The sequence below is a fragment of the Gordonia sp. DT101 genome, assembly GCF_049844895.1.
Classification (GTDB): domain Bacteria; phylum Actinomycetota; class Actinomycetes; order Mycobacteriales; family Mycobacteriaceae; genus Gordonia.
Genome location: NZ_JBNCLX010000009.1, coordinates 1 through 92,936, shown reverse-complemented (window position 1 = coordinate 92,936; position 92,936 = coordinate 1). Strand labels below are relative to the sequence as shown.

Sequence of the window (92,936 nt, the reverse complement as noted above, 5' to 3'; positions counted from 1 at the left end):
ACCCGGTCGATGACCCGGGTGGCAGCCAAACACGCCCGCAGACAACAAGAACGAGAACGCAACCGACGCCGACGCGAGCGCGAGGAGGCCGACTGAACGCTGAAGGCACGTATGATTCAACAAACTGAGAAACCCCTGCTGAACAGGGGTTTCTTGGTGCCCTCGGTGAGACTCGAACTCACACTGGACGGGTTTTGAAATCGTCTGACCTGGGGTTTTGTGTTCTTGGCCGGAACTGGCTTCGTTTGCTTTTTATGGTGTTGACCTGCGGGTATACGCATCTTCGCGTTGGCTGTCGATGGCGGCTTTCGATACGTTTTCGTACCCACTGCGTACCCGATTCGAGGTCTGAGCCCCGCGATCGTTTGAGCCCGACGACGCCGTAATCTCACATCGAGACAATCCCGACAAGACGAGGACGGAAATGACCGAGAGCCGAGGCCGTGGACCGGCAAAGCTCGCGTACAGCACCACCGAGGCCGGCAAGCTCGTCGGCGTCAGTAAGCAGACCATCGAGCGCGCCATCAAAGCCGGCGACCTGATGGCCAAGCGCATCGGGACCCGAGTTGTGGTGCCAGCCAATGAGCTTCAGGAGTGGTTTGAGGCCCTCCCGTACGCACTCGAAGATTAGCGCGAGACACTCGCCGAGCACTCGCGAGTCCATCGCGAGAATCGACCGAACAGTCGCGAGATCGCAACGTTCAGTCGTCGACCTCCACGAAGCACCAACCGATCTGACCGAGATCGTAGTTGCCGTCGGAGTCGGGCCGGAGCTTGTCACCAGAGATCACCGCGGTCGTCTCGATGAAATGCAACGTCTCGCCTTCGGCGGCTGCGATCACCGATTCCAGTACATCGCGAGTGACGACGGGGGTTGCCCAGCCGTTCCAAGGTCGCCCATAGCGCACTGCACTCCAGACGTGTTCCGGCTCGAAGCCGTCGATGGTGAATCTGGAAGTCATGGTTGGAGGTTACGGTGTGGAGTCCTGCGAGCTGGCATCGGATTCGAGTTGCAGGATACGAGCGTGGCGACGCCATTCGCTCTCGGACGGATCGCCGATGTGCACCCACGCGTCCATGAGTCCCTCCCGCTCGAAAGTTGCGGAGAACGATCCGATGAAATCGAAGTCGACAGACCGCCGTCGTGTGCTGCCGGATGCGAAGTAGTCATCGTCGTCCTCCTCGATGTCGGCTATGAAGCTGCCCTCCAGTTCTCCCGTGAGCGTCACTGCGCCGTCCTCGTGGCGCAGTTCGTACACATAGAGCGCGACGGGGTTGCTGCTCGGACGCTCGGTGAGCGTGACTGAAGTGAAGATGCGCCGCGAGCCACGCAGCCATTCATCGACGTCGCGATCGAGGTCATCGGCGAAGTACTCACGGATGTGATCGAGTACCCAGCGCAGTGAGAGTTCGAGGACATCTTCGAGGATGATCCGCGCACGATGCGATTGGGCGTCGAAGTCAACTGTCGTCACCTCGTCGGGGAGCTTGATCATGCGCCCTCGGTACTCCACTGGACGACGTCGAACAGAGAAGTCCTCCGAATAGGGCGCATTGAGAATGTGCGGGAACTTGTCTCTGAAGACTGGGAGGATCAGTGAACCGAACGCCTCGACAGACTCCGCGACGTCATCACTGCCAAGATCGGCGGCGGTCACCGCCAGGAGTGCCTTGACCACCGTCCCGTCCTTGCGGAAGGTGGCAAGATTCCTCGCGACGTTGGGTGCGCGACCAGCGGCGGCTTCGCGGATCGCGTCGACACGTGGAGCGTCGTCGAACTCACTGTTGCCCTTCTCTTGGTTGCACGGGCCGCAGATCGGCGCGAGGTTGGCGACGTCATCCACATCGAAATCCTGGCTTGACCCACCACGGGGGTTGCGCGGAACGATGTGGTCGATCTGCAGCTCGCGGAACGTCTTCGGCTTCCTACACCAGTAGCACTTGTTGCCCCACGCCTCGGTGAGTGCAAGCAGTAAGAGCCGGTTGTGATCGCGATTGGTGTGGGAATACCGAGCCTCTGCCGTGGTCATGAATCAGTGAGAATAGTCGCGACCGACGACAACCTGCGCGGCAGCCTTCACCCCTGGCACATCAAGCTCTACTGTCGGAGCGTGACCCTCAAGGACGACGTTGACGACATCGTGTCGAAGCTGGCCGCTCTAACCGAGCGCGTCAAGGCCCTTCAGGGGCGGCGGCTTGGCGTCGATCAGCGCGACAGCCTTCGGGAAGCTGACGAGGAACTACGAACCCAGCTCGGCTCGGCGATTGAGTCGAAGAACCAGGCCATGCCGCTCTACAAGCAGGTCGAGGACGTCGTCGCCAGCCTCGAAGCACTTGGTGATGCGGTCGATGCCCTGAAAGGGCGAGGAATAAGCCTCGATGACCGGGCGAACCTTCGCGAGGCATCCGAGGATCTGACGTCACATCTTCGCTCGGCGATCAACCCGCGAGCGATGCCACCGGCAGTGTTCGACCCATCCGACACCCGGGTGTTCGGCCGCGTCGCGGCGATGGCTTTGCTGGCACAGGACCCCATCCCGCTCGGCGCGGTACCCAATGTCTACGGGTCGGGTGTGTATGCGCTGTACTATCTGGGCGATTCGCCTCTGTACCAAGCGATTAGCAACACGGCGACCCCGATCTACGTCGGCAAGTCGACCCCGCCCGATGGTGCGATCACCGTGATCGAACAAGACAACGCGCTCACCACACGGCTCGGGGATCACAGAAGTTCGATCAACCATGCCGACTTGGAACTGGATCATTTCCAGTGCCGATTCCTGGTTTGCGCTTCCGGATGGGAATCGCCGGCCGAACTTGAGCTGATCCGGTACTTTCGACCGGTTTGGAACAAAGGCAACGGCATTGAGCCCGTGCACGGATTCGGCAACCATGACCCCGGGTCTGGGCGTGGGGATGGCAGGAAGTCAGAGTGGGACACTCTCCACACTGGGCGAAGTAGTAAGTCGCTCAAGAAGAATGAGAAGACCAAGGTAGAACTGGAAGATCAGGTCGCACGGCATTTCGCAGAGGTTCCCGCCGTCGCGGACACTCAGGCGGTCATTGACGACTTCCTTCAGTTCCTTGCTTCGCCCCCGATGAACATCTAGCCGAGTCGGTCGATGATGTACTGCGTGACGTCCTGAGTGATCTGTTCGGCGGTGTCGTCGCGCCCGGGATACTTCTTCGCCCACGGCCGACCTGGGTGGAGAGTGTCCCACATGGAGCGCTTGCCATTGACTCGACCGCTGCCTGGATCATGGTTGCCAAAGCCGTCGAGAACGGCGTTCCAAACGGGGCGGTAGCGGCGGATCATGGCCGATTCGCCGAGCGCGATCCAGATGTCCTCGACCACGAGCCAGCGGGCGCTGAAGTCTGCGATGTCGAGATTCTCAGCGGCCCGAACGCTCTTGGCGTGCTCGCGGATTCGTGATGAGAGTGCCTTCGTGCTCGTATGTGAGACAGCCTCAAGTCCACGCCGGCCGCCCTTGGGTACGGCCTTGCCGACGTAGATCGGTTGGATCAGGGACTCGGTGTTGGCCGCCGACAACTCGGCGTAAGCGAGGAAGTCGCCAACGTAATAGAGCGCGTACACGCCAGCGCCGACGAACGTCGACACATCATCGAGTGGGACGGGATCCTTTTCCTCGATCTGATTGACGACCGACTTCGCGAGGTTCTCCATGTCCAGGGGATTGAATGGCTTGCTCACGCCGTCGCCGATTTGCGAGCCTTGCGCCGGTCGGTCGCTGCCTTTTTTGCGGCGTTGAACGTCGCTACGTCGAGGTGCTCACGCACAGATAGGGCCACTATCTCGGCGAGCATCACCGGTACAGCGTTTCCGAGTTGTCGCATCGCCTCGGTCCACGGCCCGTGGAGGCGGTAGCGGTCAGGGAACGTCTGCAGGCGCGCTGCTTCGCGAACGGTGAAGTAACGCACCGAGCCGTTGACGTTGCGCAGCATGTTCTCCCCACCCGGGACGCCGTGCACGCCGGCCTTCAGTGCCTTGGCAGGTGCATCAATGTAGGAGCCGGTGTGGCCGGGGTACGACCTGGCACCGGGTTGAAGGACATGGTTGAGGTACTTGGTGCTGCCATTGAGGGTGGGTTCGGGAAGCCCGCGCAGCGCATCTCGCACCGTCCGCCAAGGCTTGTGGGGACCGTCGACGAGCGCTGCGGTACGAACCGTCGGCGTGCGGTACTTCTTGGGCACCTTGTGGCGTTCCCAGTAGGAACCATCGTCCTGAGCAGCACGCAGAGCGGCCGCAGAGTGTGTCGCCTCTGGGAAGCTCCACTCGGCGTCGACGTCGGAGCGGAATCCGATGAAGAACACCCGCCAGCGCTGTTGGGGCACGCCATAGTCAGCGGCGTTGACGAGGGTCGGCAGCACCTTGTACTGAAGATCAGAGCGCACCGAAGTGTGCTCTGCCTGCAAGCGGGAGTAATGGGCACCCCATGATTCGCCCTCGTTAGCCACTAGTTCGGGGTGACCCAGCCGCAATTGGATGTAGCTGTAGTAGTCGCTGAACGCCGACCGAGTCAACCCACGCACGTTCTCGATGATGAAGGCACGGGGCCGCAACTCTCGGATGACTTCGGCGGTCGCGGGGAACATGTCGCGCTTGTCATCGGCGGCGTTGCCCTTGCCGCCGGCAGAGAAGGGCTGGCAGGGCGGGCCACCGCTGACTAGATCGACGCCGCTCGGGACTGTGGACCAGTCCACTTTCCGGACGTCACCTTCCTGGACGTCAATGCCGCGGACGAGTGGGTATCCGCCGTCGCGGTTCTCTCGAAGGGTGTCACAGGACCACCGATCCCATTCAGCCACGACCTCGGTGGTGAACCCGGCCAGGTGGGTTCCGAGTGTCAGACCACCCCCGCCAGCGAACAGCTCGACACTACGCATGAGTAGAGACTAGCGACATGGTGGCGGGATTCTACGCCCCAGGTACGGCATGTCCTGGATATGTCGCGCACACTGGGCGTGTGAGCGAGAGCTGGGCATCCAGCCCCGCAGTCCGGGCGACGATGCGGGGTAATCGCCGCCGTGACACCGAGCCCGAGCTGGCGGTGCGAAGACGCCTGCACAGAATGGGCCTGCGATACCGGGTGGACTACCCGCCTCTGTCTGGGCACCGCCGCAATCGTGCCGACGTCGTGTTCACCAAAGCCAAGGTCGCGGTGTTCATCGACGGATGCTTCTGGCACGGATGCCCTGAGCATCACCGGCCGGCAAACACGAACGCAACGTTCTGGTCATCAAAGGTGGAACAGAACCGCGCCAGAGATCAGCTCGTCACCGCTCGCCTTCAGGAGGCCGGCTGGGTGGCGATGAGGTTCTGGGAGCACGACGACCCACAAGTCGTGGCGAAGGAGATCGCGACCGTAGTCCGCGAGCGCCTCGCGGCGGGGGCGGGGGCTCCTGAGGGGAGTCGTGTGTGCTGGCGAGGATCTTCCTCGCATTGACGAGGAGCTTCCTCGTATCGACACAGACGTCGTGACCGTCCCATCGCGCAGATCAATCCAGGTGCTCAAGTTTGTGCGCTGGGAACAGGACTCGGTCCCCGTCTGGTCTGACTACTGACACAAGCGGCGGAAGGTGGCCGACGACGTGCCCATACATGTCTGTGCCGATGACGCGGATCCGATCTCCGACGTCGAACTCCATAGGCGAAGTGTAAGTCGACACAACGGTTGCTGCGCTGTGTGAGCGGGAACAGTAGTGGTGTAGATCACTCTCGGTCGAGAGTCGAGAGCCGTGGATACTGACCATGATCTGCCGGAGAATCATAGGTGTGGCTCGGAAGGGCTGCACTACAACTGAATGACCAGGGCCTCTGGGTCTTCCCCACAGCCGGCCGCAAGGATGAGAATGCTTGCGAGCACCGCGATTCGATCTCTGTGGACGTTAGCCCAGCGCCGGATGCCACTAGGTTTTTTCAAACTCCAGGGTGGCTCCGTAAGGAGAGGTGTATCTTCAACCAGTTTCAAATACTTTGTAGATCAACGGAATAAAGGCCCAAGGTCCACTCGGGGAGGACCAGTACGGAAAATGGCCCTCAAGGACTGCTCGGGGAAGACCCTGAACGGATGCGATCTTCTCGAACTCTCAAAAATCGTCCTCACATACCGTCGCCCGCGAAGCGGGTGACAGGCGCGAAGCGCCGGACGTCTTTTCCAGACTGGACACCATGGTGTTGTCCCCTGGCGGTGGGCGCAGACTCTTCAGCGGTGACTCGCCGCCGAAGCCAGCCACGTGGGCCAGGGGGCTCGGGGGACCAGGAATTGTTCGTCTCGCGACTACCGCATGAGCGAGCCATGAATCCTCACTGAGTGTGACGTGAATGAGGTGTGAATGGGCCTCGTTCACATTGCCACGGCAGGAAGAAACTGCAGGTCAGAACGGATTATGCTCCGAGTGTCCGCGTGGACGTTGCGGTGCAACGCTTCTGGACCGATGTGGATTCGTTGCACCGTCACACGCCGTCGCCTGCCCCTGAGATGCCAAGGGTCATCGCGTTCTTGGCATTGGTGATGAGTTGGTCGTACGTGATGACGCGCACTCGTGAGAGATGGCTGTTGTAGATGCGCAGCGCCAGGGATGCGTCTTCCTCAGTGAGACCCTCGGCGCTGCAATGCTCGATATGGCCGACCACGATGGTCGCGAAGGCGCGCTGGACTTCCAGCTTGAGGGTCATCTTGATGTTCGCGGCGTGGGTGTCGAGTTGGTGAAGGTAGTTCTCTGCCTGCGATACGGCCTCATGCACATCGTTGCCCACGATCCAGTGATTCCTGTGCATCTTGAAAAGCCTTGGAATACACGCTGTTTTGAGTTCCACAATGTGGATCGAGCCGTCGGTGTTGATCAGAGGCACGTCCAACTGGTCGAGGACTGTGAGGCTGCGGCGCTGCGTGACCCCGACGTACCGCCCGCCAAAGACCCACGGATTGTCTTGGATGAGCTTCTGGAACTCGCCCTCGCTTGTTCGTGGGGCACGTGCAAGCCGTTCCAGTTCTTCGAGTGCGCTCCGTCGGCGTTCCTGGTCGATCAAACCAGCCAGGTGGCCAGCCTGGCTCGACTTCGCCACGGCACGGACTAAATCCTCGTCCCCTCCAATAGATTCCAGAAGCTCAGCGAGCGCCGCCTCACCATCTGCGCCTGGCTGAAGACGTTCCGCCAGGACCTTCGCCAAGTCTTTACTGTCGGTCCGGACGTAATAACCTTCGTCCGCGAACATGCCGTTCATGAACTTCCGGAGGACATCAATCTCATCGTCGGCGAGCGAGAACTTCTTCGTTGGATTGTCGAAGTCGTATCCGAAATCCATCTCCTTCGCCGGGACCTCCTGGAACTCGATCTTCCGACCCGACGGATTCTCGGGATCCTTCCCGAAGTAGTGCATGGTGACGGACTTGAACGACTTACCGCGGGTCTTGAGTTCCATTCCGTCGTGTCGAAGGATCCCTGGCCTTGCTGAATTGCGCACCCAGCGGCCCAAGCCAGCTTTGTACTCCTCGATACTCACGCCACGTCTCCGCTACTCATGGCCAGAGCGATCCGGCATTGGCAGTCGGCGGGGGCGAGGCGACCCCTCGCGAGCGTGCATTCTTCTCGTCCTCAAGCTGCTGCAGGTAGACCTCGTAGGCGTCGATGTCCGCCGCAATCACTCCGCCGCCGGATTGCTGCCTCAGGAACGCGACGATCGCCCGTGGGTAGGGGATGCCCCCGTCGACTGCTGAGTTCGCCCAGTTGATCTGGGTGTTGTCCTTGCATGCCTGCAGCAGTCGAGCGCACTGGTTCGAATCGAGTGACCGCAGCTCTCGGAGGTAGTTCCAGATCGAATCGGTGACCGCGAATCTCGGTGACGCGGCCATGGCGTCGACGAGTGAAGCTCCGAAGCCACGCTGGAGTTCGGTCTTGCCCGCTATCCGTCCCAGGGTGGAGTTGGCGATGGCCTCCGGAGACAGATTCCCGGCGGTCTGGGCCTGATGCTTGCCAAGTGGACCGTACGGGTCAGCGTCAAACCGGAGCGCCATCACTGGCACGTGGCGGCCGAGTAGCCAGCCGACTTCCTGATCGCACCACGAGCTTTCCTTGAATCCCTGATGAAGGAAAACGAGGCCCGCATCCGCCCGGTCGAGCGCGCTCTCGATCTCGCTATGCCACTCGGCGTCCACAGTGATCGAATCGTGTGCCACGAAGAGCGTGATTCCAAAGGCGGCGAGAGCCTCAGCTACCCCGTGGACGAGCACGCGATGCTTCGCCAGGTGCGAAGCGAAAACGAACAGAGGTTGCGTACTGGTCGCGGTGGCGGTGACTACCGCTGCCGGCGCATCGCTGGGAAGTTCCAGTCCGAAATGTTGGGCGAGTTCAAGGAGCTGCTCATCAGACGCGGTGTCAATTGTTTCAGCGGTCGTCGGTCCCCATGAATCGTCATCGAGTTCTGCGACGCCGTACGTCCTCAGAATGATGTTCGCGTGATCCCACGGCAATTCATCGCGATCGTCGATCTTGCGTGCGATTGCGAGTACAAGTTTGACCCGGCTCTGTTTGTCCATCGCGTGGCTCCCAGCGTCGATCCGCCTTGGATCTTTCGCGTCGATTATTCCACGCAACACCGACATACTCGGCTGTCGCCACGCCCCGGGCCACGTTCTAGCGCAAGCGCTTGAGAAGTTCCTTTGACCACTCCGCGCCACGCTCGGCCGCTTCGACCACCGCTCGGCGGTATGACTCGTCATGCTGGGACTGAGGGGTCCGCCCGTTGGCGTCCTCGTCCCGTGCACCGGTGGGCTGGTTGTCTGCCATGGCTCAATCGTAATGGTCCGGGCCGGAAATCTGGCCACCATTTTCCACTGTCGATGCGAACCTGCGAGGTGGGCGATCCCCGTCACGCTCACAGCTTTGGTCAGCGATGGAACCGGGCGTCCCTCCGCTGCGTCGTACTAGTCATGGCACTCGACGCGCTGGCCCTCGTCGCAAGCCTTGCGGGCGCAGCGTTGTTGCTGCGCGAGATTGACCGGGATGTTCGTGAGACGGATGCCGGAAGCGTGAGCCGCGGGTCTGCGCAGGCTGAAGACTGGCTGCCCCCACGTCATGAACTGTCAGATAGGAATGATCAGATGTGGTGGGACAATAGCTAACTGTGATGTCAATCACTCGGCATTAGTTGCATTAATTATCGCTCGGCCCTTGACCTGCTGAATCAAGAAGTTGGCGATATTTCAAGTCCTTTCGGCCAAACCGAAAGAACTACCCGAAGCGCCGCATTCGCGGGATTCTTAAATCAGGAAGAAACGGCGGCTCAAGTACCGCCAGTCAACCGGACGGCAGCTCTGCCGAATACACCGGAATCCACCTCGCAAATCTCGGAGATCCTCCATGCGTACTTTCTGCAACTCTGCTCAAAATCCGGACATCACGCCGGCCGACATCGCCGCCCTCAATCGCCGCGGCTACACACTCAGTCCGACCGGGTGCTGGGAATGGTCCGGTTCACGCGACCGTGATGGATACGGCACCGTCACCCGGAACCGCAAACCATATCGGGCGCAACGTCTTTCGTATGAAGCTCACGTTGGCTCTATCCCCGAAGGCCATGTCATCTGCCACAGATGCGATAACCCGTGCTGCGTACGCCCAGAGCACCTCTTCGCTGGCACCCAGAAAGAGAACCGGGCCGATGCCTGGGGAAAGGACCGGCTCCCGCGAGATGAGGCGCACAAAGCCTGCAAACTCACCTCCGCGCAGGTCGTCCAGATCCGAGAACTGTACGCCACAGGCAAGTACACGCAGTACCAACTGGCTGATCGCTTCCGCGTCAGCCAGGGGCAGATCTCCAACATCATCCTCTGGAAACAGCGTCGCCGCGCCGAAGTTCCGCTCGCCCCGCACCACGTGCTGTCGACGATGCCATCCCTGGCTGAAGCCGCCTGAAGTAACTCAACAACAAGGGAATCCAAGCCATGACCAACCGCCTGTATGAACTCGCGATCGACATCCGTGACAGCTATCAGCACCTCCGGCCGACCAAGCGCGGCCCGGAAGTGTCCACAAGCAAGCCCGCACCCGGGCCCCGCGATCCGATCCCCGCGTACGTTCTCGATGTCGAGATCGCAACCGAACGCACCGTCCGGGCCATCGTCTCCGAACAAATGGCCGCGCACCCTGGCCTCCCCAGGCCGGCCAGTCGCGACGTCCACCACCTCACCACATGGCTCCTCAATCACTCCGGTGTCATCGTGCAGGGCATGGACCCCGGCGACATCCGCGACCTCGAAATCGTCGCGGCGCGATGCGACCGACTGGCCCGCAGCAACACTGGTGAGACCGACCGCGACGTGCGGCTCGCCCAGATGCGACAGCGCGCTGGTCTGGGTGCGGATCACTGGACCACATCCCGCCGGATCGTGAGCCTCGCCAAGGCTGCTGGGGTCGACATCAGCCGTACCACCGTCCGCAACTGGGGGACCGCCGGCCGGATCCGCACGCAGAAGGTCGGAGAAGAGACCCATTACTCGCTCGGGGACGTCCTCCGTGAGACCCGGCAGGAGGAACTCACGGCCAACGATCTCGCGCCGGACAGCGGTCACAGCGCGGCCGCGTGAGCGCCAAACGCCGAGCACTCCTGGCGGGGGCCACGATCCATACGGTGACCCCCGCCGGCCTCCGTGCCCGCTGGGACTACTACGAAGGCCGATGCTGGGTATGCGGCGACCTCGCTGAGCACATGGACCACGTGCGCCCACTGAGTCGCGGAGGTTCGCACTGCCTGGCCAACCTTCGGCCAGCCTGTGCCGCATGCAATCTCACCAAAGGTAGTACCTGGCCACTCGCCGCAGTCGCGGCGAAACATCACCGCTTCGCCCACCTCGCACCCACCGCCTGACCCGCAGGAGTCCAGTGAAAGTTCTAAGCATCCTCCTCCGTCGATACAAGCCGCTCGACTACGAAGTCGCCGTCGCGGCCCTGACTCGAATCATGGAGCTTGAAACGGCGATCTATCTGATCGACCCCAACCACCCCGTCCTGGCCAACAACGGCCAGTCCGCAAGTCCTGCTGCAAGAGGAGAAGCGTGAGCGCGTACACCGAGATCAACGGCAAGACCGTCTATTCCCCGTCTGGGGCGAAAGCTCTCGTGGAGGAGTTGCTTGATCAGCTTCGTTTGCCGATAGAAGGACTGCTATCGCTGAACGTCACAGCCAAAGCGATTGAGGCGGAATACGTTGACCAAGTCGAAGCGCTATGTCCGTCAACATCATCGGGGAAGAAGCCGATGATCGAGCACACATCCACCATCACGTTCCCGCTCCGGTGATGGCGCAGACGATCCTCAGCGAGCAGGTGGTGTCCACCCCTCGTGGTATGATCTATGTATATGCGAGTGCTGCCTTCCGGCAACGGAATTGAGCGCCTCGCATTTTGCGTAGACGCTCTCTGCGTTTGCGCCCAACCGCCGGTAGACGTCCAGCCTCACACACCGCATCCTTCCGACTTGTGTGAACCTGTCTGCCGGCGGTTGGCTTTCTGGGACTCAATTACCAAGGCGCGCATGCGAAACGCTACACAGCACAACCCGCGCAGAGCGAACGGTCATCGCCGCGACCAAGTCCGCCAGCGAGTGCTCCGTGAAGAACACCTCTGCCACCTTTGTGGGCAGCTCGTCGAGAAGACGCTCCCGACACCACATCCCGGCAGCCCCGAAGTCGACGAGATCATCCCCGTGAGCAAGGGCGGGTCCGCATACGACCGCGCCAACTGCCGACTCAGCCATCGAGCCTGCAACCGAGACCGCAGTGATCAAGACCTTCGGGGGTACCTCGCTCGGCGCACCCGCCCGACTGTGGGCGACGCGGCGGAGAGCATCACCGAACGCCGCTGGTGGTGAACAGGGTGGGGGAGTGACCCCCACCACGCGGCCACGACCCTCTCCCGGGCATAGGGCCGATCTCTCCCTCCGAGCGATTGGTCGACCCACACTCGATGACCTTTCCTCCCCTTTTCTTCCCCCACAAGCCGATGGAGGCCAGCAATGAGCACTTCAGTCACGGACGCTGTGGCCTCCGGCGATCAAGTGGCGACGTTGGTCGCACTACGAGATCGGTTGGCCCAGTTGATCGACGACCCCGACACGAAGGCCAGTGACATCTCGCCTCTGACCCGACGGTTCCAGGAAGTAGTTGAGCAACTCGCTGCTGCCCGGGCCCTAGCCGACGACGCCGCGAACCGCGATGCGGCCGTCAAGGAAGCCGCCGCCAATGACCAAGGATTCGACCCCGCCGCCCTCTGACGCCACCTTCGAGGACTACGGCCTCGCCCACACGCTGGATGCGCGTCCGGACCAACCGACGCTGCGGGAAGCCGCCAAGCATCTGATTCTCCCCGACGGCATCGAGTCAACGCTATGGCCGAAGATCGAGTACCGACTGTCCACGCTCGGTGTGACCCTGGACAACTGGCAAGCGAGCGCTTCCTCCGCCGCGCTGGGCCTCGATGCTGACGGCAAGTTCGCCTGCACCATCGGCGGCGTCACAGCATCCATCCCTCGCCAGGTCGGCAAGAGCTTCTGGGTCTCGCACCTGCTGATCGCACTCTGCATCGAAATACCCGGACTCAAGGCAACCTGGACCTCACACCACGGCCGCACGACGACGAACACCTTCCGTGCGGTCGCTGCTGCGGTCTCCCAACCGCTGATCAAGTCACACTTGCGGCAGGACCGCTCGAACGGTATCCGCTCCACCAACGGTGAGCAGGAAATCCACTTCGCCAACGGCAGCCGGATCATGTTCGGCGCCCGCGAGCAGGGCTTCGGCCGAGGACTCGACGCGATCGACATCGTGGTGATGGACGAGGCGCAGCAGCTCGGCATCAAGCACTCGAAGACATCGTGCCCACCATGAACGCGGCCAAGAACCCGTATGGCTCGCTGATCTTCTTTATAGGCACCCCACCCCGTCCCATCGACGACTCCGGCGCGTTCACGGCAAAGCGGCGTGGCGCTCTCTCGGGGAAGTCGCGCAACGGCCTCTACATCGAGATCGCGGGGCATGAGGACCTCGACCCCCATGGGGAACTGCAGTACCGAACAGCCAACCCGGCGTACCCCACCCGCGTTCCACCGGCGGCCATGAGTCGGATGGCGGAGAACCTCCCAGACGGCGAGGCGTGGCGACGTGAAGCCCTCGGTATCTGGGACAAGGACGAAGTCACCACCGACGCACCACCTGTTCTGACGGACTGGCCGTCCTATGTCGCTCCAGGACCCCCCATGGGGGAGTGTCCGATCGGCTACGGCATCGACCGCTCGGCCCTGCATGGATCGTCGGTGTGGGCCGCGTGGCGTGTGGGTGACGAACGCCTGCATGTCGAGGAAGTATTCACCTCGCATGACAACACCGCCACGGCCGATTTCGTCGCCAAGGTGAGCCGTCCCACGGACATCATCTTCATCGACAATCTCTCTGCCGCAGCACCACTCATTCCGCTCCTGGCCGCACGCAAACGTAATCCGATGCGCTCGTCGGCGACCGAGTACACCGCCGCGTGCGCGCTCCTGGAAGAGGCCCTCGAATCGGGTCGACTCACTCACACCCACTCGCCCGAGATGGAAGACGCGATCAGCCGCACACAGAAGCGCGACGTTCGCGGCGGTGGTTGGGCGTGGGAGATGCGAGACAAAGGCGCACCTATTCACCGGGTATCCGCGGCCTCGCTCGCGGTCCTCGCCGCAGCACGAAAGCCCGCAACGGCCACGAACCGCCGCAGCAGCCGAAAACGTAACGCAGCAGCCTGATTCCAACTGGGAGGCCACTTGTCAACCCCTATCATTCCTGGCCTCGACCCAGATGAGCAGGCGACCTTCGCTCGACTCACTGAACAGATCGAGACTCACGCGGCAAACAACCGTCTACGCACAGCGCTGTACGAGGGCGAGCACCTCGCCCGCAACCTGAGTTCACGAGATGCGGGTCGGTACGCCCGGGCGGCACAAGTCATCGGATGGCCCGCCAAGGCCGTCGATCTCCTGGCTCGCCGGATAACCCTCGCCGGCGTTGAGACGCTCGGCGAATCAGCACCGTCTGCCGAACAGGTGTGGCGCGACAACCGCCTAGCCGCCGAATCGGCGTCGGCCACCATCAGCGCGCTCCTTCATGGCGTCTGCTTTGTCACCGTCACCAAGGGCGGCGCGGGTGAGCCGGGTGCGCTCATCCACGTCGTCGACGCGCTGAGCGGCTCTGGCGACTGGAACCCGCGCACCCGACAGCTCGATACGTTCCTCGCGATCCATGCGCGCAGCACATCCGAAGGCTCAACGCCGACCGCGTTCACCCTCTACCTGCCAGGTCAGATCCTCACCGCGCAACGCGATTCTCACGGCCGGTGGATGATCGCCCGCGTCGCGCAACCGGGGCCGATACCCGTCGAGGCGCTCGTGCCGCGCTATCGCGCAGGCAAGCCCATGGGTAGCTCCCGTATCTCCAAGTCAGTGATCGGCCTGACCGAGGCCGCCATGCGAACAGTCATCCGCATGGAAGGCAACGCCGACATCTACTCGATCCCACAGCTCGTGCTCCTGGGCGCGACCGATGAAGACTTCCAAACCGGAACCGGCACCCCGAGCGCAGCCTGGACCAGTGCTTGGGGTCGCATCTTCGGCCTGCCCGACAACGATGACGGGACCGTGCCTCGCGCCGACCTCAAAGTCATTCAGGGTCAGAGCCCTCAGCCGCACATCGACCAGCTCCGGCAGTACGCCCAGCTCTTCTCCGGAGAGACGTCGATCCCGGTGACTTCCCTCGGAGTCTCCGACATCAGTAACCCAACGTCTGCCGACAGCTACATCGCCTCACGCGAGGATCTGATCTCTGAGGCCGAAGCGGCGGCGGATGCTATGACGCCATCCTGGGAACGAATCATGGGTTGGGCATTGGCATTTCAGGCGGGACTTGATCAGCCTGACCCGAGCTGGGACCTCTCAGCTCGATGGCGTCCCCCAGCCCACGCCTCCCGGGCGGCGCAGGCGGACGCCGGTTTCAAGCAGATCACCGCGCTGCCTTGGCTCGCGGAGACCACCGTCGGCCCCGAACTCATCGGGCTCAACGACGAACAATCCGACCGTGCGGCATCGGAACGCCGACAAGGACAAGGCATGCGACTGCTTCAGCAGATCGCCTCTGCCACCGCACCGGACGTTGAGGCCGGGGATTGACCGCCGACCTCCGCCCAGTCCTGACGCTTATCTCAGGTTCGGCGACCCGCACGATCCGAAACGGATTAGGAGATCGCCCGAGCCTGAGCCTCATCCCGTTCGTCGCCGAAGTGACGGCCGGCCACGCCGAAGCGGCCCGTGCCGCAGCGGTCACCGCCTACACCGCAGACCGCCTCGACGCCAATGCCCCCGGTCGCTACAGCGCCGAGATGCCCGAGCCGAAATGGCTCGACATCGAAGGACTGTGGATTTGGGCTGAGGGCACGGCAACCAGCAAGGCGGCGTTCATGTCGCTGCTACTGGGCGGCGTGGAGAAGAGAATCGCGGGAGCCGCACGCCTAACTATCGCGCACAACGCATCTCGCGATAGTGCGGCCAGAGGATGGCAGCGAGTGGCGCGAGGCAAAGCCTGCTCATTCTGCATCATGCTCGCCTCACGTGGCGCCGTCTACACCCGCGCCACAGCGGACTTCGCCTCCCACGACCACTGCCACTGCGTGGCCGTCGCCGCTTGGAAAAACAGGCCCACGCCGGTCAAACCGTACACGCCGAGCAGCAAGACCATCACCGACGCCGATCATTCCCGGGTCCGCGAGTGGATCTCGGCAAACGAAGCCCGCCTCGGCATCGTCCCTCACCCAGCCGCCATCGAAACGGCCGCGGCATAACCCGAAACGGGAGCCCACCACCAATGGAAAACGATCAGCTCGACCCCGCCACGAACGCCGACGCGGAGTCAAACGCAGCCGCTCTGCCAGACCCCACCGCCAACGCGGACATCGACGCGGAATCAACCGAACCCGCCGCCAAGCCCCTTGAAGAGCAAGTGGCTCACTGGAAGTCGATGGCGTGCAAGAACGGGGACCGCGCCAAGGCGAACGCCGCAGCGGCTACCAGGGTCGCCGAACTCGAATCCGAGGTCGCGTCGCTGACTCAGGCCGCTGCTACGGCCACATCCACAGCGACGGCCCAACTGCGACATGCCCTGATCACGACCCACGGCCTCGATGACGCCACCGCGGGCTTGCTGACCGCCTCCGATGCGGACGGCTTGATCACACAGCTTCGCGCAGTCACCGCGCTGCGCGGCAACGTCGCTCAACCGTCAGCTCCGCTGGCGGGTTCGACCGCGCAAAGCGTCCCGGATCCCAGCAAGCAGTTCGTGTCGACGCTCTTCAACCCGAGCGCCAACTGATTTCCCAGACCTACCCAGAGGAACAAGCAACCATGACCATTCTCTCCACCAGCGGCATCAACCTGCCCAAGGACGTCGCCTCCGGCCTGATCCGCAAGGCGCAGGACGGCTCCGCCGTGGCGAAGCTGTCGGCCCAGGAGCCCTTCCGCTTCGGCGAAACCGACATCGTCACCATGAACGGCCTGCCCAAGGCCGAGTTCGTCGGCGAGGGCTCGGAGAAGGCCGCGACGTCGGCCGGCTTCGGTGTTGTGACCGCCAAGCCGCGCAAGGCACAGACCACCCTTCGGTTCAACCAGGAGGTCATGTGGGCCGACGAGGATCACCAGCTCGGCGTACTCGACGCCCTGGCCGCCACCGCCGGTGAGTCCATCGCCCGAGCACTCGACCTGGGCACGCTGCACGCGATCAACCCGCTGACCGGCGAGGTACTGAGCGGCAATCCGGATCACGCCGCTGGATCGACCAAGACCATCACCGCCGGCGCCGACATCGACCTCGACATCGAGGCGGCCATCGGGCTCATCGTTGCCGACAGCGACATGCCCACCGGAGTCGCCCTCGACCCGACCTCGGCCTACGCCCTGTCGACCAAGCGCGACACCACCGGCCGCCGCCTGTACCCCGACCTGTCGCTCAACCCGCGTGAGATGACCGCCGTCCACGGCCTGACCGCTGCCGTCGGTGACACCGTCTCTGCTGCAAAGGAAGCCGCCACTGCCACCGGTGTGAAGGCCATCGTCGGTGACTTCGAGTCGGGCATCCGTTGGGGCATCGCCAGCACGCTGCCCGTCGAGCTGATCCAGTTCGGCGACCCCGACGGCCAGGGCGACCTCAAGCGCCAGAACCAGATCGCCCTGCGACTGGAGACGGTCTTCGTTTGGTACGTCGACGCAACGAAGTTCGCGGTCGTCAAGTGACGGCGCTGGTGAATCGCCAGGGCGTGCGGGCCGACGTGCCCGCCGCCCTGGCGGAGCGCCTCATCGGGTCGGGCACCTGGACGGCAGCCGAGGCCACCTCGACTCAGGCCAAGGCCCCACGTCGGACGACCCGCAAGACGACCAAGTCCACACAGACCGAGGAGTAGCGCATGGCCGTCACATTGACGACCTCCGACATTGCCCCGTTCGTCGGCGAGATGACCTCCGACGAGCAGGACGCGCTGGAAATCATGGTCGTTGACGTGACTGCCGCAGCGGTAGCCGTCGCGCCCTGTCTCGCTGAACCAGCGCTACCCGAGAACCTCGCCGCAGCCGCGAAAGCCCACATGCGTGGAGCTGTGTTGCGTTGGTACGAGGCCAATTCGGGCGCTGTTCAAACGCAGTCGGCGGGGCCATTCTCCGAAACGATCGACACCAGCGTCCGTCGTGGCGGACTGCTATGGCCGAGCGAGATCAAGCTCCTCCAAGACATCTGCGCCACCCATCGGGGCGTTCGTCCTGGCGCCGCGTTCGCGATCGACACCGTCTCGCCGTCTCCACTTATCCACGCCGATAGCTGCGACGTCTACTTCAGCACTACCCGCGGATGCTCTTGTGGCGCTGCGTTGACCGCGCACGCCGCGCTCTGGGGGACGTAGATGTCGCTCAGAGCACGCCACACAATCCTGTTGGAACGTCACACCGTCGTTGGCCACGACCCCTACGGCGAGCCGATCCCCGGCTACGCACCCCCAGAATCTCATCGGGTGTTTGGCTGGGCGCCTCTCACGATCGAGGAACTTCACACCGCCGGCTATGACCGCCTCACGCGGGCGCTGAACGTCTATGTTCCACCGTCGTTTCCGGAAGTCGACCGATGCGACCGAATCCAACTGAGCGGCAGCTTGTGTGATGTCGACGGAGCGGTCTTCTGGTACACAGCCGGACCGTTCGGTTATCGGCCCGGCGGCGTACTGCGCGTTACCCGAACGGAGTGACCATGGCCAGGATCAAGATCAAGTTCAACCGCGACCACGGCCAGCAGATCATGAAGTCCCGAGCGATGCGCAAGGTCCTCGACGCCGAGACGTCGCGGACGATGACCGCGCTACCCGAGGCTGGGGACGGATACGAGTCGATAGTCGAGAACGGCGGCGACCGACTCCGGGGTGCCGTCTGGACGGTCACCAACAAAGCGAAGGCGCGGACTGCCCGCGACGGTGAGCTACTCACCGCGCTGTTGGGCGGCGGCGAGTGACCACACCCCAGCTCCCCTCCATGATCGCCGCCGAGGTGATCGAGGCTCGCACAGGCGTCTCGACCTACCCCTCGGTTCCCAGAGACCACCCCGCCGAGTATGTCCAGGTTGCCACCCGGGGCGGAACCCGCCGCGCTGGCGGGCAACTTACCCAGCGAGTTCTGCAGCTACACGCGCACGCGACGTCCTCCGGGGCAGCCGCCGCGCTCTGCGAACAAGCGGTCGCAGCCGTCATTGATGCGGGCCTCGACCCCACAGAGAAGCGAATCCGCGCATCCTCGGTCGCCGCCGAACCCTCCGACGGCGTGGACCCCGACACAGGCACCCCTCGGTCCAGCGCAACGTTGCTCATCCTGCTGCGCCTGCACCCCCGCACAAACTCCTAATCAAAGGATCAACCACCATGTCCCAGACGACATTTGCCGCCCAGCCTCGCGTCGGCGGAGCACTCCGCAACGCCCCGGTCGGCACCACCGCACCGACCGACGCCTCGACCGCCTTGGACGCCGCGTTCAAGGACCTCGGCTACATCAGCGAGGACGGCTTCACCGAAGCCATCGAACGCTCCGCTGACAAGAAGCGCGCACTCGGCGGCAGTGTCATCCGCACCGTCCAGACCGAGTATGGCGCGACCGTCAGCTTCGTGTTCATGGAGTCGCTCAAGCTGGATGTCCTCAAGCGTGTCTACGGCGAATCCAACGTGACCGTCGAAGCGGCGACCGGCGAGATCACCGTCCGCAAGAACAAGAAGCCGCTACCGATCGAGTCCTGGGTCATCGACCTGGAGGACGGAGACGTCCTCGACCGCAGCTACATCGCTCGCGGTCAGATCACCGAGATCGGCGAGACCGTCAAGACCCACGGCGACCTCGCCGTGTTCGAGGTGACTCTCGAAGCACTTGAGGACGAGGACGGCGACTGCATCAAGCAGTTCATCTACCCGGGTGACACCTCGGGAAACTGACGTCGCCGGACCCTGAAGGCAACAACCTCACAGGCGACGGCGTCGACCCGCTCGTCCTCGACCTCAACGACGACTCTGAACCCGCCGTCAACGAGTCAGAAGACGACCCATTGGAGTCCTGACGGACTTCATCCAATCCTGCCTCCGCGTGAGAACTCGGTGGGTCCGGTGCCTCCGCGGGGGCAGGCAGACCGGGCCACCAATCACCTAACCCAAGGGCCCACAATGACTTTCGAGAACTACCAGGCCAAGCTGACCGCGCAGCAGACCGGGGCAAAGGCCGCGACCGTCGTACTGCCGCGTTTCCAGCACATCCCGTTCGGCGTTATGCGCAAGATCCGCAAGGCCAACAGCGAGGAGCAGATGTTCGAGCTGTTCGAGCTGCTGCACGAAACGGGCAAGATCAGCGACACCGACATGGCCGTGATCGACAGCCTCGGCATCGAGACCATCGGCGAACTCGTCGAGGGCTGGCAGAAGGACGCGGAGACGAGCCTCCCGGAATCCTGAGCCTCGTCCAGCTCTGCGAAGAGCATGACGGGGCAGTCGAAGCTGACCTGATCGCGGTTGGCCTCCGGCTCCGCGACGCGGGAACCCCGGCATTCACACTGCGTGACCTGCTCGCGTTCGTTCGTTGGCTGTCCGATGACTCGGCGCTGGTGCGAGCAGTCCACGCGGCGTCGGCGGGGTCGCCCCAAGACGCCGCCGAACAGAAGCAATGGGGTCTGCTCGAACTGCTTCTCGCCGACATCGCGGATTCGCAGCGGTGGCTGGTTTGGTCCAAGTCGAAGGACGCGGCACGGCCAGGGGCGAAACCGCCCGCACGAATCCCTCGGCCGGGCGTATCCGATGCCGAAGACAAGACCCGACGCAGAGGTAACTCCTACACCCTCGACGAGGCCAAGCAACGGTTCAAGGTCGCTCGAATCGGGGGCGAGTCGAGCTAACGCCGCGAACAACAAGCACATCACGAAATGCGGGGCCCCGGAACATATCCGGGGCCTTTTGCATGCTCTAGGAAGACAGGTGAGCCGAAGTGGCTGAAAGCGTGAATCTGGCCACGGCCTACGTCGAGGTCGTCCCCAGCCTCAACGGCTTCCACGGACCTATCCGACGCGCACTGGGAGACATGGATCGCGCTTTCGGAGGAGCGGGTTCATCGAGCGGCCAGACCTTCTCGCAACGCTTCACCGGCGTTGCGGGCAAGGCGCTCAAGGGCGGTGCCGTCGCACTCGGCGGCGCGGTCGCAGGCGTTCTGGGAACGGCCCTCACCAAGGGCTTCGCACGACTCAACAGCCTCGACCAGGCCAAGTCGAAGATGGCCGCACTGAAGATGTCGACCCAGGATGTCTCGTCTGCGATGGAGTCGGCCAACAAGGCGGTCAAGGGCACTTCCTTCGGACTCGACGAGGCAGCCGGAGCCGCAGCCACCGCCGCCGCCGCAGGTGTGAAGCTCGGCGTCGACATGGACCGCTACCTCGGTCTCGTCGCCGATGCCGCAGCGGTAGGCGGGGCGAGCCTCGGTGAGATGGGCGCGATCTTCGGGAAGGTCGCGGGCAAGGGCAAGCTCGACGGCGAGGTCATGGCGCAACTTCTCGATCGTCAGATCGGCATCCTGCCAGCACTCGCCAAGCACTACAACGTGACTACCGAAGAGGCCCAGAAGATGGTCTCGGAGGGCAAGGTCTCCTTCGCCGACTTCCAGACCGTGATGGAAGGCATGGTCGGCGGCGGCGCGGAGAAGATGGGCAAGACCTTCAGCGGGTCATTGGCGAACATGAACGCCGCCCTCGGTCGCTTCGGAGCCAAGCTACTCGAACCCGTATTCTCCCGCGCACCAGCAGTATTCGAGTTCCTCACTAACGGCATCGACAGCGTGTCGAAGACCGTTGGCCCGTTCATCTCCAGCGTGCTCGCCCGCCTCAAGACCGCCTTCGCCGGACTGAACTTCAATATCGACCTCAGCTCGATCGGCGACACGCTCGCGGCGGCACGCTCGCGGCTACAGGGGCCGCTGACCTCCCTGAAGAACACCCTCACTGAGGACGTCGTGCCCACATTCGCCCGGGTCGCCGAGATCGCCGCGCACCTCGGCCGGCTGATCGCAGGAGCGTTCTCGTTCGCGCACCCCGCGATCTCGCTCCTCGCTGGACTTCTCGCCGGTGCCCTCGCAACCGCGTTCAACATCGTCGCCGGCGTCGTGGGAGGTGTCGCCTCCGCGATCAGCACGGTGGTCGACTGGATGGCACGCAACAAGGAGATCATCAGCGTCGTCGCCGGCATCATCGTCGCATCGTTCCTACCCGCCCTCATCTCTATGGGCGCAACCATGCTCGCCAACGGCGCGACCATCGTCGCACTCAACGTCGCCTTCCGCGCCTACGCCCTCGGCACCAAGATCGCAGCCGTCGCGACAAAGACATTCGCCGTCGCTCAGAACTTGCTCAAGGCCAGCCTGCTGACCAACCCGATCTTCCTGGTTATCGCGGCGCTCGTCGCCCTTGGCGCCGGATTTGTCCTCGCTTACAAGAAGAGCGAAACCTTCCGCAATATCGTCAACGGCGCCTGGAACGGCATCAAGACCGCGGTGAGCGCAGTCGTCGGCTGGTTCACCGGAACCGCGTGGCCCGCGATCAAGAGCTTCTTCGCCAAGATCGGCGATGCCGCGGGCGCCGTGGTCGGATTCATCCGTAACCACTGGCGATTGATCATCTCGATCATCGGCGGGCCGCTTGGCGTCGTGGTCGCACTCGTCACGAAGCACTGGTCGTCGATCCAAGCCGCCATCGGCGCCGTATGGGGCTGGATCTCAGGAACCCTGTGGCCCGGGTTACAGGCAGTCTTCCGCACCATCGGCAGCGTTGTCATGTGGCTGTGGAACTCGGTGTTCACGCCCGCGTTCAACGGAATCAAGAACGTAATCTCGCTGTTCTGGGCTGGCGTCCAGGTGTACTGGGGATTGCTCAAGGCTGCCTTCCAAGGCGTTGCCACTGTCGCAATGTGGTTGTGGAACAACGTCGTCACGCCTGCGTTCAACGGCATCCAGAGGGTTGTGTCCACCGTCGTCAGCGTTGTTGTCGGCGCCTTCAACCGAGTAGTGGCCGGCGTCCAAGCGATCAGCACGTGGATCAGCAACCTGGTGGCGCAGTTCGTCACGGGTTGCGCGAGCATCCTGGCCACGGTCTCAGGCTGGATCAGTAGCATTCTCGGATTCTTCGGCGGCCTCATCTCCTCGGCCACCGAAGCGGTCACAAGCCTGTGGTCACGTGTTTCCGAAGGGTTCTCCAGCGGGGTCACCAAGGCGGTCGACTTCGTCAAGCAGATCCCCGGCAAGATCGCCGAAGCCCTACAGGGGGCCGGGACTTGGCTCGTCGACACGGGCAAGTCGATCATCCAAGGTCTGATCAACGGCATCAAGTCGATGGCCGGGGCGATCGTCAACGCGCTCGTCAACTTGCTCCCCGGACCCCTGCAAGGCGCCGCACGTTCAGCACTGGGCTTGTTCACCGGTGGGTGGCTACCAGCGTTCGCCGAAGGCGGCTACCTCGGCAATGCCGACGGTCAAGCCGAAGGAACCCGGTCGCGCACCGCCATCAAACCTGGCGGATTCATCGTCAACGCACGGCAGACTCGACGCAACCGGGCGCTACTCGAAGCTCTCGTGCCCGGCGGCCGGGTGCTCACAGGCCCCGGCACCGGGACCTCCGACTCCATCCTCGGCGTCGATCGAGGCCGCGCTGTCGCCAAGGTGTCAGCGGGTGAGTTCTACGCACCACCAGAGCAGGCGTCCGCCGTCGGCGGGATGCTGCAGGCAATCAACGCCGGTCAACCGATCCAAGGTGCAGGATTGCCCGCATTCGCCGAAGGCGGCGCCCTGCCCGCATGGACCGGCGGGGGAGGAGAGGCCAACCTCAAAGCGCCAGCGATCCTCGCACGACGTCTGATCAAGAAGTTCTGGAATCAGATTCGCGAGATCGGCGGCTACCGAGCCTCCGACCCCTATCCCGATCACCCGTCTGGCCGAGCACTCGACATCATGATCCCGGAGTACGGGTCGAAGAACGGCGTCGCGCTGGGAACAGCGATTCGAGACTGGTTGCACGCCAACAAGAACACGCTCGGATTGAACTACCTGATCTGGCGCCAGAACTACGAACCCGGAACCGCCGGCGGCTCTGGCAACAAGATGGAAGACCGTGGCTCTGACACCCAGAACCACTACGACCACATCCACGCGCTGTTCGACGATGCGAATCCGGACGTGAACACCGTCCCGGCCGGACTCAAATACCCTGCGGGTCAAGAGCCGCAGAATGAGCAAGCACCAGACAGCGCCGCCACCCTGCCCACCGGTGACGTCACCACGCCTGCGACCGCACCCACGCCGTCAACGGTCGAGACGACCGAAACAGAGAAGCCAACCTCAATCTCGGAGACCTTCGGCGGAATCGCCAAGAGCGCCACCGAAGAGCACGTCAAGGACCTGCTGGGCTTCTTCTCCATCAGTGACTCGCCCGCACTACTCAGCGCCTATAACGAGTATGACGCGGAGCGCAAGAAGGCTGCCGAGGACGCCGGCCACCCGGGTGAGAGCGAATCGGAGGGGGCGAACAAGGCTCAGCTCCTCCAGATGAAGCAGGAGTACGAGAATCTCCAACTCGCCCGTCGGCGCAAGTACGAGGACGAACTGGCCTCCGCCAAGCGTGACTATGAACAGGCCGGCGGAGCCAAGAACAAGGCCGCCAAGTCCAACTACGAAGCCAAGCGAGCCCAGCTCAAGCGCAAGTACGAGGACGACAAACTCGCCGCCAAGCAGGAGTACGAGAAGCGGCAGTTGACAGCCAAGAACACGGCGACCGCGGACAGCCAGCGGCTCACCAGCCAGCAGGACGCGCCAAACACGCTCCGGCAAACCGGTTCCGGTGGTTCACCGCTGGTGCAATGGAAAGCGGGCGACGGAGCCGAACCCTGGCGACCCTTGCTCGAATGGGCGATCAACCGGGTCGGCCGTGGCCTCACCACCGCCAATTCCCAGCTCAACGCGGGCATTGCCCAGATCGGCACCGAATCCGGTGGTGATCCGAACATCGAGCAGCAGGTCCAGGATGTCAACAGTGGCGTCGACCCGGCGGTTGGCCTGCTGCAGATCATCGGCCGGACTTTTGCCGCCAACCGCGATCCCAACCTTCCGAACGATCGCAAGGACCCGGCCGCGAATGTCGTTGCAGCCCTGCAGTACTACATCGGACGGTATGGCAGCGACCTCACCAAGGTGTGGGGACAAGGGCACGGATACAAGCACGGTGGCCTCGTCCGAGGTCCCGGTACGAGCACCTCGGACTCCATCCGCGCACGCCTGAGTGACCGCGAGTTCGTGGTCAACGCCGCCGCCACCCGCGAGAACCTCCCTCTGCTGGAGGACATCAACGCGGGACGTCCCGTACTGCCCGAACTCGCTGTGAGCCCGGCCGCCGCCAGCAGCGCGGGGGTCTACGCGCCGACAACCAACGCCACCTTCCGTGACGAGAAGTCCTACTACGCCAACGAGAGGCAGCGTCAGCTTCTCATCGCCACCCGAATGAAAGGCTGACCATGAGCATCCACGACCGTTGCAGCGTCACCATCTTCGGTGTCGACAACACCCGATGGGATGTCCACGGGCCGCTGGCTGGGCGACAGGGCGTCTGGATCGGTGAAGGACAACTGTCCGGAATCCTCGACGCCCCACTGGAATCCGCCTGGTCTGAAACCGCAGCAGGCATCGGTGCCCGGCACGTCCGGGACCGATACAAGCCCCGCGACCTCATCGTCGGCTTCCACGTCAACGGCGAAGGCGAGACAGTCCCGGGCCAGCGCGAAGACGCGCTGGCTCGGGCATTGGTCCCACCGCCGTACATCTACTCGCCCACCAAGCGCACCGGTCGCGCCGAAGTGACAACGGAGATGTCCGGCATGCGCTGGATCTACTTCCGTGGCCAAGAGGTCCCCGAGATCGACACAGGGCGAGACTTCCTCGCCGACGCCTACGCGAACCCGATCTACAACCTCCGAGCCGGATTCCCACTCTGGGAGTCCGAGACGATCGTAAGGGCTTTTGAAACGGAAAACACCAGCGCCACAGGCGAGATCATCGTCGAGAATCCCAGCGACACGCCATGCCGATACACGGTGATCCTCACGCCCGGCGACTGGCTTCTTCCTGATCCGTCGTGGAGCGGCGAGATCGGCGAGGTCGCGCCCGGCGGACCACACGCGACCCGAACAATCGCCGTCAGCGTCACCGAGGAACACAGCGGGGCCGTCCTATCGCGCAACCCGCAGAAGCTCCCGGTGGCGACGCCGGCCGGACACAACCTGCTATCCGCGCAGCAAGGCCGCTTCCTCGTCTATGACATCCCGCCGTGGACACCTGCCACCGCGCTGCCGATCGCGGTATCGAACGCGCCCACCGGTGGCGCTCGGGCCGAATACCACCTCACACAGCACTGGACACGCCCCTGGGGCATGTCGCGCACCCCGAGCGGAGGCTAGCCCTTGAGTACCCCTCTCGCCGATAAGTGCGCCTCCATCAATCGGGCGGTGCAAGCGCAGGCGGACCTGCTCGAACTCGAACAACTCATGCCGCCGGCGGTCTATATCTACGACGGCCACCAGCGGCTCCAGCACGTCGTCATGGACCCGATGACCGCGAGTGCGGAAGAGATCGAGAACGACGTCGGATCGGTCACTGTCTCCGTACCTGCCGATCATCCCGCAGGGGAGTGGCTGCTCGACGAGGCCGGCCGCGTCGAACGCGGTGAGGGCGCCAATGTCCACATCGAGTACCGATCCGGTGGCAGTCGCGTCTCTGGCCGAGCCGAACTAATCAGCTCAGCGACACTCGACACGGGCGAAGACGTCGTCCAGGTCAACGCACTAGGCGAGTTCGACAACCTTCGCAACGTCCGGGTGTGGAGTAACCCCTGGCTGCCCGCTCAATTTCAGTTCCCCCGCATCTTCCTCCTCGCCGGCCCATCCATCTGGGTCCTCAAGACCGCCCTCTTCGTCAACCTCCTCCGCCTCTACAGCAGCGCGTGGCAGATACCCGACGACCCGATGAACCCATTGACATGGCTCGACGGGCTCGATCAGTCCAACTGGGACATCGTCATCAAGCCGACGTCCCTCCTCGAAGACATGGCAGCCGGGACCGTGTGGTGCGTCCTGGCCAGCAGATTCGGATCTTGGGCCGAACGCGCCGCCGACATCCTCACCGACGGCGAACTAACCGTCACCGCCACCCGGTGGCGGACCGGCGATCCCGAACCCTGGCCCGGAGCGGTAGTCAAAGACGGCGCACTCGTCGTCGACATCATCGACAACTCCCGCCACCGGGAAGGAACCGCCAACGGCGGGACGGTCTTCGACGGACTAACCCGCACCATGCGCGAATCCGTGGGCGACCTCATCGAAGATGTCGAGATCGCCGCGACCGCAACGCCGGACTCGTCCGTCGCCGAGATTTGGCGCTCCATGTTCGAGACCGCACCTGGATGGCCGACCATTCACATCCCCGCCGACGGCGGTGCGAACCCCACGGTCACCCGCCGAACGGCTGGCGCAACAACACTGACAATGGGCGGGCAGTCGGCGCCCGGAGTCAATGACACCATCTCCGCGACCGTACAGATGGTCGGTGACCTCGCGACCTCGAACATCAACGTCAGCGGCTACGGGGTAGGCGCTCAAGGCGGTGCCATCGACGCGCTGCTCAAGCCGCTCTACACGGACACCGTGCTCGCCTGGTTGAGCGTGAAACTCGTTGCACGCCAATCGCGGGCGGGCAGCTCGCACCTCCTCGAATCGTTCATCGAACTGCCCGGGAAGTCCTACACAATCTCGTCCCTCGCGGCTCTGCGAGAAGCCGAGCGTGAGACCCGTGGAGGCGAATCGGCCACCGTGCAGTTCCCGCCGAGATCGCCATACGTCATCGGCCAGCCAGGACACGGCCATGCCTGGGTCGGCAGTCCGGTGTCGTTCGAGGTGCCCGGCTCCACCGCTCGTGAAGTGCACGTCGAACGCATCAAGAAGGTCAAAGCAGAGTACGGCCCAGACGCGAACGCGGACGGCCGATTTGGCGCCGCCGAGGTGGGCGCACTCGATGAACTCGACCCTTTCGAGAAGATCCTCGCCCGCATTCGCCGGCTAGGCGAGATCGCCAAGGATGCCGGTGTCTGGTGACCCACAAGGAGTTTCACAATGTGTGAAGTATGCAAGCCCTACGGCGAACTCACCACTGAGCAAGTCGAGCAGCAGATCGAGGCGATCTCGGCCACCTTCGTAGGACTGCCGACTGTCATTGGCGCGCCACTGCTCCTAGCACCAGAGGCTTGGGAGGAAGTCGCCCGACACCAAGTCGAAATCGGCGTCCGGTTGTGTGCGGAGATTCCAGCGATCAAGACCTATACGGCCCCAACCTCAGACGACGCGCTCGTGGTCGCCAAGGCCGCCGGGGTCTGGAAGTACACCGCCACAGCGGCCGACGTCGAAACACCGCAGCAGCGCATCCGCCGCAAGGCCCAGGAACAGCGCGAAGCCTTTCTTGCCGAAGTCGACCGCCGACGGAAAGCCGGAGAACTCCCACCCGTCGCTATCTGACTCGACCCCCCGAAGACCACCCACTAAACCCCGTCCGCTGGCGAGGTTTTCGCATCTCAGGAGAACTTCACATTGTCATGGACTGGTGACCCAATCTGGCTGGCCGACGTACTGCGCGCAGAGGGTCTGAAAGTAGTCGAACACGCAGGCTGGAAGCAGCGCGGCCACGGCGACTTCCGCGACATCCGCGGAATCATCTGCCACCACACCGCGGGCGGAGGGGCGAGCGACTGGGTCATCGTCCAGAACGGTCGCTCCGACCTCCCCGGACCCCTGGCACAGCTCGTCCTCGAACGCGACGGCGCCGTCCGTGTCATCGCGGCCGGAGTCTGCTGGCACGCGGGCAGAGGCTCGTGGAGCGGCTGGCCGACCAACAACGCCAACTACCACACCATAGGAATCGAGGCGGTCAACAACGGCGTCGGACAACCCTGGCCCGCTGTGCAACTCGACGCATACAAGCGAGTGTGCAAGGCCATCGCCAAGCGAGTCGGTTTCGGCGCGAACATGATCGCGGGGCACAAGGAGTACAGCTCCGAAGGCAAGATCGACCCATTCGGGATCGACATGCCCTCCTTCCGCGCCGACGTCGCCAAGATGCTCGCTACGCCCGACGCGCCGATCGAGAACAAGATCAACACCGAAGCCACAATCGCCAAGCAGTGGATCGGCAAGCGACTGTTCGTCGACGAACGTGTCTGCAAAGACGGCATTGGCCGATACGTCGACTTCGAGCACGGCTCTATCTACTGGCACCCCCAGGTCCACAAGTCGAACGCCATCGCGGTACCAGCGCACATCTACGACATCTGGAAGACCCACCAGTGGGAGCAGGGCTACCTCGGCTACCCGATCAAGCGCCATACCGTCATCACTGGCGTCGGCGACATCCAAGCCTTCCAAGGTGGGACCGTCTACCGGCGCTACGGCCGACCCGGGTACGCGGTTCGCGGGGTCATCGGAAAGCGCTGGGCCACTGAAGGATTTGAGGCGGGACCCCTCGGGTGGCCCACTTCGGACGAATACGACCACGACGGCGGCAAGCGGCAAGACTTCGACAACGGTCACCTCGAATGGCACCCCTCGGGCGCGGTTCGGGAGGTGACGGCATGAGCGACTTCTTCACTCCGGAGCGGCGGCGGTGGATGTACCGCCTCGCCCTCGCAGTAGTAGCCCTCCTCGTCACCTACGGGATTGTCGGGGCCGAGCAGGTCGATCCATGGATGACACTCGTAACCGCGCTTTTGGGGTTGCCACTCGTCACGGCGGACAAGCACATCGTCGGCGATGAGCAAGAGGCCGAGTGATGGATCTATCGACCATGCCAGCCAACACCCACCCGGTGATCTGGCTACTCGCACTCGCGGTCGTCACCGTGCCGCCCACGATCATCACCTACCTCACTCGGCGGGACACCAAGGCCGTGAAGGCGCAAGTCCAGAACTCCCACAGCACCAATCTGCGCGAAGAACTCGACGACCGACACGACGAGATCATCTCCGAACTCGCAGAAGTACGACGGCATCTCGGGCAGGTCGACGTCGAAACAGGTCGTCTCGATGTCGAGTGCCAGAAGCTCAAGGCCGCGAACAAGACCCTCGGCGTCGAGATCACCACGCTCACCGCGGACCTCTATGCGACGAAACGGCACGCACTCGGCGTCATCGCCAAACACCACCCCGAAGACGTCGCGTAACGCACGTAACCCTTGGAGGATCCCATGACCACACCTGGAGGCTGGAACCCAACCGCAGGTGCGAGCATCTTATTCCCCGCAGGCAGCGCCTCGGGAGGAAACTCCGGCCTCGCCGGTCACGCCGCGATGACCGAACAGGACTGGAAGGACCTTCTTGAGGAGCAGATGCGTCCTCACTGGGAGACCCTCGGTGAACCCATCGCCGCGATGCAGGAGTGGGTACAGGCACTCGTAAGCGTCTTCCAAGGTGACCTCGGGCCACTGGAATCGTTGGTGGGGCAGGCGATCCAGGGCTTTCAAGCTGATCTGGCGGGCCTCGGTGAGGCAATCGAAGGAACCTACTCTGGCGATGACACGGTGCTCATCGGCATCCAAGCGGCGGTCAGTGGAATCCGCTCAATCGCCGGCGGACTCATTGACCCATCCCGCATCCCGCAGATATTCCTGAGTCAGCTCTCGAATCAGCCGAGTCCCAACCTCCTCAGTGGCTTCGGCGAGTTCGACAGCGCCGCAACCATCGACGGTGCGGGACAGTGGGTCTGGGACGACACCACGGGGCACGAATCCCCAGGCTCAGCTCGCGCCGTCGCCGACGGAACGTTGAAGGTACTGACCTCCGAAGCGATTGCGGTGAGCGCTGGCCAGACGCTCGATGTCAGCGGGCGAGTGCGCTGGATTGACGCGACGGCAAGTTCCGACCAGAGCCCAGTCGCCCAGCTCACAATCATGCCCTACACCGGGGCCACCACGGGCACCCCGACAGTCATCTCGTCGATCAACGGGCCGCTCTACACCGACTCCGGTGGCGACTTCGTCGCCCTCGCAGGCATATACGAGGTCCCCGACGAAGTGGACGGCGTGCGGGTACGAATCACCTGCGAAGCCGCGATGACTCCCGGTGCCACCGTCTGGTGGGATGACATCTCACTTCGCAAGACCGCAACATCGCTCCCGCAGCAATGGGTTTCAGGACTGTCTGACACCCTCGGCGACCTCTGGGACGGGATCACCAACCTCGTCGATCAAGTCCTATCTGCTCTCGGCGTCACCCCAGAAGGCGGCATCCTCGACCGCATCCTCGATCTCTCCGACGAACTCGGCGATCTATTGGGCTCAGCCGAAGACACGGCCGCCGAGGTGTCGAACCTCATCACCGGACTGTTGGCGAGCCCGGCCTCGCTACTCGGCAGCCTGCCCCAGTCGAAGATCATCGACCTCGTGCCCACGCTCAACGCGAAAGCGGCACAATCCGCCGTCGACGCGGTGCAGAACTTCATCGAGGAACTCGTCAACGCGATCCTGCAAGCAATCCGCGGGATCCCCGTAGTCGGAGGAACTCTCGCCGACGTCATCTCCGATCTCGGCCAACTGAATAGCACTGCGAATGGGACCAAGGAAGCGATCGTTGCCGGGTGGGAGGGCAACTCCGGCGGCGACACCGCAGTCAACGACACCCTGCAGGCAATTCGCGGCGCTGTTCTGTCCGACTACACCGTCGAGACGATCACGTCCTCACGGACGTGGACGAAGCCGGAAGGCATCACCGAACTGATGGTGATCTGTTGTGGCGCTGGCCGAAACGGTGGCAGCGGGGGCGAGAATACCTACGGCGCTGGCGGTCGCGGCGGTGGGTGGTTGGCGCAGACGTTTGCCCCAAGCGAAGTCCCCAACTCGGTGTACGCCTCAATCGGCACACCTGGAATCTTGACCAAGTTTGGCGACCTTCTGGTCGTCAGCAACCCCGACAACAATGGCATCGGCTCGATCCTGGGGTTCTCCCCGTCCACGTCCAAGCCTGGGGCCGGCGGCGCTGGCGGGCATGGCTCAACGGAAGCAGAACACGGCGAATCCACCCCGCTCGCCAGGATCGGTACCCGTGGCGAGTTTACGAGCCAGAACGGCACAAACGGCGGCGACGGAGGAAGCGCACCCCTTGATGCGCTGACTAAGTGTGGCGGCGCGGGCGGTGGTGGTGGCGGTGGTGGGACGACCAACGTGATCATCCCAGGCGCAGGCGGCAACGGCGGCAACGGCGGTTACCCGGGCGGCGGCGGTGGTGGCGGTGGGATGCCTACAAAGTATGCGGGTGTTCTCGGGACGCCGGGCACAGGCGGTGCGGGTGCGAACGGGTGTGTGTGGGTCATCTACAAGTGAACGGAGCAACCATGCAGTACGTACGCGACCTTGGGCACTGGTGCCCTGTGACCCGGTTGTACGTCGACGAGACCAGCGGCCAGCACTACGCCGTGACCGTCCTCGACTTCTACACCGCGACCGGGACCGAAGTGTTCTTGTCCGACGATCGAGGAATCGCGATCGACGTCGACGGCGACCCCGAGAACGGCCTAACCCCAATCTTGCGATTGCCGGACGGCACGTCATTCGAGCAAGCCCTCAGCGCGCTCGAAGAACACCTACTCGCGAGCGCTTCAACGTGACCTGGTCGACCAAAGGCCCCGACGCGCCATCGGTCCAGCGGCAGGGATGGTCGGTCGACGGTCCACCCACGGCCGCGAATCCTGTTCGCGCCGCCTGGTTCTGGGTTTCCCGCAGCGTCGGGGTGGGCAACGCTGCCTCCTCGGACCACGCAGTCATCAATCTGCACCTCACTGGCAGCTCCTCCACTGCTGCATCTGGCAGCGCTCGGGAAGGCATCTATCGCCGACAGCGAGGATTCCGGAGCGTCCGGCGGTGCCGCTGAGGTGCTCAAGCTCCTGGCTGCCGGACTGTCGGGAGCGAGCGGCCGAGCGCGGATCGGGATGGCGGAGGCGACCGACGCTGCATCATCGGAGCGATGTGTTGCGACCCCGTCTCTGCCGGTGCGCTCCGCGACGGGCACATCGGATCGCTCCACCATGAAGCCCCGGGTGTCGGGCGCGGGCGCGAGTGGGTGCATGGGGGGCGGCTCCGCATCATGGTCAGCCGTGCCGGAGACTACGCAAACCTACACGGCGGCAGGAACATACACCTACACCATTCCCGTCTGGTGCCGCTACATCGACGTCATCCTCATTGGCGGCGGGGCGTCCGGGCAAACCGGGTCCGGCTCGATCGCAACCTCGGGTGCAGGCGGGAGCGCGGGCTCCTGGAACGCCATCCGCCTCGAACGCGGCGTCAATATCCCATGGACCATCACGACCATCACGATCACAATCGGCGCGGGAGGTGCGCGGGCCGCCAACAGCGACAACGCCGCACCCACGGCGGGAAGTGCGAGTACCGCCGCCATCGCCGAAGTCGGCTCGATCTCCGCCAATGGCGGCTCTGGGACGAAGACCGTCCAGGGTACCAACTGGCAGGTGGGTGCCCCGGCAGGCAACTACACGTTCAACGGGGTGACCTATACCGGCGGCGCCGAATCCAACTCATCCGTGAAGACCGGCATGCCACCCGGCGGTGGGGGCTCGGGCGGCGACGGCGGCATCTTCGGCAACAGAACCCGAGGCTGGGAAGGCGCGGCCGGCGGGGGCTGGGTGAGGGCGTACCAGTGATTCTCGTCAGCACAGAACTGCGACTCGAAATCCCCGAGGGCGGCGAGGAAATCGTCTCCGCCGGCAGCGAGGTGCTCACTACAGATGGCACCACGGTCACCGTCTGGATCGAGTACGACTACGAGCCGTTCAGTGACGCAACGGCACCCGAGTTCACCTTCACCGCAGACCTCCTGACCATCACCAATGGCGAGGTCTCGATCACCCCGACGTCACCTGCATCAGTCTGCCTGGCAGATCCCGCCAGTCACGGTCCTATCGCACCGACAACCAAGAGGAGTAGGCCATGGCCTCCACCTACACCGACGCCCACCGCAACGCCTGCGCCGACGCTCTCGCAGCGCTCGGCAATCGCATTGGGCTCTACACTGCCGACGGAGTCCGGGTCGGCACTGTCTACGGCGACACCACCTGGGGCACCGCCTCGAAGGTCACCGAAGATGGATATGACTGGGCCAAGAAGACCGGGAGTACTGTTGCGCTCACCGTGCCCGCGGTGACTGTGCCCAATGGCACAGTCATCGCCAAGTACGGCGTCCACAGCGGTTCGACACTGCTGCGCACCGAGGACCTCCCGGTCTCCCTCGTCGTCAACGACGGAACCCAATCGTTCAGCGTCGACGTCACGCCGATCCTGCGCTTCCGGGGGCTGTGACAACTACTCCTGCGCTTCGAGGTCGACCCCGCTGTGTCGACGACCGAGCTGAACTCGTCAGAGAAGCCCCGAGCGATCACAACCTGTGATCGCTCGGGGCTTCTTCGCGTTCTAGGTCGCGTCGGCCCGCGCTCACACAAGGACCTCGCCACGAATGGTAGCCGTCTCCTGGGCTGCGATCCATCGGTCAATCTCGTCGCACCGGTAGTGAACTCGCCGACCGATCTTGAATGATGCGGGGCCACCGTTGATGTGGCGCCACCATCGCAAGGTGGCCTCGGGGATGCCGTACTTCAGCGCGACCTCAGAGGTTGAGAGTGTTTCCCGCATAGGGTGTTTGGCTCCTGCCGTTTGCTTCGTTGGTGTCGTTGTCGACGCTACTGTGACGGGGCTTCGGGGAAGGGGGTCTGCGTCCGCTGGATCAGTGTCTCGTCGCCGGCCGGATCGCGTGGGATGCGACAGCAGATCAACTGGACGGGTTTGCTACGGGTAGACTGCGTACCCATGGCGGCAAAGCGAAGTCAGAGAGCGGCAGTCCAGGACCTGTGGCTCACTCGGGACAAGGTGAAGACCAAGAGGCATGGGCGCGGACTGAGATACCGCGCAGTGTGGGTTACGCCAGACGGCAAGGAGAACACGAAGGGGTTCCGCACAAAGGCTGACGCGCAGAACTTCCTGGACGAAAACACGGCGGCGGTGAAGACAGGCACGTGGGTCGATCCGGCGAAGTCGGCGAGGGCCTTCGGCGAGGTCGCGGAGGAGTGGCTGGCGGGCAAGAAGGCCAGCACGAAGCCGAAGACGTACGCCGGGTATCGGTCCATCCTTGACACTGTGGTGTTCCCGCGATGGGAGAAGACCGCGGTCGGCGACATCACGTTCGGTGAGTTACAAGCGTGGATCTCAGGTCTTGGGGAGGCTGGAGGCTCGGCGCGGTTCGCGAAGCGGGGTCTATCCGCCTCACGGATTGTCCAAACCCATCAGTGCATGGGGGCGGTGTTCAAGTACGCGGCCAGGCTAGAACTAGTCAGACAGTCGCCGACCGACGGTATCGAGCTGCCACGGAAGCCCAGAGCGGGTGTGGATCAGACGTACCTCACTCACGCGCAGCTACGGGCGCTTGCCGGCGAGATAGGGGAACGATTCGGCGTCTTGGTTCTTGTCCTCGGGTACTGCGGGTTGCGCTTCGGTGAGGCCGCCGCGCTCCGGATCGGCTCCGTCGACGTTGATTCGGGCCGAATCAGCGTGACGACGTCGGTTACGAATGTGACAGGGCAGGGCCTTGTGGAGGGGGCGCCGAAGACGCATGCGCGTCGGTCGGTGCCGATCCCCGGGCTTGTTCTGGAGCCGTTGAGGAGGCACATTGAAAGTCGCGGCAGGGCGGAACTGGTGTGGCCCGGCGACGATCCCACGGCAGATGAACCATGGATCACCAACGGCAAGCTGCGGTGGTCCTGGGACGCGGCTATCGAGCGGCGCCAAGCGGACGACGTTGAGTTTCCGTCCGTCACGCCTCATGATCTCCGGCATACGTGCGCTTCTCTTGCGATCAGCGCAGGCGCCAACGTGAAGGCGCTGCAGACGCTACTGGGGCATGAGACGGCGACGATGACCCTGGATCGATACGGCCACCTCATGCCATCTGATCTCGACGCTGTCGCGGAGGCCATGAACACGGCAGCCTTGGCCTCGTGAGGGAGTGAAGTCGGGCGCAAGTACCCAGTACGACCGTTGGCCGTACTGGGTACTTGCGGGCAACGCTGGCGTACCCACTGCGTACCGAAAGGTGGCACAAATAAAAGCGGGCCAGAGGAGAAACCGCCTCTGACCTGCTCTTATCTGGTGCCCTCGGTGAGACTCGAACTCACACTGGACGGGTTTTGAATCCGTTGCCTCTGCCAATTGGGCTACGAGGGCATCTGCAGTCAGCCGGCGTGGCGCGGCTGCCGCGAGAGTCCACTTTAGATGATCGGCCGAGCGACCGGCCACCCGGTACGCTGCTCGCATCAGCGCTTGTAGGTTCGCGCTGGTCGTGGCTAGTTCGAAGCGGAGGAGGGGATGGTGACGGTGGCAGACAGGGCTGCGGATCGGACCGGCGAACAGGCGACAACCCATCGGGTGCTCGTCGCCGAAGACGACTCGCTGATCCGGATGGATCTCATCGAGATGCTCCGTGAAGAGGGCTACGAGGTCGTCGGAGAGGCCCCGAACGGACAGGTCGCGGTCGAGCTGACGGAGAGCCTGACGCCGGACCTGGTGATCATGGACGTGAAGATGCCGGTTCGAGACGGGATCGATGCGGCGTCCGAGATCGCGCAGAAGAAGCTGGCGGCCGTGGTGATGCTGACGGCGTTCAGCCAGCGCGAGTTCATCGAGAAGGCGCGTGACGCCGGTGCGATGGCCTATCTGGTCAAGCCGTTCACCAAGGCCGATCTGGTTCCGGCGATCGAGGTGGCGGTGAGCCGCTACAACGAGGTGGCTGCGCTCGAGAAAGAGGTCGCCACGATGGGCGACCGTCTGGAGACCCGCAAACTGGTCGAACGCGCCAAGGGCCTCCTGATGGAAAAGCAGTCACTCTCAGAGCCCGAGGCGTTCAAGTGGATTCAGCGCGCCGCGATGGACCGTCGCACGACGATGAAGGCGGTCGCTCTGGTGGTCGTCGAGACTCTGGGCCCCGACAGCTGACGGTCACGGCGCCCGCGCCGTTAAATCTGTGAAAACACGCCCCGGGCCATCATGGACGTTTGGCTCCAATCCATCGCGGGCGCCGTGGTTTCGGACTATGTTTTCTCAAGGTCTCCTCAGCAGATCTCTTGGCGCAGTCGATCGGTCCAGAGCGGGTCGACGTCACGCCGGGTGGGTGGGAAGTGAAGAGGTAAGAGAATGCATCGTCGTGTGGCGACAGGTGCTCTCGCGCTGGCGATGGCGAGCGTGCTCGCCGTATCAGCGTGTAGCAGCAAATCCAGCGACTCCGGGACCGAATCCGGTTCCAGCGGTTCGGCTGCCGCGAGTTCCGGTCTCGAGATCGCGCCCCTGGCTCAGATCGACACCCAGGGCAATGAGGTCCAGGGTGCCACAGAGTCGGCAGCCCTCAGTCCGGCCGGTGACGGCCAGGCCCAATGCCCCCAGACGACAATCGCGATGGCGGGCGCTCTGACCGGCGCGGATGCTGCGCTCGGCATCAACATCAAGAACGGTGCGCAGCTCGCGGTCGACGAGCACAACAAGGCGAACCCGAACTGCCAGATCACGCTGAAGCCCTTCGACACCGAGGGTGACCCCCAGAAGGCCACCCAGGTCGCACCTCAGATCGCCAACGACGACGCCATCGTCGGCCTGATCGGTCCCGCCTTCTCCGGTGAGACCAAGGCGACCGGGGGCATCTTCAACCAGGCCGGACTGGTTTCGGTGACCGCCTCCGCCACCAACCCGACCCTCACCGACAACGGTTGGAAGACCTTCTTCCGCGGTCTCGCCAACGACGACGTGCAAGGCCCGGCGGTCGCGAAATACCTGACCGGCACGATGGGCAAGAAAAAGGTCTGTGTCATCAAGGACGACACCGACTACGGTGTCGGACTGGCGAAGGCGATGACCCAATCGCTCGGATCGGCAGCCGACGCCTCCTGCTCCGGCGACGTCAAGAAGGGTGATCGCGAGTTCTCGGCGATCATCTCGAAGGTCACCGCCGCCAACCCGGACGCGATCTTCTATTCGGGTTATTACGCCGAGGCAGCTCCGCTGGCCCAACAGCTGAAGACCGCGGGCTCACAGGCCACCTTCGTCTCGGGTGACGGCGCCAACGACCCGCAGTTCACCGCCCAGGCCGGAGACAGTGCCAAGGGCGCGATCCTCTCGTGCCCGTGCGGTCCCGCACCGTCGCAGTTCAAGAAGGACTACCAGGCGGCCTTCAACCAGGCACCCGGTGTCTACTCGGTCGAGGCCTACGATCTCGCCGCGATCCTGATGAAGGGGATCAACGAGGGCAAGCGCACCCGCCCCGAGCTGCTGTCGTTCGTCCGTAGCTACAAGGGGCCGGGCCTGGCGCGCGAATACCAGTGGAGCCCCACCGGCGAGCTGACGTCCTCGCTGATCTGGGTATACGACGTCAAGTAAGACACAACCATCACGGTGCGTCCGGGCACATCAGCCCGGACGCGCCGTGGTCTGTGGGGGATTCTCGTGGCTGAAAGGCACGCATGATCGTGTACTCGATGGCCGAGACGGCGTCGGTGGCAGCGACCATCAACTTCGATCTAGGCGCGCTCAAGAACGGCTTCTGGGGCCTGACGATCGAGGGGCTCACCTATGGTGCGATCTACGCACTCGTCGCGGTGGGTTACACCCTCGTCTACGGCGTGCTGCGACTGATCAACTTCGCACACTCCGAAGTCTTCATGCTCGGTATGTTCGGCCAGTACATCGGCCTGTTGCTGCTCGGCTTCACCCCGTCGGGCAACACCTACTCCGAGGGCACGGTCATGACAGTCCTCTACCTGCTCTTGGCGGGGCTGTGCGGGATGGCCGTATCGGGTAGTGCCGCGGTCGGTTTGGAGTTCGTCGCCTACCGGCCGCTGCGGAAACGCAAGGCGAAACCGCTCGCCTTTCTGATCACGGCGATCGGTATGTCGTTCGTGTTGCAGGAGTTCGTGCACTACGTGTTGCCGAAGCTGCCCATCGATCCGCCGCTGGGCGGTTCGAGCGCGCAGCCCACGATCCGACTCGTAGAGCCGGTCAAGGAGTTCAGCATCTTCGGGGCGCCCGTCTACAACCTGACGCTGATCATCATCATCTCGGCGTTGGTGTTGGCACTCGGGACCGACTACATGATCAACCGCACGCGACTGGGCCGCGGAATCCAGTCGGTCGCGCAAGATCCCGACGCCGCGTTGCTGATGGGTGTGTCGCGTGAACGCATCATCATGGTCACCTTCCTGATCGGTGGCCTGCTCGCGGGGGCGGCGGCGTTGCTCTACACGCTGCGCGTCCCGACGAACATCGTCTATTACGGCGGTTTCATCCTCGGTATCAAGGCGTTCTGTGCCGCGGTCCTCGGCGGCATCGGAAACGTGCGGGGTGCGCTGGTCGGCGGACTTCTGCTCGGTGTCATGGAAAACTATGGATCGGTGGTGCTCGGCAACCAGTGGCGGGACGTCGTCGCCTTCGTCCTGCTCATCCTGGTGCTGATGTTCCGCCCGACGGGCATCCTCGGTGAGAAGCTCGGGAAGGCACGGGTATGACGACTCAGCAGCCCGCAGGCGCCTCGGTGCCCGACGACCCGAACGCGCCCCCACCTCGTGGTGTCGGCGATGCGATCCGGACCTGGTGGAACGGCCTACCCCGCGTCATGCAATGGCTCGTGGGCGTGCCCGCGATCATCGTGATCGGTCTGCTCCCCGTCGTCAATCCGCCGCTGATCACCACCACGGCAACCGATTTCGGTGTGGTCATGGCGACCTTCGCGATGACCGCTCTGATCGCCATCGGCCTGAATGTGGTGGTCGGGCAGACCGGCCTGCTCGACCTCGGATACGTCGGCTTCTACGCGGTCGGCGCCTACGTCGTGGCGCTGATGACCAGCCCCGCCAGCCCGCTGTGGAACAGCATCGATCACGGGATCTTCTCCGGGCCGTGGGGATGGCTGGCCTGCGTGCCGTTGGCCATCATCATCACAGGGCTCACCGGCGTCATCCTGGGCACCCCGACGCTGCGTGTCCGCGGTGACTACCTCGCCATCGTCACCCTCGGTTTCGGTGAGATCGTCCGGCTCCTCGCCGACAATCTCGGCGACGTCACCAACGGGGCCTCCGGGCTGCAGGGCGTGCTGTTCCCCGAGGTCGGACAGAACGACGCACACCCCGACGGCGTGTTCTCGAGCGCCAACAACGCCGGCACCCTGAACTACGGCGTGTGGTGGTATTGGCTGGGCATCGCACTCGTGATCCTGGTCCTCATCATCATCGGCAATCTCGAACGCAGTCGGGTCGGCCGCTCATGGGTGGCGATCCGCGAAGACGAGGACGCCGCCGAGATGATGGGCGTGCCGACCTTCAAATACAAGCTCTGGGCCTTCGTCATCGGTGCAGGGATCGGCGGCCTCTCGGGTGCCGTCTACGCCGGCCAGGTGCAGTACGTCGACCCGAAGGCATTCACGGTCATCAACTCGATGCTCTTCCTGTGTGCGGTGGTCCTGGGCGGGCAGGGCAATAAACTCGGCGTGATCGCCGGGGCATTCCTGGTCGTCTACCTGCCCGCACGCGTCCAGGGGGTCGAGATCGGCGGCCAGTCGCTCAGCGAGTTCAAGTACCTGTTCTTCGGGATCGCACTCGTGGTGTTGATGGTCTTCCGCCCGCAGGGACTGTTCCCGGCCAGAGCCCGGTTGATCACCTTCGGCCGGCGGATCTACGGAGCGGTGAAACGTGCGCCGAGCAGTGGGCGGACCCGCGGTGAGGAGGTGGAGGCGTGAGCAGGCACCGTGAGCCCGACGACCCGGGAACGGGCGCAGGCGGTGTCCCGGACCATGACGAGCAGATCGCTGAGGCCGTCGCGGACCCGTCGGCCACCGCCATCGTCGATCCGGCAGCCATCGACCCCGACCTAGCCGATCCCGAAGCGGTCGCCGAGGCTGTTGCGCCCCAACGTGACATCGCCACCGCGACCGGCGAATCGCTGCTCGAAGTCAAGGGCCTGACCGTCGAGTTCGGTGGCCTCGCGGCCCTCGACGACGTCACCTTCGACATCAAGCGCGGCGAGATCCTGGGCCTCATCGGCCCGAACGGGGCCGGTAAGACCACCTGCTTCAACGCGATCACCGGGGTCTATCGGCCGACCCGTGGCACGGTCACCTTCGACGGCGCGCCGCTCGGGAAGATGAAGCAGCACAAGATCACCCGACGTGGCATCGCCCGCACCTTCCAGAATGTCCGGCTGTGGGGGGAGATGACCGCGCTCGAGAACGTCTGCGTCGGTACCGATGCCCGGCACAAGACGTCGGTGGTCGGTGGCATCTTCCGCACTCCCCGCCACTACCGGGAAGAACGCGATGCCGTGGACCGCGGCATGGCGCTGCTCGAGTTCGTCGGCATCGGACCGAGGGCCGCGGAGAAGGCATCCAATCTGCCGTATGGCGACCAGCGGCGCCTCGAGATCGCCCGGGCGATGGCGACGGAGCCCAAATTGCTCTGCCTCGACGAACCGGCCGCCGGATTCAACCCCAGCGAAAAGACCGCCTTGATGGGGCTGATCCAGAAGATCCGCGACGACGGGTACACGGTGCTCCTCATCGAGCACGACATGCGTCTGGTGATGGGGGTGACCGACCGTATCGTCGTCTTGGAGTTCGGTCGCAAGATCGCCGACGGGTCACCGCGGGAAGTCCGCGACAACCCGGCCGTCGTTGCCGCCTACCTGGGAGTCCCCGATGACGAATCCGCCTGAGTCCACCCCGCCTGAATCCACCTCGCCGGGGGACACCCCGGATGCGCCGTCGACGTCGACCCCGGTCCTCGAACTACGCGATGTGGTGATCCATTACGGACGGATCCGGGCACTGCACGGCATCTCGCTGCATGTGGGCGCCGGGGAGTTGGTCACGCTGCTGGGGGCGAACGGTGCCGGCAAGTCGACCACGATGCGGGGCATCTCCGGACTCAATCGACTGACCGAAGGTGACATTCTCTTCGACGGTGAGTCGATCGCCGGCCTCGCAGCGCACCAGCGGGTCAAGCGCGGCATCATCCAGGTGCCCGAGGGACGTCGGATATTCCCCGGGATGACGGTGCTGGAGAACCTCGACATGGGTTGCTATGGCCGGAAGTTCACTTCCAAGGCGGCCTATCAGGAGTCGCTCGAACACGTCTTCGATCTCTTCCCGAGACTCGGCGAGCGCCGGAAACAGTTCGGCGGCACCATGTCCGGCGGTGAGCAACAGATGCTGGCGATCGGTCGCGCGCTGATGGCCCGGCCCAAACTGCTGCTGCTCGACGAGCCGTCGATGGGGTTGGCGCCGATGGTGATCCAGCAGATCTTCCGCATCATCGCGCAGATCAACTCCGAGGGCACCACCATCCTGCTGGTCGAGCAGAATGCCCAGCAGGCACTGAGTAGGTCGACGCGCGGCTACATCCTGGAGACGGGCGTGATCACGAAGGAGGGCGAGGGCAAAGACCTCCTCGTCGACGACGCGGTGCGTGAGGCATATCTGGGTGTCGCCTGACCCTGTCGGCGACGACGGCACATCGTCTAGGCTCGGCCCATGCCGGCCATCGCAGTCACATCGAGTCACGACCGGGACCTGGTGAGTTCGCTGCTCGCGCAGGCCTTCGTGGAGGATCCGGTCATCCGCTGGCTGCGCCCCGACGCGAGGCACGACAAGCAGATCTTCCATACCTTGCTGCGATGGGTCCACGGCGACGCGGCGTCGATCGATCTGGCGACGCGCGACGGGGTCCCGATCGGTGCCGCGGTATGGGACGCGCCCGGCCATCGTCTGACTACCACCCAACAGATCGGTTCGGTCGTGGGGTTCGTCCGAGCGCTGCGCGGGCGGATCCGTTACGGCTCGATCCTGGAGCAGGAGTTCGGCAAGCTACGTCCCAAGGAACCGCACTGGTACCTGGGTCAGGTCGGTGCCGCGGTCAAGGGCGTCGGGGTCGGGAGTGCACTGCTGACCGCAGGACTGGACCGCGTCGACGCACCTGCCTACCTGGAGAGTTCGAACGAGGCCAACATCCCGCTCTATGAGCGATACGGATTCGTGGTCACCACCGAGGTCACGTTGCCCTACGGCGGTCCGACGGTCTGGCCGATGTATCGGCGAGGCTGAACATCCATGCCGAGTGCGTAGTCACCCGCGCACGCAACCAACCGCGCACCCAGCAAACAACCGCGCGTGTCGCGACCTGCGCGGATGCGCAGTGGGTGCGCGCCTTCGTGATCTTGTCGGCGCCGCCGGGGTATCGACGCGGCCGCACACCCCCTCGAGCTGTCGGGCGGTGTCACTAGACTCGCTGGGGTGAGTCCCGCGAAGAGTTCGACCGCCCCCGCGAAAACCTCGTCAGGGAAGGAACGCAAGCCGGTCCTGATGCTGCTCGACGGACACTCGTTGGCTTATCGGGCGTTCTTCGCGCTCCCGGCCGAGAACTTCAAGACGGCGACCGGTCAGACCACCAACGCCGTCTACGGCTTCACGTCGATGCTGATCAACCTGCTGCGCGACGAGGAGCCGACCCACGTCGCCGCGGCCTTCGACGTGTCACGCAAGACGTTCCGCTCCGAGATGTTCCCCGAGTACAAGGCCCAGCGCTCGAAGTCCCCGGACGAGTTCAATGGGCAGGTCGACCTCACGAAGGAGGTTCTCGGCGCACTGGGTATCCCGGTGATGGCCATCGACGGTTACGAGGCTGACGACATCATTGCGACGCTGGCGACACAGGCCGAGGCCGAGGGTTACCAGGTCCTGGTGGTGACCGGAGACCGTGATTCGCTGCAGCTCGTCGACGATTCGGTGACGGTGCTCTACCCGAAGAAGGGCGTCTCGGAACTGACCCGGTTCACCCCGGACGAGGTCGAGAAGAAGTACGGCCTCACCCCCACGCAGTACCCCGACTACGCGGCGCTACGCGGCGATCCCAGTGACAATCTGCCCGGCATCCCCGGCGTGGGGGAGAAGACCGCGTCGAAGTGGATTCGCGAATACGGGTCGCTGGCCTCTCTGGTCGACCACGTCGACGAGGTGAAGGGGAAGGTCGGTGACGCGTTGCGCGCCCACCTGGCCTCGGTGCAGACCAACCGACAACTCACCGAACTCGTGCGCGACATGCAGCTCCCCGCCCGACCCGACGAACTGGCGATGGTCGGCTGGGACCGGGATCGTATCCATCAGCTGTTCGACGACCTCGAATTCCGCGTTCTCCGCGACCGGTTGTTCTCGACGTTGAGTTCGGTTGAGCCCGAGGCGGAATCGGGTTTCGACCTCGACGGGACCATCCTCGGTGCGGGCGAGATCCGCGCATGGTTGGACGAGCACACCACGACCGGGCGCAGCGGCGTGGCCGTGACGTCGCCACACCAGGTGGTGGGCGCCGATGCCACCGGCATCGCCGTCGCCGCTGCCGACGGGACATCGGCCTACCTGGATGTCACCGTGCTCGACGCCGACGACGAGCAGGCGCTGGGGGAGTGGCTCGCAGACACCGATCGGCCCAAGGCGCTGCATGAGGTGAAGTGGGCGATCCACGCCGTACGGGCGCGCGGCTGGACTCTCGCGGGCGTCACCAGTGACACCTCGCTGGCGGCCTATCTCGTCCGCCCCGGGCAGCGCACCTTCAATCTCGACGACCTCACCCTGCGCTATCTGCGTCGCGAACTCCGCGACGACGCGGCGCCCGACGACGGGCAGATGTCACTGCTCGACGAGGACGCGGGCGATGCGAAGCATGCCGAGCATCAGATGCTGGAGGCGCGGGCGGTCGCCGAACTCGCCGACACCCTGGATACCGAGCTCGAGCAGATCGATTCGAAGCCGCTGCTGACCGAGATGGAGCTGCCGCTGCTGTTCGTGCTCGCCCAGCTCGAGGCGGCCGGGATCGCGGTGGACGTCGACCACTTCGGTGAGCTGGAAAGTGACTTCGCCCAACGCATCCGCACCGCGGCCGACGCCGCATACGACGTGATCGGCGAGCAGATCAACCTCGGTTCGCCGAAGCAACTGCAGACGGTGCTGTTCGACAAGCTCGACATGCCGAAGACCAAAAAGACCAAGACCGGCTACACCACCGACGCAGACGCACTGCAGAGCCTGTACGAGAAGACCGAGCATCCCTTCCTCGCGCATCTGCTCGAGCACCGTGACGCGACCCGGTTGAAGGTAACCGTCGACGGTCTCCTCAAATCCGTGGCCGACGACGGACGCGTCCACACGACGTTCAACCAGACCGTCGCCGCGACGGGCCGGCTGTCGTCGACCGAGCCCAACCTGCAGAACATCCCGGTCCGGACCGAGGCGGGGCGGCAGATCCGCAAGGGTTTCATCGTCGGCGCCGATTCCGCGGGTACCGGCTACGACTGTCTGATGACCGCGGACTACAGCCAGATCGAGATGCGCATCATGGCGCATCTCTCGGAGGACGCCGGGCTGATCGAGGCCTTCAACACCGGCGAGGATCTGCACAACTTCGTGGGATCGCGGGCGTTCGGGGTGCCGATCGACGAGGTCACCACCGAGATGCGCCACCGGGTCAAGGCGATGTCGTACGGCCTCGCATACGGGCTCAGTGCGTTCGGTCTCGCCGCACAGTTGAAGATCAGCCGCGACGACGCCAAGGAACAGATGGAGGCGTACTTCGCGCGGTTCGGTGGTGTCCGTGACTACCTGCACGACGTCGTCGCCGAGGCCCGGCGCAACGAGTACACGGCCACGTTGTTCGGCCGGCGTCGGTATCTGCCGGATCTCAACAGCGACAACTGGCAACGGCGTCAGTCCGCGGAGCGGATGGCGCTCAACGCTCCCATCCAGGGCACCGCGGCCGACATCATCAAGGTCGCGATGATCAACGTCTACGGACGTCTCGAGCGTGAGGAACTGCGGTCGCGCGTGCTCCTGCAGGTCCACGACGAACTGGTCGTCGAGGTTGCCGAGGGTGAACGCGACGCGATCGAGGCTGTCGTCCGCGAGGAGATGGGCAGCGCGATCACTCTGTCTGTCCCACTGGAGGTCTCGGTCGGGTTCGGTCGTTCATGGGACGACGCGGCGCACTGATGACGCGCATCGGGGTGTTGACCGGCGACGGCATCGGACCCGAGATCGTGCCGGCTGCCATCGCAGTCGCCGACGCCGCAGCCGGTGCCGAGGGCATCGGTGTCGAGTGGGTCGACCTGCCCTTCGGGCGCACCGCGATCGACAGTCACGACAACCCGGTTCCCGACGAGACATTGTGCGCTCTCGACGAACTCGACGTGTGGGTGATGGGACCGCACGACTCCGCGAGTTATCCGGCACCGCATTCCCAGCGGACTCCCGGCGCGGTGATCCGCACCCGCTACGAGCTGTTCGCCAATCTTCGGCCTGCGCGCGCCTTCCGTGGAGTGCGTGCCACCGCGAGGGACATCGACGTGCTGATCGTCCGGGAGAACACCGAAGGGCTCTATGCCGACCGCAACATGTTCGCCGGCAGCGGTGAGTTCATGCCAACGCCCGACGTGGCGCTCGCGGTCGGGATGATCACGCGAAAAGCATCGGAACGGATCGCCCGGATGGCCTTCGAAGCGGCGTGCGAGCGGTCGTCGCACGTGACGATCGTGCACAAGGCAAATGTCCTGCGGCTCACCACAGGACTCTTTCGCGACGTGTGTCGGGAGGTGGCCGCCGACTTCCCCGATGTGGTCGTCGACGAACAGCACGTCGACGCGATGGCCGCGCACCTCGTCCGTCGCCCATCCGACTTCGACGTGATCGTCACCGAGAATCTCTTCGGCGACATCCTTTCTGATCTTGCGGGCGAGCTGGCCGGCTCGCTGGGCCTGGCTGCGTCGGTGAACTGTTCGGACACCAAGGTGATGGCACAGGCCACGCACGGCGCGGCCCCTGACATCGCCGGCCGCGGGCTGGCGAACCCGGTCGCCATGATCCTGTCGACGGCAATGGCGGTGCGCAGACATGGAGTCGCGTCATCCGATGGTGGGCTCGTCGCGGTGGCGGGCCGGATGGAAGCGGCGGTCGCCGACACACTCGCGCAGTCGACGGCCACGGCAGATCTCGGCGGCACGGCGAGGACCCGTGAGTTCACGGAAGCAGTTGTCGAGCGGGTCTGAGGTCCAGCTCCCCTTCGCGTGATCGCGTGGCCTCACCCGGGCATCCGGTAAATCTCTGGTAACTAGCCGGTGGATCGGCTGGGTAGCCATTAAGTTCGTCATGTGCGTCGACGACGGCCGCCTGTGCTGTCGTGCGCCGAACATGCAGATGCATGGAGAATTGTGAACAGATGGGGTGTCTGATGCGTTTTCTGCGATCGTCCCGACTGGGTGGAGTGTTGGTAGCACTCTTCGCGGTCCTGGCTCTCGCCCTGGCGGGGTGTTCCAACAACGAGGATTCCGAGTCGTCGGGTCCGGCGTCGTCGTCGGCGAAGGTGGAGGCGGCCAAGGTCCAGGGGATCGCCGACATGGTGCCCGACAAGATCAAGCAGTCCGGCCAGCTGATCGTCGGCGTCAACGTGCCCTACCAGCCCAACGAGTTCAAGGACCCCAGCGGCAACATCGTCGGCTACGACGTCGATCTGATGAACGCGATCGGCGGCGTCCTCGGCCTGAGCCCGGTGTTCAAGGAAGCCGACTTCGACAAGATCATCCCGGCCGTGCAGCAGGGTACGTACAACGTGGGCATGTCGTCGTTCACCGACAGCAAGGAGCGCGAGAAGCAGGTCGACTTCGTGACCTACTACAGCGCGGGCATCCAGTGGGCCCAGCAGAAGGGCGGGTCCATCGATCCGAACAACGCGTGCGGAAAGCGTGTCGCCGTGCAGTCGACCACCGTCGAGGACACCGACGAGGTCCCTGCCAAGATCAAGGCGTGCACCGACGCGGGTAAGCCCGCCATCCAGAAGGTCAAGTTCGATTCGCAGGACGAGGCCGTCAACGCGCTGGTGCTGGGCAAGGTCGACGCGATGTCCGCGGATTCGCCGGTGACCGCCTATGCGATCAAGCGATCCGACGGCGCACTCGAGCCCGCCGGCGGAGTCTTCGAATCTGCTCCGTACGGCTACCCGGTGGCCAAGGGATCGCCGCTCGCCGAGGCGCTGCGCCAGGCCGTCCAGCACCTGATCGACAACGGTCAGTACAAGCAGATCGCCGAGAACTGGGGCGTGCAGTCGGGCACCATCCCGAACGCGGTGATCAACGGCGCGGTCAGCTAGGCAGTGAGCTCTCCGTCCACGGGTCCGCAACCGACGGGGGCCGACCCCAGCGATCCGGACCCGATCAAGGCTGTGCCCCTGCGTCATCCCGGTCAGTGGGCCGCCGCGGCGATCGTCCTGGTGGTGGCCGCGCTGTTCGTCTACGGCGCGGCCACCAACGCGGCATACGCGTGGGACACCTATGCCAAGTACCTGTTCGACACACGCATACTGTCCGGAGTCTGGTACACGCTCGCGCTGACCGTGCTCGCGATGCTCATAGCGATCATCTTGGGTGTCCTGCTGGCGATCATGCGACTGTCCCCGAACCCGGTACTCCGGTACACCGCGTGGGTCTACCTATGGGTGTTCCGAGGAACGCCGGTGTACGTGCAGTTGGTGTTCTGGGGACTGTTCCCGTCGATCTACAAGCAGATCGACCTGGGTGTCCCGTTCGTGTACCAGTTCGCGCACTTCGACATCCAGTCGCTCAACGCCGCCTTCACCTTCGCGATGATCGGTCTCGCCCTCAACGAGGCCGCCTACATGGCCGAGATCGTCCGGGCCGGTGTGTCCTCGGTCGGCGAGGGACAGTCCGAGGCATCGGTTGCGCTGGGCATGTCGTGGGCCCAGACGATGCGTCGGACCGTGCTGCCCCAGGCAATGCGTGTGATCATCCCGCCCACCGGCAACGAGGTGATCAGCATGCTCAAGACGACCAGCCTCGTGGCGGCGGTGCCGTTCACCGGTGAGGTCTACGGTCGCGCCCGCGACATCTCGGGCGTCAACTTCCAGCCGATCCCGCTGCTGATGGTGGCGTCGACCTGGTATCTGATCGTGACGAGCGTGTTGATGGTCGGCCAGTACTACCTGGAGCGCTATTACTCGAAGGGGGCGAGCAAACAGATGACCGCCCGGCAGCTGAAGGCCATGGCCGCCGTGCAGAATGCGCCGATCATGGATGGGGAGAGCGATGAGCGTCGTTGAGCGCCCGATGGTGCAGGCGGACCGGGTCTGCAAGAACTTCGGTTCGCTGCAGGTCCTCAAGGGCATCACGTTGGAGGTCGGCCGCGGTGAGGTGCTCTGCCTCATCGGTCCGTCGGGCTCCGGGAAGTCGACGTTCCTGCGATGTGTCAATCATCTCGAGGTCGTCAATGCGGGCCGACTCTACGTCGACGGGGATCTCATCGGCTATCAAGAGCGCGGTGACAAGCTCCACGAGATGAGTCCGAAAGATGCCGCCAAGCAGCGCCGCGACATCGGCATGGTGTTCCAGCATTTCAACCTGTTTCCACATCGGACCGCGTTGGAGAACGTGATCGAGGCGCCGACGCAGGTGAAGAAGCAGAGCAAGAAGGACGCCATCGAGCGGGCGCGATATCTGCTCGACCGGGTCGGTTTGTCGGAGAAGGCAGACACCTACCCGGCGCAGCTGTCGGGCGGACAGCAACAACGCGTCGCGATCGCCCGTGCGTTGGCCATGGAGCCGAAGCTCATGCTGTTCGACGAGCCGACCTCGGCGTTGGATCCGGAGCTCGTCGGGGAGGTGCTGGGCGTGATGCGCGAGTTGGCCGCCACCGGCATGACGATGGTGGTGGTGACCCACGAGATGGGCTTCGCGCGGGAGGTCGCCGACCAGTTGGTGTTCATGGACGCCGGTGTCGTGGTGGAACAGGGTGTTCCCCGGGAAGTGCTGTCGAATCCGCAGCACGAGCGGACGAAGGGATTCCTGTCGAAGTTGTTGTGAGCGTTGCGTGTCGGACGTCAGCCACCTCGAATCAGTGACACCACCCTGGATCCGAACCAAGGTGGTGTCACGGATTTGAGGTGGCTGAGTTCGCGGCGCTTCCGGGGAGCCGGACGGCCCAGCGCTGCGTCCAATCACCATGAGCGAACTCTTCCATATCGAGCAGGCACTGACCCGTCAGGAGTTGGCCGCGCGTGGCCACACCGAATACGACGTCCGGCGTGCAGTCGAGGCAGGCCACCTCGAGTCGCTGGCTCGGGGCGTGTTCATCACGCCGACCTTCCTCGACGGTAGCCGTGAGCAACGACATCGGGAGGTCGCGATCGCCCGCCTGCGGACGGCCCGGCGTTCCGGCCGAGCCTTGGCGGCCGTATCCGGTGCGTCGGTCCTCGGCCTTCCGGTGTGGGGGCTGGACACGCGCCAAGTCGTCATGGTGGACCAGACCCGATCGCCCGGTTCCCGTTCCTCCGGCGCGGTCAGGCTCGTGACGGACGGACGTCCCCCGGCGACAACCGTCGTCGCCGGGGTGCTGGTGACATCACCGGCGCGCACAGTGGTCGACATCGCCCGCACGTCGAATCGGGTCCCGGCGATCGCCGTCGGAGACGCCGCGCTGCACGCCGGACTGTGCAGCGTCGACGAACTGCAGAACGAACTCGACCTCATCTCGAAGATGACCGGGGCGGCCCGAGCGCGGCTGGTGGTGTCGGAGCTCAACGGACTCGCCGAATCCGTATTGGAGTCACGCAGCCGGATCGAGCTCGTCGATCGCGGTCTGCCGATGCCCGAATTACAGGTCAACCTGTACGACAACTGGGGGCGGTGGATCGCTCGCGTCGACTTCTACTGGCGTGAGCATCGGACCGTCGGCGAGGCCGATGGCGAGTCGAAGTATGCCGGACAGAGCGGAGTTGCGGTGTTGCGCAAAGAGAAAGGCCGCTCCGACGCGATCGTCGAGGCAGGTAACCGGGCGATCCACTGGGGGTGGTCGGACGTCGACGAAGCGGACGGGCTCGCTGCCCGGGTCCGGCGGCTGATCGCACCGGCGGCCGCCTGAACATCCACCTGGACTCGGTTACACCACCTTGGTTCGGAACCAGGGTGGTGTCATCGAGGCGAGGTGGCTGCGGCCGAGGCACACGCCTGACCCGCCGTCAGCTACGGCTTACGACAACAGAAGATCGCGGTCCCCGGGAAGTACTGACCACGGAAAGGACTCCACTGGCCCCACTCCTTGTCGAATCCCTCGGGCCATTCCGGTTCCACGATGTCGTCGAGAAGCAGACCGGCGGAACGGATCTCGCGTACCCGGTCGCCGACTGTCCGGTGGTGTTCGACGTAGGTGATCGACCCGGTGTCGTCGGCCTCCGTGTAAGGCGTGCGATCGAAGTACGGGATGTGCACGACGAGCCCGTCGGGGCCCGGGTCATCGAGGAACATCCAGCGCATCGGGTGATTGACAGCGAACACCCATCGCCCACCGGGCCGTAGGACCCGGGCCACCTCGGCCATCACCCCGGCCGAATCCGCGACGAACGGAACAGCGCCGAACGCCGAACACACGACGTCGAAGGATTCGCCGGCGAACGGCAGCGACTCGGCCGTCGCCTGGACGAGTGGGACGTGCATTCCGTCGGCGGCCATCGCGGCCAGCCCGATGCCGAGCATCCGTCGGGACAGGTCGACCCCGACCACCCGAGCGCCCTGCGATCCGAGCCATCGGGAGCAGGGCGCCGAACCGCAGCCCACCTCGAGGATGTCGCGGCCGGCGACGTCGCCGAGCAGTCCGACGTCGGCTTCGCGGAGACCCTCTGGGCACCAGACGAAATCACCACCGGCGGCGAAGGTGCCCAGGAAATCGCCGTGCTCGGCGTGGTAGTTCTCGGCATCGTGGTCCCACCACCACCGGTTCGCGCGGTCACTTGTCGTCGAATCGACGCTGCCCAGCACACGCGGGGGTCGTGCCCCGCTCGGCTGGGCTGAATCCGATCGGCCGGGTTCGTCCTCGATCATCGGCCTCAGTGTGTCACGAGTTCGTAGAACCTGAAGAAGCTGAAGTCCTCGATCGGGAGGACGTCCACCCGAGTGAACCCGGCCTCGCGTGCGTAGGACGTCAGCGTCGACCGTCTCATCACGGTCCCCGTCGCCGCCGAGGGTGGCGAGCTCATCGAATCGGGCAGGCACACGAACAGCGAGAACCCGTACATGATCTTGTCCAGATCCTCTGCGGGACCGGCGAATTCATCCGACACCGCTTCGTCCATGACGACCATCGACCCACCCGGCGCAAGCGAAGCACGAGCTGCCGACAACACCTCCACAGGACGGGGCATGTCATGCAGGCACTCGAAGGCGAAAGCGGCATCGAAGGGGCCCCGGGCGGACGCGTCCGCGCCGTCGGCGAGCAGGAACTCCACCCGATCCGCGACACCCGCATCGGATGCGGTGCGGCGGGCCATCTCCACCGATTCCGCGTCGATGTCGAGTCCGACGAACGTTGCCTCAGGATAGGCATTCGCGAGCGCGACGGTGGAGTGTCCGCCGCCGAACCCGATGTCGGCGATCCGCGCACCCGGCCGCGACAGCCGGCTGTGCAGGTGTTCGACACCGGCCAGCGCGGGTGCGAGTTGCCGGTCGAACCACGGCCGGTTCATCCCGGCCTGGGATTCGCGCGCGTCCACGCCGAGTCGCTCCCAGCTGACCCCGCCGCCGGTGCGATAGGCGTCCAGCAACTCGGGCAGGTGAGTGAACGAGGCCGCGAACATCTGGGGGAGCGTGCCCAGAAACGAGAGGCTGGAGGTGTCGGTGAGGACCTCGGCGACTCCCGGCGAGATCGAGAACCGCACGGGGTCGGCACCCAGGTCGGCGTCGAGGATGCCGAACGCGGCCTGCATCTCCACCCATTCCTGCGCGTAGCGCGGGTGCGTGTCGCTGTGCTCGGCGAGTTCGTCGGGGGTGAGGGGGCCGTGCTCGACGAGGGTGGCGTACCAGCCGAGCCGATCACCCAGGTAGACGCTCATCGTCTCCGCGGTTGCCAGCGCCGAGGCGAACAGACGTCCCGCGAACTCGTCGGCGGTGACGACGTTCCGCGGTGATGTGGTCATGCATCAATGATGCGCCGGTGCCGCCGACGAGGGCCAGCACTGATTTCGCTGGTCATTCGTTTGTCAGCAGGCGCGTCCACCCAACACGAACTCGGTCTTCGCGTCGCCGTCCCAATGCCGCAGTCCGACGAACGAACCGTCGATGGTGGCGCGGGAGTCGAGTGCGGCGAGCGCGCGGCCGAGTTGATCCGGGTCCAGTCGGCGGGCGAGCGTCACGTGGGGCGTCCAGTATCCGGGTGTGCTGTGCGCCATCGTCGTCGGTTCCCCGTCGCCGAGGTGATCGGTGAGCAACCGGATCGCCTGGGCGTGCACTGACAGCAGTTCGGTCGATGGGACGACGATCCGCGCGAGGGTGGTGCGAGAACCCTGGGCGAACAGGATCGGTGCCCCGATCGTGGCGGCGAACGGCAGTCGCAGACTCGCCGGGGCCAGGGCCGCGTCGGCCGCCCCGGCGATGCGCTTCGCGGCCACGAGCGTCACGTGTGGGCGGTTGCTGCCGGACCGTATGGTGCTCTGGTTCGGCAGGCCGGCACTGTCCAGCGTGTGCCATTCGTCACGTATGTACTGGTCAGAGGCCTCGTCGAGGAGCAATTCGAGCGAATGGACCATGCGTCGACCTCCTTGTGGCACGTATTTGCCCAGTACAGCGGCCCTGGAGTACGCTTGCTCACGCGCGTGTGCTCGATAACGCGCGGTTCAGCATGCCAATCCGGTGGACGACTGCTCGTCGGTCGAATCGCACGGAGGCGGTCCATGCCGTTCCACAGACTCGAAAAAACTGTACCTACTACACACCTGTCCGGAGCAACGCAACATATGTCGTCCCCCACGATCACCTCGCCGCAAGTAGCCGTCAATGACATCGGCTCGGCCGAGGACTTTCTCGCCGCCATCGACTCCACGATCAAGTACTTCAACGATGGCGACATCGTCGAGGGCACCATCGTCAAGGTCGATCGTGACGAGGTTCTGCTCGACATCGGTTACAAGACCGAAGGCGTCATCCCTTCCCGTGAACTCTCGATCAAGCACGACGTCGACCCGAATGAGGTCGTCAACGTCGGTGACGAGGTCGAGGCTCTGGTCCTCACCAAGGAGGACAAAGAAGGCCGCCTGATCCTGTCCAAGAAGCGCGCCCAGTACGAGCGGGCCTGGGGCACCATCGAGGAGCTCAAGGAGAAGGACGAGGCCGTCAAGGGCACCGTCATCGAGGTCGTCAAGGGCGGCCTGATCCTGGACATCGGCCTGCGTGGCTTCCTCCCGGCGTCGCTGGTGGAGATGCGTCGCGTGCGCGACCTCCAGCCGTACATCGGCAAGGAGATCGAGGCCAAGATCATCGAGCTCGACAAGAACCGCAACAATGTGGTCCTGTCGCGTCGTGCATGGCTCGAGCAGACCCAGTCCGAGGTGCGCAGCGAGTTCCTGCACCAGCTCCAGAAGGGCCAGGTCCGCAAGGGCGTCGTGTCCTCGATCGTCAACTTCGGCGCGTTCGTCGATCTCGGCGGGGTCGACGGTCTGGTGCACGTCTCCGAGCTGTCCTGGAAGCACATCGACCATCCGTCCGAGGTCGTCGCGGTGGGCGACGAGGTCACCGTCGAGGTCCTCGACGTCGATCTCGATCGCGAGCGGGTGTCGTTGTCGCTCAAGGCGACCCAGGAAGATCCGTGGCGTCAGTTCGCACGTACCCACGCGATCGGCCAGATCGTCCCGGGCAAGGTCACCAAGCTGGTGCCGTTCGGTGCGTTCGTCCGCGTCGACGAGGGCATCGAGGGCCTGGTGCACATCTCCGAGCTGGCCGAGCGCCACGTCGAGGTGCCGGATCAGGTTGTCTCCGTCGGTGACGACGCGATGGTCAAGGTCATCGACATCGACCTGGAGCGTCGCCGGATCTCGCTGAGCCTCAAGCAGGCCAACGAGGACTACACCGAGGAGTTCGACCCGTCGAAGTACGGCATGGCCGACAGCTACGACGAGCAGGGGAACTACATCTTCCCCGAGGGCTTCGACGCCGACACCAACGAGTGGCTCGAGGGCTTCGAGAAGCAGCGTGAGGCATGGGAGGCCCGCTACGCCGAGGCCGAGCGTCGCCACAAGATGCACACCGCGCAGATCGAGAAGTTCGCCGCTGCGGCCGCCGAGGCCGAGAATGCACCGTCGGACTACTCGTCGGCATCTGAGGGCCGCGCGCCCAGCAGTGCCAGCGCTCCCGCATCGACCGGTGGCTCGCTCGCCAGCGACGAGCAGCTCGCCGCACTTCGCGAGAAGCTTTCGGGTAACGCCTGATCAGCGGTTCGTAGTTCCACACAAGCTCCCCGGCTCCTTTTGAGCCGGGGAGCTTTGTCATGTCCGGGCCGGCCGCCGAGCCGGCGCAATCATAAGTTGTTGACAATAATTTTCATCAACACGTTGACTGTCCCGCGTGCAATCACAACGGACAAAACTGACACAGGTCGTCGCGATGGTTGTCGCGTCGTCGTTCGCCCTGACCGCCTGCGGTCCCGGCTCGGAAGAATCGACGGCCGCCAGCGGTGCGCCGGCGAGTTCGGCGCCGGTCGAAGAGCAGAGCGCGACACCGCGTCTGGCGTTGAGCTACGACGGTGGCATCCTCGTCCTCGATGCCGAATCGCTGCAGCAGATCGCCGACATCCCGACCGACGGATTCATCCGTCTCAACAGCGCCGACAACGGCCGCCACGTGTTCGTATCGGAGGCAGGCGGATTCCGTGTTCTGGACATGGGCACCTGGACGCGGCAGCACGGTGACCACGGGCATCATTACACGACACCTCCGACGATGACCGACATGCGTTTCGGCGGCGAGGAGCCGGGCCACGTCGTACCGCACGATGCCCGCATCACGTTGTTCACCGACGGCACCGGCGAGGTCGACATCGTCGAGCCGGCAGAGTTGCTGCGGGGCAACGCGAAATCCTCCGAGTACACCGCGCCGGAGCCGCATCATGGCGTCGCCGTGTCGCGCGGTGACGGTTCACTGGTGGTGACGTCGGGCAACGAGGAGACCCGCAGCGGGATTGTCATCCTGGACAGGGATCGCACGGAGATCGCCCGCAACGATCAGTGTCCCGGTGTCCACGGCGAGACCGCGGCCGCCCACGGAGTGCTGACGTTCGGCTGCGAAGACGGCATCCTCATCGTGCGCGGCAACGAGATCCAGAAGGTGCACAGCCCGGACGCCTACGGCCGGATCGGCAATCAGGTCGGCAGCGCGGACTCCGCTATCGTGCTGGGTGACTACAAGACCGACAAGGACGCAGAACTCGAGTCCCCGAACCGATTCACACTCACGGATACGCGGACCGGCCAGATGCGCGTCGTGACGCTCCCCGCGAGTTACAGCTTCCGGTCCATCGAGCGTGGTCCGAGCGGCTCAGCGGTGATCCTCGGCACCGACGGCGCGCTCCATGTGTACGACCCGGTCACCGGCGCCGAGATCAAGAAGATCGACGTGATCGGCGCGTGGACCGAGCCCGACGAATGGCAGGCGGCGATGCCGAACGTACACGTCCAGGATGGCATCGCCTACGTCGCGGATCCGACTGCCAAAGCAGTGGTCGCAGTCGATCTCGTGACAGGGGAGAGGCAAGGGCAGGCCGACTTGACCAGGTCGACGATCGAACTCACGGGCGTCACCGGCTGACCCGGGGGGCGGCCCGGCGGAACCGGCGTCGTGCGGTTTGCGAGACTGGTCGGGTGATCAGACTCGGGCTGTCCGGCGGCATCGGTGCCGGGAAATCGACGGTGGCGAAGACCTTCATCGAACGCGGCGGGTACCACATCGACGCGGACAAGATCGCTCGTGAAGTGGTCGAGCCCGGGACACCCGGATTGGCTGCGTTGGTGGCGGCGTTCGGCGACGACATCCTCGCCGACGACGGCACCCTCGACCGGCCGGCGCTTGCGGCCAAGGCATTTGTCGACGAGAAGCAGCGCACCAAGCTCAACTCGATCACGCATCCGCTGGTCGGGAAGCGCACCCAGGAACTCCTCGATGCCGCTCCCGACGACGCGATCGTCGTGCAGGACATCCCCCTGCTGGTCGAGGGGAACATGGCCCCGTTCTTCCATCTGGTCGTGATCGTGCACGCGGACGCGGAGGTGCGGATTGCGCGGTTGACCACGGCACGTGGCATGCCGGAAGCCGACGCCCGGGCCCGGATCGGAGCGCAGGCCACCGATGAGCAGCGGCGTGCGGTCGCCGACGTGTGGCTCGACAACTCGGGTACACCGGAGGATCTCGCCGCCGCGGCCGCCGCGCTGTGGGACGACCGTCTGGTGCCCTTCGATCAGAATGTCCGGTCCCGGACCAGGGTGCGGGGTCCGCTGACGCTGGCAGACCCGAACCCGGCGTGGGCTGCCCAGGGGGCTCGCATCGTGAACCGATTGTGGGCGGTGGTCGGGGACAAGGCCACGGCCATCGACCACATCGGCTCCACGGCAATCCCCGGACTCGCCGCGAAACCGACGATCGACGTCCAGGTCACCGTCGCCGACCTCGGCGTGGCCGATGCACTCGTCGACGTGCTCGCCGACGGCGGGTTTCCGCGCGTCCCCGGCATCGAGGGCGACCGTCCCAAGCCCGACCCGGCGACCGGTTCGGTCGACGAAGGGCTGTGGGGGAAGCGTTTTCACGGCTCGGCGGACCCTGGCCGTCCGGTCAACGTGCATGTACGGCCCGCCGGTTCGCCGGGCGGCGCGTTCGCGATCGACTTCCGTGACTGGCTGCGGGCCGATGATGCTGCACGTGACGAGTATGCCCAGATCAAGAAGACGGCCATGGCCGGGGCGGACGGTGATCTCGACCGCTACGTGGGAACGAAGGAACCGTGGTTCGACGACGCCTATCGCCGTGTCGCCGAGTGGAAGCGCGGGAGCTTCGACGGGTAGCTGTCCCGTGATCGGATGAACTCTGGATACGTTCGTGGCCAGATATGCCGCTTCGTCCGGCTGTGGGTGTCGAGCTTTGCTAGCGTGAAGCCCGCACCTGACAGGTGCGACCTACGTCACTGCTCTGAGTCGAGGGAGAACAGCCATGGGTGTATGCACGAGAGGTCGCGCCGTGTCGGCGGCCGTCGCGTTCGTGAGTATCGCCGCAGTGGGTGCCGTGCTGGCCGCACCGGCGAACGCGGCGCTGACCGAGGATCTGCAAATCGACAACTCGGCCCTGCTCGGATCGGTCGGGGAGAATCGGTACGGCGCGGGATGCGGGTATGGCGTCATCGCGACCACCGACGGCTCCGCGGACCCGGTTCAGTTCACGGTCACCGGCACGGTGGCCGGCTCGAAGTCGGTCACCCCGAACGACAACAAGGCGGTCTACAGCTGGATTCCGCTGCTGCCGGGCAAGTACACGATCACCGCCAAGCAAGGTAATTCGACGAAGACCACGGGCGAGCTCACCGTCGTGCAGGCGTTTTACACCGGTAGCTCCTGCGTCATCCTGTAATTCGGTCAGGTACCGCCCGGGTGTGCGGAACCGTCGGCGGGCTGCAGCTCGGGCGAGATGAACTCCGTGGATCCACTTGGGGATCTCGAACTCTGGAAGTTGCCGATCCGCGGCAACTGTGGAATACCTGAGATCGGTCGTGAATATCTGGGATACGGCCGCATCCACAAACCTCAAGGAGATCATCGTATGGCTTTCACCAAGTGACGTCGTATTGTCGGAGCCGCCACCGCGCTCGTCGGCGCCGGAGCGGCAGTTCTCGTCATGGCCGCGCCGGCGAGCGCCGCTGTGACAGATCTGAAGATCACCACGCCCTCGGGTTACGGCTCCGTGGCGGATCGCTACGGCACGGGGTGTGAGTACGACGTCGAGGCCACGATCAACAACACGACGCCTAAGGGCAACGTGCAGTATTTCATCGCGGACCCAGACGGGATCGGCTCTCCCAAGACAACCAAGGCGGTCGGCACGAAGGCCACGTTCACCTTCACGCCCGACAAGCCCGGGACGTGGACGATCAAGGCACGCCAGGCCGACAACGTGAACAGTTCGAAGCAGATCACGTGGGTCACGAAGACGGTCCAGGTCGGCCAAGGATTCGAGATCCCCGACACCGGGTCCGTGAAACTCCCGTTCAGCGGATGTGTCGTGCTGCCCTGATGAACGCCTGATCATCTGACTGATGAATCGGGGCGCCGCGGACGATGGTCCGGGCGCCCCGATTCGTGTTCGCTACGAGTGATCCCGGAAGAACACCGACCCACCGGCGGCCGCGTCCAGCCAGGCCTGGACGTCGTGACCGTGTTCGGCGGCACCCACGAGGGCGCGGGTCGCGATCGCGACCGCCTCTTCGCATTCGCCGGTCCCCAGCAGGCCCGCGGTGTGTGCATCGAACAATTCATCCACGTCGATCAGTGCGAGTGGATGGCCGGGAACGTCGACGAGGTCGAGATACCAGTCCTCGGCAAGCCAGCGGCCGTCGTGGTCGGGCCAACCGAACCGCCCGACATCCAGATAGAGGCGCTGGCCGTCGCGATGGCCGACGGTGAAGTGGAAGATGTTCGCCCGCAGCCCGAGGTCGGGCAGCAGCCATGACTCGAGGTGGAAGAACCGGGGATGATCGGCCGGCCGGGACATGTAGAGGCCGTGATCGGTGATCTCATAACGTTCGACCGGCCGGACGAAACCCTTGTTGTCGGTGTTGGTCATCGCCGGCACGTCGAAGACCTCCCGCTTGGGCGGATGCGGAGCTCCCGTCATGCCCGACACCCTATGTCGCGGCGGCCGACGCCGCCGACGGAACACAACTGTCGTACCGCGCGTTTACCCTGGCACTATGGCTTTTGCAGCAGAACATCCGGTACTCGCGCATTCCGAGTTCCGGCCGATCGGGGAGATCGAGCGCACCGAAGGCCGGTTCGAGGTGATCAGCGAGTACAAACCGGCCGGCGACCAGCCCACCGCCATCGCCGACCTCGAACGCCGGATCGCGGCGGGTGAGAAGGACATCGTCCTGCTCGGTGCCACCGGTACCGGTAAGTCGGCCACCACGGCGTGGCTCATCGAGCGGATTCAGCGTCCGACCCTGGTGATGGCGCCGAACAAGACTCTCGCCGCGCAGCTCGCGAACGAGCTGCGCGAGATGCTGCCCAACAACGCCGTCGAGTACTTCGTGTCGTACTACGACTACTACCAACCCGAGGCGTACATCGCGCAGACCGACACCTACATCGAGAAGGACTCGTCGATCAACGACGACGTCGAACGCCTGCGGCACTCGGCGACCTCCAATCTGTTGTCGCGACGGGACGTGGTCGTGGTGGCGTCGGTGTCCTGCATCTACGGCCTCGGCACGCCGCAGTCCTACATGGACCGGTCGGTCGAGATGTCCGTCGGTGACGAGATCGACCGGGACGCCCTGCTGCGACTTCTCGTCGACGTGCAGTACACCCGCAACGACACGGCCTTCACCCGTGGCAGCTTCCGCGTGCGCGGCGACACCGTCGAGATCATCCCCTCCTATGAAGAGCTCGCGGTGCGCATCGAGTTCTTCGGCGACGAGGTGGAATCGCTCTACTACCTGCACCCGCTGACCGGAGACGTTGTACGTCAGGTCGATTCGCTGCGGATTTTCCCGGCCACGCACTATGTCGCCGGACCGGAGCGCATGGAGAAGGCGATGAAGGGTATCGAGGAGGAGCTCGAGGCCAGGTTGGCGGAGCTCGAATCGAAGGGCAAACTGCTGGAGGCACAACGACTCCGGATGCGCACCTCGTACGACCTGGAGATGATGCGGCAGGTGGGTTTCTGCTCCGGTATCGAGAACTACTCGCGACATATCGACGGTCGCTCCGCGGGCAGCGCGCCGGCAACCCTCATCGATTACTTCCCGGACGACTTTCTCATGGTCATCGACGAGTCCCATGTGACCGTGCCACAGATCGGCGGCATGTACGAAGGTGACATGTCGCGCAAGCGGAATCTCGTCGACTACGGGTTCCGGTTGCCGTCGGCGGTCGACAACCGACCGCTCACGTGGGACGAGTTCGTCGACCGGATCGGACAGACGGTGTACTTGTCCGCGACGCCGGGCCCGTATGAACTCGGCCAGGCCAACGGCGAATTCGTGGAACAGGTGATCCGGCCGACCGGTCTGATCGACCCGGAAGTCGTCGTCAAGCCGACCAAGGGACAGATCGATGACCTCGTCCACGAGATCCGGGAACGCACCGAGCGTGACGAGCGTGTCCTGGTGACCACGCTGACGAAGAAGATGGCCGAAGACCTCACCGACTATCTGCTCGAGCTCGGGATCCGGGTGCGCTACCTGCATTCCGAGGTCGACACCTTGCGTCGCGTCGAACTCCTCCGTCAGTTGCGATCCGGCGAATACGACGTGCTGGTCGGCATCAACTTGCTCCGCGAGGGCCTCGACCTGCCCGAGGTGTCGTTGGTCGCCATCCTCGACGCCGACAAGGAAGGTTTTCTGCGGTCCACGACCTCGCTGATCCAGACCATCGGACGTGCCGCCCGCAACGTGTCCGGTGAGGTCCACATGTACGCGGACAAGATCACCGATTCGATGCGCAACGCGATCGACGAGACCGAACGCCGCCGGGAGAAGCAGGTCGCCTACAACACGGAGATGGGGATCGACCCGAAACCGTTGCGCAAGAAGATCGCCGACATCCTCGACCAGGTCTATCGGGAAGCCGAGGACGAGGCGGTCGCGGTGGGTGGCTCGGGTCGCAACGCGAGCCGGGGGCGCCGGGCCCAGGGCGAGGTCTCCAAGGCCAGGGGCGGCAGCGCCGGGGTCATCGAGAAGCGCGACACGTCGTCGATGCCGCGAGCCGAACTCGCCGACCTGGTGGCTCAGCTCACCGATCAGATGATGAGTGCCGCGCGCGACCTGCAGTTCGAACTCGCGGGCCGGCTGCGCGACGAGATCGCCGACCTGAAGAAGGAACTCCGGGGAATGGACGCGGCCGGTATCAAGTGACCCGCGACCAGCGGTGGGTGGTGGATCGCAGCCCCGCGCGAAATGTGCGGATAACCACGAAGTGCGGACAAACCGGCACGCCGCCAACTACTCTGCCGGATCAGGGGTTCTACAGTGTGGGGATGACACCTGCCTCGTGACTGCGGGGCAGACTGACTCGTGGAGGTTGGGATGAGCGCATACAAGACGGTCGTCGTGGGCACCGATGGCTCTGAGTCGTCGTTGAGGGCTGTCGATCGTGCGGGGGCGTTGGCAGGCGAATCGGCTTCGCTGGTCATCGCGTGCGCGTACTTTCCGAACGATCGCGGAGCGGGCGGCGCGGCCGATGTGCTGAAGGACGAGGCATATCAGATCACCGGATCGTCGCCGACCGAAGAGATCCTGCGCACCGCCAAGGAGCGTGCGACCAAGTCGGGGGCCGGCAACATCGACGCCCGTTCGGTCAAGGGAGCGCCGGTCGACGCTTTGTTGCAACTGGTCGCCGACGTCAACGCGGATCTGCTGGTCGTCGGAAACCGCGGCTTGAACTCGATCGCCGGGCGACTGCTCGGCTCGGTTCCGGCCGACGTCGCACGAAAGTCGGCCTGCGACGTACTGATCGTGCACACGACGTAGCGATAACCGCGCGATCACCGACAAGCGAACGCCCTCGACACCGTCACCAGGTGTCGGGGGCGTTCGTCACGTCGCGCAACTCCTCGGGCAGATCGTCGGAGTGGACCACCGTCAGCCGTTGCGTCGCCCGGGTCAGTGCCACATAGAGATCCGAGTAGCCGCGTGGCGAGTCGGCGATGATCGCCGCGGGTTCGACCACCACGATGTTGTCGAACTCGAGGCCCTTGCAGGCGCCGACGGTGAGTACGCGGGGTGGTGAATCGATGTCGGTCGTCTCGGCCACCACATCGTCGTGGAGCCGTGCGGGCACGATCACCGCTGTCACACCGGTGAGTTCGGGTCGCCCTGCCGCCTCGACGGCGATCTGTGCACGCTTGGCGACGTCGGTGTGGATGGCGACCGGTTCGATCCCGTTGCTTCGCAACGACGTCGGTGGGGACTGCGTCGGACTGATCTGCGCGAGCATGCGTGTCGCATAGGTCATGATCTCTGCCGGTGTCCGGTAGTTGACGGTCAGTTCACGCAGATGCCAGCGGTCTGCGACATACGGTGACAGAACATCACCCCACGATCGCGTGCCGGCCAGGTCGCCGGTCTGCGCGGTGTCGCCGATGATCGTCATCCACCGGTTCGGTATGCGGCGCATCACCATTCGCCAGGCCATCGCCGACAACTCCTGCGCCTCGTCCACGATGACGTGCCCGAAGGCCCAATTCCGGTCGCCGTGTGCGCGTTCGGCGGTGGTCAGCCGCTGAGTCTCGGTCTGGCGGGCCGCCAACTGTTCGGCGTCGATCAGGTCGTAGGCCATCAGGATTTCCGGATCGAGCTCGTCTTCGAGATCTTGCGGCGCGGAGCCGGTGAGGATGTCCAGCGCGTCCTGGGCGTCGGCGAGTTGACGGCGCCAGCGTTCACGTTCCGCGCGCTCGGCGTCATCGGTGCCGTAGCCGATCAGCTCCGCGAGCTCGTCGAGCAGCGGGACGTCGGCGGGGGTGAGATCACCGCCATCCTTTCGGGGCCGGGGTGACGTGCGGTGCAGTGCGTTGCGATCCTCGTCGGACCAGCCGGGGGAGGCCTTCCGAATCGCGGCGGAGTCGGCGAGCAGCTCGCGCAGCATCGCCTGCGGCGTCAACGACGGCCAGTAGCGCAGCAGTGCACGGCGGATCTCGGGATCCTGGTTCATCTCGTCGCGGATGTCCGCGATGTCGGCGCCGCTGAGCAATTGGGAGCCGTCGAGCAGACTCGAGCCGATCGTGCGGGCATGGGCCTGCGCCAATCCGTCCAGCGCGGCGCGGAGGAAGACCGGTTGCGCGAGGTTGTGTGCGCGTCGGGAACTCCGCGCCTTGGCTCGTGCCGTCTTGATCAGTGCGGAGTCGATCATCACCCGATAGGTGTCGAAGTCCACCGGAACGGGCTTGGGTGGCAGCGACTGCCGGGCTCGCACCGCACGCTTCAGCAGTTCCACCATGCGTGGATCGCCCTTCACCGCTGCGGCGTGGCGGGTTTCGGTCGCGGCCGCGTGGACGCCGGGATAGAGGTCGCCGATGGTGGAAAGCAGCACCCCCGACTCGCCGAGTGACGGGAGAACCTGACCGATGTAGGTGAGGAAGTCGTCATTGGGACCGATGATCAGAATACCGCTGCGCGACAGGATGTCCCGGTGGGTGTACAGCAGGTACGCGGCCCGGTGCAGGGCTACGGCCGTCTTTCCGGTTCCGGGTCCACCCTGGATCACGGTGACCCCCCGATGTGAGGATCGGATGATCAGATCCTGCTCGCGCTGAATCGTCTCGACGATGTCGGTCATCTCGCCGGTGCGGGCGGCGTTCAGCGCCGCCACCAGCGCGGTCTCGTTGACCACGTCCCCGTGCCCGACGTCGTCGGGGGAGGCGTCGCCGAGAGTCAGGTACTCGTCGTTGACCGCCCGCACGTGCCTGCTCCGGGTCCGGACATGCCGTCGTCGGTCCACCTCCTCCGGTGCGGCGGGCGTGGCCAGGTAAAACGGGCGTGAGAGAGGTGCCCGCCAATCGAGAAGCAGCGTGGTGTCCGCGTCGTCGTCGTCGAGGACACCGATACGGCCGATCCGCCGGATCTCACCGTCGTCGAGGTCGAGTCGGCCGAAGTAGAGATTGTGTTCGGCGGCATCGAACTTGGCGAGATCGTCGGTGTAGAGCCGCTCATAGGATTCGCGTTCCGACCGTGCCTGCGGGGTGCCACCCTTCTCGCGCAACGTCGACGAGAGGCGGCGCTGCGTATTGGCGCGCATGCGATCCAGCCGCCCATAGACCTGGTCGAGGTGGGCCTGTTCCTCGGTGACCCGCGAGTCCACGTCGGTCTCAGGGTGTTCCGTGTCTGTCGAACTCACTGTCGTGCCATGCCTTCGCGAGAGCGGGTCGGTGCCAATCCGGCGTCGCGGGCCAGGTCGGCCGACCGCAACGAGGTGGTGATCCGTGCACCCACCGCAGGTTCCGCCAGTCGGTGGCACACGGCGTCCGTGGGTCCGTCCAATGCCGGATGGGCCAGGCGTGCGCCGAGCCATTCGACGGCGTCGCGCTGCGAGCCAAGCGGAAGGGGCGTGGCGGTCTGCGGGTCACCGAGGATGCCGTGTCGGGACACATAGAGCGAGAATGTCTGGGGGACAACGGTTGCTGCAACGACCGGGTGGTCGGCGGTGGAAAGCATCATGCGATCGTAATTCGGTTCGGTGTGGTCGAGGACAGCGGTCTCGTCGTCGGTGAGCCATGCGCCGACGGTATGGAGCTGCGCCCCTGGGGAGAAGTACGGCGCCGCGGGGATGTAGCCCCGTGCGGAGACGTGGGCGGAGTGTCCGACGGCGAGATGGGAGACCGTCAGGCGGACCATCGGCGGGTTGGAGTCGCGGATCACCGCTGCGAGTTTCGTACGCAGGACAGCGGGCGACGCATTGGACCCGACGGCGACGACGAGTTCACGGCCGGCAACGGAATCCGGCCGGAGGAGTTCATCGTCGACGTCGTCGGGTGTCGCCCATGGATAAGCGTGGGCGGGGAATGCCGTCCTGTTGTCGGTGCTGGGCCCGCTCGGGCGGGGGTTGGGAAGAGGGTCTATGAGCGGGCCTCTCGCCAGCGCCGCCGTCCTTCTTCGGCGCCCTCGGCTGCCTTGCCTTTTGCGGTGGTTGCGAGCGTGGATGCCTGATCCGCGAGCTCGGGCGCACGGCTTTTGACGACCTCGGCGGCGTCGGAAGACTTCTCGCGAATGGCTTCGGCCAATTCGGGCGCACGGTCGATGATGCGCTCAGCTGCCTTGTCGGCGCGTTTCTGCAGCTTCTTCGCGGTCTTCTCGGAACGTTTTTGAGCCACCTTGGCGGCCTTGTCCGAACGCTTCTGCGCCACCTCCGCGAAGTCCGCGGAGCGCTTCTGGGCGGCGTCTGCCAGCTCCGGTGCGCGGTGCCGGATGACCTCGGCGGCCTCGACGGACCGGTCGCGTGCCGCCTCGGCGATCTCGGGCGCACGGTGCTTGATGACCTCGGCGGCCTCGACGGAACGCTCGCGAGCGGCCTCGGCGATCTCGGGCGCACGATGTTTGATGACCTCGGCGGCCTCGACGGAACGCTCGCCCAGTACGTGGGCGCCCTCCGCTGAGCGTTCGCGGATCGTGCCCCAGGTCGATTCCGATGCGGCAACGCCGATCGGCAGCGCGGCGGTGATCGCCTGGCTCGCCTCGCCGGCCTTCCGGCGACCACGCCACGCGAGTGACGGCTTGCCCTCGGTGTCGACGGCTGCGATGAGCAGCCCGCCGAGCAGGCTCACGTTCTTGTAGAACTGGGTGCGCTGCCGAGCCCGGACGTCGGGGTCGGTCTCGTCCCAGAATGCGTGTCCGGCCAACGTCGTCGGGACCAGCGAACCAGCCAGACCCAGCGCGGCGAACCGCGGGAACTTGCCGGTCGCCAGAAGGATTCCGCCGCCGAGTTGGATCGCGCCGTTGACGCGCACGAGGATCTCCGGCTCGGTCGGGACGTTGTCGGTGACGCTGTTCGGGAGGGCCTGAACCGATTTGTCGACGAGATCGCGCGACATGTCGGCCCTGGCCTGAGGATTGCGTAGGGCGTCGATGCCGGAGGCAACGAACACTGTGGCCAGCATGGGTCGGGCAATTCGGCGGATCAACATTGACGGCCTCCTCGTGACAGAGCTCGGATGTCCACCCCCGTGTCTTGAGTGGTGAACCTCATCGAGGCTACCGGGCTCGGACAGCGAACGCAGGCACGCGGACGCGAAGTGGCACCGGTGCGCGAGTCGGTCACCAGCCGCGCCGACGCCATTCGGGCAGTGACGGGCGCTCGGCGCCGACGGTGGTGTCCTTGCCGTGTCCGGGGTAGACGGCCGTCGAATCCGGGTATCGATCGAACACCTTCGTGGACACGTCGTCGATCAACGTGTCGAAGTGGCCCGGTTCCCAGGTCTTGCCGACGCCCCCGGGAAACAGGCAGTCGCCGGTGAAGAGATGCACTCCGTCGTCGTCGGTGTACGCGAGCGCGATCGAACCGGGGGTGTGGCCCACGAGGTGGATCGCGTCGAAGGTGAGGTCACCGACCACGACGGTGTCACCGTCGTCGATCAGCCGGTCCGGGGCGATGGGCAGTTCGTGGGCGTCGAGGCGGCCGGCCGCCGTCGGGACACCGAGCTCGCCGGCCACCTCGGCAAGGGCCTGCCAGTGGTCGAAATGCTGATGTGTGGTGAAGATCAGCTTCGGGGTACCCGGCAGCGACCGGACCACCTCGAGGATGCGGTCGGCATCGTTGGCGGCATCGATGATCAGCTGGTCTCCGGTCGCATCGGAGGTGATCACGTACACGTTGTTGTCCATCGGGCCGACGGACATCTTCACGATCGTCGCCGACCCGAGGGTTCGCCGCTGAGGCCGGGGTGACTCCGAGAGATCTCCGGTGTAGCTGTCGCTGAGGGAAACATCTTGGGGGCTCATGGCCGCCAGGTTAGACCCGGTGTGCGCGCGATTCACCCGAGCCCGCTGAACCACCGGACGACCTGCGCGGTTCCGGCGACGTTGGAGCCCAGGTGGCGCGACCCCTCGTGCACTGTCTCGCCGACGTCGATCACCGGAGCACGCACCCCTCGCGAGCGCATGTCCGACACACAGTGGTCGGTGTTCGTCGTGGTCGCCTGTTCGTCGGCGCGGACCTTGTAGAGGCGGATCGGGACCTGCGGCGTCCAGGCCCGACAGACCTCGGCGTCCACGCGGAGGCCTTGCGCTAGCGAGCCGGTCGGATTGCGGGCGTACGGCTGTTGAAAGATCTCCGCGGTACTCCGGTAGATATCGCCGCGCCACTCTGCAGGACCCGCGCAAGACCGAGGTGCTCCCCGCCGTGACGAGCGGTCCACGTTCGGCGTGACCGCGCACCCACGCGGACCGATCCAGCGGTGAGGTCGCCGACCGGCCGGTCGGCATCATGGTGACGATGATCACGACCGTGACGGCCACGAGCGGGATGATCACGCCGGCGACCGATCTCGAAGCCGAAGGCCGTGAGTACGTGCGTGTCATGGCATCCAGGGTCTGATCCCGCACGGCAGAACCGCATCGCTCTCCGGGGTGATCGTGGCCCCTACCGCAGGGTGAGACCGGACACCGGCTTCACGAGGAACAGCGACCGGCCGACGAGGGTATCGTTGAACATCGGTCGTATGACCGCCGAGCGCGCGCATGCGTCGAACACTCCGAATACCAGGGAAGCAATCGAGCCCTCGGATCTTGTCGGTGGTCGTCGTTAGGGTGTGCGCGGTGCGGTCCGGCCAGGCCTGGATCGCGTCCAGCCGGCTCACACACCAGCACCCGAGCGAACGTCGGGTCAGCAACGAATGAGGACTCCAAGTGGTTGACCGTCTCATCGTCCGCGGCGCCCGTGAACACAACCTGCGCGGTATCGACGTGGATCTCCCGCGGGACAGCCTCATCGTGTTCACCGGGCTGTCGGGATCGGGGAAGTCGTCGCTCGCGTTCGACACGATCTTCGCCGAGGGGCAGCGACGCTACGTCGAATCGCTGTCGGCATACGCGCGCCAGTTCCTCGGTCAGATGGACAAACCAGACGTGGACTTCATCGAAGGGCTGTCGCCGGCCGTCTCCATCGACCAGAAGTCGACCAACCGGAACCCGCGATCCACGGTCGGCACGATCACCGAGGTCTACGACTACCTCCGATTGCTCTACGCCCGCGCCGGCCGTGCGCATTGCCCCGAGTGCGGCGCGCTGATCGCCAAACAGACTCCGCAGCAGATCGTCGACCAGGTCCTCGAGATGGACCAGGGTGTGCGTTTCCAGGTACTCGCACCCGTCGTCCGCACCCGTAAGGGCGAATTCGTCGACCTCTTCGCCGAACTCCAGACCCAGGGCTTCTCCCGTGCGCGAGTCGACGGAACCGTCCATCAGCTGACCGATCCGCCGAAGCTGAAGAAGCAGGAGAAGCACGACATCGAGGTCGTCGTGGACCGACTCGCGGTCAAGTCGAGCGCCAAGCAGCGTCTGACCGACTCCATCGAGACCGCGCTACGCCTCGCCGACGGCATAGTCGTCCTCGACTTCGTCGATCTCGACGAGTCGGATCCTCATCGGGAACGCCGGTTCTCCGAACGCATGGCGTGCCCGAACGGGCACCCGATCGCCATCGACGATCTCGAACCGCGGTCGTTCTCGTTCAACTCGCCCTACGGCGCCTGCCCGGAGTGCGACGGCCTCGGTATCCGCAAGGAGGTCGACGAGGAATTGGTGGTTCCCGATCCCGATCTGTCGCTGGCCGACGGTGCAATCGCCCCGTGGTCGGGAGGGCACAATGCCGACTACTTCCTGCGGCTGATGGGTGGCCTGGCCGATCAGATGGGCTTCGACGTCGACACCCCGTGGCGGAAACTGCCCGCCAAGGCGCGCAACGCCATCCTCAACGGCAGCGACCACCAGGTCCATGTGAAGTTCCGCAATCGCTACGGGCGGACCCGTTCGTACTACACGGAATTCGAAGGCGTGCTGTCGTTCCTGGCCCGGCGCATGGACCAGACCGAGTCCGAGCAGATGAAGGAGCGATACGAGGGGTACATGCGCGACGTACCCTGCCCGGCCTGCCAGGGCGCGCGCCTGCGGCCCGAGATCCTCTCCGTCACGCTCGACCATCCGACCTTCGGACCGAAATCCATCGCCGAGGTGTGTGCGCTGTCGGTGTCGGAATGCGCCGATTACCTCAACGGCCTGGAACTCGATGCGCGTCAGCAGGCCATCGCCGGACGGGTTCTCAAAGAGGTCCAGGCCCGCATCACGTTCCTCCTCGACGTCGGGCTCGAGTACCTGTCGCTGTCGCGGGCGGCGGGCTCGCTGTCGGGTGGTGAGGCGCAGCGTATTCGGCTGGCAACCCAGATCGGCTCCGGTCTCGCCGGCGTGCTCTACGTCCTCGACGAGCCATCGATCGGGCTCCATCAGCGCGACAATCGGCGTCTCATCGAAACCCTCACGCGCCTGCGGGATCTCGGGAACACCCTGATCGTCGTCGAGCACGACGAGGACACCATCCGCTCGGCGGACTGGATCGTCGACATCGGGCCACGAGCGGGCGAGCACGGTGGCGAGGTGGTGCACAGCGGCAGCTACAAGGATCTGCTGCGCAACCGCCGATCGCTGACGGGCGCCTACTTGTCCGGGCGGGACTCGCTGCCGGTGCCGGCGATCCGACGACCCATCTCCCGGCGCAAGCAACTCACCGTCGTCGGTGCGCGTGAACACAACCTGCGCGGGATCGACGTACCGTTCCCGCTCGGCGTGCTCACCGCGATCACCGGGGTCTCCGGCTCGGGGAAGTCGACGCTCGTCAACGACATCCTCGCGACCGTGCTGGCCAACAAGCTCAACGGTGCGCGACAGGTACCCGGGCGGCACACGCGTGTGAAGGGTCTCGATCACCTCGACAAGCTGGTCCAGGTCGACCAGTCGCCGATCGGCCGCACACCGCGCTCGAATCCGGCGACCTACACCGGCGTCTTCGACAAGATCCGGACGTTGTTCGCCGCGACCACCGAGGCGAAGGTGCGCGGCTATCAGCCCGGCCGGTTCTCCTTCAACGTCAAGGGCGGGCGCTGCGAGGCCTGCACCGGTGAGGGCACGATCAAGATCGAGATGAACTTCCTCCCGGATGTCTACGTGCCGTGCGAGGTGTGCCATGGCGCGCGGTACAACCGCGAGACGCTTGAGGTCCACTACAAGGGCAAGACCATCTCCGAGGTCCTCGACATGCCGATCGAGGAGGCCGCCGAGTTCTTCGAGCCGGTCACGTCGATCCACCGCTATCTGAAGACGCTGGTCGACGTCGGGCTCGGGTACGTGCGACTCGGCCAGCCGGCGCCGACGCTCTCCGGTGGCGAGGCGCAGCGCGTGAAATTGGCCGCCGAACTCCAGAAGCGCTCGACCGGTCGGACGGCCTACATCCTTGACGAGCCGACCACCGGCCTGCACTTCGAGGACATCAAGAAGCTGCTCGGGGTCATCAGCGGGCTGGTCGACAAGGGCAACACCGTCATCGTCATCGAGCACAACCTCGACGTCATCAAGACGGCAGACTGGGTCATCGACATGGGCCCCGAGGGTGGAACGGGCGGCGGCACAGTAGTGGCAGAGGGAACGCCCGAAGACATCGCGGCGGTCCCGGAGAGTCACACCGGGAAGTTCCTGGCCGACATCCTCGAGCTCGATGAGGACGTGGCCTCGGCGGGCTGAATCCGCTTTGTAGCAATAGTCCGCGTGCAGTGCGGACTATTACTACAAAACCGGGTGTCAGCCCTTGCCCATCGACTTCCGGATCTCGTCGAGCTTCTTCTTGGCCGCCTCGTCGCGTTTGCGCATCATCTCGTCGACCTGCTGCCCCTCGGGCGACGCCTCTGCCAGCTCCTCGGAGCCGATCGCCGTGGCGACCCGGTTCTCGATCTTGTCGCGGACGAAGTCGAAGGTCGGTACACCCGACTGGTCGTAGCCCGGGTCGGGGATTGCCGCGCCTGTGACGAAACCCGGCGGCGCCGGCACCGACGTCGGTGATGCTGGTTCCGGCAGAACAACCTCGGCGTCGACGACGTCGGGCTGGGGCTCCTCGCGCTTGTCCGGGTTCACCACTCCAGCCTACGTCGCGCCCACGAGCGCGATGGTCTATCGGCGTGGCGCGCGGACCGGCCCCGTGTACTTCTCGCCAGGGCCCTCGCCCGGCTCGTCCGGATGCGCGCTCGCCTCGCGGAACGCCAGCTGGAGGCCCTTGAGGCCGTCGCGGATCGGGGCCGCGTGGATGCCGAGATATTCGGTGGAGGCCTGCACGAGGCCGGCCAGCGAGGTGATGAGCCGTCGCGCTTCATCGAGGTCGACGGAGTCCTCGTCGGCTCCCTCGGCCAGACCCAGTTTCTCGGCGGCCGCGCTCATCAGCAGCACGATCGCCTTGGTGACCACCTCGATGGCCGGAATATCGGCCAGGTCGCGGACGTTGTCGATACCGGTCTGCTCCGGACCGATGATTCCCTCGCCACCGTCAGCGTTGCCCTCACCGGGTATCTGTGCAGGTGACGAATAGGAGTTCTCGGTCATGGCTGTTAGACTCCCATAGCACGACCGCCCCGGTTTGCGCCGGGGTCGCAAGTGGAGTTCCGCTCCCACCGTCACGACGCGGTTTCACCCGCAGTTGTACGGTCCGGTTCATACCGAGGTCTCGCCGCTTTGAGCAGCGCAGATTCGTCGGTCCGACATGTGCGTCGGAGAACCGGTCGGTAACGGAGCCCTGCGGACGCCATCAGCGTCGCGGGGCTCTTCTGCTGGAGAGCCACCTGCTTGCGCATCCCAGCGATCCTGGGCCGCGGTCACCAGAGAACACTGATCTAGGAGGCCCCATCAGCACTGAGACCCGCATCAACGAGCGCATCCGCGTCCCTGAGGTCCGACTCGTCGGACCGAACTCGGAGCAGGTGGGCATCGTGCGTGTTGAAGATGCGCTTCGCCTGGCCATCGAGGCCGATCTGGACCTGGTCGAGGTCGCCCCCGACGCACGGCCACCCGTGTGCAAGATCATGGACTACGGCAAGTTCAAGTACGAAGCCGCGCAGAAACAGCGCGAATCGCGTCGCAACCAGCAGATGACCGTCGTCAAGGAGCAGAAGCTCCGCCCGAAGATCGACGACCACGACTACGAGACCAAAAAGGGTCACGTCGTACGGTTCCTCGAGGCCGGGTCCAAGGTGAAGGTCACCATCATGTTCCGTGGTCGCGAGCAGTCGCGCCCCGAGCTGGGCTACCGACTTCTGCAGCGCTTGGGCAACGACGTCGCCGACTACGGCTTCATCGAGACCTCCGCCAAGCAGGACGGCCGGAACATGACGATGGTGCTGGCACCGCACAAGGGTGCGAAGACCCGACAGAAGGCCCAGCAGGGCCGCGACCGTGGACCGCGCCCCGACGGCGCCGCGCAAGACGCCGAGACCAACCAATAGCGAAGGGGGATGGGTAACACCATCCGCCACTGAGCACTGACCATCAGCGCGCGAGAACCACCCGGTGACCACGGGTGGGCTTCCGCTCGCTCGAACGAAGGAAGAACATGCCGAAGAGCAAGACCCACAAGGGCACCGCGAAGCGATTCAAGGTGACCGGTAGCGGCAAGATCGTTCGCCAGAAGGCCAACCGTCGCCACCTCCTGGAGCACAAGTCGTCGCGCCGTACTCGCCGTCTCGACGGGATCGCCGTCGTGAGCGAGAACGACACTCCGCGCATCAAGCGGCTCCTCAACCGCTGACGCCGACCGAAGACTGCGCCCCGCCGCCGGAGGCCGGGGACCCGAAGACATCTGACGAACAAAGGATTTGAGACATGGCACGCGTGAAAAGGGCGGTGAACGCCCAGAAGAAGCGTCGTTCGACCCTGGAGGCCTCCAAGGGTTATCGCGGACAGCGTTCGCGTCTGTACCGCAAGGCGAAGGAGCAGCAGCTCCACTCGATGACCTACGCCTACCGGGACCGTCGCGCCCGCAAGGGTGAGTTCCGCAAGCTGTGGATCGCGCGTATCAACGCCGCGGCTCGCGCCAACGACATCACCTACAACCGCTTCATCCAGGGCCTGAAGGCCGCCGGAGTCGAGGTGGACCGCAAGGTGCTCGCCGACATCGCCGTCACCGACCCGGAGGCCTTCACCGGTCTCGTCGAGGTCGCGCGCAAGGCGCTGCCGGCCGATGTGAACGCGCCCGCTGCCTGACGCCGGCGCGTCTGACGACATTCCACGACCCGTGATGGAAGTTCTCACCGAACGTTCATCGCGGGTCGTGTCGTATGCGAAGCTGCACCGTTCGTCGGTGCGCCGCTCCGAGGGACGTTTCCTCGTGGAGGGTGCCAATGCCGTCGAATCGGCACTCGCAACCCGCAGGGCTCAGCGAATCCTGGTGCGCGACGGCGACGTCGATCGATTCGCTGCGCTCGTCGACTCCGCACACACGGGCGGCCTCCCCGTCGAGATCCTGTCCGAGCGAGCGGTGGCCAAGCTGACGGAGGCCACCACCGCTCCCGGGGTGTTCGCCATCTCCGCGCTGCTCGATCGACTCCTCCCGGACGTGCTGGACACATCGGCGAGCCTGCTGGCCGTCGCGGTGGAGCCGCGTGAGCCGGGCAACCTCGGCACCCTCATCCGATGCGCCGATGCGATGGGCGCCGACGCGGTGATCCTGCTCGGCGACTCGGTGGATCCGCACAACGGGAAGTGTGTGCGGTCCTCGGCGGGCAGCGTGTTCCATGTGCCGATCGTGCGCGAGCGCGACATCACCGCAGGCCTAGCCGCGATCCGGGATGCCGGCGTCGCGGTCCTCGCCACCGCTGCCGACGGCGAGATATCCCTCGACGACGCCGACGGTCTGCTCGCCGCGCCGACCGCCTGGCTTTTCGGCAACGAGGCACACGGTCTTTCCGACGAGGTCGCGGCGCGTGCCGACCACCGGGTGTCGATCCCGATCCACGGCCGCGCGGAGAGTCTCAACCTCGCTGCCGCAGCCGCGATCTGCCTGTACGCCAGCGCACGAGTGCAGGCGCGTAGCTGATGGTGAGCGTGCTGCCCAATCGTTGATCGACTTCGGTGGAACTGGGTTAGCGTTACGTCACTGTTGTCTGGGCGTCAGGGGCTGGAACATCGTGGTTGCGCGACATCGGTTGTGGGCGGCAATTGCCGTGTGTGTTGTCGGTGTGGTGGTCGGGTCCGCGGTTGCGGCACCAGCGAGCGCCGCACCGATGTATCCGGTCAACTACAACATCGCGGCGGCACTCGCCACCGGGACGTTCGACGCCGACACACCTGCGCCAGGGGTCGACAAACCGCACTGCCGCAGTACAAACCACCCGGTCCCGGTCGTGTTGGTGCACGGGACGATGACCAACCAAAACGCCAGCTGGCAGGCGATCGGGCCCGAGCTGGCCAACAACGGGTACTGCGTGTACTCGACGACGGTGGGCCGGCTGCCGTACAGCAACGGATTCGGCGGCGTCGACAAACTGGAGAACTCGGCAACGGAACTGGCCGCATTCGTGACGAAGGTGCGGAAGTGGACCGGAGCGCCGAAGGTCGACCTGATCGGGCACTCGCAAGGAGCGGCGATCAACCTGACGTACCTCGACAAGAACCAGGGATACAAGAATGTCGCACGCGTCGTCGGACTTGCGGGCGCAAATAACGCCCCGGAGTTCTGGAGTGGTATCGCCGGAGCGATACCGGGCGCACAAGAGCTTCTCGCACTAGGGATTCCGGCGGCGTCTGACCTTCTCAGTCCGGCGTCGTTCAGATTCACCCCACGCACCTACCCGGGCATCGAGTACGTCAACATCGTCAGCAGGTACGACGAACTCGCCATACCCAAGGATGTTGCGTTCCTGCCCCCGGGGCCCAACGTCCGGAATCTGTTCGTCCAGTCATTCTGTCCGGACAGTCATGTCGGGCACCTCGGCATGATCGCCGATCCGGGCGTGACGCGGATTCTGCTGAACGAGCTCGATCCGGGCAACCGGAAGCCGATGACGTGTGCGGGGTTCGGAATCCCGTTCTGAGAAGCCGATCCATCGCCTACCTGCGGCGCAAGCCGTCACCACGGTCGACTACGCTGGACCGTCGAGAGTTCTCCTGTCTCGTGAGACGGGGTAGACGGACACCAGGACGAGAAACGAGGAGATCGCCGACCGTGGCCAGCCCTGCCGACGACGCCCAAGAGATGCGGTTCCCCGAACCGCACGAACTCGATGCCGCGGCCGCGGCCGCCGTCGCCGCGTTCGAGGCGGCCGCAGACCTCGACGAACTCGCGCACGCCAAGACCGCGCATCTCGGTGATCGGTCGCCGATCGCACTCGCTCGCCGGGCGTTGGGCGCGATCCCCAAGGACCAGCGTTCGGCCGCCGGAAAGACGGTCAACGAGGTCCGCGGGCGGGTCACCGCGGCATTCGACCTCCGGACGGCGACGTTGCAGGCCGAGCGTGACGCAGCCGTGCTGGTCGCCGAGGCCGTCGACGTCACGTTGCCCAGCGGCCGCCGACGCGTCGGTGCCCGTCACCCGATCACCGTGATCGCCGAGCAGGTCGCCGATGTCTTCATCGGGATGGGCTGGGAGGTCGCCGAGGGGCCGGAGGTGGAGACCGAGCACCACAACTTCGATGCGCTCAACTTCCTGCCCGACCATCCGGCTCGTTCGATGCAGGACACCTTCTACATCGCACCCGAGGGCTCACGGCAGGTGCTACGGACGCACACGTCTCCGGTGCAGGTGCGGTCCATGCTGAGCCGCGACCTGCCGATCTACGTCGCATGCCCCGGGCGGACGTTCCGTACCGACGAACTCGACGCCACCCATACGCCGGTCTTCCACCAGATCGAGGGACTGGCCGTCGACAAGGGCCTGACCCTGGCCAACCTGCGCGGCACCCTGGAGGTCTTCGCCCGGGCCCTGTTCGGTCCGGAGACCACCACCCGGATGCGGCCGAGCTACTTCCCGTTCACCGAGCCGTCGGCGGAGGTGGACGTCTGGTTCCCCGGCAAGAAGGGCGGAGCCGGTTGGGTCGAGTGGGGCGGCTGCGGCATGGTAAACCCGAATGTGTTGCGCGCCAGCGGAATCGATCCCGATGTCTATTCGGGATTCGCCTTCGGGATGGGCCTCGAACGAACCCTGCAGTTCCGCAACGACATCTCCGACATGCGTGACATGGTCGAGGGGGACATCCGTTTCACCGTCCCGTTCGGCCCGGCGGTCTGACCGACCGTCATCGAGCCCGACCACCGGCAACTCCATATCCGCGACAAGCCCGATCGATGAAAGTAGTTGGTTGACGTGCGTGCCCCACAGTCCTGGTTCACCGAGGTGCTCCGCCACGGAGACCCCCAGTGGTCGGCGACGGCCGCGGAGATCGACCAGGGATTCGTCCGCGTCGGTTTCGAGATCGAGGACGTCGAGCCGTTCCCGGTCGTCACCGGTCCGCTGGTGATCGGCCGGGTGGCGACCATCGCGGAGCTCACCGAGTTCAAGAAGCCGATCCGGTTCTGCACCGTCGAGGTGGGGGAGGAGCAGCCGCGCGGCATCGTCTGTGGCGCACGCAACTTCGCCGTCGGCGACCTGATCGTGGCAGCGCTGCCGGGGGTGGTGCTGCCCGGGCCCTTCGAGATCGCCTCGCGCAAGACCTACGGACGCGTCTCCGACGGCATGATCTGCTCGGTGTCCGAACTCGGTATCGGTAACGACCACAGCGGAATCCTGGTGCTCGCGCCGGGTACCGCCGAACCCGGCGACGACGCCCGGGAGGTCTTGGGTCTCGACGACACCGCCATCGACATCAATGTCACGCCAGACCGCGGCTACGCGTTCTCGGTGCGCGGCCTCGGCCGTGAACTCGCCGGCAGCTTCGGGGTGCCGTTCGTCGACCAGGGCATCGGCGTGGCCGCCTTGGCCTCCGCCGAGGGCGACGCCTGGCCGGTCGCGATCGACGAGGACTCGTCGGCCACGAGATACACCGCACGGGTCATCTCCGGTGTCGATCCCGCCGCGACCTCTCCGTGGTGGATGCAGAAGCGGCTGCTGGTGGCGGGTATTCGGCCCATCTCCGCGATCGTCGACATCACCAACTACGTGATGATCGAGCTCGGGCAGCCGTTGCACGCCTTCGATGCGGAGAAACTCGCCGGCACCATCACGGTGCGCCTCGCGCAGGCAGGCGAGAAACTGACCACCCTCGACGATGTCGTGCGGGTCCTCGATCCCGAAGACGTCGTGATCGCGGACGACAGCGGGCCCGTCGCACTGGCCGGTGTGATGGGCGGGGCATCCACCGAGGTCGCCGACACGACGACGACCGTCCTGCTCGAGGCGGCGACCTTCGATCCGGTGCGGGTGTTCCGTACCGGCAAACGGCACAAGCTGACGTCGGAGGCGAGCAAGCGATTCGAGCGCACCGTGGATCCGGAGGTCACCGCGGTGGCCTCGGACCGGGCGGCGCGACTGATCGTCGAGATCGCCGGTGGCGCCGTCGCCTCGCCCCTGAGCGAGACCCGTGTCGCGAGGACCGCCGTGCCGCCGATCACCATCGCCCTCGACGAGCCCGACCGCACCGCCGGGATCCCGTATCCGGCCGGTACCACCGCGGCGCGTCTGGCCGAGGTGGGCTGCACGGTCGCGGGTACCGATCCGCTGACTGTCACACCGCCGTCGTGGCGTCCCGATCTGCGGGAGCGCGCCGATCTGGTCGAGGAGGTGTTGCGCCTCGAAGGGCTCGAGGACATTCCGGCCGTGGTGCCGCGCGCGCCTGCCGGTACGGGCCTGAGTGCGGTGCAACGTCGCCGTCGCGGCATCGGTCGGACCCTCGCGCTCGACGGCTACGTCGAGGTGCTTCCGTACCCGTTCATGCCGGCCGGGGTCTTCGACGTCTGGGATCTGCCCGCCGACGACGAGCGTCGTCGGACCGTCAAAGTGCTCAATCCGCTGGAGTCCGATCGTCCGGAACTCAACACCACCCTGCTGCCCGGTCTGCTGGAGATGACCGCCCGCAACATCGCGCGCGGCCAGCGAGACCTGTCGCTCTACACCATCGGTCAGGTCGTGCTGGCGGGTGATCACGTCGCCGCGGTGGATGCGCTCGATGTCACCCGCAGGCCCACCGACGAACAGATCGCGGCGCTCGATGCGTCGTTGCCGCATCAACCGCTGCATGTCGCGGTGGTTCTGACCGGGCTCCGAGATCCTGCCGGCCCGTGGGGCCCGGGACGTACCGCCGACCATGTCGACGCCTTCGAGGCGGCCCGGACCATCGGTCGTGCTGCCGGTGTCGAACTGGTGTTGTCGGCCGTCGACGAGCGGCCGTGGCATCCCGGTCGCTGTGCACGACTCAGTGTCGACGGTGTAACGGTCGGGTACGCGGGAGAGCTGCACCCGGCGGTGCTCGAACGCGCCGGTCTGCCCAAGCGGCTGTGCGCCGTCGAGATCGACATCGACGCGATGCCCCTCGTCGAGCACCTGGCCGCGCCACATGTCTCGCCTTTCCCGGCCGTGCTGCAGGACGTCGCGGTGGTGGTCGCGGACACCGTGTCTGCCGGCGACGTCGCCGCGGCGCTGCGCGTCGGAGCCGGCGACCTTCTCGAGGCCATCGACCTGTTCGACGTGTTCACCGGCGAGCAGGTCGGTGACGGCAGCAAGTCGCTCACCTTCGCCCTCCGGTTCCGCGCGCCCGACCGGACGCTCACCGAGGACGAGGCCAACGAGGCGAAGCTCGCGGCCGTCGCGCACGCAGGCGAACAGCTGGGCGCCCGACTGCGCTGAGGTCCCACCCACCCGTGAATTGATTTGCATCGGCGTGCATAATGATCGCATGACGATCAAGGTGGCAGTCGCCGGTGCGAGCGGCTATGCGGGCGGAGAGATCCTTCGACTCCTGTGTGGGCATCCGCGCCTGCGATCAGGCGACCTCGAGATCGGAGCGTTGACTGCCGGCGGCAACGCGGGCAGCACGCTCGGTTCGTTGCATCCGCACCTCCTGCCGCTTGCCGATCGGGAACTCGAGGAGACCACTCCCGACATACTGGCCGGCCACGACGTCGTGTTCCTCGGGCTTCCGCACGGCAAATCCGGCGAGATCGCCGACGCGCTGCCGCCGACCACGCTGATCATCGATTGCGGCGCCGACCATCGTCTCCAGAACGCACAGGACTGGGTCGACTACTACGGCAGCGAGCACGCCGGCACCTGGCCGTACGGACTTCCCGAGTTGCCGGGCAACCGGGAGATCCTTCGTGACGCGAGCCGGATCGCGGTGCCCGGCTGCTACCCGACGGTGTCCGTTCTCGCCCTGCGTCCGGCGGTCGCCGCCGGTCTCGTCGAGCCCCAGGTCAGCGTCGTCGCAGTGAGTGGGGCCTCGGGAGCGGGTCGCGCACCAAAGATCGATCTGCTGGCATCCGAGGTGATCGGCTCGGCGCGGGCATACGGGATCGGTGGCGCGCATCGTCACACCCCGGAGATCGCGCAGGCGCTCTCGGCGGCGGCCGACCTCCCGGTCTCCGTCTCGTTCACGCCTGTCCTCGTGCCGATGGCGCGCGGCATCCTGGCCACCTGCACGGCGCGTACGAGCGCATCGGCCGCCGAGATCCGGGCCGCCTACGAGAAGGCCTACGGCGACGAGACCTTCGTTCACGTGCTCCCGGAAGGCGTGCTCCCGGCGACCGGATCGGTGATCGGCAGCAACGCCGTCCAGATCGCGGTCACCGTCGACGAACGTGCGGGGACGATGGTGGCGGTCGCCGCCATCGACAACCTGACCAAGGGCACCGGCGGAGCGGCGGTGCAATCGATGAACCTCGCGCTCGGCTGGGACGAGGCCGAGGGCCTGAGCACCGTGGGGGTGGCACCGTGACGACATCATCCGAGTCGAATGCTCCGACCGACGACGACCGGATCACGCCCGGCGCGCCCCTGGATGCGCCACGGCTGGTCCGCGATCAGGGCGTGACCGCGCCCCTGGGATTCCGTGCGGCGGGAATCGCGGCCGGTATCAAGGCCTCCGGCGCCGAGGATCTGGCTCTGGTGTTCAACGAGGGACCCGATTACGCGGCGGCTGCCGTCTTCACCCGTAACCAGGTCAAGGCCGCGCCGGTGCTGTGGAGCCGGCAGGTCCTCACCACGGGTCGCCTGCGCGCGGTGATCCTCAATTCAGGTGGCGCCAACGCGTGTACGGGGCCCGAAGGTTTCCAGGACACCCATGCCACGGCCGAGGCGGTCGCCGAGGCGTTGAGCAACTGGGGTACCGAAACAGGTGCGGTCGAGGTCGCGGTGTGCTCGACCGGTCTGATCGGTGACCGGCTGCCGATGGACAAGGTCCTTGCCGGCGTGACCGAGATCGTGCACGAGATGGGCGGCGGCCTCTCGGGCGGCACCGACGCGGCGCACGCGATCATGACCACCGACACCGTGCCGAAACAGATTGCGCTGCACCATCCCGAGGGGTGGAATGTCGGCGCGATGGCCAAGGGTGCGGGCATGCTCGCACCATCTCTGGCGACGATGCTGGTCGTCCTGACCACGGACGCGAAGGCCACTGCGGCACAGCTCGATGCGGCGCTGCGCAAGGCAACCGATCGCACCCTCGACCGCCTGGACGTGGACGGCTCGAGCTCCACCAACGACACCGTGCTCCTGCTGAGTTCGGGAGCCAGCCAGATCCCGGTCGACCAGGACGACCTCGACGCCGCGGTGTTCGCGGTGTGCGACGACCTCGCCGCCCAGCTGATGGCCGACGCCGAGGGGGTCACGAAACGGGTGATCATCACCGTGAGCGGGGCAGTCACCGAGGACGATGCCGTGGCCGTTGCCCGGACGGTGGCGCGGGATTCGCTCGTGAAGACCGCGCTGTTCGGATCGGATCCCAATTGGGGTCGGGTACTCGCCGCGGTGGGGATCTCGCCGGTTACCATCGACCCGGACCGGATCACGGTGTCGTTCAACGGGAATCCGGTCTGCGTGAACGGGTGCGGAGCACCGGGAGCGCGCGACGTCGATCTGTCCGGCGCCGACGTCGCGGTCCAGATCGAACTCGGACTCGGCGACGCCACGGCCGCCATCCGCACCACGGACCTGTCCCATGGGTACGTCGAAGAGAACTCGGCGTACTCGTCATGATCTCGACAAGCTCGATCGGCGGGGGAGACGGCATCTTCGAAGAACCTGTGGGCACCGGCGGGGGAGTCCTGAGCGCGCTCGACAAGGCGATGGTGCTCGCCGAATCGCTTCCGGCGTTGCAGGCGCTGCACGGCGCCACTGTGGTGGTCAAGTACGGCGGCAACGCGATGATCGATGACGATCTCAAACGGGCCTTCGCCACGGACATGGTGTTGCTGCGTGCCTGCGGTATCCACCCCGTGGTCGTCCACGGGGGTGGTCCTCAGATCTCCGCGATGCTGAAGCGACTCGGGCTCGAGGGCGAGTTCCGTGGCGGATTCCGGGTCACCACCCCGGAGGTGATGGATATCGCGCGGATGGTCCTCTTCGGACAGGTCGGTCGCGAACTGGTCGGGCTCATCAACGCCCACGGCCCCTACGCGGTGGGCATCACCGGCGAGGACGCACATCTCTTCACCGCCTCTCGCCGAACGGTTCTCGTCGACGGCACCGCCACCGACATCGGTCTCGTCGGCGACATCACCTCGGTGAACACCTCTGCGGTTCTCGACCTGGTCGCGGCGGGCCGCATCCCGGTGGTCTCGACCATCGCGCCCGACCGCGACGGGGTGGTCCACAACATCAACGCCGATACCGCAGCCGGTGCACTCGCCGATGCGCTCGGAGCGTCGCGGTTGGTGATGCTCACCGATGTCGAAGGTCTCTACACCGACTGGCCGGACCGCACCTCACTGGTCGAGCAGATCACCACGTCCGAGGTCGACGCGCTGCTCGGGTCACTCGACGCCGGCATGGTGCCGAAGATGGAGGCGTGTCTGCGAGCCGTGAACGGCAGCGTGCGCCAAGCCCACGTGATCGACGGGCGGGTGCCGCATTCGGTGCTCGCACAACTGCTGACCGAGAGCTCGACCGGGACGACCGTCGTCGCCGACTCCGACAACTCAGGAGGCGCATCATGACCGAGCCATTGCAGGAGCGGTGGTCGGCCGCGCTGATGAACAACTACGGCACGCCCGCGATCGCGCTCACCAACGGGTCGGGCGCCGTGGTTCGTGACGCGAACGGCAAAGAGTACCTCGACCTGCTGGGCGGCATCGCAGTCAACTCTCTCGGGCATGCGCATCCCGCGATCATCGATGCGGTGACCACCCAACTCCAGACGTTGGGTCATGTCTCCAATCTCTACATCAGCGCGCCCGCAGTCGAACTCGCCGAGCGCTTGCTCGACAAGTTCGGTCACCCGGGGCGGGTGTTCTTCTGCAATTCGGGTACCGAGGCGAACGAGGCCGCGTTCAAACTCGCTCGCCGAACCGGGCGTCCGGAGATCGTCGCGGCCGAGCGTGCCTTTCACGGCCGTACCATGGGTGCGCTCGCGATGACCGGTCAACCCGCCAAGCGGGCGCCCTTCGAGCCGATGCCGCCGGGCGTGCGCTTCGTCCCGTATGGCGACGTCGGCGAACTCGAGGCCGCGGTCACCGAGAACACGGCGGCGGTCATCCTGGAACCGATCCTCGGCGAGAGTGGCGTCGTCGTGCCGCCGGAGGGATATCTGGCCGCCGCCAGACGGATCACCTCCGACCGCGGCGCACTGCTGATCTTCGATGAGGTGCAGACCGGGATCGCCCGTACCGGTTCGTTTTTCGCTCATCAGGCCGCGGGCGTCGTGCCCGACGTGATGACGTTGGCGAAGGGTCTCGGGGGCGGATTGCCGATCGGTGCGTGCATCGCTTCGGGGCCGGCGGCCGATCTCTTCGAACCGGGTCAGCACGGCACCACCTTCGGCGGCAACCCGACCTGCGCCGCCGCGGCGCTGGCGGTGCTGCGAGTGGTCGACGAGGACGGCCTCGTCGACCACGTCGCGTCCCTGGGCAAGTCGATCGCGACCGGCATCGAGGACCTCGGCCATCCGCAGGTGTCGCACGTGCGTGGATCGGGCCTGCTGCTCGGCGTGGTGTTGAACAATCCCATCGCCGCCGAGACCGAACTCGCGGCCCGGGAGGCCGGGTTCCTCATCAATGCACCGGGACCCGACGTCCTTCGTCTGGCACCACCGCTGATCCTGACGGAACACCAGGGCGCGGCCTTCGTCGCTGCGCTGCCCGCGATCCTGGACGCGGCCACGGCGCAGACCCCATCGTCCGACGACCCACAGGGGAAGACCGCATGACCCGTCATTTCTTACGCGACGACGACCTCACCCCCGACGAGCAGGCACAGGTGCTGGCGCTCGCCGCCGAGGTCAAGACCGCGCCGTTCGCCCATCGTCCCCTCGAGGGGCCGCGGGGCGTCGGGGTCCTCTTCGACAAGAACTCGACCCGCACGAGATTCTCCTTCGAGATGGGCATCGCACAGATGGGTGGGCACGCGGTGGTCGTCGACGGCACCACGACCCAACTCGGCCGCGACGAGACGATCGAGGACACCGGTCGCGTGCTGTCGCGGTTCGTCGACGCCGTGGTCTGGCGGACCTTCGGCCAGGACCGCCTCGAGGCGATGGCGTCGACGGCCACCATCCCGATCGTGAACGCACTCTCGGACACCTTCCACCCGTGTCAGGTGCTCGCCGATCTGCAGACGATCATCGAACGGAAGGGGAAGACGGCAGGGCTGTCGATGACCTATCTCGGCGACGGTGCGAACAACATGGCCCACTCGCTCGCCCTCGGCGGCGTCACGGCAGGTATGCACGTCACCATCAGTGCGCCTGCAGGTTTCGAACCGGACGCCGACGTCGTCGAGGCGACGACCCGGCGGGCCCAGCTCACCGGCGGGTCGGTGCGGATCGTGACGGATCCGGTAGCGGCCGCGACCGGCGCTGACGTCCTGGTAACGGACACATGGACCTCGATGGGTCAGGAGAGCGACGGCAAGGACCGACATGCGCCGTTCATTCCGTATCAGATCAACCACGAGTTGTTGGACCATGCGGATCCGGCGGCGATCGTGCTGCATTGCCTGCCCGCCCACCGCGGTGAGGAGATCACCGACGACGTACTCGACGGCCCGGCCAGCGTCGTCCTCGACGAGGCCGAGAACCGCCTGCACGCGCAGAAGGCGCTGCTGATCTGGCTGCTGGAGCAACGATGACCACGACAGGTGACTCCACCTCGGCGGCTACGGAGCACGGCGAGACCAAGCTCGCCGCCACCAAGGCGGGCCGGCACGCACGGATCATCGACATCCTGTCCACCCACCAGGTGCGGAGTCAGTCCGGGTTGCAGCACCTTCTCGCCGACGCCGGCATCGACGCGACACAGGCGACGCTGTCGCGCGACCTCGACGAACTCGGCGCGGTCAAGCTCCGCGCGCCAGACGGCGGCGCAGGCGTGTACGTGGTCCCCGAGGACGGATCTCCCGTCCGCGGTGTGTTCGGCGGCACCGACCGGCTGGCGCGCCTGCTGTCGGAACTACTCGTGTCGACCGACAGCAGCGGCAACCTCGCGGTCCTGCGGACGCCGCCCGGGGCGGCCCATTACCTGGCCAGCGCCATCGACCGGGCCAGCCTCCCGGACGTGGTCGGCACGATCGCAGGCGACGACACCATCTTCGTCGTCGCACGCGAACCGGTCGACGGCACAGAGTTGTCCCGACGAATCGAGGGCCTCGTGTAGCACCACGTGGCCCCACAGCTCGGCCCTTCAGACACAATCAATCACAAGGCACCGGAGTCGGCACAGGAATACGCCGCGGGTGCGGACGAACTACAGGAGAGAATCATGGCGGAACGCGTCGTACTCGCGTACTCGGGCGGACTGGACACCTCGGTTGCGATCAGCTGGATCGGCAAGGAGACCGGCAAGGAGGTGGTTGCCGTCGCCCTCGACCTCGGTCAGGGTGGCGAGGACATGGACGTGGTGCGCCAACGGGCACTGGACTGCGGTGCGGTGGAGGCCGTGGTGGTCGACGCCCGTGACGAGTTCGCCGACGAGTACTGCCTGTCGGCGATCACATCCAATGCGCTCTACATGGACCGATACCCGCTGGTCTCGGCGATCTCACGGCCCCTGATCGCCAAGCATCTGGTGACCGCGGCTCGCGACCACGGTGGCACCGTCGTCGCCCACGGTTGCACGGGTAAGGGCAACGACCAGGTGCGATTCGAAGTCGGATTCGCCACGCTCGCACCCGATCTCGACGTTCTCGCCCCGGTGCGCGACTATGCATGGACCCGGGAGAAGGCGATCAGCTTCGCCGAGGAGAACGACATCCCGATCAACGTGACCAAGAAGTCGCCGTTCTCCATCGATCAGAACGTGTGGGGCCGCGCCGTCGAGACCGGGTTCCTCGAGGATCTCTGGAACGCGCCCACGAAGGACGTCTACAGCTACACCGAGGATCCGACGGTCAACTGGCAGTCTCCCGACGAGGTCATCATCTCCTTCGACAAGGGGCGCCCGATCGCCATCGACGGCCGGCCGGTGAGCGTCCTCGAGGCGATCGTGGAACTGAACCGGCGCGCCGGTGCGCAGGGCGTCGGCAGGCTCGACGTCGTCGAGGACCGACTCGTCGGCATCAAGAGCCGCGAGGTCTACGAGGCCCCGGGTGCGATGGTGCTGATCCGGGCACACGAGGAGCTCGAGCATGTGACGCTGGAACGCGAGCTCGGGCGCTACAAGCGGCTCACGGACCAGAAGTGGGCCGAACAGGTGTACGACGGATTGTGGTTCTCGCCGTTGAGGCGCTCGCTCGAGGCGTTCGTCGCGTCGACCCAGGAACACGTCACCGGCGACATCCGCCTGGTTCTCCATGGCGGTCACATCGCGGTCACCGGTCGTCGCAGCCCGGAATCGCTCTACGACTTCAACCTCGCCACCTACGACGAGGGCGACAGCTTCGACCAGTCCGCGGCGCGCGGATTCGTCGAGCTGCACGGGCTGTCGTCGAAGATCGCGGCGAGGCGGGATCTCGATCTGTGAGCAACGGCCCTGATCGACCCGCACCGGGCGCCACCAACGAGGGATCGCTCTGGGGTGGACGCTTCGCCGGCGGTCCTGCCGAGGCGATGGCCGCGCTCAGCAAGTCGACGCACTTCGACTGGGCGCTCGCACCGTTCGACGTCGAGGCGTCGAAGGCGCATGCTCGGGTGCTCAATCGGGCCGGCCTGCTCACCGACGACGATCTCGCCGCCATGCTGGACGGTCTGTCGCAGCTCGCGGCCGACGTCGCGGACGGCTCGTTCGGCCCTGCCGAATCCGACGAGGACGTTCACGGAGCACTCGAGCGTGGTCTTATCGAGCGTGTGGGTCCGGAACTCGGGGGCCGGCTCCGCGCCGGGCGATCGCGCAACGATCAGGTCGCGACCCTGTTCCGGATGTGGTTGCGCGCGGCCATCGGTCGCGTGGCCGTGGGCGTGCTCGACGTGGTGGATGCGCTGATCGCGCAGGCTCAGGCACATCCGGATGCGGTGATGCCAGGCAAGACGCATCTGCAGGCCGCGCAGCCGGTCCTGCTCGCCCATCATCTCCTCGCGCATGCGCACCCGCTGATCCGGGATGTGGATCGACTCGCCGACGCGGATCGTCGAACCGCGGTCTCTCCCTACGGTTCCGGCGCCCTCGCCGGATCCTCGCTCGGGCTGGACCCGGCCGCGATCGCGGCGGATCTGGGTTTCGATCGGCCCGCCGAGAACTCGATCGATGCGACGTCGGCACGCGATTTCGCGGCCGAGGGGGCCTTCGTTCTGGCGATGATCGGCGTCGACCTGTCGCGGCTGTCCGAGGAGGTCATCCTGTGGAGCACCCCGGAATACGGCTACCTGACCCTCGCCGACGCCTGGTCGACCGGAAGCTCCATCATGCCGCAGAAGAAGAACCCCGACGTCGCCGAACTGATGCGCGGCAAGTCGGGTCGCCTGATCGGCAACCTGACCGGCCTGATGGCCACACTCAAGGCTCAGCCGCTCGCCTACAACCGGGATCTCCAGGAGGACAAGGAGCCGGTCTTCGACTCGGTCGCCCAGCTGGAATTGCTGTTGCCCGCGATCACCGGGCTCGTCGCGACACTCGAATTTCACGAGGACCGCATGGCAGAGCTGGCGCCTGCCGGGTTCACACTCGCCACCGATATCGCGGAATGGCTTGTTCGCCAGGGGGTTCCGTTCCGGGTGGCGCATGAGGTCGCGGGCGCGAGTGTCCGTGCGGCCGAAGAGCGTGGCATCGGGCTCGCCGATCTCGACGACGAGACGCTGGCCTCGATCAGTCCAGACCTGCGTCCCGAGGTGCGGGACGTACTGACAGTGCGTGGATCGATCGAATCGCGCAATGCCCATGGCGGGACCGCATCAGTGGCTGTCGGTCGGCAGCTGTCCGCCCTGCAGGCCGAAGTGCGCACACGGCGCGACCGCTGGTCCGGCTGAGTTCTACTGGAGCGTTCTACCGGAGGCGCACGGTGCGCTCAGGACACCGCCCGCGGGGAGGTCGGTACAGTGACACGCATCACTTGGACATGCATCACTCGACGGATGGGAGGGGGACAGCGCGATGGTGGGTCTTCCTGCGCTGCCCGACATCGGGGCGGCGGTCGACCGGGTACTCGCGACCGCTCAGAACGGTCTCGAGGTACTGCGATTCGGTGGGTTCGATACCGGCACCGAGCCCGCGCCGTACGCGGTGGTGGAGACCGAGAAGATGTTCCGGCTGCGCCGCTATTTCCCGGGGACCTCCACGGATGGTCCGCAGATCGTTCTGGTTCCACCGATGATGGTGTCCGCCAACGTCTATGACGTCACGGATCTCAACGGGGCGGTGTCGATCCTGCACCGGAACGGGATCACCCCCTGGGTCATCGACTTCGGGTCGCCCGATTCCGAGGAAGGCGGGATGGAGCGCAACCTGGCCGATCACGTGGTGGCGGTCAGCAGGGCGATCGACCTGATCATCGAGGCGACCGGGAAAGACGTCCACCTGGCCGGCTATTCGCAGGGCGGGATGTTCGCGTACCAGACGGCCGCCTACCGACGCTCCGCAGGCATTGCGAGTCTCATCACCTACGGCAGCCCGGTGGACGTACTGGCAGCCCTGCCTCTCGGCCTGCCCGCCAACCTGGTGGTGCCGGGAGCGGAATTACTGGCAGACAAGGTCTTCAACCGGCTCTGGGTACCCGGCTGGATGGCGCGCGCCGGCTTCCAGCTCGTCGATCCGGTCAAGACCGCACGCAGTCGGGTCGACTTCCTCCGCAAGCTCCACGACCGGGACGCGTTGCTGCCCCGGGAGGATCAGCGGCGGTTCATCGAGGCGGAGGGCTGGGTGGCCTGGTCCGGACCGGCCGTAGCCGAGCTCTTGCGCCAGTTCGTGGTGCACAACCGCATGATGTCCGGCGGCTTCGTCATCAATGGTGATCTCGTGACGCTGACCGAGATCACTTGCCCGATACTGGCGTTCATCGGCGAGGCCGACGACATCGGGCAGCCGCTCGCTGTCCGCGGGATCGTGCAGGCCGCGCCCGTGGCAGACGTGTACGAATCTCGGGTCCCGGTAGGACATTTCGGGCTGGTGGTGGGCAGTACCGCGGGCGGGCACACCTGGCCGACCACGTCGGAGTGGGTGTTGTGGCAGTCCGGCAAGGGCGACCGCCCTCTGCTGGTGGAGGAGATGCCCGAGAACCTCGACCCGCACGGTACCGGGGTGAGCATCTCGTCGCGGATCACGCACGGCCTCGGTTCGATGACCGATGCGGGCGCGGGCGTGTCTCGCGAGTTGATCGCCCTCGCGAACTCCCTGCAGCGGACGTCGCGGGCGGTGGCCCAGGAGTCGGTGCGGACGGTGCCCAGATTGTTGCGGCTGGGACAGATCCAATCCGGCACGCGGATCTCGCTGGGCAAGTTGATGTCGGAGAACTGCAAGCGCGCGGCCGCCAGCGAGCTCTTCCTGTTCGAGAACCGCGTACTGACGCACGCCCAGGTCAACGCTCGCATCGACAACGTGGTCGCGGGTCTCATCGACTGCGGTGTCCGACCAGGTGTGCACGTCGGGGTACTCATGGACACCCGGCCCAGTGCGCTCGTCGTCGTCGCGGCATTGTCGCGACTGGGCGCGGTCGCGGTCCTGCTGGCCGCCGACGGCGACATCCCCGAGATGCTCCGCCTCGGCGAGTGCTCGATCATGATCACCGATCCGAATCACCTGGACGCCGCCGCCAAGCACACCGACCGCGTACTGGTGCTCGGTGGCGGTAGCGCCGAGGCACGCGCGATCCATGCCGCCGACGGCCGGACGATCATCGACATGGAGGAGATCGATCCGGACGAGGTCCGGATACCGTCGTGGTACCGCCGCGATCCCGGACTGGCAGGCGATCTCGCCTTCATCCTCTTCACCCGTGCGGGCGGGAACCTCGCACCATGGCCGGTCACCAACCACCGCTTCGCGATGTCGGCGTTCGGCGCCGCCTCGGCGGCGGGGCTGACCGACCGGGACACGGTCTACTGCCTGCCACCGCTGCATCACGCATCGGGCCTGCTCACGACCCTGGGCGCGACCGTCGTGGGTCGGTCCCGCATCGCGTTGTCGGAACGGATCGACGCCGAGACCTTCGCGTCCGAAGTGCACCGCTACGGCGTCACCGTCGTCTCGTACACCTGGTCGATGCTGCGTCAGGTGGTCCGCTCCGAGGGGTTCCAGATCAACCAGTACAACCCCATCCGCCTGTTCATGGGCTCGGGTATGCCGTCGGGTCTCTGGGCGGAGGTCCTCGAGGGATTCCCGCGGGCCAGGGTTCTCGAGTTCTTCGCCACCGCAGATGGTTCGGCGATCCTGGCGAACGTCTCCGGCGACAAGGTCGGATCGATGGGACAGGCGCTGCCGGAGACGAATCCGGTCGAGGTCGCGGCGTTCGACGTCGATGCGGGACGGCTCGACATCGACGACTCCGGGTTTGTCCGCAAGGCGGGTGTCGGCGAGGTCGGGTTGCTGATGGCCAAGGCGCGTCAACGGTTCGAGACGTCGTCGACGGTGTTGCGCGATGTGTTTGCCGAGCGGGATCGCTGGGAGGTGTCGGGCCATCTTTTCCAACGGGACGCCAACGGCGACCTCTGGTTTTTCGGCTCGGCCGAATCCGTCATCCGGAGCACCCCGGGACCGATCTACATCCCGCCGATCGAGTTCGCGTTGTCGCAGGTCCGCGGTGTCGACCAGGTCGCCGTGTACGGCATCGGGGAACCCGGTCACGAGCTCGCGGTGGCCGCGGTGACGACTCGTCGACGAGGAGACAGGGCAGAATCCCTCACCGTCTCTGCCCTGCGGATCGGACTCGGCGCGCTACCGGCCGAGGAACGTCCACATCTGATCTGGGTGGTCGACGAGATCCCGGTCTCCGATTCCTACCGGCCGCTGGCCACCCGGTTCGCGAGGATGGGGCTGCCCCGACCAGGTGCCCGGGTCTGGTACCGGGACATCGACGGGCGATATCGGCGCTACACGAGAAGTGTTGCCGTAGAAGTTAATTGGACCTGAATCACCGACCGGGACCGCGTGCTGGGTGCAGATCGTCCGCCCGGCGGCGGACGGACTAGAGTGGCAGACCGAGCCCTCTGGGCCGGTAGGAGCGACAAGAAAGTGGGAGCCGACGTGACGTCACGTGCCGCAGCCATCGACCCGATCACACGTGAGCGGCTGGTGTGCCCGCAGGACCACGGGCCGCTGCTCGACGCCGGCGACGAGCTCTACAACCCACGGCTGCGGGTGGCCTACCGGATCGATTCCGACGGCATCCCGGTGATGCTCGCCGACGAGGCGCGCAGCGTCGACGATGCCGAACACGCTGCGTTGACCACCTCGGAGTCGACACCCGAATAGGTCGCGATGCAGGTGGGCGACGCCTGCCGGCACCTTGGATGACAAGATCGAAGGGTGACCGCCGAGACGTCTGACCGCCCGACCACCGACATCCTCGAAGAGCTCGCGTGGCGTGGCCTGATCGCCCAGTCGACCGACCTCGATGAGCTCCGCGCCGAATTGGCCCGTGGGCCGATCACGCTCTATGCGGGCTTCGATCCCACGGCATCGAGTCTGCACGCAGGACATCTGGTCCCGTTGCTGACCCTGAGTCGATTCCAGCAGGCCGGCCATCGGCCGATCGTGCTCGCGGGCGGGGCGACCGGACTGATCGGCGACCCACGCGAGGTCGGCGAACGGACGATGAACACGGCCGACACCGTCGCGGAGTGGGCCGACCGGATCGACGCGCAGCTCCGTCGCTTCGTGCGGATCGACGACTCGGCGAACGGCGCGCTGACGGTCAACAACATGGACTGGACGGCCGAACTGTCGGCCGTCGAGTTCCTCCGCGACATCGGTAAACACTTCTCGGTGAACGTCATGCTGGCCAGGGAGACCGTGCGGCGCCGGCTGGAGGCCGATGGCATCAGCTACACCGAGTTCAGTTACCTGTTGCTGCAGTCCAACGACTTCGTCGAGTTGCACCGCCGCCATGGCTGCACGCTGCAGATCGGCGGTTCCGACCAGTGGGGGAACATCGTCGGCGGCGTCGACCTGGCCCGACGTGTCGACGGCTCCACCCTGCACGCGATGACCGTGCCGCTGGTGACGTCTTCAGACGGCAAGAAGTTCGGCAAGTCGACCGGTGGCGGCAGTCTGTGGCTCGACCCGGAGCTGACCAGCCCATATGCCTGGTACCAGTACTTCGTGAACACCGCAGACACCGATGTCGTGCGGTATCTGAAGTGGTTCACCTTCCTCGGGCGCGACGAGATCGCCGAACTCGAGCGCGCCACCGAGGAGACTCCGCACCTGCGGACGGCGCAGAAACGTCTGGCCGCGGAGATGACGACCTTGATCCACGGTGAACACCACACCGAGGCCGCCGAACTGGCCAGTCAGGCGCTGTTCGGTCGTGCCGAGTTGGCCGATCTCGATGAGCAGACCCTTGCTGCCGCGGTCGGTGAGACGACAGTGGCCGACTACGCCGGCACGCAGCCGACCATCGTCGAACTGTTGGTGGACACCACTCTGTCGGAGAGCAACAAGGCCGCGCGTCGAGCGATCGGTGAGGGCGGCGCGTACGTGAACAACGAGAAGATCACCGACCCGCAATGGCGTCCGGAGGCCTCGGATCTGCTGCATGGCACCTGGTTGGTCATCCGTCGCGGGAAGAAGAGCTTTGCCGGCGCAAGAATATCGCTCTGACCAGGCGATTTGACGCTGTGTTCTCGCCTGTGTAACTTAATCGATGCACCGCAGAGAGCAAGTCCCCCGGGGCCAGCAAGGACCGGGGAAACTGAAGTGCCCGAGCCACTGGTTCGGGCTGACTGTGCGGGGCCACTCCCAAGAACAAGAGTGCGGTACGCTGCGCTCTCGGGAAGCTCATCGGAGCCGGATCTGGAAACAGATGCGTCTGGTGGGTGTGTGTTCTTTGAGAACTCGATAGTGTGTTGATGAATTGTCTGATGCCATTTGTTTGGCATCGTGTGTCC

91 protein-coding genes, 1 tRNA gene and 2 pseudogenes are annotated in these 92,936 nt (G+C 65.3%); 74 read left to right on the top strand and 20 right to left on the bottom strand.

Features of this window, described 5'->3' with window-relative positions:
• Positions 1 to 424: 424 nt before the first annotated feature.
• Positions 425 to 631, top strand: a complete 207-nt coding sequence (locus ACLQ3I_RS22685; RefSeq protein WP_425805000.1) for a helix-turn-helix domain-containing protein — start codon at positions 425 to 427, stop codon at positions 629 to 631.
• 70 nt (positions 632 to 701) lie between these two features.
• Here the strand turns inward: ACLQ3I_RS22685 and ACLQ3I_RS22680 are convergent, their stop codons facing one another.
• Positions 702 to 962 carry a hypothetical protein gene (locus ACLQ3I_RS22680; protein ID WP_425804998.1) on the bottom strand — a complete coding sequence of 87 codons (261 nt, stop codon included), beginning with the start codon at positions 960 to 962 and terminating at the stop codon, positions 702 to 704.
• Positions 963 to 971: 9 nt separating this feature from the next.
• Positions 972 to 2,030: an HNH endonuclease gene (locus ACLQ3I_RS22675; RefSeq protein WP_425804996.1), complete on the bottom strand. Its 1,059-nt coding sequence runs from the start codon at positions 2,028 to 2,030 to the stop codon at positions 972 to 974.
• Between the two features lie 81 nt (positions 2,031 to 2,111).
• Between ACLQ3I_RS22675 and ACLQ3I_RS22670 the strand changes: the two genes are divergently transcribed.
• Positions 2,112 to 3,110, top strand: coding sequence for an Eco29kI family restriction endonuclease (locus tag ACLQ3I_RS22670; RefSeq protein WP_425804993.1), 999 nt, complete (start codon positions 2,112 to 2,114; stop codon positions 3,108 to 3,110).
• On the opposite strand, the gene ACLQ3I_RS22665 is transcribed toward ACLQ3I_RS22670, so the two are convergent.
• Complete coding sequence (locus ACLQ3I_RS22665) at positions 3,107 to 3,712, bottom strand: Eco29kI family restriction endonuclease (protein ID WP_425804991.1); 606 nt, start codon at positions 3,710 to 3,712, stop codon at positions 3,107 to 3,109. The genes ACLQ3I_RS22670 and ACLQ3I_RS22665 overlap by 4 nt on opposite strands.
• Positions 3,709 to 4,905: a DNA cytosine methyltransferase gene (locus ACLQ3I_RS22660; protein ID WP_425804988.1), complete on the bottom strand. Its 1,197-nt coding sequence runs from the start codon at positions 4,903 to 4,905 to the stop codon at positions 3,709 to 3,711. The genes ACLQ3I_RS22665 and ACLQ3I_RS22660 overlap by 4 nt, the downstream gene beginning before the upstream one ends.
• Before the next feature lie 17 nt (positions 4,906 to 4,922).
• Between ACLQ3I_RS22660 and ACLQ3I_RS22655 the strand changes: the two genes are divergently transcribed.
• The gene (locus ACLQ3I_RS22655) at positions 4,923 to 5,465 is read left to right on the top strand and encodes a very short patch repair endonuclease (RefSeq protein WP_425804986.1); all 543 of its coding nucleotides are present in this window, start codon (positions 4,923 to 4,925) and stop codon (positions 5,463 to 5,465) included.
• A gap of 1,010 nt (positions 5,466 to 6,475) precedes the next feature.
• Here the strand turns inward: ACLQ3I_RS22655 and ACLQ3I_RS22650 are convergent.
• The 3 genes from ACLQ3I_RS22650 to ACLQ3I_RS22640 all read right to left on the bottom strand — a co-directional run bounded on the left by ACLQ3I_RS22650 (position 6,476) and on the right by ACLQ3I_RS22640 (position 8,808).
• Positions 6,476 to 7,525 carry a Shedu anti-phage system protein SduA domain-containing protein gene (locus ACLQ3I_RS22650; protein ID WP_425804984.1) on the bottom strand — a complete coding sequence of 350 codons (1,050 nt, stop codon included), beginning with the start codon at positions 7,523 to 7,525 and terminating at the stop codon, positions 6,476 to 6,478.
• 16 nt (positions 7,526 to 7,541) lie between these two features.
• Positions 7,542 to 8,558, bottom strand: a complete 1,017-nt coding sequence (locus tag ACLQ3I_RS22645; protein ID WP_425804981.1) for a toll/interleukin-1 receptor domain-containing protein — start codon at positions 8,556 to 8,558, stop codon at positions 7,542 to 7,544.
• 97 nt (positions 8,559 to 8,655) lie between these two features.
• Positions 8,656 to 8,808 (bottom strand): hypothetical protein, encoded by a 153-nt coding sequence (locus ACLQ3I_RS22640; protein WP_425804979.1) that lies wholly within the window; start codon positions 8,806 to 8,808, stop codon positions 8,656 to 8,658.
• A 573-nt stretch (positions 8,809 to 9,381) separates the two neighbouring features.
• On the opposite strand from ACLQ3I_RS22640, the gene ACLQ3I_RS22635 reads away from it, so the two are divergent.
• The 31 genes and pseudogenes from ACLQ3I_RS22635 (at position 9,382) to ACLQ3I_RS22485 (ending at position 34,025) form a co-directional block, all read left to right on the top strand.
• On the top strand, positions 9,382 to 9,936 hold the full coding sequence (locus tag ACLQ3I_RS22635) for an HNH endonuclease (protein WP_425804977.1): 555 nt from the start codon (positions 9,382 to 9,384) through the stop codon (positions 9,934 to 9,936).
• A gap of 29 nt (positions 9,937 to 9,965) precedes the next feature.
• Complete coding sequence (locus ACLQ3I_RS22630; RefSeq protein WP_425804975.1) at positions 9,966 to 10,607, top strand: hypothetical protein; 642 nt, start codon at positions 9,966 to 9,968, stop codon at positions 10,605 to 10,607.
• Entirely contained in the window at positions 10,604 to 10,888 is a 285-nt protein-coding gene (locus ACLQ3I_RS22625) for an HNH endonuclease (RefSeq protein ID WP_425804973.1), read from the top strand. Before ACLQ3I_RS22630 ends, ACLQ3I_RS22625 begins: the two co-directional genes overlap by 4 nt.
• Before the next feature lie 14 nt (positions 10,889 to 10,902).
• A complete protein-coding gene (locus ACLQ3I_RS22620) occupies positions 10,903 to 11,079 on the top strand; it encodes a hypothetical protein (protein WP_425804971.1) in 177 nt (58 codons plus the stop codon).
• Positions 11,076 to 11,318 carry a hypothetical protein gene (locus ACLQ3I_RS22615; protein WP_425804969.1) on the top strand — a complete coding sequence of 81 codons (243 nt, stop codon included), beginning with the start codon at positions 11,076 to 11,078 and terminating at the stop codon, positions 11,316 to 11,318. Before ACLQ3I_RS22620 ends, ACLQ3I_RS22615 begins: the two co-directional genes overlap by 4 nt.
• A gap of 54 nt (positions 11,319 to 11,372) precedes the next feature.
• Positions 11,373 to 11,888, top strand: a complete 516-nt coding sequence (locus tag ACLQ3I_RS22610; RefSeq protein ID WP_425804966.1) for an HNH endonuclease — start codon at positions 11,373 to 11,375, stop codon at positions 11,886 to 11,888.
• Positions 11,889 to 12,032: 144 nt separating this feature from the next.
• Positions 12,033 to 12,290, top strand: a complete 258-nt coding sequence (locus ACLQ3I_RS22605; protein ID WP_425804963.1) for a hypothetical protein — start codon at positions 12,033 to 12,035, stop codon at positions 12,288 to 12,290.
• Positions 12,259 to 12,903, top strand: coding sequence for a hypothetical protein (locus ACLQ3I_RS22600; RefSeq protein WP_425804961.1), 645 nt, complete (start codon positions 12,259 to 12,261; stop codon positions 12,901 to 12,903). The genes ACLQ3I_RS22605 and ACLQ3I_RS22600 overlap by 32 nt, the downstream gene beginning before the upstream one ends.
• Positions 12,900 to 13,796, top strand: a complete 897-nt coding sequence (locus tag ACLQ3I_RS22595; protein ID WP_425804958.1) for a hypothetical protein — start codon at positions 12,900 to 12,902, stop codon at positions 13,794 to 13,796. Before ACLQ3I_RS22600 ends, ACLQ3I_RS22595 begins: the two co-directional genes overlap by 4 nt.
• An 18-nt stretch (positions 13,797 to 13,814) precedes the next feature.
• The gene (locus ACLQ3I_RS22590) at positions 13,815 to 15,212 is read left to right on the top strand and encodes a phage portal protein (RefSeq protein WP_425804955.1); all 1,398 of its coding nucleotides are present in this window, start codon (positions 13,815 to 13,817) and stop codon (positions 15,210 to 15,212) included.
• On the top strand, positions 15,209 to 15,880 hold the full coding sequence (locus tag ACLQ3I_RS22585; RefSeq protein WP_425804952.1) for a hypothetical protein: 672 nt from the start codon (positions 15,209 to 15,211) through the stop codon (positions 15,878 to 15,880). Before ACLQ3I_RS22590 ends, ACLQ3I_RS22585 begins: the two co-directional genes overlap by 4 nt.
• Before the next feature lie 23 nt (positions 15,881 to 15,903).
• A complete protein-coding gene (locus tag ACLQ3I_RS22580) occupies positions 15,904 to 16,407 on the top strand; it encodes a hypothetical protein (protein ID WP_425804949.1) in 504 nt (167 codons plus the stop codon).
• A pseudogene (locus tag ACLQ3I_RS22575) lies at positions 16,380 to 17,324 on the top strand (phage major capsid protein); the annotation flags it as partial. The gene ACLQ3I_RS22580 and the pseudogene ACLQ3I_RS22575, both read left to right, overlap by 28 nt.
• Entirely contained in the window at positions 17,321 to 17,491 is a 171-nt protein-coding gene (locus ACLQ3I_RS22570; RefSeq protein WP_425804946.1) for a DUF7302 family protein, read from the top strand. The pseudogene ACLQ3I_RS22575 and the gene ACLQ3I_RS22570, both read left to right, overlap by 4 nt.
• Before the next feature lie 3 nt (positions 17,492 to 17,494).
• Entirely contained in the window at positions 17,495 to 17,983 is a 489-nt protein-coding gene (locus tag ACLQ3I_RS22565) for a hypothetical protein (RefSeq protein ID WP_425804944.1), read from the top strand.
• 341 nt (positions 17,984 to 18,324) lie between these two features.
• Positions 18,325 to 18,582, top strand: coding sequence for a hypothetical protein (locus ACLQ3I_RS22560; RefSeq protein WP_425804941.1), 258 nt, complete (start codon positions 18,325 to 18,327; stop codon positions 18,580 to 18,582).
• A 403-nt stretch (positions 18,583 to 18,985) separates the two neighbouring features.
• Positions 18,986 to 19,546, top strand: a complete 561-nt coding sequence (locus ACLQ3I_RS22555) for a hypothetical protein (RefSeq protein ID WP_425804938.1) — start codon at positions 18,986 to 18,988, stop codon at positions 19,544 to 19,546.
• A gap of 225 nt (positions 19,547 to 19,771) precedes the next feature.
• On the top strand, positions 19,772 to 20,056 hold the full coding sequence (locus ACLQ3I_RS22550) for a hypothetical protein (protein WP_425804936.1): 285 nt from the start codon (positions 19,772 to 19,774) through the stop codon (positions 20,054 to 20,056).
• 149 nt (positions 20,057 to 20,205) lie between these two features.
• Positions 20,206 to 20,493, top strand: a complete 288-nt coding sequence (locus ACLQ3I_RS22545) for a DUF5361 domain-containing protein (RefSeq protein WP_425804934.1) — start codon at positions 20,206 to 20,208, stop codon at positions 20,491 to 20,493.
• 89 nt (positions 20,494 to 20,582) lie between these two features.
• Positions 20,583 to 25,136 carry a tape measure protein gene (locus tag ACLQ3I_RS22540; RefSeq protein WP_425804931.1) on the top strand — a complete coding sequence of 1,518 codons (4,554 nt, stop codon included), beginning with the start codon at positions 20,583 to 20,585 and terminating at the stop codon, positions 25,134 to 25,136.
• 2 nt (positions 25,137 to 25,138) lie between these two features.
• Positions 25,139 to 26,077 carry a hypothetical protein gene (locus tag ACLQ3I_RS22535; RefSeq protein WP_425804928.1) on the top strand — a complete coding sequence of 313 codons (939 nt, stop codon included), beginning with the start codon at positions 25,139 to 25,141 and terminating at the stop codon, positions 26,075 to 26,077.
• A 3-nt stretch (positions 26,078 to 26,080) separates the two neighbouring features.
• On the top strand, positions 26,081 to 27,766 hold the full coding sequence (locus ACLQ3I_RS22530; RefSeq protein WP_425804925.1) for a hypothetical protein: 1,686 nt from the start codon (positions 26,081 to 26,083) through the stop codon (positions 27,764 to 27,766).
• Between the two features lie 18 nt (positions 27,767 to 27,784).
• The gene (locus ACLQ3I_RS22525) at positions 27,785 to 28,183 is read left to right on the top strand and encodes a phage gene 29 protein family protein (RefSeq protein WP_425804922.1); all 399 of its coding nucleotides are present in this window, start codon (positions 27,785 to 27,787) and stop codon (positions 28,181 to 28,183) included.
• Positions 28,184 to 28,255: 72 nt separating this feature from the next.
• Positions 28,256 to 29,296 carry an N-acetylmuramoyl-L-alanine amidase gene (locus ACLQ3I_RS22520; protein WP_425804920.1) on the top strand — a complete coding sequence of 347 codons (1,041 nt, stop codon included), beginning with the start codon at positions 28,256 to 28,258 and terminating at the stop codon, positions 29,294 to 29,296.
• Entirely contained in the window at positions 29,293 to 29,490 is a 198-nt protein-coding gene (locus tag ACLQ3I_RS22515) for a phage holin (RefSeq protein ID WP_425804917.1), read from the top strand. The genes ACLQ3I_RS22520 and ACLQ3I_RS22515 overlap by 4 nt, the downstream gene beginning before the upstream one ends.
• A 14-nt stretch (positions 29,491 to 29,504) precedes the next feature.
• Positions 29,505 to 29,879: a hypothetical protein gene (locus ACLQ3I_RS22510; protein WP_425804914.1), complete on the top strand. Its 375-nt coding sequence runs from the start codon at positions 29,505 to 29,507 to the stop codon at positions 29,877 to 29,879.
• Positions 29,880 to 29,903: 24 nt separating this feature from the next.
• Positions 29,904 to 32,033 carry a hypothetical protein gene (locus tag ACLQ3I_RS22505; RefSeq protein ID WP_425804912.1) on the top strand — a complete coding sequence of 710 codons (2,130 nt, stop codon included), beginning with the start codon at positions 29,904 to 29,906 and terminating at the stop codon, positions 32,031 to 32,033.
• 11 nt (positions 32,034 to 32,044) lie between these two features.
• On the top strand, positions 32,045 to 32,317 hold the full coding sequence (locus ACLQ3I_RS22500; RefSeq protein ID WP_425804909.1) for a DUF7572 family protein: 273 nt from the start codon (positions 32,045 to 32,047) through the stop codon (positions 32,315 to 32,317).
• Positions 32,318 to 32,803: 486 nt separating this feature from the next.
• Entirely contained in the window at positions 32,804 to 33,370 is a 567-nt protein-coding gene (locus tag ACLQ3I_RS22495) for a hypothetical protein (RefSeq protein ID WP_425804907.1), read from the top strand.
• A pseudogene (locus tag ACLQ3I_RS22490) lies at positions 33,367 to 33,612 on the top strand (hypothetical protein); the annotation flags it as partial. The gene ACLQ3I_RS22495 and the pseudogene ACLQ3I_RS22490, both read left to right, overlap by 4 nt.
• Before the next feature lie 44 nt (positions 33,613 to 33,656).
• On the top strand, positions 33,657 to 34,025 hold the full coding sequence (locus tag ACLQ3I_RS22485) for a hypothetical protein (RefSeq protein WP_425804904.1): 369 nt from the start codon (positions 33,657 to 33,659) through the stop codon (positions 34,023 to 34,025).
• A gap of 132 nt (positions 34,026 to 34,157) precedes the next feature.
• Here the strand turns inward: ACLQ3I_RS22485 and ACLQ3I_RS22480 are convergent, their stop codons facing one another.
• Positions 34,158 to 34,355, bottom strand: coding sequence for a helix-turn-helix transcriptional regulator (locus tag ACLQ3I_RS22480; RefSeq protein WP_425804901.1), 198 nt, complete (start codon positions 34,353 to 34,355; stop codon positions 34,158 to 34,160).
• 174 nt (positions 34,356 to 34,529) lie between these two features.
• Between ACLQ3I_RS22480 and ACLQ3I_RS22475 the strand changes: the two genes are divergently transcribed.
• Positions 34,530 to 35,717, top strand: a complete 1,188-nt coding sequence (locus tag ACLQ3I_RS22475) for a tyrosine-type recombinase/integrase (protein WP_425804897.1) — start codon at positions 34,530 to 34,532, stop codon at positions 35,715 to 35,717.
• 145 nt (positions 35,718 to 35,862) lie between these two features.
• Here ACLQ3I_RS22475 and ACLQ3I_RS22470 read toward each other — a convergent pair.
• Positions 35,863 to 35,939, bottom strand: a tRNA-Leu gene (locus ACLQ3I_RS22470).
• Positions 35,940 to 36,080: 141 nt separating this feature from the next.
• Here ACLQ3I_RS22470 and ACLQ3I_RS22465 point away from each other — a divergent pair.
• The 13 genes from ACLQ3I_RS22465 (at position 36,081) to ACLQ3I_RS22405 (ending at position 50,712) form a co-directional block, all read left to right on the top strand.
• Positions 36,081 to 36,707, top strand: coding sequence for an ANTAR domain-containing response regulator (locus ACLQ3I_RS22465; RefSeq protein WP_425794846.1), 627 nt, complete (start codon positions 36,081 to 36,083; stop codon positions 36,705 to 36,707).
• 198 nt (positions 36,708 to 36,905) lie between these two features.
• Entirely contained in the window at positions 36,906 to 38,138 is a 1,233-nt protein-coding gene (locus ACLQ3I_RS22460) for a branched-chain amino acid ABC transporter substrate-binding protein (protein WP_425794845.1), read from the top strand.
• Positions 38,139 to 38,221: 83 nt separating this feature from the next.
• On the top strand, positions 38,222 to 39,262 hold the full coding sequence (locus ACLQ3I_RS22455; protein ID WP_425794844.1) for a branched-chain amino acid ABC transporter permease: 1,041 nt from the start codon (positions 38,222 to 38,224) through the stop codon (positions 39,260 to 39,262).
• Positions 39,259 to 40,488, top strand: a complete 1,230-nt coding sequence (locus ACLQ3I_RS22450) for a branched-chain amino acid ABC transporter permease (RefSeq protein WP_425804895.1) — start codon at positions 39,259 to 39,261, stop codon at positions 40,486 to 40,488. Before ACLQ3I_RS22455 ends, ACLQ3I_RS22450 begins: the two co-directional genes overlap by 4 nt.
• Positions 40,485 to 41,459, top strand: a complete 975-nt coding sequence (locus tag ACLQ3I_RS22445) for an ABC transporter ATP-binding protein (protein WP_425794842.1) — start codon at positions 40,485 to 40,487, stop codon at positions 41,457 to 41,459. Before ACLQ3I_RS22450 ends, ACLQ3I_RS22445 begins: the two co-directional genes overlap by 4 nt.
• Positions 41,443 to 42,237, top strand: a complete 795-nt coding sequence (locus ACLQ3I_RS22440) for an ABC transporter ATP-binding protein (RefSeq protein WP_425794840.1) — start codon at positions 41,443 to 41,445, stop codon at positions 42,235 to 42,237. The genes ACLQ3I_RS22445 and ACLQ3I_RS22440 overlap by 17 nt, the downstream gene beginning before the upstream one ends.
• Positions 42,238 to 42,276: 39 nt before the next feature.
• Positions 42,277 to 42,846 carry a GNAT family N-acetyltransferase gene (locus tag ACLQ3I_RS22435; RefSeq protein WP_425794838.1) on the top strand — a complete coding sequence of 190 codons (570 nt, stop codon included), beginning with the start codon at positions 42,277 to 42,279 and terminating at the stop codon, positions 42,844 to 42,846.
• A gap of 189 nt (positions 42,847 to 43,035) precedes the next feature.
• Positions 43,036 to 45,780: a DNA polymerase I gene (gene polA / locus ACLQ3I_RS22430; protein ID WP_425804893.1), complete on the top strand. Its 2,745-nt coding sequence runs from the start codon at positions 43,036 to 43,038 to the stop codon at positions 45,778 to 45,780.
• The gene (locus ACLQ3I_RS22425; protein WP_425804890.1) at positions 45,759 to 46,832 is read left to right on the top strand and encodes an isocitrate/isopropylmalate dehydrogenase family protein; all 1,074 of its coding nucleotides are present in this window, start codon (positions 45,759 to 45,761) and stop codon (positions 46,830 to 46,832) included. Before polA ends, ACLQ3I_RS22425 begins: the two co-directional genes overlap by 22 nt.
• A gap of 182 nt (positions 46,833 to 47,014) precedes the next feature.
• Positions 47,015 to 47,929 carry an ABC transporter substrate-binding protein gene (locus ACLQ3I_RS22420; RefSeq protein WP_425804887.1) on the top strand — a complete coding sequence of 305 codons (915 nt, stop codon included), beginning with the start codon at positions 47,015 to 47,017 and terminating at the stop codon, positions 47,927 to 47,929.
• A 3-nt stretch (positions 47,930 to 47,932) separates the two neighbouring features.
• A complete protein-coding gene (locus ACLQ3I_RS22415; protein WP_425804884.1) occupies positions 47,933 to 48,895 on the top strand; it encodes an amino acid ABC transporter permease in 963 nt (320 codons plus the stop codon).
• Positions 48,882 to 49,655: an amino acid ABC transporter ATP-binding protein gene (locus ACLQ3I_RS22410; protein ID WP_425794830.1), complete on the top strand. Its 774-nt coding sequence runs from the start codon at positions 48,882 to 48,884 to the stop codon at positions 49,653 to 49,655. Before ACLQ3I_RS22415 ends, ACLQ3I_RS22410 begins: the two co-directional genes overlap by 14 nt.
• A 139-nt stretch (positions 49,656 to 49,794) precedes the next feature.
• Positions 49,795 to 50,712, top strand: a complete 918-nt coding sequence (locus ACLQ3I_RS22405; protein ID WP_425804881.1) for a hypothetical protein — start codon at positions 49,795 to 49,797, stop codon at positions 50,710 to 50,712.
• A gap of 101 nt (positions 50,713 to 50,813) precedes the next feature.
• Here the strand turns inward: ACLQ3I_RS22405 and ACLQ3I_RS22400 are convergent, their stop codons facing one another.
• From ACLQ3I_RS22400 to ACLQ3I_RS22390, 3 genes are all read right to left on the bottom strand, one after another.
• The gene (locus ACLQ3I_RS22400; protein ID WP_425794827.1) at positions 50,814 to 51,668 is read right to left on the bottom strand and encodes a class I SAM-dependent methyltransferase; all 855 of its coding nucleotides are present in this window, start codon (positions 51,666 to 51,668) and stop codon (positions 50,814 to 50,816) included.
• A gap of 5 nt (positions 51,669 to 51,673) precedes the next feature.
• A complete protein-coding gene (locus ACLQ3I_RS22395; RefSeq protein WP_425804879.1) occupies positions 51,674 to 52,759 on the bottom strand; it encodes a class I SAM-dependent methyltransferase in 1,086 nt (361 codons plus the stop codon).
• Between the two features lie 63 nt (positions 52,760 to 52,822).
• A complete protein-coding gene (locus ACLQ3I_RS22390) occupies positions 52,823 to 53,368 on the bottom strand; it encodes a 2'-5' RNA ligase family protein (RefSeq protein WP_425804877.1) in 546 nt (181 codons plus the stop codon).
• Between the two features lie 207 nt (positions 53,369 to 53,575).
• On the opposite strand from ACLQ3I_RS22390, the gene rpsA reads away from it, so the two are divergent.
• The 5 genes from rpsA (at position 53,576) to ACLQ3I_RS22365 (ending at position 58,883) form a co-directional block, all read left to right on the top strand.
• Positions 53,576 to 55,042: a 30S ribosomal protein S1 gene (rpsA, locus tag ACLQ3I_RS22385; RefSeq protein WP_425794823.1), complete on the top strand. Its 1,467-nt coding sequence runs from the start codon at positions 53,576 to 53,578 to the stop codon at positions 55,040 to 55,042.
• Positions 55,043 to 55,178: 136 nt separating this feature from the next.
• Positions 55,179 to 56,417, top strand: coding sequence for a zinc metallochaperone AztD (gene aztD / locus ACLQ3I_RS22380; RefSeq protein WP_425804875.1), 1,239 nt, complete (start codon positions 55,179 to 55,181; stop codon positions 56,415 to 56,417).
• A 53-nt stretch (positions 56,418 to 56,470) separates the two neighbouring features.
• Complete coding sequence (gene coaE / locus ACLQ3I_RS22375; protein WP_425804873.1) at positions 56,471 to 57,664, top strand: dephospho-CoA kinase; 1,194 nt, start codon at positions 56,471 to 56,473, stop codon at positions 57,662 to 57,664.
• Positions 57,665 to 57,809: 145 nt separating this feature from the next.
• Positions 57,810 to 58,223, top strand: coding sequence for a hypothetical protein (locus ACLQ3I_RS22370; protein ID WP_425804870.1), 414 nt, complete (start codon positions 57,810 to 57,812; stop codon positions 58,221 to 58,223).
• Positions 58,224 to 58,511: 288 nt separating this feature from the next.
• On the top strand, positions 58,512 to 58,883 hold the full coding sequence (locus ACLQ3I_RS22365; protein WP_425804867.1) for a hypothetical protein: 372 nt from the start codon (positions 58,512 to 58,514) through the stop codon (positions 58,881 to 58,883).
• Between the two features lie 72 nt (positions 58,884 to 58,955).
• On the opposite strand, the gene ACLQ3I_RS22360 is transcribed toward ACLQ3I_RS22365, so the two are convergent.
• Entirely contained in the window at positions 58,956 to 59,483 is a 528-nt protein-coding gene (locus ACLQ3I_RS22360) for a DUF402 domain-containing protein (protein WP_425804864.1), read from the bottom strand.
• 76 nt (positions 59,484 to 59,559) lie between these two features.
• Between ACLQ3I_RS22360 and uvrB the strand changes: the two genes are divergently transcribed.
• The gene (uvrB, locus tag ACLQ3I_RS22355; RefSeq protein WP_425804862.1) at positions 59,560 to 61,722 is read left to right on the top strand and encodes an excinuclease ABC subunit UvrB; all 2,163 of its coding nucleotides are present in this window, start codon (positions 59,560 to 59,562) and stop codon (positions 61,720 to 61,722) included.
• 171 nt (positions 61,723 to 61,893) lie between these two features.
• Positions 61,894 to 62,337 carry a universal stress protein gene (locus tag ACLQ3I_RS22350; RefSeq protein ID WP_425794815.1) on the top strand — a complete coding sequence of 148 codons (444 nt, stop codon included), beginning with the start codon at positions 61,894 to 61,896 and terminating at the stop codon, positions 62,335 to 62,337.
• 43 nt (positions 62,338 to 62,380) lie between these two features.
• On the opposite strand, the gene ACLQ3I_RS22345 is transcribed toward ACLQ3I_RS22350, so the two are convergent.
• The 5 genes from ACLQ3I_RS22345 to ACLQ3I_RS22325 form a co-directional block, all read right to left on the bottom strand.
• The gene (locus tag ACLQ3I_RS22345) at positions 62,381 to 64,699 is read right to left on the bottom strand and encodes a HelD family protein (protein WP_425794814.1); all 2,319 of its coding nucleotides are present in this window, start codon (positions 64,697 to 64,699) and stop codon (positions 62,381 to 62,383) included.
• The gene (locus ACLQ3I_RS22340) at positions 64,696 to 65,220 is read right to left on the bottom strand and encodes a hypothetical protein (protein WP_425794813.1); all 525 of its coding nucleotides are present in this window, start codon (positions 65,218 to 65,220) and stop codon (positions 64,696 to 64,698) included. The genes ACLQ3I_RS22345 and ACLQ3I_RS22340 overlap by 4 nt, the downstream gene beginning before the upstream one ends.
• 197 nt (positions 65,221 to 65,417) lie before the next feature.
• Positions 65,418 to 66,482, bottom strand: a complete 1,065-nt coding sequence (locus ACLQ3I_RS22335) for a DoxX family membrane protein (protein ID WP_425804859.1) — start codon at positions 66,480 to 66,482, stop codon at positions 65,418 to 65,420.
• Between the two features lie 130 nt (positions 66,483 to 66,612).
• Positions 66,613 to 67,296: an MBL fold metallo-hydrolase gene (locus tag ACLQ3I_RS22330; protein ID WP_425794809.1), complete on the bottom strand. Its 684-nt coding sequence runs from the start codon at positions 67,294 to 67,296 to the stop codon at positions 66,613 to 66,615.
• Positions 67,297 to 67,328: 32 nt separating this feature from the next.
• Positions 67,329 to 67,568, bottom strand: a complete 240-nt coding sequence (locus ACLQ3I_RS22325) for a hypothetical protein (RefSeq protein ID WP_425804856.1) — start codon at positions 67,566 to 67,568, stop codon at positions 67,329 to 67,331.
• Between the two features lie 634 nt (positions 67,569 to 68,202).
• Here ACLQ3I_RS22325 and uvrA point away from each other — a divergent pair.
• Positions 68,203 to 71,085, top strand: a complete 2,883-nt coding sequence (uvrA, locus tag ACLQ3I_RS22320) for an excinuclease ABC subunit UvrA (RefSeq protein WP_425794805.1) — start codon at positions 68,203 to 68,205, stop codon at positions 71,083 to 71,085.
• Between the two features lie 57 nt (positions 71,086 to 71,142).
• On the opposite strand, the gene ACLQ3I_RS22315 is transcribed toward uvrA, so the two are convergent.
• Positions 71,143 to 71,475: a PspA domain-containing protein gene (locus tag ACLQ3I_RS22315; RefSeq protein WP_425794803.1), complete on the bottom strand. Its 333-nt coding sequence runs from the start codon at positions 71,473 to 71,475 to the stop codon at positions 71,143 to 71,145.
• Positions 71,476 to 71,508: 33 nt separating this feature from the next.
• Positions 71,509 to 71,934 carry a DUF1844 domain-containing protein gene (locus ACLQ3I_RS22310; protein ID WP_425794801.1) on the bottom strand — a complete coding sequence of 142 codons (426 nt, stop codon included), beginning with the start codon at positions 71,932 to 71,934 and terminating at the stop codon, positions 71,509 to 71,511.
• 236 nt (positions 71,935 to 72,170) lie between these two features.
• On the opposite strand from ACLQ3I_RS22310, the gene infC reads away from it, so the two are divergent.
• From infC to tyrS, 18 genes are all read left to right on the top strand, one after another.
• Entirely contained in the window at positions 72,171 to 72,830 is a 660-nt protein-coding gene (gene infC, locus ACLQ3I_RS22305) for a translation initiation factor IF-3 (protein ID WP_425794849.1), read from the top strand.
• A gap of 107 nt (positions 72,831 to 72,937) precedes the next feature.
• Positions 72,938 to 73,132: a 50S ribosomal protein L35 gene (gene rpmI, locus ACLQ3I_RS22300; RefSeq protein ID WP_161058883.1), complete on the top strand. Its 195-nt coding sequence runs from the start codon at positions 72,938 to 72,940 to the stop codon at positions 73,130 to 73,132.
• A gap of 74 nt (positions 73,133 to 73,206) precedes the next feature.
• A complete protein-coding gene (rplT, locus tag ACLQ3I_RS22295) occupies positions 73,207 to 73,587 on the top strand; it encodes a 50S ribosomal protein L20 (RefSeq protein WP_005178731.1) in 381 nt (126 codons plus the stop codon).
• A gap of 34 nt (positions 73,588 to 73,621) precedes the next feature.
• Positions 73,622 to 74,419, top strand: coding sequence for a TrmH family RNA methyltransferase (locus ACLQ3I_RS22290; RefSeq protein WP_425794797.1), 798 nt, complete (start codon positions 73,622 to 73,624; stop codon positions 74,417 to 74,419).
• 91 nt (positions 74,420 to 74,510) lie between these two features.
• Positions 74,511 to 75,416 carry an esterase/lipase family protein gene (locus ACLQ3I_RS22285; RefSeq protein WP_425804854.1) on the top strand — a complete coding sequence of 302 codons (906 nt, stop codon included), beginning with the start codon at positions 74,511 to 74,513 and terminating at the stop codon, positions 75,414 to 75,416.
• 161 nt (positions 75,417 to 75,577) lie between these two features.
• Entirely contained in the window at positions 75,578 to 76,609 is a 1,032-nt protein-coding gene (gene pheS / locus ACLQ3I_RS22280) for a phenylalanine--tRNA ligase subunit alpha (protein ID WP_425805002.1), read from the top strand.
• A 75-nt stretch (positions 76,610 to 76,684) separates the two neighbouring features.
• The gene (gene pheT, locus ACLQ3I_RS22275; RefSeq protein WP_425804851.1) at positions 76,685 to 79,159 is read left to right on the top strand and encodes a phenylalanine--tRNA ligase subunit beta; all 2,475 of its coding nucleotides are present in this window, start codon (positions 76,685 to 76,687) and stop codon (positions 79,157 to 79,159) included.
• Between the two features lie 49 nt (positions 79,160 to 79,208).
• Positions 79,209 to 80,246, top strand: coding sequence for an N-acetyl-gamma-glutamyl-phosphate reductase (argC, locus tag ACLQ3I_RS22270; RefSeq protein ID WP_425794791.1), 1,038 nt, complete (start codon positions 79,209 to 79,211; stop codon positions 80,244 to 80,246).
• The gene (argJ, locus tag ACLQ3I_RS22265; RefSeq protein ID WP_425794789.1) at positions 80,243 to 81,508 is read left to right on the top strand and encodes a bifunctional glutamate N-acetyltransferase/amino-acid acetyltransferase ArgJ; all 1,266 of its coding nucleotides are present in this window, start codon (positions 80,243 to 80,245) and stop codon (positions 81,506 to 81,508) included. The genes argC and argJ overlap by 4 nt, the downstream gene beginning before the upstream one ends.
• A gap of 89 nt (positions 81,509 to 81,597) precedes the next feature.
• On the top strand, positions 81,598 to 82,467 hold the full coding sequence (gene argB, locus ACLQ3I_RS22260; RefSeq protein WP_425794847.1) for an acetylglutamate kinase: 870 nt from the start codon (positions 81,598 to 81,600) through the stop codon (positions 82,465 to 82,467).
• Complete coding sequence (locus ACLQ3I_RS22255; protein ID WP_425804848.1) at positions 82,464 to 83,675, top strand: acetylornithine transaminase; 1,212 nt, start codon at positions 82,464 to 82,466, stop codon at positions 83,673 to 83,675. The genes argB and ACLQ3I_RS22255 overlap by 4 nt, the downstream gene beginning before the upstream one ends.
• Complete coding sequence (argF, locus tag ACLQ3I_RS22250; RefSeq protein ID WP_425804845.1) at positions 83,672 to 84,595, top strand: ornithine carbamoyltransferase; 924 nt, start codon at positions 83,672 to 83,674, stop codon at positions 84,593 to 84,595. The genes ACLQ3I_RS22255 and argF overlap by 4 nt, the downstream gene beginning before the upstream one ends.
• A complete protein-coding gene (locus tag ACLQ3I_RS22245) occupies positions 84,592 to 85,119 on the top strand; it encodes an arginine repressor (protein ID WP_425794784.1) in 528 nt (175 codons plus the stop codon). Before argF ends, ACLQ3I_RS22245 begins: the two co-directional genes overlap by 4 nt.
• Before the next feature lie 105 nt (positions 85,120 to 85,224).
• Entirely contained in the window at positions 85,225 to 86,424 is a 1,200-nt protein-coding gene (locus ACLQ3I_RS22240; RefSeq protein WP_425794783.1) for an argininosuccinate synthase, read from the top strand.
• Positions 86,421 to 87,863 carry an argininosuccinate lyase gene (argH, locus tag ACLQ3I_RS22235; RefSeq protein ID WP_425804842.1) on the top strand — a complete coding sequence of 481 codons (1,443 nt, stop codon included), beginning with the start codon at positions 86,421 to 86,423 and terminating at the stop codon, positions 87,861 to 87,863. Before ACLQ3I_RS22240 ends, argH begins: the two co-directional genes overlap by 4 nt.
• Positions 87,864 to 87,987: 124 nt before the next feature.
• On the top strand, positions 87,988 to 90,957 hold the full coding sequence (locus ACLQ3I_RS22230; protein ID WP_425804839.1) for an AMP-binding protein: 2,970 nt from the start codon (positions 87,988 to 87,990) through the stop codon (positions 90,955 to 90,957).
• Between the two features lie 114 nt (positions 90,958 to 91,071).
• Positions 91,072 to 91,299: a Trm112 family protein gene (locus ACLQ3I_RS22225; RefSeq protein WP_425794778.1), complete on the top strand. Its 228-nt coding sequence runs from the start codon at positions 91,072 to 91,074 to the stop codon at positions 91,297 to 91,299.
• Positions 91,300 to 91,353: 54 nt separating this feature from the next.
• Positions 91,354 to 92,649 carry a tyrosine--tRNA ligase gene (tyrS, locus tag ACLQ3I_RS22220; protein ID WP_425794777.1) on the top strand — a complete coding sequence of 432 codons (1,296 nt, stop codon included), beginning with the start codon at positions 91,354 to 91,356 and terminating at the stop codon, positions 92,647 to 92,649.
• Positions 92,650 to 92,936 lie beyond the last annotated feature (287 nt).

Bases quoted from the DNA above. Each gene is read 5' to 3' on its own strand.
- ACLQ3I_RS22435 (WP_425794838.1), top strand. From the start codon at position 42,277: ATGCCGGCCATCGCAGTCACATCGAGTCACGACCGGGACCTGGTGAGT.
- ACLQ3I_RS22370 (WP_425804870.1), top strand. From the start codon at position 57,810: ATGGGTGTATGCACGAGAGGTCGCGCCGTGTCGGCGGCCGTCGCGTTC.
- ACLQ3I_RS22405 (WP_425804881.1), top strand. From the start codon at position 49,795: ATGAGCGAACTCTTCCATATCGAGCAGGCACTGACCCGTCAGGAGTTG.
- ACLQ3I_RS22350 (WP_425794815.1), top strand. From the start codon at position 61,894: ATGAGCGCATACAAGACGGTCGTCGTGGGCACCGATGGCTCTGAGTCG.
- ACLQ3I_RS22480 (WP_425804901.1), bottom strand. From the start codon at position 34,355: ATGCGGGAAACACTCTCAACCTCTGAGGTCGCGCTGAAGTACGGCATC.
- ACLQ3I_RS22630 (WP_425804975.1), top strand. From the start codon at position 9,966: ATGACCAACCGCCTGTATGAACTCGCGATCGACATCCGTGACAGCTAT.
- argC (WP_425794791.1), top strand. From the start codon at position 79,209: ATGACGATCAAGGTGGCAGTCGCCGGTGCGAGCGGCTATGCGGGCGGA.
- ACLQ3I_RS22310 (WP_425794801.1), bottom strand. From the start codon at position 71,934: ATGACCGAGAACTCCTATTCGTCACCTGCACAGATACCCGGTGAGGGC.
- ACLQ3I_RS22395 (WP_425804879.1), bottom strand. From the start codon at position 52,759: ATGACCACATCACCGCGGAACGTCGTCACCGCCGACGAGTTCGCGGGA.
- ACLQ3I_RS22290 (WP_425794797.1), top strand. From the start codon at position 73,622: ATGGAAGTTCTCACCGAACGTTCATCGCGGGTCGTGTCGTATGCGAAG.
- ACLQ3I_RS22635 (WP_425804977.1), top strand. From the start codon at position 9,382: ATGCGTACTTTCTGCAACTCTGCTCAAAATCCGGACATCACGCCGGCC.
- ACLQ3I_RS22460 (WP_425794845.1), top strand. From the start codon at position 36,906: ATGCATCGTCGTGTGGCGACAGGTGCTCTCGCGCTGGCGATGGCGAGC.
- ACLQ3I_RS22655 (WP_425804986.1), top strand. From the start codon at position 4,923: ATGGTGGCGGGATTCTACGCCCCAGGTACGGCATGTCCTGGATATGTC.
- ACLQ3I_RS22230 (WP_425804839.1), top strand. From the start codon at position 87,988: ATGGTGGGTCTTCCTGCGCTGCCCGACATCGGGGCGGCGGTCGACCGG.
- ACLQ3I_RS22660 (WP_425804988.1), bottom strand. From the start codon at position 4,905: ATGCGTAGTGTCGAGCTGTTCGCTGGCGGGGGTGGTCTGACACTCGGA.
- ACLQ3I_RS22245 (WP_425794784.1), top strand. From the start codon at position 84,592: ATGACCACGACAGGTGACTCCACCTCGGCGGCTACGGAGCACGGCGAG.
- ACLQ3I_RS22255 (WP_425804848.1), top strand. From the start codon at position 82,464: ATGACCGAGCCATTGCAGGAGCGGTGGTCGGCCGCGCTGATGAACAAC.
- ACLQ3I_RS22335 (WP_425804859.1), bottom strand. From the start codon at position 66,482: ATGTTGATCCGCCGAATTGCCCGACCCATGCTGGCCACAGTGTTCGTT.
- ACLQ3I_RS22565 (WP_425804944.1), top strand. From the start codon at position 17,495: ATGGCCGTCACATTGACGACCTCCGACATTGCCCCGTTCGTCGGCGAG.
- pheS (WP_425805002.1), top strand. From the start codon at position 75,578: ATGCGGTTCCCCGAACCGCACGAACTCGATGCCGCGGCCGCGGCCGCC.
- ACLQ3I_RS22550 (WP_425804936.1), top strand. From the start codon at position 19,772: ATGACTTTCGAGAACTACCAGGCCAAGCTGACCGCGCAGCAGACCGGG.
- ACLQ3I_RS22515 (WP_425804917.1), top strand. From the start codon at position 29,293: ATGAGCGACTTCTTCACTCCGGAGCGGCGGCGGTGGATGTACCGCCTC.
- uvrB (WP_425804862.1), top strand. From the start codon at position 59,560: ATGGCTTTTGCAGCAGAACATCCGGTACTCGCGCATTCCGAGTTCCGG.
- ACLQ3I_RS22610 (WP_425804966.1), top strand. From the start codon at position 11,373: ATGTATATGCGAGTGCTGCCTTCCGGCAACGGAATTGAGCGCCTCGCA.
- ACLQ3I_RS22240 (WP_425794783.1), top strand. From the start codon at position 85,225: ATGGCGGAACGCGTCGTACTCGCGTACTCGGGCGGACTGGACACCTCG.
- argB (WP_425794847.1), top strand. From the start codon at position 81,598: ATGGTGCTCGCCGAATCGCTTCCGGCGTTGCAGGCGCTGCACGGCGCC.
- ACLQ3I_RS22580 (WP_425804949.1), top strand. From the start codon at position 15,904: ATGGAAAACGATCAGCTCGACCCCGCCACGAACGCCGACGCGGAGTCA.
- ACLQ3I_RS22360 (WP_425804864.1), bottom strand. From the start codon at position 59,483: ATGACGGGAGCTCCGCATCCGCCCAAGCGGGAGGTCTTCGACGTGCCG.
- rplT (WP_005178731.1), top strand. From the start codon at position 73,207: ATGGCACGCGTGAAAAGGGCGGTGAACGCCCAGAAGAAGCGTCGTTCG.
- rpsA (WP_425794823.1), top strand. From the start codon at position 53,576: ATGTCGTCCCCCACGATCACCTCGCCGCAAGTAGCCGTCAATGACATC.
- ACLQ3I_RS22420 (WP_425804887.1), top strand. From the start codon at position 47,015: ATGCGTTTTCTGCGATCGTCCCGACTGGGTGGAGTGTTGGTAGCACTC.
- ACLQ3I_RS22400 (WP_425794827.1), bottom strand. From the start codon at position 51,668: ATGATCGAGGACGAACCCGGCCGATCGGATTCAGCCCAGCCGAGCGGG.
- ACLQ3I_RS22555 (WP_425804938.1), top strand. From the start codon at position 18,986: ATGTCCCAGACGACATTTGCCGCCCAGCCTCGCGTCGGCGGAGCACTC.
- ACLQ3I_RS22645 (WP_425804981.1), bottom strand. From the start codon at position 8,558: ATGGACAAACAGAGCCGGGTCAAACTTGTACTCGCAATCGCACGCAAG.
- ACLQ3I_RS22685 (WP_425805000.1), top strand. From the start codon at position 425: ATGACCGAGAGCCGAGGCCGTGGACCGGCAAAGCTCGCGTACAGCACC.
- ACLQ3I_RS22410 (WP_425794830.1), top strand. From the start codon at position 48,882: ATGAGCGTCGTTGAGCGCCCGATGGTGCAGGCGGACCGGGTCTGCAAG.
- ACLQ3I_RS22455 (WP_425794844.1), top strand. From the start codon at position 38,222: ATGATCGTGTACTCGATGGCCGAGACGGCGTCGGTGGCAGCGACCATC.
- ACLQ3I_RS22605 (WP_425804963.1), top strand. From the start codon at position 12,033: ATGAGCACTTCAGTCACGGACGCTGTGGCCTCCGGCGATCAAGTGGCG.
- ACLQ3I_RS22680 (WP_425804998.1), bottom strand. From the start codon at position 962: ATGACTTCCAGATTCACCATCGACGGCTTCGAGCCGGAACACGTCTGG.
- ACLQ3I_RS22560 (WP_425804941.1), top strand. From the start codon at position 18,325: ATGGCCAGGATCAAGATCAAGTTCAACCGCGACCACGGCCAGCAGATC.
- ACLQ3I_RS22390 (WP_425804877.1), bottom strand. From the start codon at position 53,368: ATGGTCCATTCGCTCGAATTGCTCCTCGACGAGGCCTCTGACCAGTAC.
- ACLQ3I_RS22675 (WP_425804996.1), bottom strand. From the start codon at position 2,030: ATGACCACGGCAGAGGCTCGGTATTCCCACACCAATCGCGATCACAAC.
- ACLQ3I_RS22440 (WP_425794840.1), top strand. From the start codon at position 41,443: ATGACGAATCCGCCTGAGTCCACCCCGCCTGAATCCACCTCGCCGGGG.
- ACLQ3I_RS22525 (WP_425804922.1), top strand. From the start codon at position 27,785: ATGTGTGAAGTATGCAAGCCCTACGGCGAACTCACCACTGAGCAAGTC.
- ACLQ3I_RS22330 (WP_425794809.1), bottom strand. From the start codon at position 67,296: ATGAGCCCCCAAGATGTTTCCCTCAGCGACAGCTACACCGGAGATCTC.
- ACLQ3I_RS22600 (WP_425804961.1), top strand. From the start codon at position 12,259: ATGACCAAGGATTCGACCCCGCCGCCCTCTGACGCCACCTTCGAGGAC.
- ACLQ3I_RS22595 (WP_425804958.1), top strand. From the start codon at position 12,900: ATGAACGCGGCCAAGAACCCGTATGGCTCGCTGATCTTCTTTATAGGC.
- ACLQ3I_RS22510 (WP_425804914.1), top strand. From the start codon at position 29,505: ATGCCAGCCAACACCCACCCGGTGATCTGGCTACTCGCACTCGCGGTC.
- argF (WP_425804845.1), top strand. From the start codon at position 83,672: ATGACCCGTCATTTCTTACGCGACGACGACCTCACCCCCGACGAGCAG.
- ACLQ3I_RS22535 (WP_425804928.1), top strand. From the start codon at position 25,139: ATGAGCATCCACGACCGTTGCAGCGTCACCATCTTCGGTGTCGACAAC.
- ACLQ3I_RS22450 (WP_425804895.1), top strand. From the start codon at position 39,259: ATGACGACTCAGCAGCCCGCAGGCGCCTCGGTGCCCGACGACCCGAAC.
- ACLQ3I_RS22465 (WP_425794846.1), top strand. From the start codon at position 36,081: ATGGTGACGGTGGCAGACAGGGCTGCGGATCGGACCGGCGAACAGGCG.
- ACLQ3I_RS22500 (WP_425804909.1), top strand. From the start codon at position 32,045: ATGCAGTACGTACGCGACCTTGGGCACTGGTGCCCTGTGACCCGGTTG.
- ACLQ3I_RS22425 (WP_425804890.1), top strand. From the start codon at position 45,759: ATGGGACGACGCGGCGCACTGATGACGCGCATCGGGGTGTTGACCGGC.
- ACLQ3I_RS22505 (WP_425804912.1), top strand. From the start codon at position 29,904: ATGACCACACCTGGAGGCTGGAACCCAACCGCAGGTGCGAGCATCTTA.
- ACLQ3I_RS22485 (WP_425804904.1), top strand. From the start codon at position 33,657: ATGGCCTCCACCTACACCGACGCCCACCGCAACGCCTGCGCCGACGCT.
- ACLQ3I_RS22475 (WP_425804897.1), top strand. From the start codon at position 34,530: ATGGCGGCAAAGCGAAGTCAGAGAGCGGCAGTCCAGGACCTGTGGCTC.
- ACLQ3I_RS22640 (WP_425804979.1), bottom strand. From the start codon at position 8,808: ATGGCAGACAACCAGCCCACCGGTGCACGGGACGAGGACGCCAACGGG.
- rpmI (WP_161058883.1), top strand. From the start codon at position 72,938: ATGCCGAAGAGCAAGACCCACAAGGGCACCGCGAAGCGATTCAAGGTG.